General features: G+C 36.5%; 97 protein-coding genes, 6 tRNA genes and 1 pseudogene (2 of these 104 only partly in view). 69 read left to right on the forward strand and 35 right to left on the reverse strand.

The genetic code is table 11. The annotated features are described in order from the left end of the window. Positions 1–654, reverse strand: the 5' portion of a protein-coding gene (locus NHE85_RS08045) for an acyl-CoA dehydrogenase family protein (RefSeq protein ID WP_252811444.1). The gene continues 525 nt to the left of window position 1, outside the view; only the first 654 of its 1,179 coding nucleotides appear in the window; it begins with the start codon at positions 652–654; its stop codon lies beyond the left edge, outside the window. Positions 655–875: 221 nt separating this feature from the next. Between NHE85_RS08045 and NHE85_RS08050 the strand changes: the two genes are divergently transcribed. Further along, positions 876–1,517 (forward strand): hypothetical protein, encoded by a 642-nt coding sequence (locus NHE85_RS08050; RefSeq protein ID WP_252811446.1) that lies wholly within the window; start codon positions 876–878, stop codon positions 1,515–1,517. A 111-nt stretch (positions 1,518–1,628) separates the two neighbouring features. On the opposite strand, the gene NHE85_RS08055 is transcribed toward NHE85_RS08050, so the two are convergent. From NHE85_RS08055 to NHE85_RS08065, 3 genes are all read right to left on the reverse strand, one after another. Continuing rightward, the gene (locus NHE85_RS08055) at positions 1,629–2,333 is read right to left on the reverse strand and encodes a tRNA1(Val) (adenine(37)-N6)-methyltransferase (protein ID WP_252811448.1); all 705 of its coding nucleotides are present in this window, start codon (positions 2,331–2,333) and stop codon (positions 1,629–1,631) included. A 63-nt stretch (positions 2,334–2,396) separates the two neighbouring features. Beyond that, the gene (gene rimM / locus NHE85_RS08060; protein ID WP_252811450.1) at positions 2,397–2,927 is read right to left on the reverse strand and encodes a ribosome maturation factor RimM; all 531 of its coding nucleotides are present in this window, start codon (positions 2,925–2,927) and stop codon (positions 2,397–2,399) included. 15 nt (positions 2,928–2,942) lie between these two features. Next, positions 2,943–3,500 (reverse strand): 30S ribosomal protein S16, encoded by a 558-nt coding sequence (locus NHE85_RS08065; protein WP_252811453.1) that lies wholly within the window; start codon positions 3,498–3,500, stop codon positions 2,943–2,945. Between the two features lie 232 nt (positions 3,501–3,732). On the opposite strand from NHE85_RS08065, the gene NHE85_RS08070 reads away from it, so the two are divergent. From NHE85_RS08070 to NHE85_RS08100, 7 genes are all read left to right on the forward strand, one after another. Next, the gene (locus tag NHE85_RS08070; RefSeq protein WP_252811454.1) at positions 3,733–4,239 is read left to right on the forward strand and encodes a DUF6252 family protein; all 507 of its coding nucleotides are present in this window, start codon (positions 3,733–3,735) and stop codon (positions 4,237–4,239) included. Between the two features lie 169 nt (positions 4,240–4,408). Beyond that, a complete protein-coding gene (locus tag NHE85_RS08075; RefSeq protein WP_252811455.1) occupies positions 4,409–4,774 on the forward strand; it encodes an RNA-binding protein in 366 nt (121 codons plus the stop codon). 202 nt (positions 4,775–4,976) lie between these two features. Beyond that, positions 4,977–9,476, forward strand: a complete 4,500-nt coding sequence (gene dnaE, locus NHE85_RS08080) for a DNA polymerase III subunit alpha (protein WP_252811457.1) — start codon at positions 4,977–4,979, stop codon at positions 9,474–9,476. Positions 9,477–9,594: 118 nt separating this feature from the next. Then, positions 9,595–9,912, forward strand: coding sequence for a thioredoxin (gene trxA, locus NHE85_RS08085; protein ID WP_252811459.1), 318 nt, complete (start codon positions 9,595–9,597; stop codon positions 9,910–9,912). Positions 9,913–10,037: 125 nt separating this feature from the next. After that, positions 10,038–10,964 carry a DUF58 domain-containing protein gene (locus tag NHE85_RS08090; RefSeq protein WP_252811461.1) on the forward strand — a complete coding sequence of 309 codons (927 nt, stop codon included), beginning with the start codon at positions 10,038–10,040 and terminating at the stop codon, positions 10,962–10,964. 122 nt (positions 10,965–11,086) lie between these two features. Next, positions 11,087–11,163: transfer RNA gene (locus NHE85_RS08095), tRNA-Asp, on the forward strand. A 265-nt stretch (positions 11,164–11,428) separates the two neighbouring features. Beyond that, positions 11,429–11,908, forward strand: a complete 480-nt coding sequence (locus NHE85_RS08100; protein WP_252811463.1) for a hypothetical protein — start codon at positions 11,429–11,431, stop codon at positions 11,906–11,908. On the opposite strand, the gene NHE85_RS08105 is transcribed toward NHE85_RS08100, so the two are convergent. Beyond that, positions 11,886–12,854 carry a lysylphosphatidylglycerol synthase domain-containing protein gene (locus NHE85_RS08105; protein ID WP_252811465.1) on the reverse strand — a complete coding sequence of 323 codons (969 nt, stop codon included), beginning with the start codon at positions 12,852–12,854 and terminating at the stop codon, positions 11,886–11,888. The two genes, NHE85_RS08100 and NHE85_RS08105, sit on opposite strands and share 23 nt — an antisense overlap. Before the next feature lie 24 nt (positions 12,855–12,878). Here NHE85_RS08105 and ruvC point away from each other — a divergent pair, with 24 nt between their 5' ends. Both ruvC and hemW read left to right on the forward strand, forming a co-directional pair. Continuing rightward, a complete protein-coding gene (gene ruvC, locus NHE85_RS08110; protein ID WP_252811467.1) occupies positions 12,879–13,430 on the forward strand; it encodes a crossover junction endodeoxyribonuclease RuvC in 552 nt (183 codons plus the stop codon). Between the two features lie 21 nt (positions 13,431–13,451). Then, positions 13,452–14,579: a radical SAM family heme chaperone HemW gene (gene hemW / locus NHE85_RS08115; protein WP_252811469.1), complete on the forward strand. Its 1,128-nt coding sequence runs from the start codon at positions 13,452–13,454 to the stop codon at positions 14,577–14,579. On the opposite strand, the gene NHE85_RS08120 is transcribed toward hemW, so the two are convergent. Next, the gene (locus tag NHE85_RS08120) at positions 14,576–15,481 is read right to left on the reverse strand and encodes a hypothetical protein (RefSeq protein ID WP_252811470.1); all 906 of its coding nucleotides are present in this window, start codon (positions 15,479–15,481) and stop codon (positions 14,576–14,578) included. The genes hemW and NHE85_RS08120 overlap by 4 nt on opposite strands. Positions 15,482–15,560: 79 nt before the next feature. On the opposite strand from NHE85_RS08120, the gene NHE85_RS08125 reads away from it, so the two are divergent. From NHE85_RS08125 to NHE85_RS08140, 4 genes and pseudogenes are all read left to right on the forward strand, one after another. Then, positions 15,561–16,313 carry a cyclase family protein gene (locus tag NHE85_RS08125; protein ID WP_252811472.1) on the forward strand — a complete coding sequence of 251 codons (753 nt, stop codon included), beginning with the start codon at positions 15,561–15,563 and terminating at the stop codon, positions 16,311–16,313. Positions 16,314–16,402: 89 nt separating this feature from the next. After that, positions 16,403–16,660, forward strand: a pseudogene (locus tag NHE85_RS08130) (DUF4260 domain-containing protein); the annotation flags it as partial. A 12-nt stretch (positions 16,661–16,672) separates the two neighbouring features. Next, on the forward strand, positions 16,673–17,038 hold the full coding sequence (locus tag NHE85_RS08135; protein WP_252811474.1) for an MmcQ/YjbR family DNA-binding protein: 366 nt from the start codon (positions 16,673–16,675) through the stop codon (positions 17,036–17,038). Between the two features lie 48 nt (positions 17,039–17,086). Then, complete coding sequence (locus tag NHE85_RS08140) at positions 17,087–17,533, forward strand: 3-hydroxyacyl-ACP dehydratase FabZ family protein (RefSeq protein WP_252811477.1); 447 nt, start codon at positions 17,087–17,089, stop codon at positions 17,531–17,533. Between the two features lie 30 nt (positions 17,534–17,563). On the opposite strand, the gene NHE85_RS08145 is transcribed toward NHE85_RS08140, so the two are convergent. From NHE85_RS08145 to NHE85_RS08175, 7 genes are all read right to left on the reverse strand, one after another. Continuing rightward, positions 17,564–18,664: a DUF4407 domain-containing protein gene (locus NHE85_RS08145; protein WP_252811479.1), complete on the reverse strand. Its 1,101-nt coding sequence runs from the start codon at positions 18,662–18,664 to the stop codon at positions 17,564–17,566. Between the two features lie 145 nt (positions 18,665–18,809). Next, a complete protein-coding gene (locus tag NHE85_RS08150; protein WP_252811481.1) occupies positions 18,810–19,253 on the reverse strand; it encodes an energy transducer TonB in 444 nt (147 codons plus the stop codon). 71 nt (positions 19,254–19,324) lie between these two features. Next, positions 19,325–20,002 carry a M56 family metallopeptidase gene (locus NHE85_RS08155; RefSeq protein WP_252811483.1) on the reverse strand — a complete coding sequence of 226 codons (678 nt, stop codon included), beginning with the start codon at positions 20,000–20,002 and terminating at the stop codon, positions 19,325–19,327. 18 nt (positions 20,003–20,020) lie between these two features. Then, positions 20,021–20,989, reverse strand: coding sequence for an energy transducer TonB (locus tag NHE85_RS08160; RefSeq protein ID WP_252811485.1), 969 nt, complete (start codon positions 20,987–20,989; stop codon positions 20,021–20,023). Between the two features lie 56 nt (positions 20,990–21,045). Then, positions 21,046–22,347 carry a M56 family metallopeptidase gene (locus NHE85_RS08165; RefSeq protein WP_252811487.1) on the reverse strand — a complete coding sequence of 434 codons (1,302 nt, stop codon included), beginning with the start codon at positions 22,345–22,347 and terminating at the stop codon, positions 21,046–21,048. A 38-nt stretch (positions 22,348–22,385) separates the two neighbouring features. Then, positions 22,386–22,757 (reverse strand): BlaI/MecI/CopY family transcriptional regulator, encoded by a 372-nt coding sequence (locus tag NHE85_RS08170; protein WP_252811489.1) that lies wholly within the window; start codon positions 22,755–22,757, stop codon positions 22,386–22,388. Between the two features lie 114 nt (positions 22,758–22,871). After that, entirely contained in the window at positions 22,872–24,260 is a 1,389-nt protein-coding gene (locus tag NHE85_RS08175; RefSeq protein WP_252811491.1) for a dipeptidase, read from the reverse strand. Between the two features lie 144 nt (positions 24,261–24,404). Here NHE85_RS08175 and NHE85_RS08180 point away from each other — a divergent pair. Together NHE85_RS08180 and NHE85_RS08185 are read left to right on the forward strand one after the other, a co-directional pair. After that, positions 24,405–24,486, forward strand: a tRNA-Leu gene (locus tag NHE85_RS08180). Positions 24,487–24,659: 173 nt separating this feature from the next. Continuing rightward, a tRNA-Leu gene (locus tag NHE85_RS08185) sits at positions 24,660–24,741 on the forward strand. Between the two features lie 146 nt (positions 24,742–24,887). Here NHE85_RS08185 and NHE85_RS08190 read toward each other — a convergent pair. Together NHE85_RS08190 and NHE85_RS08195 are read right to left on the reverse strand one after the other, a co-directional pair. Further along, positions 24,888–25,697, reverse strand: a complete 810-nt coding sequence (locus tag NHE85_RS08190) for a ferritin-like domain-containing protein (protein WP_252811493.1) — start codon at positions 25,695–25,697, stop codon at positions 24,888–24,890. A gap of 23 nt (positions 25,698–25,720) precedes the next feature. Continuing rightward, positions 25,721–26,467 (reverse strand): ferritin-like domain-containing protein, encoded by a 747-nt coding sequence (locus tag NHE85_RS08195; protein ID WP_252811495.1) that lies wholly within the window; start codon positions 26,465–26,467, stop codon positions 25,721–25,723. A 442-nt stretch (positions 26,468–26,909) separates the two neighbouring features. Between NHE85_RS08195 and NHE85_RS08200 the strand changes: the two genes are divergently transcribed. Continuing rightward, positions 26,910–27,935, forward strand: coding sequence for a LacI family DNA-binding transcriptional regulator (locus NHE85_RS08200; RefSeq protein ID WP_252811497.1), 1,026 nt, complete (start codon positions 26,910–26,912; stop codon positions 27,933–27,935). A 25-nt stretch (positions 27,936–27,960) separates the two neighbouring features. Here NHE85_RS08200 and NHE85_RS08205 read toward each other — a convergent pair whose 3' ends face one another. The 3 genes from NHE85_RS08205 to NHE85_RS08215 form a co-directional block, all read right to left on the reverse strand. Further along, entirely contained in the window at positions 27,961–29,289 is a 1,329-nt protein-coding gene (locus NHE85_RS08205) for a serine hydrolase (RefSeq protein ID WP_252811498.1), read from the reverse strand. Positions 29,290–29,338: 49 nt separating this feature from the next. Next, positions 29,339–32,173: a DNA polymerase I gene (polA, locus tag NHE85_RS08210; protein WP_252811499.1), complete on the reverse strand. Its 2,835-nt coding sequence runs from the start codon at positions 32,171–32,173 to the stop codon at positions 29,339–29,341. 121 nt (positions 32,174–32,294) lie between these two features. Continuing rightward, a complete protein-coding gene (locus NHE85_RS08215) occupies positions 32,295–32,768 on the reverse strand; it encodes a DoxX family protein (RefSeq protein WP_252811500.1) in 474 nt (157 codons plus the stop codon). Here NHE85_RS08215 and NHE85_RS08220 point away from each other — a divergent pair. From NHE85_RS08220 to NHE85_RS08230, 3 genes are all read left to right on the forward strand, one after another. After that, the gene (locus tag NHE85_RS08220; RefSeq protein ID WP_252811501.1) at positions 32,748–33,164 is read left to right on the forward strand and encodes a helix-turn-helix domain-containing protein; all 417 of its coding nucleotides are present in this window, start codon (positions 32,748–32,750) and stop codon (positions 33,162–33,164) included. The two genes, NHE85_RS08215 and NHE85_RS08220, sit on opposite strands and share 21 nt — an antisense overlap. Before the next feature lie 49 nt (positions 33,165–33,213). Next, entirely contained in the window at positions 33,214–34,443 is a 1,230-nt protein-coding gene (locus tag NHE85_RS08225) for a metallophosphoesterase (RefSeq protein ID WP_252811503.1), read from the forward strand. A gap of 75 nt (positions 34,444–34,518) precedes the next feature. Further along, positions 34,519–34,815, forward strand: a complete 297-nt coding sequence (locus tag NHE85_RS08230; RefSeq protein ID WP_114756316.1) for a co-chaperone YbbN — start codon at positions 34,519–34,521, stop codon at positions 34,813–34,815. On the opposite strand, the gene NHE85_RS08235 is transcribed toward NHE85_RS08230, so the two are convergent. The 3 genes from NHE85_RS08235 to NHE85_RS08245 form a co-directional block, all read right to left on the reverse strand. Continuing rightward, positions 34,812–35,450 (reverse strand): polysaccharide deacetylase family protein, encoded by a 639-nt coding sequence (locus tag NHE85_RS08235; RefSeq protein ID WP_252811505.1) that lies wholly within the window; start codon positions 35,448–35,450, stop codon positions 34,812–34,814. The two genes, NHE85_RS08230 and NHE85_RS08235, sit on opposite strands and share 4 nt — an antisense overlap. Before the next feature lie 73 nt (positions 35,451–35,523). Beyond that, positions 35,524–38,805: a DUF2723 domain-containing protein gene (locus NHE85_RS08240; protein WP_252811507.1), complete on the reverse strand. Its 3,282-nt coding sequence runs from the start codon at positions 38,803–38,805 to the stop codon at positions 35,524–35,526. Between the two features lie 145 nt (positions 38,806–38,950). Further along, positions 38,951–42,232 carry a DUF2723 domain-containing protein gene (locus NHE85_RS08245; protein ID WP_252811509.1) on the reverse strand — a complete coding sequence of 1,094 codons (3,282 nt, stop codon included), beginning with the start codon at positions 42,230–42,232 and terminating at the stop codon, positions 38,951–38,953. A gap of 150 nt (positions 42,233–42,382) precedes the next feature. On the opposite strand from NHE85_RS08245, the gene NHE85_RS08250 reads away from it, so the two are divergent. Then, positions 42,383–42,453 (forward strand) — tRNA-Gln (locus tag NHE85_RS08250). A 96-nt stretch (positions 42,454–42,549) separates the two neighbouring features. On the opposite strand, the gene NHE85_RS08255 is transcribed toward NHE85_RS08250, so the two are convergent. Beyond that, complete coding sequence (locus NHE85_RS08255; RefSeq protein WP_252811511.1) at positions 42,550–43,395, reverse strand: universal stress protein; 846 nt, start codon at positions 43,393–43,395, stop codon at positions 42,550–42,552. A gap of 174 nt (positions 43,396–43,569) precedes the next feature. Between NHE85_RS08255 and rimP the strand changes: the two genes are divergently transcribed. The 5 genes from rimP (at position 43,570) to NHE85_RS08280 (ending at position 49,836) form a co-directional block, all read left to right on the forward strand. Further along, positions 43,570–44,034: a ribosome assembly cofactor RimP gene (gene rimP / locus NHE85_RS08260; protein WP_252811513.1), complete on the forward strand. Its 465-nt coding sequence runs from the start codon at positions 43,570–43,572 to the stop codon at positions 44,032–44,034. An 18-nt stretch (positions 44,035–44,052) separates the two neighbouring features. Then, a complete protein-coding gene (nusA, locus tag NHE85_RS08265; RefSeq protein WP_252811515.1) occupies positions 44,053–45,294 on the forward strand; it encodes a transcription termination factor NusA in 1,242 nt (413 codons plus the stop codon). A gap of 55 nt (positions 45,295–45,349) precedes the next feature. Continuing rightward, a complete protein-coding gene (infB, locus tag NHE85_RS08270) occupies positions 45,350–48,229 on the forward strand; it encodes a translation initiation factor IF-2 (RefSeq protein ID WP_252811516.1) in 2,880 nt (959 codons plus the stop codon). A 138-nt stretch (positions 48,230–48,367) separates the two neighbouring features. After that, positions 48,368–48,958: an HD family phosphohydrolase gene (locus NHE85_RS08275; RefSeq protein ID WP_252811518.1), complete on the forward strand. Its 591-nt coding sequence runs from the start codon at positions 48,368–48,370 to the stop codon at positions 48,956–48,958. Continuing rightward, positions 48,955–49,836 (forward strand): YitT family protein, encoded by an 882-nt coding sequence (locus NHE85_RS08280; RefSeq protein ID WP_252811519.1) that lies wholly within the window; start codon positions 48,955–48,957, stop codon positions 49,834–49,836. The genes NHE85_RS08275 and NHE85_RS08280 overlap by 4 nt, the downstream gene beginning before the upstream one ends. Before the next feature lie 43 nt (positions 49,837–49,879). Here NHE85_RS08280 and NHE85_RS08285 read toward each other — a convergent pair whose 3' ends face one another. Next, positions 49,880–50,266, reverse strand: coding sequence for an SPOR domain-containing protein (locus NHE85_RS08285; RefSeq protein ID WP_252811521.1), 387 nt, complete (start codon positions 50,264–50,266; stop codon positions 49,880–49,882). A gap of 213 nt (positions 50,267–50,479) precedes the next feature. On the opposite strand from NHE85_RS08285, the gene NHE85_RS08290 reads away from it, so the two are divergent. Genes NHE85_RS08290 through NHE85_RS08325 form a run of 8 tightly spaced genes read left to right on the forward strand, consistent with a single transcriptional unit; the run spans position 50,480 to position 61,996 of the window. Beyond that, positions 50,480–51,808: a c-type cytochrome gene (locus tag NHE85_RS08290; protein WP_252811522.1), complete on the forward strand. Its 1,329-nt coding sequence runs from the start codon at positions 50,480–50,482 to the stop codon at positions 51,806–51,808. Positions 51,809–51,841: 33 nt separating this feature from the next. Further along, positions 51,842–54,901 (forward strand): TAT-variant-translocated molybdopterin oxidoreductase, encoded by a 3,060-nt coding sequence (locus NHE85_RS08295; RefSeq protein WP_252811524.1) that lies wholly within the window; start codon positions 51,842–51,844, stop codon positions 54,899–54,901. A 37-nt stretch (positions 54,902–54,938) separates the two neighbouring features. After that, the gene (gene nrfD, locus NHE85_RS08300) at positions 54,939–56,363 is read left to right on the forward strand and encodes an NrfD/PsrC family molybdoenzyme membrane anchor subunit (protein ID WP_252811526.1); all 1,425 of its coding nucleotides are present in this window, start codon (positions 54,939–54,941) and stop codon (positions 56,361–56,363) included. A gap of 4 nt (positions 56,364–56,367) precedes the next feature. Next, positions 56,368–56,892 (forward strand): DUF3341 domain-containing protein, encoded by a 525-nt coding sequence (locus NHE85_RS08305; protein ID WP_252811529.1) that lies wholly within the window; start codon positions 56,368–56,370, stop codon positions 56,890–56,892. A gap of 6 nt (positions 56,893–56,898) precedes the next feature. Further along, positions 56,899–57,441, forward strand: coding sequence for a cytochrome c (locus NHE85_RS08310; RefSeq protein ID WP_252811532.1), 543 nt, complete (start codon positions 56,899–56,901; stop codon positions 57,439–57,441). A gap of 29 nt (positions 57,442–57,470) precedes the next feature. Beyond that, entirely contained in the window at positions 57,471–58,928 is a 1,458-nt protein-coding gene (locus NHE85_RS08315) for a quinol:cytochrome C oxidoreductase (RefSeq protein WP_252811534.1), read from the forward strand. 19 nt (positions 58,929–58,947) lie between these two features. Continuing rightward, positions 58,948–60,147, forward strand: a complete 1,200-nt coding sequence (locus NHE85_RS08320) for a cytochrome c oxidase subunit II (protein WP_252811536.1) — start codon at positions 58,948–58,950, stop codon at positions 60,145–60,147. Positions 60,148–60,178: 31 nt separating this feature from the next. After that, entirely contained in the window at positions 60,179–61,996 is a 1,818-nt protein-coding gene (locus NHE85_RS08325) for a cbb3-type cytochrome c oxidase subunit I (protein WP_252811538.1), read from the forward strand. A gap of 278 nt (positions 61,997–62,274) precedes the next feature. On the opposite strand, the gene NHE85_RS08330 is transcribed toward NHE85_RS08325, so the two are convergent. Beyond that, entirely contained in the window at positions 62,275–63,687 is a 1,413-nt protein-coding gene (locus NHE85_RS08330; protein ID WP_252811540.1) for an APC family permease, read from the reverse strand. 114 nt (positions 63,688–63,801) lie between these two features. Here NHE85_RS08330 and NHE85_RS08335 point away from each other — a divergent pair, with 114 nt between their 5' ends. The 6 genes from NHE85_RS08335 (at position 63,802) to NHE85_RS08360 (ending at position 67,603) form a co-directional block, all read left to right on the forward strand. After that, the gene (locus NHE85_RS08335) at positions 63,802–64,107 is read left to right on the forward strand and encodes a GNAT family N-acetyltransferase (protein WP_252811542.1); all 306 of its coding nucleotides are present in this window, start codon (positions 63,802–63,804) and stop codon (positions 64,105–64,107) included. A 30-nt stretch (positions 64,108–64,137) separates the two neighbouring features. Next, positions 64,138–65,163 carry a Holliday junction branch migration DNA helicase RuvB gene (ruvB, locus tag NHE85_RS08340; protein WP_252811544.1) on the forward strand — a complete coding sequence of 342 codons (1,026 nt, stop codon included), beginning with the start codon at positions 64,138–64,140 and terminating at the stop codon, positions 65,161–65,163. 128 nt (positions 65,164–65,291) lie between these two features. Then, complete coding sequence (locus tag NHE85_RS08345; protein ID WP_252811546.1) at positions 65,292–65,618, forward strand: helix-turn-helix transcriptional regulator; 327 nt, start codon at positions 65,292–65,294, stop codon at positions 65,616–65,618. A gap of 2 nt (positions 65,619–65,620) precedes the next feature. Then, a complete protein-coding gene (locus NHE85_RS08350; RefSeq protein ID WP_252811548.1) occupies positions 65,621–66,106 on the forward strand; it encodes an SRPBCC domain-containing protein in 486 nt (161 codons plus the stop codon). 91 nt (positions 66,107–66,197) lie between these two features. Then, positions 66,198–67,124, forward strand: a complete 927-nt coding sequence (gene queG, locus NHE85_RS08355) for a tRNA epoxyqueuosine(34) reductase QueG (RefSeq protein ID WP_252811550.1) — start codon at positions 66,198–66,200, stop codon at positions 67,122–67,124. 17 nt (positions 67,125–67,141) lie between these two features. Next, positions 67,142–67,603, forward strand: coding sequence for an OsmC family protein (locus tag NHE85_RS08360; RefSeq protein WP_252811552.1), 462 nt, complete (start codon positions 67,142–67,144; stop codon positions 67,601–67,603). Positions 67,604–67,641: 38 nt separating this feature from the next. On the opposite strand, the gene NHE85_RS08365 is transcribed toward NHE85_RS08360, so the two are convergent. Further along, positions 67,642–69,417, reverse strand: a complete 1,776-nt coding sequence (locus NHE85_RS08365) for a DUF885 family protein (RefSeq protein ID WP_252811554.1) — start codon at positions 69,415–69,417, stop codon at positions 67,642–67,644. A gap of 134 nt (positions 69,418–69,551) precedes the next feature. On the opposite strand from NHE85_RS08365, the gene NHE85_RS08370 reads away from it, so the two are divergent. The 14 genes from NHE85_RS08370 (at position 69,552) to NHE85_RS08435 (ending at position 86,918) form a co-directional block, all read left to right on the forward strand. Beyond that, positions 69,552–71,843: an NADP-dependent malic enzyme gene (locus NHE85_RS08370; protein ID WP_252811556.1), complete on the forward strand. Its 2,292-nt coding sequence runs from the start codon at positions 69,552–69,554 to the stop codon at positions 71,841–71,843. Between the two features lie 57 nt (positions 71,844–71,900). After that, the gene (ruvA, locus tag NHE85_RS08375) at positions 71,901–72,482 is read left to right on the forward strand and encodes a Holliday junction branch migration protein RuvA (RefSeq protein WP_252811558.1); all 582 of its coding nucleotides are present in this window, start codon (positions 71,901–71,903) and stop codon (positions 72,480–72,482) included. Between the two features lie 84 nt (positions 72,483–72,566). Further along, positions 72,567–79,889 (forward strand): cell surface protein SprA, encoded by a 7,323-nt coding sequence (gene sprA / locus NHE85_RS08380; protein WP_252813288.1) that lies wholly within the window; start codon positions 72,567–72,569, stop codon positions 79,887–79,889. A 58-nt stretch (positions 79,890–79,947) separates the two neighbouring features. Continuing rightward, on the forward strand, positions 79,948–80,328 hold the full coding sequence (gene gcvH, locus NHE85_RS08385; protein ID WP_252811559.1) for a glycine cleavage system protein GcvH: 381 nt from the start codon (positions 79,948–79,950) through the stop codon (positions 80,326–80,328). Then, a complete protein-coding gene (locus tag NHE85_RS16740; RefSeq protein ID WP_252811561.1) occupies positions 80,321–80,695 on the forward strand; it encodes a VanZ family protein in 375 nt (124 codons plus the stop codon). The genes gcvH and NHE85_RS16740 overlap by 8 nt, the downstream gene beginning before the upstream one ends. A gap of 46 nt (positions 80,696–80,741) precedes the next feature. Further along, the gene (gene deoC / locus NHE85_RS08395) at positions 80,742–81,488 is read left to right on the forward strand and encodes a deoxyribose-phosphate aldolase (RefSeq protein WP_252811563.1); all 747 of its coding nucleotides are present in this window, start codon (positions 80,742–80,744) and stop codon (positions 81,486–81,488) included. A gap of 304 nt (positions 81,489–81,792) precedes the next feature. Further along, positions 81,793–82,695 carry a heme o synthase gene (gene cyoE / locus NHE85_RS08400; RefSeq protein ID WP_252813289.1) on the forward strand — a complete coding sequence of 301 codons (903 nt, stop codon included), beginning with the start codon at positions 81,793–81,795 and terminating at the stop codon, positions 82,693–82,695. A gap of 5 nt (positions 82,696–82,700) precedes the next feature. After that, complete coding sequence (locus tag NHE85_RS08405; RefSeq protein ID WP_252811565.1) at positions 82,701–83,279, forward strand: cytochrome c oxidase subunit 3; 579 nt, start codon at positions 82,701–82,703, stop codon at positions 83,277–83,279. A 47-nt stretch (positions 83,280–83,326) separates the two neighbouring features. After that, positions 83,327–84,316 carry a cytochrome c oxidase subunit 3 gene (locus NHE85_RS08410; protein WP_252811567.1) on the forward strand — a complete coding sequence of 330 codons (990 nt, stop codon included), beginning with the start codon at positions 83,327–83,329 and terminating at the stop codon, positions 84,314–84,316. A 19-nt stretch (positions 84,317–84,335) separates the two neighbouring features. After that, positions 84,336–84,689 carry a cytochrome C oxidase subunit IV family protein gene (locus NHE85_RS08415; RefSeq protein ID WP_252811568.1) on the forward strand — a complete coding sequence of 118 codons (354 nt, stop codon included), beginning with the start codon at positions 84,336–84,338 and terminating at the stop codon, positions 84,687–84,689. A gap of 78 nt (positions 84,690–84,767) precedes the next feature. After that, on the forward strand, positions 84,768–85,436 hold the full coding sequence (locus NHE85_RS08420; protein ID WP_252811570.1) for a hypothetical protein: 669 nt from the start codon (positions 84,768–84,770) through the stop codon (positions 85,434–85,436). A 2-nt stretch (positions 85,437–85,438) separates the two neighbouring features. Then, entirely contained in the window at positions 85,439–86,071 is a 633-nt protein-coding gene (locus tag NHE85_RS08425; RefSeq protein WP_252811572.1) for an SCO family protein, read from the forward strand. Positions 86,072–86,073: 2 nt separating this feature from the next. Next, positions 86,074–86,664 (forward strand): DUF420 domain-containing protein, encoded by a 591-nt coding sequence (locus NHE85_RS08430; protein ID WP_252811574.1) that lies wholly within the window; start codon positions 86,074–86,076, stop codon positions 86,662–86,664. A gap of 11 nt (positions 86,665–86,675) precedes the next feature. Continuing rightward, positions 86,676–86,918 carry a hypothetical protein gene (locus NHE85_RS08435; RefSeq protein ID WP_252811576.1) on the forward strand — a complete coding sequence of 81 codons (243 nt, stop codon included), beginning with the start codon at positions 86,676–86,678 and terminating at the stop codon, positions 86,916–86,918. A 64-nt stretch (positions 86,919–86,982) separates the two neighbouring features. Here NHE85_RS08435 and NHE85_RS08440 read toward each other — a convergent pair whose 3' ends face one another. Next, complete coding sequence (locus tag NHE85_RS08440) at positions 86,983–88,377, reverse strand: DUF4403 family protein (RefSeq protein ID WP_252811578.1); 1,395 nt, start codon at positions 88,375–88,377, stop codon at positions 86,983–86,985. A gap of 139 nt (positions 88,378–88,516) precedes the next feature. Here NHE85_RS08440 and NHE85_RS08445 point away from each other — a divergent pair, with 139 nt between their 5' ends. Genes NHE85_RS08445 through tsaB form a run of 3 tightly spaced genes read left to right on the forward strand, consistent with a single transcriptional unit; the run spans position 88,517 to position 91,924 of the window. Then, on the forward strand, positions 88,517–89,959 hold the full coding sequence (locus NHE85_RS08445) for a TolC family protein (protein ID WP_252811581.1): 1,443 nt from the start codon (positions 88,517–88,519) through the stop codon (positions 89,957–89,959). Positions 89,960–89,961: 2 nt separating this feature from the next. Beyond that, positions 89,962–91,260, forward strand: coding sequence for an efflux RND transporter periplasmic adaptor subunit (locus tag NHE85_RS08450; RefSeq protein ID WP_252811583.1), 1,299 nt, complete (start codon positions 89,962–89,964; stop codon positions 91,258–91,260). Positions 91,261–91,264: 4 nt separating this feature from the next. Continuing rightward, complete coding sequence (gene tsaB, locus NHE85_RS08455; RefSeq protein ID WP_252811586.1) at positions 91,265–91,924, forward strand: tRNA (adenosine(37)-N6)-threonylcarbamoyltransferase complex dimerization subunit type 1 TsaB; 660 nt, start codon at positions 91,265–91,267, stop codon at positions 91,922–91,924. A gap of 2 nt (positions 91,925–91,926) precedes the next feature. Here the strand turns inward: tsaB and NHE85_RS08460 are convergent, their stop codons facing one another. From NHE85_RS08460 to NHE85_RS08490, 7 genes are all read right to left on the reverse strand, one after another. Further along, a complete protein-coding gene (locus tag NHE85_RS08460) occupies positions 91,927–92,604 on the reverse strand; it encodes a hypothetical protein (protein WP_252811588.1) in 678 nt (225 codons plus the stop codon). Positions 92,605–92,737: 133 nt separating this feature from the next. Then, positions 92,738–93,598 carry a mechanosensitive ion channel family protein gene (locus NHE85_RS08465; protein ID WP_252811591.1) on the reverse strand — a complete coding sequence of 287 codons (861 nt, stop codon included), beginning with the start codon at positions 93,596–93,598 and terminating at the stop codon, positions 92,738–92,740. Further along, positions 93,595–95,616 carry a thioredoxin domain-containing protein gene (locus tag NHE85_RS08470; protein ID WP_252811594.1) on the reverse strand — a complete coding sequence of 674 codons (2,022 nt, stop codon included), beginning with the start codon at positions 95,614–95,616 and terminating at the stop codon, positions 93,595–93,597. Before NHE85_RS08470 ends, NHE85_RS08465 begins: the two co-directional genes overlap by 4 nt. Positions 95,617–95,788: 172 nt before the next feature. Further along, positions 95,789–96,676, reverse strand: coding sequence for a carboxypeptidase-like regulatory domain-containing protein (locus NHE85_RS08475; protein WP_252811595.1), 888 nt, complete (start codon positions 96,674–96,676; stop codon positions 95,789–95,791). Between the two features lie 46 nt (positions 96,677–96,722). Next, entirely contained in the window at positions 96,723–97,349 is a 627-nt protein-coding gene (locus NHE85_RS08480) for a hypothetical protein (protein WP_252811596.1), read from the reverse strand. A 156-nt stretch (positions 97,350–97,505) separates the two neighbouring features. Further along, positions 97,506–97,578 (reverse strand) — tRNA-Phe (locus NHE85_RS08485). Between the two features lie 83 nt (positions 97,579–97,661). Next, positions 97,662–97,734 (reverse strand) — tRNA-Phe (locus tag NHE85_RS08490). Positions 97,735–97,833: 99 nt separating this feature from the next. On the opposite strand from NHE85_RS08490, the gene NHE85_RS08495 reads away from it, so the two are divergent. The 8 genes from NHE85_RS08495 to NHE85_RS08530 all read left to right on the forward strand — a co-directional run bounded on the left by NHE85_RS08495 (position 97,834) and on the right by NHE85_RS08530 (position 106,734). Continuing rightward, positions 97,834–98,568 carry a type III pantothenate kinase gene (locus NHE85_RS08495; RefSeq protein ID WP_252811597.1) on the forward strand — a complete coding sequence of 245 codons (735 nt, stop codon included), beginning with the start codon at positions 97,834–97,836 and terminating at the stop codon, positions 98,566–98,568. Next, a complete protein-coding gene (locus tag NHE85_RS08500) occupies positions 98,561–99,826 on the forward strand; it encodes a hypothetical protein (protein WP_252811598.1) in 1,266 nt (421 codons plus the stop codon). The genes NHE85_RS08495 and NHE85_RS08500 overlap by 8 nt, the downstream gene beginning before the upstream one ends. Before the next feature lie 17 nt (positions 99,827–99,843). Beyond that, entirely contained in the window at positions 99,844–101,205 is a 1,362-nt protein-coding gene (locus NHE85_RS08505; RefSeq protein ID WP_252811599.1) for a lipopolysaccharide assembly protein LapB, read from the forward strand. 3 nt (positions 101,206–101,208) lie between these two features. Further along, positions 101,209–101,760, forward strand: a complete 552-nt coding sequence (gene lptC, locus NHE85_RS08510) for an LPS export ABC transporter periplasmic protein LptC (RefSeq protein ID WP_252811600.1) — start codon at positions 101,209–101,211, stop codon at positions 101,758–101,760. 3 nt (positions 101,761–101,763) lie between these two features. After that, positions 101,764–101,955, forward strand: coding sequence for a hypothetical protein (locus NHE85_RS08515; protein ID WP_252811601.1), 192 nt, complete (start codon positions 101,764–101,766; stop codon positions 101,953–101,955). Positions 101,956–101,962: 7 nt separating this feature from the next. Further along, on the forward strand, positions 101,963–103,228 hold the full coding sequence (locus tag NHE85_RS08520; protein WP_252811602.1) for a hemolysin family protein: 1,266 nt from the start codon (positions 101,963–101,965) through the stop codon (positions 103,226–103,228). A gap of 103 nt (positions 103,229–103,331) precedes the next feature. Then, complete coding sequence (locus NHE85_RS08525) at positions 103,332–105,437, forward strand: peptidylprolyl isomerase (RefSeq protein WP_252811603.1); 2,106 nt, start codon at positions 103,332–103,334, stop codon at positions 105,435–105,437. Between the two features lie 229 nt (positions 105,438–105,666). Further along, on the forward strand, positions 105,667–106,734 hold the full coding sequence (locus NHE85_RS08530; RefSeq protein WP_252811604.1) for a glycosyltransferase family 9 protein: 1,068 nt from the start codon (positions 105,667–105,669) through the stop codon (positions 106,732–106,734). 6 nt (positions 106,735–106,740) lie between these two features. Here NHE85_RS08530 and NHE85_RS08535 read toward each other — a convergent pair whose 3' ends face one another. Continuing rightward, complete coding sequence (locus NHE85_RS08535) at positions 106,741–107,661, reverse strand: GYDIA family GHMP kinase (RefSeq protein WP_252811605.1); 921 nt, start codon at positions 107,659–107,661, stop codon at positions 106,741–106,743. Continuing rightward, positions 107,639–108,991 (reverse strand): hydroxymethylglutaryl-CoA reductase, degradative, encoded by a 1,353-nt coding sequence (locus tag NHE85_RS08540; RefSeq protein WP_252811606.1) that lies wholly within the window; start codon positions 108,989–108,991, stop codon positions 107,639–107,641. Before NHE85_RS08540 ends, NHE85_RS08535 begins: the two co-directional genes overlap by 23 nt. A gap of 163 nt (positions 108,992–109,154) precedes the next feature. Between NHE85_RS08540 and NHE85_RS08545 the strand changes: the two genes are divergently transcribed. The 4 genes from NHE85_RS08545 to NHE85_RS08560 all read left to right on the forward strand — a co-directional run. Beyond that, positions 109,155–111,329, forward strand: coding sequence for a S9 family peptidase (locus NHE85_RS08545; protein ID WP_252811607.1), 2,175 nt, complete (start codon positions 109,155–109,157; stop codon positions 111,327–111,329). Positions 111,330–111,366: 37 nt separating this feature from the next. Continuing rightward, positions 111,367–113,097, forward strand: coding sequence for a peptide MFS transporter (locus NHE85_RS08550; RefSeq protein WP_252811608.1), 1,731 nt, complete (start codon positions 111,367–111,369; stop codon positions 113,095–113,097). A 92-nt stretch (positions 113,098–113,189) separates the two neighbouring features. Next, positions 113,190–115,061, forward strand: coding sequence for a peptide MFS transporter (locus NHE85_RS08555; protein WP_252811609.1), 1,872 nt, complete (start codon positions 113,190–113,192; stop codon positions 115,059–115,061). 45 nt (positions 115,062–115,106) lie between these two features. After that, positions 115,107–115,343 carry the 5' portion of a thioredoxin fold domain-containing protein gene (locus NHE85_RS08560; RefSeq protein ID WP_252811610.1) on the forward strand. Its footprint extends 225 nt past the window's final position, so 237 of the gene's 462 nt are visible here — the first part of the coding sequence; it begins with the start codon at positions 115,107–115,109; its stop codon lies beyond the right edge, outside the window.

Consider the following 115,343-nt stretch of genomic DNA (forward strand, 5'->3'; position numbering starts at 1 on the left):
GGTTGCAGAGGCTCTAAGCGACCATTTATTATGCGTTTCCGGTGTTGTAAATCCTTCCATGCCACGTTCTACAATAAGCCCGTGAATGCGTCCTGCTTCATCTTTAGCCCATACTACTGCAATATCTGCAAAAGGGGCATTTGAAATCCACATTTTAGCACCGTTTAAAAGATAATGATCACCTTTGTCTTTAAAGTTAGTAACCATTCCGCCCGGGTTAGACCCAAAATCAGGCTCGGTAAGCCCAAAACAGCCCATAAATTCGCCTGAAGCAAGTTTAGGCAGGTATTTCATCCTTTGCTCTTCATTACCATATTTCCATATAGGATACATTACTAACGACGATTGTACAGATGCTGTAGAACGAACACCGCTGTCACCACGTTCAATTTCCTGCATTATTAAGCCATAAGAAATTTGGTCAAGGCCAGCGCCACCATATTCTTCAGGGATATAAGGTCCAAATGCTCCAATTTCGGCTAAGCCGTTTATTATTTGCTTTGGGAATTCTGCTTTTTGTGCATAGTCTTCTATAATAGGAGATACTTCACGCTTAACCCATTCGCGGGCAGCGTCGCGCACCATTTTGTGTTCGTCAGATAAAAGTTCGTCTAACAGGTAATAGTCTGGTGCCTGGAAAAGATCGGGTTTCATATGCTTGATGTTTTTAAACGGGAACAAAAGTAATTAAGTATTCTAACAAAACCGCGAAAAAATGTTGTAATTTTTAAAGCTATATCGTTATAGCTTCTGGCTGTCAGAAAAACTGACTAAGTTGCGGTGTAAATTTTAATTTCAATGATTTATCTTATTTTGTAGTTTTATGTGCTTCAACCAAAATCACTTAGAATACGAAAAATTTCAGGCTAACTTCTGTGGTGCTATTAAGTGCCGGCCTGTATGCTCAGGATAATATTGTAGCTGCAGCCGATACCGCTAACAACGAAAAAATAATTACGTATTCGCTTAAGGAGGTTGTGGTTTCTAATGCTACGAACGAATTGGTATTGGGAGAACTCAACAATAAATCTAAAAAGGGAAATTTTTTTGCTTCGGATGGCAGGATTGCCTGTTATTTTGAAAACAGTGTAGGTGGGAGTTGCTTAAAATCACTGTTTGTTAAAATACATAAGGTGAAATTTAAAACTCAAGCCCGCATTATCTTTTATAAAAGGCATGATTATATAAAGGAATATTATGCTTCTGCAGGCGAAACAAAAGCAGCTTATGAATCGTTCATTCCGGGAGAACAAATTGCAGCCGAAGAAATTATAGTTACGCTACAGCCCGGTCAAAAAGGTATTGTTGAGTTTGATATTTCAAAATATAATGTAGCAATGCCTGCCGATGGACTTTTTGTAAGTCTTGAAGGAGGAAGTTACTTTGATGTTAGCGGGAATGTTATTTCTAATGCAGATGTAAAATTGAAAGACAAGACCTGGGTAGATTTTTATCCTACAACTGAAAATAATTACTGTGAATGGTCATTTACGCAGGGATCTCATAACTATTTTTAGATAAATGTCAATCGGAGGATAAAAAATGATTTTGAGGTAACTTTTAAGCATAAACCTTCAAAATCCATACTTGTGGCACCAAACTTCGGATTGAAAGTGGCGCGTAACTAATTACATCTTTAAATAGAAATCTTTGGTAAGCGAAATGTACTCGCGAGTATAATTATGGCGTTCAACTTCTATTGTAAGCTCATCAATAGCTATTTCTTTTTTATCTCTGCTGAAAGCTATAAGACTGCGTTTAATTTCTGTAGTAGGTGTTCCTTTAACGCGGGTGACTTTAAAAGGATATAATTCCTCTTCTTGTGCAAGTGCTATAAATTTTTCTTCTTCTTTAAAAGGAATTATTACAGCGAGTACTCCGTTTTCTGATAATAGAATTGCGGATGCTTCTACTAAATCCTCAAAAGGGAGTGATTCTGTAAAGCGTGCTTTGTCACGTTGCTCATCACCGGAAAAATATCCATCAGTATAAAAAGGAGGGTTAGATACGATAAGGTCATATTCGTCTTCCGGCTCTTCCATAAATTCATCAAGTCCGGCGTGGTAACAAAAAAGCCTGTCACCCCATGGTGAATTTTCAAAATTGTCTACCGCCTGTTCGTAGGCATCATCATCAATTTCAATAGCATCAATTTGCTCTGCATGGCTGCGTTGGGCAAGCATAAGTGCAATTACCCCTGTTCCGGCTCCAATATCCAGTATGCTGAATGGCTTGTGCTCAACAGGAGACCATGCTCCAAGTAAAACACCATCGGTACCTACTTTCATGGCACATTTGTCTTGTTGAATAGCAAATTGTTTGAATTGGAACATTGTATAGATGTGAGATCTTAGATATTAGAATTGAGGTAACAGCTTTAATTCAACATCTAAATACTAACCGTTAAGATAAAGATCTACAAGTCCTTCAGGTGTATTAAGCACTACCTTTTTATTTTCACGGTCTATTTTTACAATAAAATCGTCAATCATGGGCACAAGTATCTCAATGTCTCCTTTTAATATCTCAAAAAGAGGTTGTGCTGAGCTGTCATTTATAGAAACGATTTTACCAATATTGCCAAGGCGTTCATCTTCGGCATCAAAGCCGATAACTTCGTGAAAATAGAATTTGTTACCCTCAAGTTTAGGAAGTGCAGATAAGGGAAGGTAAACAGCAGCTCCCATAATTTTATCAGCATCATCTTCGCTGTCTATATCTTCAAAGCGGGTACGTAAAAAATCTCCTTTGTGTATAGAGGAGGTAACAATAAAAAATGGAACCAGGTGTTTGTTTAACTCAACAAACACCGATTCCATGTTTTCATACAACTCGGGCTCGTCAGTATCTAAATAGATAAGTACTTCGCCCTTGTAGCTAAATTTTTTGGCGATCTTGCCTAAATAGAAACAATCTTCTTTACGCATGTATCGCTAAAATAATTAAGCCTGAGTTTCTTCGTTGTTTTCTTCCGTAGCTTCAGTTTCAGCAACTTCTTCACCTTCAGCTGTAGCCTCTTCTGCAGACGCAGCAGCAATAACATCAGCTTCTGCTTGTTTTGCAGCAGCAATACGGTCTTCGTTAACTTTCTTTTCAGCAGCAAGTGCTTTAGCTTTAGCATCAGCTTCTGCTTTAGTAAGCCCTTGTTTTTTAGCATCAACTTTTCCTGCTTTCTCATCAAGCCACTGAGCTAATTTAGCATCAGCCTGCTCCTGAGTAAGTGCACCTTTACGTACACCTCCGTCAAGATGGTGTTTAAGTAAAGCTCCTTTGTAAGAAAGGATAGCTCTTGCAGTATCTGTAGGCTGAGCTCCGTTGTGAAGCCATTGTACAGCGCTGTCAAGATTAAGGTCAATCGTTGCAGGATTAGTGTTTGGATTGTAAGTTCCTAATTTTTCAAGAAATTTACCATCTCTTTTAGAGCGGCTGTCCGCTGCTACTACCCAGTAAAAAGGTTTTCCTTTTTTACCGTGTCTTTGTAATCTGATTTTTACAGGCATAATCTATAGATTAAATTGTGAGGTTCCCGACCTCGTTAAAATTAAGGGTGCAAATATATAAAACTTTAGTATATAAAAGTTTTTATACGCTGATTTTATGATTTCTTATCTTTAAATTAATCATGTTTTTGATTTTTTATTGTGATTTATTCTATTTTGATTAGGATATATTCTATAAAAAACTATTTTTGTCGTTGTAAAATTTGAATTACCCCTTTCTAACTATTTAATAATGAAAAAAATTTTATCACTTTTAGTATTGCTGGTCGCGTTTGCCTCATGTGAAGAAGATGTAAAGTTCAATACTCCGGCAGTGCAGGCTTTTAAGGGCCAGAACGAGAATAAAGAGTTATGGAAAGCAACAGATTTTTCTGCGGTTAAATCGGGCAATTCGGTAATTGTAACTGCTAAAAACGATATAGAGACTATAGTTTTAAAAATAAATAATCCTGTACCGGGCGAGCCTTTAGGTTCTGAACATGAGTTAGGGGTTGACGAACTTAATAAAGCTACTTATAATATGGATGTTGACGGGCTTCAGGATTTTTACCAGACAGGTACAGGCCTTGGAAGCGGAAAAATTACTATAAGAAGGCCGTTAGATAACAATATTAACGCTACAGATGGGAAAGGTTTTATTTCAGGTACTTTTTACTTTAACGCAGTAAATGATGCTGGAGAAATAATAAACTACAGTGAAGGGGTGTTTTACAAAGTGCCTATTGTAACAATACAGTAATTTGCAGTATTGCTAACGTTATAAATATAAACCGCCTTTACGGCGGTTTTTTTATGTAATAGTTTAATGTTAAATCTTAAAATTGTATTAAAAAAAAATAATAAGTTGTTTTGTAACTAAATAAGTTTACATTTGTAAGGAGTATAAACACCGAACAAATTTTTTTTTTATGAACATATTCGTAGGTAGCCTTCCGTTCAGTTTAGAGGAGGCAGATTTAAGAGAGTCTTTTGAGGCTTATGGTGCTGTAGAGTCTGTAAAGATCATTACAGATAAATTTACAGGCAGAAGTAAAGGTTTTGGCTTCGTTGAGATGTCAAACGACGATGAGGCTCAAAAAGCTATCGATGAGCTGAATGGCGCTACAGTAGCAGGCAGGACTATTGTTGTAAACAAGTCTGAGCCGAGACCGGAAGGCGAGAGAAAGAGCTTTAACAACAACCGTGGCGGTGGTTTCAACAGAGACAATAACCGTAGTGGTGGTGGAGGCTTTAACCGTGGCGGTGGTGATTACAACCGTGGAGGACGCTACTAAAAATAGATATTTACAAGTACAATATATATTTTATCCCGACTCATTGAGTCGGGATTTTTTTTGTCTTTTAAACAGGGTTTCTCAAAGGTTCATTTGTTTATAACTTATAATCTCCTTTCTTTTTAAAAATTGTATTTTTGAAAAGTCTGCTCCCTTGAGTAGTAATTCATTAAAATTTTTTTATAAAAATCCTTAAGTTGGTATGTACCTGATATTTGACACTGAAACAACCGGATTGCCCAAACGCTGGGACGCCCCAATTACAGATACCGATAACTGGCCAAGGTGTATACAGATAGCCTGGCAGCTGCATGATGATATGGGGCAGCTTATAGAACATCAGGATTATATGGTTAGGCCTGATGGGTTTAATATTCCCTATGATGCAGAGCGTATTCACGGTATATCTACAGAACTGGCTGCAGAGCAGGGTATTGAACTTGCTGAGGTTTTGGAAAAATTTAATGCAGCATTATCAAGATCAAAATTCATAGTAGGGCAAAATGTTGGCTTTGATGTTAACATTATGGGATCTGAATTTTACCGGATGGGGATAGAGAGTCCTATGGTGAAAATGAAAGTACTTGATACCTGTACAGAAATTACTGCCGACCTTTTAAAACTACCGGGAGGCCGTGGAGGCCGTTTTAAACTGCCTACCCTTACCGAGCTTCACCAGTATTTATTTGGTGAGCCATTTGCCGAAGCGCACAATGCTACTGCCGACGTTGAAGCAACTACACGCTGTTTTCTGGAGTTGTTAAAAAGACAGATTTTTACAGCAGAAGAGCTGGATGTGCCAGTTTCATATTTTAGTGACTTTACAACGAAAAATCCTCAGCCTATACAGCTTATAGGATTAAAGCACATAAACCTGAAACAAGCCTCTGTTGAGGTACGCAGGCGACTTGAACAGCTTAAATCTGCGGAGGTTATTCATACTAATATCGCAGAAGAGCATCATGATATAAAAGATACAGATTTTGTACATCTGCATAATCATACGCAATTCTCTGTACTACAATCTACTATATCTGTACCGGATCTTGTTAAAGCAGCGGCCAAATATAAAATGCCTGCTGTTGCCATGACAGATCATGCTAATATGATGGGCGCATTTCATTTTGTAAGTAATGTGCTTAATCATAACAAAGTAGCCGAAGCTAAAAATAAAGCTTTAGAGGAAGCAGGAGAGCAGCCTACCGAGGTATTGATGAAACCTATTGTAGGTGTTGAGTTTTTTGTTTGTGATGATCACAGGGATAAAACACGTAAAGACAACGGTTACCAGGTTGTTTTGATGGCTAAAAATAAAAATGGCTATCATAATCTGGCAAAAATGTCGTCTATAGCCTTTACTGCCGGATTCTATTATGTACCCAGAATTGATAAAAAAGTTATAGAGCAGTATAAAGAAGATATTATTGTATTGTCGGGGAATTTATATGGGGAGATTCCCAACAAGATATTAAATATTGGTGAAAATCAGGCTGAAGAGGCATTGCTGTGGTGGAAAGGCATGTTTGGCGATGATTTTTATATAGAGTTAATGCGCCATGGGCAGGAAGATGAAAATCGTGTAAATCAGTCATTAATTTCATTGGCCCGCAAGCATGACGTTAAACTTGTAGCGACTAATAATACTTATTATGTAAATAAAGAAGACTCTCATGCGCACGATATCTTATTGTGTGTTAAAGATGGTGAAAAACAGGCAACGCCAATTGGGCGGGGCCGTGGTTTCCGTTACGGGCTTCCTAATAATGAATATTACTTTAAGTCGGGAGATGAGATGAAGGAGCTTTTCAAAGACCTGCCCGAAGCTATTGCTAATATTCAGGAAATTGTAGATAAAGTTGAAATTTATTCACTTTACAGAGATGTATTGCTTCCCAAATTTGATATTCCTGAAGAATTTATAGATCCTGAAGATAAATTAGATGGGGGTAAACGTGGCGAAAATAAGTACCTGCGCGACCTTACTTACAAAGGTGCGCAAAAGCGTTATGGTGAAATAACCGATGATGTTCGCGAGCGCCTTGATTTTGAATTGAAGACCATTGAAAACAGTGGCTATCCGGGATATTTTCTTATTGTACAGGATTTCATTGCCGAGGCACGTAATATGGGTGTTTCGGTAGGGCCGGGAAGAGGATCTGCGGCGGGATCTGCTGTGGCGTATTGTTTAGGGATTACAAATATTGACCCTATTAAGTACGACCTCCTTTTTGAGCGTTTCCTTAATCCTGACCGTGTATCAATGCCCGATATTGATATCGATTTTGATGATGAAGGACGTGGCCGTGTAATGGATTACGTTATTAATAAATATGGGGCAAGCCAGGTAGCACAAATTATTACCTATGGTACTATGGCGGCAAAATCGTCAATTCGTGATACCGCAAGGGTGCTAGATCTGCCATTATTTGAAGCTGATAAAATAGCGAAGCTAATACCTAACCTTAAGCTTGCAAAAATATTCAATCTTGATGCCAATGCTCTTAAAAGTGCATTGCGTGCAGAAGAATATGAAAAGGTTGTAGAGCTTATTGCTCTTGCTGATGGGGGTGATTTAACAGGTGAAACTATTCAGCAGGCAAAAGTTCTTGAAGGGTCATTGCGTAATACAGGTATCCACGCATGTGGTGTAATTATTACACCGGATGATATTACCAATTTCGTACCTGTATCTGTAGCAAAAGACTCCGACCTTTATGTTACCCAGTTTGATAACTCGGTGGTAGAAAGTGCAGGATTGTTGAAAATGGACTTTTTGGGTCTAAAGACTCTTACGCTGATAAAAGATACCGTTAAGCTTGTAAAATATAAGCATGGCATTGACCTCGATCCGGAATCGTTTCCGATAGATGATGTAAAAACATATGAGCTTTTTCAGCGTGGTGAAACTGTAGGGGTGTTTCAGTATGAATCGCCAGGCATGCAGAAATACATGAAGGATCTTAAGCCTACTGTATTTGCCGACCTTATTGCGATGAATGCATTATACCGTCCGGGCCCGTTGGAATATATTCCGAGTTTCGTTAGAAGAAAGAATGGGGAAGAGGAAATTAAATATGACCTTGATGCCTGCGAAGAATACCTGAAAGAAACTTATGGTATTACGGTATATCAGGAACAGGTGATGCTACTGTCGCAAAAGCTGGCTGGTTTTACGAAAGGTGAAGCCGACGTATTGCGTAAGGCAATGGGTAAAAAGCAAAAGGATGTACTGGATAAAATGAAACCTAAGTTTATAGAGCAAGCTGCCGAAAAAGGGCATGATCCTACAGTACTTGAAAAAATATGGAAAGACTGGGAAGCGTTTGCAAGTTATGCTTTTAACAAATCGCACTCTACCTGTTATGCTTGGGTTGCCTATCAAACAGCCTATCTTAAGGCGCATTATCCGGCAGAATATATGGCTGCTGTACTTTCCAATAATATGAACGATATTAAGCAGGTTACCTTCTTTATGGAAGAGTGTAAACGTATGGGCTTACAGGTTCTTGGGCCTGATGTAAATGAATCATATTATAAATTTACAGTTAACGACCATGGAGCAGTGCGTTTTGGTATGGGGGCGATTAAAGGTGTTGGCGCCGGTGCGGTAGAAACTATTGTAGCAAACAGAAAAGATGGAGCTTATAAATCAATATTTGATCTTGCCAAACGTATAGATTTGCGTGCTGCCAATAAAAAAGCGTTTGAAAACCTTGCCCTTGCCGGAGGCTTTGATTGTTTTACTAATACACACAGGGGGCAGTATTTTCATATGGATTCCAGCGAAAATATTTCGTTTTTGGAAAAGGCTATGCGTTATGGGTCTAAATTTCAGGAAAACGAAAATTCATCTCAGGTAAGCCTTTTCGGGGAAGCAAGTGAAGTGCAGATTCCCGAACCTGTAGTGCCGCCGTGTGAAGAATGGAGTACAATGGAAAAGCTGGCAAAAGAAAAAGAAGTTGTAGGTATTTATATATCAGGGCATCCGCTTGATGATTATAAATTTGAAATGAAATATTTTTGCAATTCAAGGCTTGAAGCACTCAAAAACCTGGAGCAGCATATTACAAAAAATTTAAGTTTTGGGGGTATTATTTCTAATGTACAGCACAGAGTTGCCAAAAATGGTAAAGGCTGGGCTTCATTTGTTCTGGAAGGATATGATGAAAGTCATGAATTCAGAATATATGGAGAAGAATATCTCAAGTTCAGGCATTTTCTAATAGGTAATAATTTTACGTTTATGAAAGTGCTTGTTAAAGAAGGCTGGACAAATGCAGAGGGTAAAAAGGGGGAGCCGAGGCTTCAGTTTATAGCCATACAATATCTTCAGGATGTATTAACCACATTCGCCAAAAAACTTATCATTCAGTTTAATGTATTAGATTTACAGGATCAGCTCATCGTAACGCTTAGCGAACTCTTTAAAAGCAATATTGGAGACAATACAGTAACTTTTGAAGTAATGGAACTGCAAAAGGTTATGAGGAAGGTTGAGATTGCCAATACCCAATTAAAAGACACTGCAACAGAGGATATTGATGAATTTGATCAGGAAGTTACAGAACCTGTTATAGCGGACGTGGAAGATATACAGGTAATGACTAAATTAAGTATGCCAAGCCGTAAATTGAAGGTTAAAATAAGTAATGAATTGCTACATGAACTGGAAAAACTTCAGGTGAATTTTAAACTGAATTAATTTTCTTAATAAATTCCTTCTATTTTAAGATAGCTAAAACTAATATATGTTTAACAAAAAAATGAATATTAATATGTAAATTTGTTATCTAAAACTAATTTAAAAAAGAATATATATAATGGCACAAGCAATAACAGATGCTACTTTTGATGAAGTGGTATTAAAATCAGACAAACCGGTATTAGTAGACTTTTGGGCAGCATGGTGCGGCCCATGTCGTATGGTAGGTCCTATCATTGAAGAGATCAGCAACGAGTACGAAGGAAAAGCTGTTGTTGGTAAAGTAGATGTAGATGCTAATCAGGAGTTTGCTGCAAAATACGGAGTAAGAAACATTCCTACAGTATTAGTTTTCCAAAACGGAGAAGTAGTAGGCCGTCAGGTTGGTGTAGCTCCAAAAGCAACTTATACTAATGCTATTGATGCTTTACTATAATTAAGTTACAAAGCAATTAAATATAAAAGAGCTCTTACTTTATGGTAAGGGCTTTTTTATTGGAAAATTGCAGATAACCTGTATCGCTATGGGAGGATAAATACAAAATCGCTACATTTGAAATTATGAAGATAGAAGGGCAATTAGAAAAAATATCCAGTTTTTCGCATCTTGAATTACTGGCAAATCAAATCGTTGAAGGGTTTATTTCAGGTATGCATAAAAGTCCGTTTCACGGATTCTCCTCAGAATTTGCAGAACATAAGGTATATAATGCAGGTGAGAGTACCAGGCATATAGACTGGAAGCTTTTTGCCCGTACCGACAGGTTATATACTAAACGCTTTGAAGAGGAAACTAATTTAAGGTGCCATCTTATAATTGATAATTCTTCTTCTATGCATTATCCAAAGCTTAAACAGGGACAGCAGTTTTACGAAAATAAGATTGGTTTTTCAGTTTTAGCATCTGCGGTGCTTATGGAGCTTTTAAAGCATCAGCGCGATGCAGTAGGACTTAGCGTGTATTCTGACAGCTATGAGTTCTATGCGCCGGAAAAGGGCAGTGGCAGGCATCACAGGATGTTATTGAATAAGCTTGAAGAGATGCTGAATTCACCAGGAAGAAGCAAGCCAACAGATACCACAACTTTTTTGCACCAGATAGCCCAGAAAATGCATCGACGTTCTATGATCATATTGTTTACAGATATGTTTCAGCCGGGTAATGATGAGGCATTGTTTAATGCCCTGCAGCATTTAAAACATAATAAGCATAAAGTAGTTCTGTTTCATGTTATAGATAAGAAAACGGAGCTTAGCTTTGATTTTGATAATGCCCCGAGGAAATTTATTGATATAGAATCTGGAGAAGAAGTAAATCTTTTTGCCGAAAATGTAAAATCAGAATATGAAAAACGGGTTGAACAATACTTTAAAAAAGTGGCAGAAACCTGTATGCAGTATAAAATTAAGTACGTTCCTGTTTCGGTAGATGAAAAGTTTGAAAAAATTTTAACTACATACCTTGTTGAGAAACAAAAGTTTGGATAATTGATGAAAAAATAATCTAAAAATTATTTTAAAAACACTTGCAGAATTTAAAAACAGTCGTATATTTGCACCCGTAATAATGAAACAAACAGTGCTACACTGAGAGAGTCATTTGAAACGCTGGTTTGGTAGTTCAGTTGGTTAGAATACATGCCTGTCACGCATGGGGTCGCGGGTTCGAGTCCCGTCCAGACCGCCAGTTAAGGGAAAGCAGCCTCGCAATAGCGGGGCTTTTTTCGCCTAAAATATTAAGATAGTTGTGTTGTTTACGTTAAGCTTCGGGCTTAACAAGGTTTAGTAGTTAGACCGATGAGAAGCTTTCCATTAGATTGGAGGGCTTTTTTGATTTTAGGAAGTTTTCAGATCTTATTTTATGCTAAAAGAGACATAATAAAAAGATGCCGGAATTTTAAACTAACTTATTTTCCTTATTTTTGGGCTTTCCACATTGTTATTATCTCTGAATGAAAAAAATTGCAATTCTGTTTATTATACTATTATGCAACTCCTGTCGCTTCTTCGATGGTCAGGTGCCTAATGAGGAAGAACTTTTGCAGCAGCGCCTTAAAGAGATAAACTGGAAAGAAGTAAGCAGTTATCCTTCAATAGCAGAATGTGATGCTATAATAGATAAAGAACTTAAAAAAGAGTGCTTTTTCTCTTCGCTTACGGCACTTATACAACAAAAGCTCGATATTGACACTATTGCTATGCTGTATCCTGAAATGGACACTATAGACGTTAAAGTAACAGTGTTTTCTAATGCTACTTTAAAATTTGAACCTCAGATGCCTGAAGATATGGTAAGCTACAATAAAGCCCGTATTGACAGTATTATTAAGGCAAGGCTTGTGGATTTTCCTAAAATTGAACCTGCTCAAAAAGAAGGCGTGCCTGTTACTACTCAATTTATACTTCCCGTTATTCTTGATGTAAAACAGTAGGTGTGTTTGTTTCTTTTACTGGTTTAAAAGTAAATACAAAATAACTGCCTATAGTTACGGGCAGTACCGTATTAAGCAGCCATATAAGTGTAGCTATAAATATTACTATCCATTCATTTACGCCTAATATTCCGAAAAAAAATACGGCAACACTGCCTTTTACTGCGAAATCCAGAAACTGAAAGCTTGGTAGGGACGATCCTAAAAAATAAGTGGCAGCAATTGTGCTTATTATTAATAGATAAGGTAATTGTATGCCAAACAAAAGGAATAACAAATAGTATTGGTGCAGTATTGTAAGGTATCTTAAAATGGCTAAGGCTATATTTTTTTGATGAATACTTTTAGGCAGGCTGTTTAGCATCTCTCCTAATTTTTGTAATGAATAGCCTTTTATAGTAATTTTTCGGGCAGAAGCTAACAGTATAGTCAAAACAACAATACACGCTAAAATTACTATGGCCAAATTACCCGATATTGCCGGATAGATGTAATTGAAGAAAAATAAACCTGCTAAACCCACAACTACTGCAAGTATAAGCTGAATACCATTGCATAAAAGGTTAAGAAAAATAACTTCCCCTGCTTCTGTTTTTTTGTAATACATCACCTTTGCAGCATATTCACCTAAGCCATTTGGTGTAAAAAGTGCTGCGGTTACTGCTGCCAATACCTGTTCGGTTGATTTACCAAGTGATATAGGATAAATAGAAGAGGCAAGATTTTGCCATTTTACTATTTCTATAAAGCGGTTTAAAAATGTAAGAAACAATAAAGCAGTAATAAGCCAGTAAGCATTTTTGTTATCAAGCAAGGCGGTAAAACGGGTCCAGTCCAGTTTTTCATTGTTAGCCAGCCTGCTGTAGATAAAATAAAATGCTCCGCCTACTATCAAAACTTTGATAATGACAACGAGTAATTGCTTAGCTTTGCGTGAGGCAGACATGGCTGCAAAAGTAAAGAAATAAAATTGGCAAACGAACGTATTATATTAGGTATAGATCCGGGTACAACCATTATGGGTTTTGGCCTTATAAAGGTTATTAATAAAAAAATGGAGTTTTTGCAGCTTAATGAGCTGCAACTGCATAAATATGATGATCATTATGTAAAGCTCAGGATAATTTTTGAACGAACAATAGAACTTATAGATACTCATCACCCCGATGAAATAGCTATTGAGGCACCATTCTTCGGCAAAAATGTACAGTCCATGTTAAAGCTTGGCAGGGCACAGGGTGTTGCTATGGCTGCCGGACTTTCACGTCAGATACCTATTACCGAATATGAACCCAAAAAAATAAAGATGGCAATTACCGGAAACGGAAATGCAAGTAAAGAGCAGGTGGCAAAGATGTTACAGCAACTATTGGGACTTAAGGAAATTCCGAAAAATCTGGATAGTACCGATGGACTTGCCGCTGCGGTATGTCATTTTTTTAATTCAGGTAAAGTTGTTGCCGGAAAAAGTTACAGCGGATGGGATGCTTTTATAAAGCAAAATGAAGATAGAATAAAATAGGCAGTAGCTAATAAGAATAGTATGGCAGGTATTTATATTCATATTCCTTTTTGCAGGCAGGCATGCCATTATTGCGATTTTCATTTTTCTACTTCTATGAAAAAGAAAGACGATATGGTTTTGGCATTGGCTAAAGAAATAGCCATGCGTAAAAATGAGTTTGCTAATGAAATGGTTGAAACCATTTATTTTGGAGGAGGTACACCATCTGTACTTACTAATGCCGAAATTGAACTTCTTATCGATGCTGTTTACAGTAACTATTCTGTAACACACGATCCTGAAATTACCTTAGAAGCTAATTCTGATGATTTATCGGTAGAAAGAATAGCTGAACTTTCAGCATCTCCAGTAAACAGGCTGAGTATAGGTGTACAATCATTTTTTGAAGATGATCTTAAAATGATGAACCGTGCGCACAACGCTGAACAGGCAGATACATGCCTTAATGAAGCAGTAAAGTATTTTGATAATATTTCTGTAGATCTTATTTACGGTGTGCCCGGCATGACAAATGAACGATGGCTATATAATGTAAATAAAGCGTTGTCTTTCGGAATCCCTCATATTTCAAGCTATGCACTTACAGTAGAGCCCAAAACGGCTCTGGATAAATTTGTAAAAAAAGGACTTATTGCCCAACCTAGTGATGAGGTAGCCCAAGAGCATTTTCAGTTATTGGTAGATACTCTGGAAGCAAACGGATTTATACATTATGAGCTTTCCAATTTTGGTAAAGAGGGTTATTTCTCTAAAAATAATACCGCCTATTGGCTTGGTAAAAAATATTTAGGCATTGGCCCCTCAGCGCATAGTTATGACGGTATTCATCGTAGCTGGAATATTGCTAATAATTCACTTTACTTAAAAGAAATAGAGGAAGACAAGCTACCTGCCGAAACTGAAAAACTTACCCCTGCCGACAGTTATAATGAATATGTTATGACAGGCTTGCGCACTATTTGGGGCGTGTCGGTACAAAGAGTTCATGACGAATTGGGTAATCTTTTTAGTAGTTATCTTCTAAAAGAGTCAGATAAATTTATAAACCAGGGACTGCTTGTTAATGATAACGGTATTATTAAAACTACCAGAGAAGGAAAGTTTTTAGCCGATGGGATTGCAAGTGACCTGTTTTATGTAAGTTAAATCCTGTTTCCTACAACAAATCCAAACTTAAATCTCTCCAGTATTAAAAAAATAATATAGCAAAGAATTACTGCGAGCCCAATTTGTGCAATAGCTTCAAAATATGGCTCAGGACTTATTTTGTGTAAAATGGGGTACAAAAATACCATCATTGGAGAATGATATAAATGAAGTAAATAAGTATAGCCTCCTGTTTTTACAAAAGTAAAATTAAGCGATACAAAATTTATAAAGAATAATATCGCTATAATATATTTATAAGTGTCTTCTGTATAAAAATAAACGGCAGCAATAAGCATAGGCAATCCAACAGCGTTTATAATTAGTTTTTTGCAATTATCTATATTGTATTTTTTAATAATAAATCCGGTTAAAAAAAGTAACGGAATATCATACCTCAAAAGTACGTTTCCAAAAATTAGCAGAGGAATTATGAATGCCAAAGCCCAATAGTGCTTTCTTGTTAATGATAAAAAACAGAAAACTATAAAAAGATCCCTAATAAAATAGGTTGGAGGATTTATAGGTGGCTTGTGTAGTGAAAATAAACCTTCTGTGATTAAGGTATAATCATAAGTTAGCCTGTTTAAAAAATTATATCCAAAGGCATTTATAAGCAAAACAGGAAGTATTACAGCAAGATTGGCGATTAGATAAGGAATAAGAAGGCTCTTTATTTTTTTATTTAACAGATTCCCTTCGGTAGGATTCATGCAAAATAAATATCCTGATATTATGGACAGCAAAAGTGTCCCATAGCGGGGTAGTGTTTCCAATACAAAATAAGGAACACTATTACTGTGCGTAAAATTATGTCGTATATGTGTAAATGTTATAAGAATAACACCTACTATTCTCATAAATTCAATAGGATAGTTAGTGCCGTTCGTAATCTTTTGCATTTTACACTGTTTTTTTTGGCAATAATACACACAATTAACTATTTTAAAAATCTATTTCTTTATTTTGTAAAAAAAAAGTATGATTGCTGTCATTAACGGTTTTAAAATAGATTTAAACCAGCCTATAGATATTTCTATTCCACTTACTAATACCGATGCTAATCCAATTGCATGGTATGTAGATAAACCCGTTATAGATCCGGTAAAAATGGGAGACTGGATAGGGAAAGTAAGTGAAGGATCATCTACCAATTTTAATAATATATTTTTTAATCCGCACGGGCATGGTACACATACCGAATGCCTTGGGCATATAACCAGAGATTTTTACAGTATCAATGAGGCATTGAGGCAATTTTTCTTTACTGCAGAGCTTGTATCTGTAGAGCCTGAGCAAGTAGAAGAGGATTTTATTATTAGAGCAGAACAGATAGAAAAAGCTCTTGGAGGGAAAACGCCGGAAGCTATTATTGTTCGCACGCTTCCAAATGAAAAGGCTAAGACATATAAGAATTATAGCAATACCAATCCGCCTTATATTGAAGAGGCTGCTGCGGCATTTATTCGTAAATGTGGTATTAAGCACTTGCTCATAGATCTGCCAAGTGTAGATCGTGAAGAGGATGAAGGCAGACTTTTGGCGCATAAAGCATTTTGGAATGTTAAAGATGTAAACAATCTTAATGAAGATGCCCGTCATGATGCTACTATTACCGAAATGGTATTTATAGACGATGCTGTTACCGATGGCACTTATTTCCTGAATTTACAGATAGCTTCTTTTGAAAATGATGCCAGCCCCAGTAAACCTGTTTTGTACAAAATATCATGAAAAAGCTAATTCAACTGGAAGAGGCTGCTTTATTCGGATTAGGCATTTACCTTTTTAGCCTGCTTAATTATGCATGATGGTGGTTTCCTGCTTTGCTTTTAGTACCCGACCTTTCTATGATAGGCTACGCTTTTGGAAATAAAGTTGAGGCATGGGCATATAATGTTTTACATCACAGAGGATTGGCAATAGCTGTTTATCTTTTAGGGCTATACCTTGCTAACGAAGCTGTTCAGTTAACAGGAGTAATGCTGTTCTCACATTCTTCTATAGACAGGATGTTCGGCTACGGACTTAAATATGAAAAAGGATTTAAGTTTACCCATCTTGGTGAAATTGGAAAGTAATAAAAATATAAAATGAATATACAGGCATTTTACGAATACTGCCTTTCAAAAAAAGGCGTTACCGAACATTTTCCGTTTGATGAAGATACCCTTGTTTTTAAAGTAGGCGGTAAGATGTTTGCTTTGTCATCATTAAACCAATGGGAAGCAGGAAAAGCATCCGTTAATCTAAAATGTGATCCTGAAAAGGCACTTGAATTACGTGCTGAATATGAGGCTATAGAACCGGGTTATCATATGAGCAAAGTGCACTGGAATACGGTTACTGTTAATGGTGATGTGCCTGCCAGACTGTTTAAAGAATTAATAGATCATTCGTATGAGCTGGTGCTTAAAAGCCTAACAAAAAAACTACAGGCAGAAATAAATAGTTTGTAATAATAATCTGAAATAAAATCAGTTATAGGTTTTCAATATTATGTACTTATGGAAGGAACAAACAGAATTGAAGAACTTATACCACACAGATATCCTTTTTTATTTGTTGATGAAATACTTTCGGTAAATAAGGAAGAAATAATTGGTGTAACTACTTTTAATGATGGAGAAAATCCGTTATTAGAAAGTAGTTATGTGACTTCTGGTATTATACCCGGAACTATTATTCTGGAAGCTATGGCACAATGTGGAGGTGCCGGCGTTAGGTTATTGGGTATAGCCGAAGGTGTTTTTGCATTGGCACATGTACAAACCACAGCGTTTTTTAAAGCAGTACATTATGATGAACAGGTAAAGTTTATAATAAAAAACATACGGCTTAGTGCTAAAATAGTAAAGCAGCAGGGCAGTGCCTATGTAAATGACGATCTGGTAATGGAAGCCTCGTGGATGAGCATCAAAATAGATACTTCAATGTTAACCGCTGATAAATAATAAATGCCCCACATTGTGGGGCATTGTATTTTACATTACATTTTTTTGTTTATCGGAAAAGCTGTCGGCCTGTAATTCTAAAAGTTCAATAGCTTTTTTCTTCTTGTAATCATATAAGCCTTTGTCCTGTCTTATTTCGCTGTAAACATCGTCGTATATGCCGGCGTCAGTGGTGCGCATTAAATCACGCTGATAATTGTTTTGTGCCAGGTTTGTTTTCAAAGCCATTTCGGCATCTTCCAGCTTAAAGTCATATTCTCCCTTGGGCGAAAGCAGTTTTGCTATTATTGGTGATGTTTCGATAGCCAGGAAAAGCAGCATAATAAAAATAGAAGGCAGTGCCGGTAGTTTGTTAAGCGCATTAATTCGCGCCATTAATCCGTCAAAATTGTCAATTATAGGCTGGGTTTCAGTAACCTTTTTGTTAAGATCTGCCTGTAAAGTTTGTGCCTGTTTTTCTTTTGCAGCTATTTTTGCTGAATTTTCTTTTTTCAGGTTTTCCAGTTCAAGCAATACGGCATCGTGTTTTAATCTTTTCTCTGCATATACGGGGCCTTTGCCTAATTTCATAGTTCCTTTAGTGCCTTCAGCTTCGGTGATATAAGTATTGTAAAGTGCATTTACTTCTTTTTCTTTTTTAGCAATGGCCGATTTCAAACTGTCTGTTTCGGCTTTGTTTTTGGCAAGGTCGCCCTGAAAAAAATTGGCTACCTGCTTTTTGTTGGCTATAGCAAGGGTGTTTTTTTCTTTAAGCAAAACCGTATCTATCTCTTTCTGAAATATTTTTATTTCCAGTGGTTTAGATATTACAATGGCAATGATCATAGCAAGTATAATACGCGGAGTTGCCTGTAAAAATTCCTGTCCGAATTTGTCGCGTTTTCGTATAGTCGAAACAATAAAACGATCCAGATTAAAAATAAGGAAACCCCATACCAGCCCAAAAAATGAGGCGGTATAAATATTGTCGAAAACGGTGTAAAGGGCGTAAGATGCGGCTATCCATGCCATAAGTGCTGTAAAGAATACTGTAGCACCTATACCGGCATATTTGTTTTGTTCGCCATTAGAACAGCTGTAAACAAGATCTTTGTCTACCCCTGAGCAGGTAATAAAAAAACGTTTTAACATGATGATTGTTTTTTGATGATGATGATGTGTACAAATGTAACGCGTTTTTTAATATAATGGTATAACAGGTTGATATGTTTTGGTTTAGGAAATAAAAAATCCGCGTGCTACGGCACGCGGATACTCAAATTAAATAATATAAAAATTAGGACTTTATATTTATGGTTATAGGTAAATTATAAGATGCCCTTACAGGTTGTCCGTCTTTTACGGCAGGGCTCCATTTTTGATCTATTGATTCTAATACTCTTTTTGCTTCTTCTCCCAATCCATATCCCGGATCTCGTACAGCTTTTATTTCAGACATTGTACCATCTTTTTCAATAACAAATGACACATAAATTTTTGCTACTAAATCTTTATTTATTTCCGGAACTGTAAAGTTTTTATTTACTAATTGGTAAAATGCAGCTATTCCTCCAGGAAATTCAGGCTGTTTTTCTAATCCGGTGTTGTAAATGGCATTGTCAGCCTTTTCAATATTTTCAGGAGTGTTATTGCAAGATATTATTAGCATTACCGCTATTAAAGGTAAAACTAATACCTGTTTAACAAGAGCCTGCATACGGTTGGTTTTTTTAGTCATCATAATAAATCTTTTTTTAGTTAGTGAAAAAGTAAGATTACTTGCCAGATAGAACCCCTCTGTGCCAGATGCTTTTATGAGCAGCAGTTTTGATAAGAGGCTGCATGATTATATGTTTTAATTACATTTTCATCGGCAAGGAATTCATGATTAAGCTGTATCGCTTTTTTATAAAAATATAGTAGAGGGTTAATCCAAAAAACAATTTTAAGGAGTTCAATAAAAATGATATCCAGTGTATGTTTTTGGTTTACATGGGTTATTTCATGAGTGTACAGTTCATTCTCTATGGTTTTGCTATAATAATCTTCAGCATTTAAAAATATGTAGTTTAAAAAGGTATGAGGTAGCACATCTTCATCAAGCAATACCAAAACGGCATTCTTGTAGCGAATTGTTTTTCCTGATTTTATTTTTGAACGAAAGGCTGCTATATTCCTGAAAAAACGGATTAATAGTGCTACTGCAATAATAATATATATGCTAAACACAATTAATTGCAGAGGATTTTGATTAGTTTGCTGCGTAACCGGTTCCTGTTTTAAAACGAGTGGTATAAGTGTAATATCTTGTAGTATGGTTTTATTATAGACTGTAGGAAGACTAATAAAAGGCAGCACCAAAGCGAATAATAATCCACCTAAAAGATAAAACCTGTTAAAGCGGTGCATCTTTTCCCTTTCAAATAAAAGGTAGTAGAGTCCAAGCAATAGTGCTATTGCAACAGTTGATTTTATAAGATATTCTATCATAACAGGCTGATTTAATAATTATTTTTTGAAATAGTCCCTTGTACCTACAGGCTGTGGAATACCATTTTTTTGTGCAGGTATCCATCTGGGTGATTTTTGCATTATACGATTCACTTCTGCGGCGAGTATAGGATCAGTACTTTCCATCATAGATATATCGGATAGAGTTCCATCTGTGTTTATTGTAAAATCAATTAGCAATTCTTGTCCTGTTAAATCATAGGGAACTTTTATATTGTCAAATAAATATTCAATGAATTTCGCTTTTCCTCCAGGAAAATGCGCGGGTACTTCATAAATCCTGTTTTTGATTTCATCTGTATAAGCGTAGGATATAAATGAAACCTCTGCACTTCCAATGCCATCATTTTCATGGCCATTCCGTTCATAAGTTTCTTTTTTAACTACCGGTTTAGTATCGGGCCACTGGTATTCGCGGGCTTCGTTGAGTATAGTTATTTTATAAGTCTTATCAGGATAATGATCATTAATGCTTTTGATGTTTTTATTGAAATATTGATAAGTGTAAAAGAAATAGCGCTTATCTTTTCCGGAGCGTTTACAACCACCGCAGGCGAAATATTCTCTTTTATATTTTAAAACTTCATCTCTTGTTACCTTTTCATTGTCTATATAAAAAGTACCATCTTCATTTTTTATAAAAGAGTTATAATCGGAAATTTGCAGGCCTCTTGCTTGTTCTTTTTCGGGAATACATGATAAGTAATACTCTTTTTCTGTCTTATTAAGCTTTTTGTAAGGCTTATTTATAAACACATTATTGGGTTTATCATCTATAATAATTTGTACATCTTTAAAGTATTCATCCCTTCTTACTTCTGTACTGTCTTTTACTGTTTTTGAAGGATTATAACTCTTTTCAAAAAAATAAACAGCATAATTTTTCTTTATGTTTTTACACGATACCTGTGAAGAAATAAGCAATACTGCTATTGCTACAGTTGATTTTATAAGGAATTCTATCATGACTTTTTGAATTGATTAATTATGCTTAACAATTTAGATATTGGTACTGCGTTGGTTTATTTCTCTACAAAAAACTTCTTTTTTGTCAGATTCCCTTTTTCATCAGTATATCCTACACTTATTATTCCATAGTCATTGGGATTATTAGATACATAAGTATTTGGAGTGGACTTTTTAAGCGAATCTACCTGTTGCTGTGTTACATTTTTATATACATTCATAAATCTGATTTTATCGGCAGGAATATCGGATAAACCATTTGAGATTTGCTCTTTGTTTTTTTGTTTTTCGGCTGTAGTATCATTTATAAAGAACTTCTTATTTACCAGTTTGCCTTTTTTGTCGGTAAATTTAACAGTTGCCTCTGCATAGTTATTTGGGTTCTTTGATTTGTAAACTTTCGGATTGGCTTTTCTCAGGGAGTCTACCTGTTGCTGTGTTACCTTTTTACTTATATCAAGAGTCTTTATGTTTTCAGTGGGGATATCAGTTAAAGTTTCCTGTGCCAGTGTTTTAGTACATAAAGTTAACATCAATACTGTAATTGCAGGTGCTATAGCAAGTTTTAAAAAAACAGCTTTAGCTGCTGAGGTGGTTTTAGTCATCATAATAAATCTTTTTTTAGTTAGTGAAAAAGTAAGATTGCTAGCCATTGAAAAAATCGCGCCAACGGAGGTTTTTTCAAGGAGCAGGTTTTGGTAATAGATGGTGTTGGCAATGGTATCTATTACTTTTTCGTCAGCCAGAAACTCATGGTTAAGCTGAATGGCCTTTTTATAAAAATATAGCAGCGGATTGAACCAGAATATAGTTTTAAGCGCTTCAATAAATAAAATATCAAGTGTGTGTTTTTGTTGTACATGAGTTAATTCATGAGTAAACAATTCTTCTTCAATCAGTCGTGCTTCATATTCTTCACGGTTTACAAAAATGTAATTCAGGAATGTATGTGGCAGTACTTTCTCTTCTAATAAGACCAGCGTGGCATTTTCCATCTTCACGGAAGAATTAACGGATGACCTTTTGATAAAGGCTGTAACATTCTTAACAAATCGAATTATCAATATTAGCGTAACTATCGCATATATACTCCAGCCTATGTAAAACAAATAGTCTGTTGGCTGTGCTGACAACACAAGATTATCAGGTTTTGAGGTTATTAAAGACTGCCCTGCCGGGACTTTAATTTGTTGTACATAAGTTATAACTGTTATGAACGGTAATGCCAATGAAAATATTAAAGCACTAAGCAGATAAAACCTGTTAAAGCGGTGCATTTTTTCCCTTTCAAACAATAGATAATACAGGCCAAGTAATACTGCCATTGTAAAAGACGATTTTATAAGAAATTCGGTCATGGTATAATTGGTTTGGTTGATTTGACTTTATTCCTGCATTATTGCTGTTTTTTCTGAATCTCTTTGTCAATGATTTTTTTAAGTTCTTCCAGTTCGGCAAACGACATATTTGCTTCCTGTGTAAAAAACGAAGCAAATTGAGCAGCCGAATTATTAAAAAAACTTTTTATCATTCCGTTTACCTGTTTAGAGAAGTAGTCGGATTTTTCAACAAGTGGAAAATACTCCCTTGATTTACCATATTCCTTATAGCCTACAAAACCTTTGTCTGCCATACGTTTCAATAAGGTCGCAACAGTAGTGGTTGCAGGTTTAGGATCGGGGAAGGCATCAAGCAGGTCTTTCATAAAAGCCTTTTCCTGTTTCCATAAATATTGCATTAGCTGTTCTTCTGTTTTTGTCAATTGCATGCTCTACGTTTTTAGAGTTGTTTCTACAAATGTAGAATAAAAAATAATACGCTCAACATTTTGTATAAAAAAATCCGCCACAATGGGCGGATTTTTAACAACTTAAGTCTTAATTTATTTCGACATTTCTGTAAAATGCTTATAAAATAAAGGGATTGTCTCAATTCCTTTAAGATAATTAAATACGCCAAAATGTTCGTTTGGGGAGTGTATAGCATCGCTGTCAAGGCCAAAACCCATCATAATAGTTTTGCTTTTCAATTCTTTTTCAAATAAAGCTACAATAGGAATACTTCCACCTGATCGTACAGGTATTGGTTTAATACCAAAGCTTTCCTGGTACGCAGCAGCAGCGGCACGGTAGCCAATACTATCTATAGGAGTTACATAAGCCTGTCCACCATGATGCGGGGTAACCTTTACTTTTACGCCTTTAGGAGCAATGCTCTCAAAATGTTTGGTAAACAGTTCTGTAATTTCTTTCCAGTCCTGATCAGGAACCAGACGCATAGATATTTTAGCGTATGCTTTGCTGGCAATAACTGTTTTTGCGCCTTCGCCTGTATAACCTCCCCATATTCCGTTTACGTCAAGGGTAGGGCGTATAGAGTTTCTCTCGTTAGTGGTATAAGTGGCTTCACCATAAACATCCTCAATATCAAGTGCTTTTTTATATGCATCCAGAGAGAAAGGTGCTTTTGCCATTTCGTCTCTTTCTTCGCGTGAAAGTTCTTCAACTTTGTCATAAAAGCCAGGTATAGTAATGTGATTGTTTTCGTCATGCAGCTGTGCGATCATTTTAGCCAGTATATTAATTGGATTGGCAACAGCACCACCATAAAGACCAGAGTGAAGGTCGCGGTTTGGGCCTGTAACTTCCACCTCTACATAACTAAGACCTCTAAGACCTGTAGTTATAGAAGGCTGATCGTTAGAGATCATTCCGGTATCTGAGATAAGAATAACATCATTTTTAAGTTTTTCCTGATTACGTTCTACGAACCAGCTAAGACTTGGTGATCCTACCTCTTCTTCACCTTCAATCATAAATTTAACGTTGCACGGCAGGGTATTGTTCTTTACCATGTACTCTAATGCTTTTACATGCATGTACATTTGTCCTTTATCATCACAGGCACCACGCGCAAATATTGCACCTTCGGGATGAAGCTCAGTATTTTTAATTACAGGTTCAAATGGGGGAGATGTCCATAATTCAACCGGATCGGCAGGCTGAACGTCATAATGTCCGTAAACCAATACAGTAGGTAAAGCAGGATCTATATTTTTCTCTCCATATACAATAGGGTAGCCCGGAGTTTCGCAAAGCTCTACAAAATCACATCCTGCATTTTCAAGGCTTGTTTTTACAGCTTCCGCGGTATTAATTACGTCTTGTGAGTAAGCGCTGTCTGCACTAACAGATGGTATTTTAAGAAGTTCTATAAGTTCATTTAAAAATCTTTGTTTATTTTCCTGAACGTAGTTTTTTATGTTATCCATTATAAATTAGTGATATACGATTAAACAACAAAAATACGGAAAAAATAATTTTTATTTTTTGTAGAATTTACTTTGAAAGTTCGAAAACAGTCGTATATTTGCACCCGTAATAATGAAACACAATATCAGTTTTATTATCAGCCTGCGGGTGTGGTGAAATTGGTAGACACGCCAGACTTAGGATCTGGTGCCTCACGGTGTGAAGGTTCGAGTCCTTTCACCCGCACAACAAAAAGCCTCTGATGTCTCAGGGGCTTTTTACTTTTAACTTCTTTACTATTTCTTATAAGTAGTATAGTATTCACAATGCTTTCCTTTAAAAAATATTCTGCGAAATATAAAAACAATCGTATATTTGCCTTGTTATAATGAAACACATATCGGTTTTATTATCAGCCTGCGGGTGTGGTGAAATTGGTAGACACGCCAGACTTAGGATCTGGTGCCTCACGGTGTGAAGGTTCGAGTCCTTTCACCCGCACAACTTAAAAGCTTCTGATGTCTCAGGAGCTTTTTTATGCTTCTTTTTTACTATAATAGAAAGGTGAAAAAGGAATGTAAATAAAAAACCATCCCGTAAAGATTGCTTTACAGGATGGTTACAAAATCAACATAAATTAAATTTATTTATACGATAAACAGGCTGGCAATATTGGTAGCCACTGCACCTGTAATTGGCTCGTCAAAAGATTCCGGTCCTGCACCTGCAGGTATTCCTGCTACTGTAGAAGTATTGAATCCTGCCTGTACTGCATTTTCTTCACCGTCATAAACAGGTTGTGCAGCTTCAGGTAAACCACCACGATCGTTGCCTACAATCCATCCTTTTTGTCCTCTTAATCTTCTTATCTGCGACGCATGCATAGCCTCTACAGAGTGTATCTGTAAAGCAGCAGTAAGTAAATCGCCGTTGCCAATAAGATTTCCGGCTTGTCCTTTATATGCACGTACTCCTGTATCTTCAAAAGCCTGAGCTAGTGCAAGTAATGTAGGATAATCATTAAATGGATCAAAATTGCCACCAGCAGTAAAGTCAAAAGTAGGTTTTGCAGGTGCTGCATCGCCTAAAGCACTTTTAAGGAATGCTACGTGAGCATTTTCATGTTTAGCTATTTGTGCAATAATTGCCTGATCAGCGGTTGGAACGATACCTGAATCCATTGCCATAGCATAAAATTCGTCTTCAAGATATTCAAGTGTCAAAGCAAGCTGTAATGCTTCTGTTGGAGTTTCTGTTGGACCAAAAAAAGCTGTTGTGGCAGCATTAGCCTTATTTGATGATAATAGTGCTGTTAATCCGAATGGTACTGCTGCCATAGCGGCTGTTGTTCCCATTTTCTGAAACTGATTAAAGCTGTCTCTGCGTGAGCCTTTAGCGTTAAGGCTGTTTATCATGCCTTCTGTTGTAAATGACTCTAGAAATTTTATAATATTCATGATGTCTCTGTTTTAAAATTAGATTATGGTAAGAATTGAGCTGTAAATGGTGTCTGGATAATATCAAGTGCTGATACAGCAGAGATAATTCCTGATGGTTTTACAGCCTGGCCAAGCCCGTTTGAAGATGTTACAACATCATCTCCTGCAAAATCTGCAGAACCCGGGTTGATTAGACTTCTGATAGCTGATGCGTGTCTAGCTTCTATCGACACAATTTTACCTGCAAGAACAAGGTAATCCGGTGTAGTAATATAGCGTCCTGCACCATTATAAGCTGCTACACCTGTATCTTCAAGTGTTTTGGCTGTAGCCAATACCTGAGATCTGCTGCTAAAGCTTAATGATCCATAATCAAATTCAAGTGAAGGCAGTAATTGATCCTGGCTTGTAATAACGCCGGATATTGCTGCTTTAAAAAATTCCCTGTGTATTACTTCATGCCTGTATAGGTCAGCAAGTACTGCCTGTTCTTCAGCACTAAAAGTACTGCCAAAAGTATTACTGTTAACAACTCTTGTGTAAAAGTCGGCTTCCAGCTGCTCAAGCGCGTAGGCGTAAGTAAGAACACCCAGGTCGCCGCCGCCAAGATCAAATACACCATCCCTAACACCAGGAAGCTGATTTGAATCGGGGTTGCTTCCTTTGTCGTCGTCGCTGCTGCAACCAGCCATTACGAGCCCTGCGCCTGCAAGGGTAATCCCGCTGATTTTAAGAAAGTTTCTCCTGCTATGCAGCGATCTTACTTCCTCTACTTGTACTTTTTTCATAATCTTAAAGATTTAATAGGTTAATAATTTTTGGCAGGTGTGGTAACAAAATTTGTTAGTTATCAAAGTTACTTTTTACATACGGTTATAAATAGAGTAGGGTTTTTAACAACTGTAGTTTTTTTATGATTTAACTTTTTGTTATGAATTCATTTAATATCTCAACGTTTATAAATCGTTGATTTATAGTTAAAATACTGTGCATTTTCAAATTTGGTTTCTTAAAGGTGTTAACACTTACGCTTTGTAAAGTTTAATACTTAATTAACTTATCAAAAAGTGCGAAACATTATTATTTTTATTTATTTGTTAGTTTTTTACTTACAATCGTTCAATGGAAAATCGTTTTAGTTATAAAATGTTGTAAATTGTAAGCGATATTTAACAGGAATAAAAAAATGGTTATTTTTTTGTTTCTTTACACTATAAATTATTTTAGGCCATGAAGCAAAAAGCCACACTAAAACAAATAGCGAAAGAGTTAAACGTATCTGTTTCTACAGTTTCTAAAGCGTTGAGTAATAGTCCTGAAATTAGTGAGCCTACAAAAATCAAAGTACAGGAATTCGCTAAGCTTAAAAACTATAAGCCCAACAATATTGCAGTAAATCTTAAAAACAAAACCACTAAAACTATTGGGGTTATTATTCCTAATATTCTTAATCCTTTTTTTGCCAAGGTATTCAGTGGGATAGAAAAAGCGGCGAATGACAGAGGGTATAATGTTATTACCTGTATTTCTAACGAATCATTAGAAAAAGAAATTCATGCTATGGATATGCTAAGCAATGGTACTATAGATGGATTTATACTTTCAATATCTGAAGAAACCCAGAAGGAACAGGAATTTAAACATTTTAAAGATGCCATAGCAGATGATCTTCCCATTGTAATGTTCGATAGGATTTCTGATGAGGTTAACTGCGATAAAGTTATTGTAGATGACTTTGATTCGGCTGTAGATGGTACTACACATTTAATAAAGCTAAAATGTAAAAATATAGCTCTGCTTTCTACTATAGATAATCTTAGTGTAGGAAAGCTGCGTTTGCAGGGATATGAAAAAGCTCTTAAAGATAACGGCTACAGCATAAATCCCGATATAATGTTGCATACAGATAATACTGAAGAGTTTGATGAAAAATTAAAAGTATTATTTGATACCAAAACAATAGATGGTGTTTTTGCTTTAGATGAACATGCCTCTGTAATGGCTATGAAAACGGCTATTAAAAAAGGACTTAAAATTCCTGATGAGGTTCAGATTATAGGCTTTGCCGACGGTGTATGGTCTAAAAGGCTTACCCCAAGCCTTTCAACAGTTAGCCAGCATGCCCCTGAAATAGGGGAAGCTGCTGCCGGAATGCTTATTGACAGGCTGGAGGATAAATCTGAAGAAGCTCCGGAATATGTAACAAAGGTTATTAAAACCGAGCTGAGACAAAGAGAATCTACTAAAAAGCTATAAAGTAAAAAGCCCTTCAGGGCTTTTTTTATTGTTCTTTTGTAAATTTGGTTGCCGATCCGTCAGCCTGCCTAAGTGTAAATCCCTTTGGGTTAAAGGTTATAGTAATTCCGGCAGGATCAAAATTAAATTCGGTTTCGCTAAGCGGATTAAGCGGAAAAGAACCCTGATCGGTCGCATGAGCAATAAGAGTGCCGTTTACCAATTTAATATCTACTTTAAAAGGCAGAGAAGGGGTTGTATAAAAACCTTCATAACGTTTAAGAATATCTTCGCTAACATTTGCAGTTTTAAAGTTGGGAAAAATATAAGGCAATTTATAATAGCAGCTTAATATACCCAGTACAATATCATTGGTGTTATAATTTTCGCCGTTCATGAGTAAAGAGAATCCAAGATCATCTTTTGGATAATACCCTAAAACCGATTTAAAGGATTCAATGCCGCCATTATGGCCAAAAAATTTCCGTTCTATAAAAGGATAGGCAAAAATACCCTTGCCATATCCCATATCAATTGCGGTCATTTCATCCAGGGATTCTTTTTTTATAATCTTTCCGTCAAATAAAGCCTTGATGAATTTTGTGAGATCTGAAGGTGTAGATTGTAAAGCTCCTGCTGCACCCGCAACTGATTCGTGCCATTCTTCAGTGGGTATCCATTTTCCGTTCCCAAAAGAATATGAAGAGGCTTCATTTTTTTTCAGGTTTATTTTTGAATAATAATAAGTGTTTTTAAGCCCAGCTTTATTTATTATTCTGGAAGTTACATTGTCTTTATATGATTTTTTAGTTACGTCTTGTATAATATAGCCTAAAAGCAGATAATTTGTATTACTGTATTCTGCTTTTTCACCAGGTTCAAAAGCAGCAGGATATGATTCTATACGGCTAAGCATATCCCTTCTGTTTTGCAGTTTTGTTTTGTAACTTTCAAAGGCAGGGTCGTCAGTATAGTTATATAATCCGCTTTTGTGGCCCAGCATTTCTGCTATAGTAATTTTATCTGCATTTTTTATTTTTGGGAAAAACTCAGATAGTTTTGTATCCGGTTTAAGCTTTTTTTCTTCAATAAGCTGAAATACAATTGCCGATGTGAACATTTTTGTAACAGAACCTATTTTGTATTTGGTCTTTGTATTGGCCTGTGTATGCGTTTCTACATTAGAAAATCCGTAAGCTTTTTCAAATACCACTTTGCCTTTTTCTTCTATGGCTATAGATCCCATAAATTTATGGCTGTCATACAAATAAGTAAGCAGGCTGTCTATTTTTCTGAATTTGGCACCTTCATACTGTTGTGCAAATGTTGGCACGGCCAGCATAAAAGCGAGTACGTTTAAAAGTGTTTTTTTCATAATATTGTAATTGACTTATTCACTTGCACTGCAGCGTTTTGAAGAGTAATTAATGCGCTTCCAGCCAGTTTTTCCCTTCACCCAAATCTACTTCTAATGGAACATCCAGTTTAAAGGCACTTTCCATTTCCTGTTTAATCATTGGTTTTATACGCTCCAGTTCACTATTATGAACGTCAAAAACAAGCTCATCGTGTACCTGTAGCAACATTTTACTTTTCCAGTTCTCCTTTTCCAGCCTTTTCTGAATATTTATCATGGCAATTTTAATAATATCAGCAGCACTTCCCTGAATAGGTGCATTAACAGCATTACGTTCGGCACCGCCGCGCACTACCATATTTTGAGAATTAATATCTTTTAAGTACCTGCGCCTTCCCGATATGGTTTGTACATAACCTTGTTCTCGTGCCATTTCAATCTGTTCATTTATATATTGCTTTAGCCTTGGGTAAGTTTTATAATAGGCATCAATAAGGTCTTTAGATTCTGATCTGCTCAACGATGTCTGGTTACTAAGCCCAAATGCCGATACACCATATACAATACCAAAATTTACCGTTTTTGCATGGCTTCGCTGCTCACGCGTTACTTCTTCAAGCGCAATATTAAATACTTTTGCAGCTGTAGATGCGTGAATATCTTCTCCTTTCCGGAAGGCACCAACCATTTCAGGATCGCCGCTAAGTGCCGCTATAATGCGTAGTTCTATTTGAGAGTAATCTGCAGAAACTATGGTGTATTCTTCATTACGTGCTATAAAAGCTTTTCTTATCTGCCTTCCTCTTTCTGTACGAATAGGTATATTTTGCAGGTTAGGATTATTGGAGCTTAAACGGCCTGTTGCTGCTACGGTTTGCATATAATCAGTATGTACGCGGCCTGTTTTTATTTCTACCTGTAATGGTAATGCATCTACATAGGTATTTTGCAATTTTACAAGTTGTCTCCATTCCAGTATATCGGCTACAACAGGATTTTCAAGGGCAAGGTAAGAAAGCACCTCTTCACCCGTGGCGTACTGGCCTGTTTTTGTTTTCTTTTGTTTTGCGCCGCCTATTTTAAGTTTGTCAAACAACACTTCACCCAGTTGTTTTGGTGAAGCAAGATTAAACGATTCACCTGCCGTTTCATATATTTTTTGTTCGAGTCTTTTAATATCTCCTGAAAGTTCGGCAGAAAGCTCTTTAAGGTATTGGGTATCAAGGTTAATTCCTTCCTGTTCCATAGCTGCCAGGACCGGCATAAGCGGAATTTCTATTTCATCAAACAGCTTTCGGGTATCGGTCTCTTCTAATAAAGGCGCAAAAACTTCTTTAAGCTGAAGTGTAATGTCAGCATCTTCAACAGCATATTCTTTTATAAGGTCAATTTCAATATCGCGCATGGATTTTTGACCTTTGCCTTTTTTGCCAATTAAAGATTCAATAGGGACAGGGGAGTATTTAAGGTACGTTTCTGCCAGTACATCCATGCCATGGCGCATATCAGGATTAATAAGATAATGGGCTATCATAGTATCAAATATCCTTCCTTTTACAGTAACGCCATATTGAGCCAGTACTTCAAAATCATATTTTAGGTTCTGGCCTACTTTTTCAATAGCCTCATTTTCAAAGAATGGAATAAACATATTTACCACCTGCTGTGCTTCTTCCAGATCGGCAGGTACAGGAACGTAAAAACCTTTACCTTTTTCCCAGGAAAAAGACAAACCAACAAGTTCTGCCGTTAAAGCGTTAATTCCTGTTGTCTCCGTATCAAAACTCACGCTGGTTTGTTTCATCAGATCGCGCATTAGCAGGCTTATTGCCATATTGCCCTGCACAGCCTGATAAAAATGATCTGTATTTTCAAGGGTGTTATAAAATCCTGTTGATGTTGTTATAGCCGCAGGATCGGCAGCACCTTCTCCAAACAGAGAAAATTGCTGTTCATTTTTTACAATGGTTTTGGTAGGAGCATAGCCATTAGATGCCGGGGTATCTGCTTCCTCGTTTTCATCAAATAGTTTATGAAACTGATCTGCCATACGGCGAAATTCCAACTCATTAAATAAAATCTCAACCTTTTCCGTGTCAGGTTTAGTAAGCTCGAAGTCTTTTTCGTTAAAAGTAACATTACAATCTGTTATAATGGTTGCAAGTTTTTTAGACATGATACCCTTTTCGGCATTGGCTTCAATATTTTCACGCATTTTACCCTTTAGTTCATGGGTGTTAGCCAACAGGCTCTCCATTGAACCGTATTCTTTCAATAGCTTTTTTGCAGTTTTCTCACCTACGCCGGGCAGCCCGGGTATATTATCTACAGCATCGCCCATCATTCCTAAAAAGTCTATAACCTGTTCCGGTCTTTCAATTTCAAAACGGTCTAAAACTTCAGGTACACCCCAAATTTCAATGCCGTTACCCATACGGGCCGGGCGGTACATAAATATATTTTCGCTTACAAGCTGTGCAAAATCCTTATCGGGTGTTACCATAAATACCTGATAATTTTGTTTCTCAGCCTGTTTGGCAAGGGTGCCAATAAGGTCATCAGCTTCACAGCCTGCCAGTTCAATTACGGGTATATGCATTGCCTTTAAAAGCTCCTGTATATATGGTATGGCAATTTTAATAGCTTCGGGGGTTTCGTCACGGTTTGCTTTATATTCAACAAACATTTCAGTGCGTACAGTACTGCCTTCTTTGTCAAAAGCTACGGCTAAATGATCTGGCTTTTCGCGTTTAATAACATCAAGCAGGGAGTTCATAAACCCCATAATAGCAGAGGTGTCCATGCCTTTGGAGTTTATTCTTGGATTTTTTATAAAGGCATAATAACCACGAAAAATAAGTGCATAAGCATCTAGCAGAAAAAGGCGTTTTTGTTGTGACATGTAAAATCAATTTGCCGTAAAAATAAGCAAACAGATGCACATTAAGAAACACTGCCAAAATGAAGTTTAAACAAAACAGCCATATCATAAAGATATGGCTGTTTATCTACAATAGGTATATTTATAATGCTGTTTCGTTTTTTCTGTTATCAAGGCTCAGAGGGCCTGACCCAAAATAAGCAATCATTAATGCTGCTCCCATCATAGATATATTTTTCATAAATGCTGCCATATCCATTTGTTTTGCCATAGCGTCTTCAATAGTCCAGAAGTTATGAAGCATAAATGTTACGGGAATTAGAAATAGTACTATTAACCATGCTCCATATTTGGCCTTGTACCCAAGTAGTATACTTAAAGCCCCTATTAATTCAATTATACCTGAAAGAGGTACTAATAGTGATGCCGCTGGCACGCCTTTGGAAGCAGCATAGCCTATAGAAGGTTCACTAAAATGCCCAAATGAGGAAAAAATAAAGATAAGTGAGTATAATACTCTGCCGGCTAAAAGTGTGTATTTCATTTTTTTACTTTTTTTGTTATTTGTATAAACAAATGTAGTTACATTTGCTATATGAAAGTAAGTACTATACACAAGTATAGCGCTATCATGTATTATAGTATGAAAAATATAGATTCTTCAGATCATGACAAATGCCTTGGAATGATATTGCCTGTAAGGGATGCTCTTGATGTATTAAGCGGGAAATGGAAGTTGCCAATTTTAGTTGCGCTTAATCTGGGCAATAAACGTTTTGGTGAAATTGCTAGGGAAATACCTAAAATAACAGACAGGATGCTGTCTAAAGAACTACGTGAACTGGAAATGCACGGCCTTGTAAAGCGTACAGTTTATGATACCATTCCAGTTGTTATAGAATATTCAGCTACAGACTATGGACATACTCTGGATAAAGTTATATCAGAATTGCGTAATTGGGGTGTTGAACACCGCAGGCGTGTTATCGAAAATTATAATTCTTCTAAGTAATTGCTGTAACAAAACAACTTATTATTCGTTAACACCTAAAATATAAATTATGATCCGCTGGATATTATTCTTTGTCTTTGTGGCTTTGGTAGAAATATATGCTTTCCAGACCGTAAGGACAGTTACCAAAATAAAATGGATGCAATATGCCTATGTAGCCATTTCTCTTTTTATACTTATATACATTATCTATCAGTTTACGCAGTTTGACAGAAGTGTAGGGCAAAATAAAAAAACCTTATTCACTATGGGGTTGCTGCTTATAACCTACATACCTAAAATGGTTATAATGGTTATAATGGTTAGTGAAGATATATTTAGGGTTATCGGAGGCTGTATAAGAGCTTTTTTAGGCAACAGCGAGCAGTCATTTCTTCCTGACAGAAGAAAATTTGTAAGCCAGATAGCACTTGGCCTTGCCGCTATACCATTTCTTTCACTGCTATATGGTATGACAAAAGGAAAATATAACTTCAAAGTAATAAAACAAACAGTTTTTTTTCCTGATCTGCCCGAAGCTTTTGACGGTATGACCATAACACAAATATCAGATATACATAGCGGGAGTTTTGATAATCATGAAAAAATTGAATATGCTATAGACCTTATAAATGCTCAAAAATCTGACATTATATTGTTTACAGGTGATATTGTAAATACTCATGCTGAAGAGATGCATCCGTGGATTGATACTTTTAAACGCATTGAGACTCCTCCAATGGGCAAATATTCAGTATTAGGCAATCATGATTATGGAGAGTATGTTACCTGGCCCTCACAGGAAGAAAAGCAAAAGAATTTTGAGGATATTAAGGATCTTCACCGCCAGATAAACTTTAAGTTATTGCTAAATGAAAACGTTAAGCTGGAAAAAGACGGTGAGCATATTGCCTTAATTGGAGTAGAAAACTGGGGGCATAACTTTAAAAAAGCAGGTGATCTGACTAAAGCTACCCAGGGAGTTGCACAAAAAGACTTTAAAATACTAATGAGCCACGATCCGTCGCATTGGGAGTATGAAGTAAAAAATAATCCTCATAATTATCATTTAACACTAAGCGGACATACGCACGGATTGCAGTTTGGTATAGAAATTCCAGGTGTAATTAAGTGGAGTCCTGTACAATATGTTTATAAACAATGGGCAGGATTGTATGAAAATATTGGCCGCTATGTTTATGTAAATCGCGGATTTGGATTTCATGCTTATCCGGGGCGGGTAGGCATATGGCCTGAAATTACTGTGCTCGAACTAAAAAAAGGGGAAAGAGTAGGCTAATTTGGTAAAAATACTATATTTGTATAATATTATATTTAATAAAAAGGTTTTAAAGTTAGTTTAAAATTTTATTTTATGTCAAAATTCGGAGAACTTATAAACTCCCAGGTACCTGTACTAATTGATTTTTATACAGAGTGGAACGAACCTTCTGTATCCATGCATCCGGTTATAAGGGATGTGGCGGCTGCATTAGGCGACAGAGCCAAAGTTATAAAAATTGATGTGGACAAAAACCAGGAGCTGGCCGATGCACTCAGGATTAAGGGGCTTCCTACGCTTATGATCTATAAAGACGGGCAAATGGTGTGGAGGCAGTCAGGCGAGCTTGATGCTAATACTATAATAGGCCTTGTTCAGGAGCAGATTTAAGCCAGAGTACCAAAGCTATATCCATTTTCCTTAAGATATTTTATTACACGTGGCAAAGCATATTCCAGATTGGTAAATGCTTTTATACTGTCATGAAAAATAATTACGCTGCCGTTGGTGGCGTTTTTTATTACATTTTCACAGCATTTTTCCGGAGTTATGTATCTGTCAAAATCGGCACTTAAAACATCCCACATTACTATTTTATAGCCAAGGTTTCTCACCTCTTTTGTCTGGCTATGGCTAATTTTACCATAAGGAGGCCGAAACAGTTTGCTGTCATGGTCGGTTCTTTTAATTATAGCTTGTCGGCAGGCTTCTATATTCTTAAAATAAATTTTATTATCAGTGTGCCATCCATTAATGTGGTTAAAGGTATGGTTGCCTATAGTATGGTCTTCACTAACAACCTTCTCAAAAACCTGTGGGTGTTTTTCAATATTGTCTCCAATACAAAAAAAGGTAGCTTTAATATTATTCTCTTTTAAAAGAGCAAGTACCCATTCAGTAATTTTGGGTATAGGTCCGTCATCAAATGTAAGATATACGGTCTTTTTAGTGCTTTTTACAGACCAGATATAGCCGGGAAAAAGCTTTTTAATGAACCAGTGTGTTTTTACCCAATATGGCTTCATAGCAACTAAATTAAAAAAAATATGCAGCACTATAAAAGTACTGCATATCCTTAAAGTTACCAACAGTTAACTGCTACTCTTTGTCTCTTTTATATCTTCCTGCTTTTTCGTTAAACTCATTAAATTTAACTTTTGCAGTATTATAATATTCAGTATCACCATTATCTTTCATAACCCATAGCAGGCTTCTGTAACGCTCTATAGCCGTAACAATATCTACTGCAATATCACGTTGGTCACTTACAGATAAGCCTCTGTAAAATATGAGATTTTCCTGATATTTTTTAATAAGTTTATCCAGCAGTTCACGGGCTTGTTTTTTATCGCCAAGCTCGTAGTAACCTGTTGCAAATGGCTCTAACAGGGTGTAATATTCATAAAGTTCTACAGGCATCTTGGTCATAGCAAGATCTATAATTTTCTTAGCCTTGTCTTTTTTGCCTTCGTTTATAAGAGCTTCCATTAACCTTGCCAGATTTGTTCTGTAGGTAATACTGTTTTTACGGGTTTCCGGATCATGGTAAATTTTAGGGCTTTCGCTGTTACCCCAGTCCCATGACATAACAATATCATACATCTTATCGGTATCTATATAACCCATATCAAGCGGGCTTCCGTCTTTAGGTATAGGGGTTCTTACCGGAACCAGTTTAAATACCATACCATCAAGCTGAAGATAATCTTTCATCCATAAGTAATCATCATCACCAAAACTTCCGCCGGTAAAGTAAACAGGCCTTTTCCAGTCGTTGTTATTTATAATGTCAAGCATTATAAGGCGGTTTTTATAAAGGGCATCACCTTTTATAGTAACATCTATATAAGGAGCAATAGAATCATATTGCTGAGGTGCAACAATCTTATTTTTTATAATTTCTTCTTTGTTTACAGGAATCCTTACTTTATTGGTAGGGTAATAGTTTACAAAATGTCCGTTATTAAGCTCTTTTTTTACTCTTTCATCATCCGATGCAATAAATTTAAGTAAGTCTTTTAGAGCCCATCTGTTTTCAGTTTCCGGTATATAAAGGCTGTAATCTCTTGTTCCCTGTTTATACTGGTCATGTGTAAATTTAATTGGAATTGGGTCAGACTCGTATGCTTTTGCCTTCATCTGGTCTATATACCAGTCTGTCATAAGTAAACTTGTATTTACAATTCGCACATCAGTCCTGAAACCTTCAATTTCCTGTGCATACCATAAAGGGAAGGTATCATTATCACCAATGGTAAATAATATAGCATTTTTATCGCAGGATGAAAGGTATGATTTAGCCATTGCAACAGCAGTATATTTTCCGGAACGGTCATGGTCATCCCAGTTTTGGGAAGCCATAAGTACAGGAGCAGCCAATAAAGTAACTGCAATAACTACAGGGCCTGCAATTTTAGGCTGTAAATATTGTTTAATTCCATCATAAATAGCATATATACCATAGGCTATCCACATGGCAAATACATAGAATGAACCCACCAGGGCATAGTCTCTTTCACGAGGTTCAAAAGGCCTTTCGTTTAGGTAAATTTTTAAAGCAATACCTGTAAACAGGAATAATGTAAGCAATACATAAAAACTTTTGGGGTCTTTTCTTGCATGAAAAGCAATACCTATAAGTCCCAGTATAAATGGAAGGAAATAATAAACATTATAGCCTTTGTTATTTAGCTGGTCTGATGGAAGGTTTTTTTGCGATCCAAGATGCATCTCATCAAGAGGGGTTATACCGCTTATCCAGTTGCCATCAAGGTTATCATATCTTCCCTGAATGTCATTTTGTCTTCCTGTAAAGTTCCACATAAGATACCTCCAGTACATGTAGCCAAACTGATATTCAAACATGTACTGCATGTTGTCTATAAATGATGGTTTTTCTATAATCAGATAATCTCCATAAGTTTTAAGGAATTTTTCATAATCATCAAGATCTGCATGTCCGGAACGGAAAGCCGATTTGAACTCGTTTACGGCTTGTTCTACACCACCTCTAACCTGAGCCATAGCAGTGTTGTAATCTTCCTCACTCATTCGGTCTACAGGCAGTCCATATTTTATTAAGTCCTGCTCATAGTCGTAAGACGGATTAAGCCTGAATTCAACAGGTTTGGTAAAACGCATGTAATTAACGGCGTGTTCGGTGCTCCACATCCTGGGCATAAAGCCTTTCTGATTGTCATCCGTATTTTGTTTGGCATTTTTGTAATTATTTACAATAACATACTTGCCGGTTTTATAATCTCTCTGGTAATTGGGCTTTTCGTCCTCGTAAGGATTGTTCTTGTCAAGGCCTGTAAATGCATCAGTGTACATAGGGCCATAAAACAGTTTTTGCTCGCCATACTGTTCACGGTTATAATAGGCTAATACTTCGGCAGCATCAGATGGCCTGTTTTCATTAATTACAACATTGGCATTGGCGCGTATAGGCAGCATCATCCATGTGGAAAACCCAATTAAGATGAAAAGTATGCAAAGAATTATAGTGTTATAAAAAGCAAGGCCTTTCTTTTTGGTGTATTGCAGGCTAAAATAAAAGAAAGCAATAATAGCCAGTAATATAAATATTGTTCCGGAGTTAAATGGCAATCCGAAAGTATTTACCATGAAAATTTCTGTTTTACCAAACAGTGCCATGGTATACGGTAGCAATAATTTAAAAATGAAAAGTAATATAGCTACAATAACCACATTGGCTATGATAAAGCTTTTTATAGTTATTTTTTGGTAGTTTTTAAAGTAGTAAATAAACCCAATTGATGGTATAGTTAATAGGGCCATAAAGTGTACACCGAACGATAAACCTACTACTAATGATATAATAAGAAGCCACTTATTACCTCTTGGCGTATGCATTTCCTGCTCCCAGCGAAGGCCAAGCCAAAGCAGTAAAGCTATAAGCAATGAAGCCATAGCATATACTTCTGCTTCAACGGCATTAAACCAAAAGCTATCAGTAAAAGTAAAAGCAAGGCTGCCTACAGCAGATGCTCCAAGTATTACAATTGCGTTATTGTTATTAAGTTCAGATACTCTGCTAATAAGATTTTTAAGCAATATGGTTAAAGACCAGAACATGAAAAGTATTGTAAAGGCACTGGAAAACACCGACATCATATTAACCATAAGTGCAACCTTATCAGGTCCTGTGGCAAACATTGCAAAAAAAGCACCCATCATCTGGAAAAGAGGAGCCCCCGGAGGGTGTCCTACTTCAAGCTTTGCTGAAGTTGCTATATACTCGCCGCAATCCCAAAAGCTTAGGGTAGGCTCTACAGTAAGAGAATAAACAAGAAGGGCAATGGCAAAAACAGACCATCCTGCGATGGTATTCCATTTTTTGAAATTGAATGTTATCATGTAATGATTATTGTTCGGTGATTTCTTATGCAAAGAAACTATTTTTTTTCCTTAAGGAAAGGCCAAAGTTTGTTTTTTTGAGTTACTTAAACACAAAATACAGCATTGTTATTACAATGCTGTAAGCATTAAGTAAATGGTACCATTACTCATTATCTCTTTCAAATTGCCTGAAAGCTTTATTAAGCCTGTTGAAATCAGTACGTGACTTATTGTAAAATGCTAAGTCATTATTGTCTTTCATAATAAGCAATAGTCCGCGGTATTGTTCAATCTCCCTTATTATTGACTGATATTGTGTGTTCTGGCTATCTATAGGCAGTGATTTATAATACTCTAACTTCTCTTTGTATTTTCCGGTTAGTTGAGTAAGTATCTCTCTGGCTGTTTTTGTGTCTCCGGATTTATAATATCCGTAAATGAAAGGCTCATAAATAAAGTAAAAGCCATAATATTCCGGAGGAAGATTTTTCATCACAAGGTTGGCAATGTCAACAGCTTTTTTGGTTTTGCCTTCTTCAAGTAGTTTTTCTTCAAGTAAAGCAAGATTTCTTCTATAGGCTCTGCTGTAGCGTATTGTTTGCTGATCGTGGTAAATATCCGGGCTGCCACTATTACCCCATTGCCATTTCATGGCAATATTGTACATTTTGTCAGTATCAATATAGCCTGTTTCCATAGGGCTGCCTCCTTCAGGTAGTGGTGTTTTTATAGGGACGAGTTTATAAACAAGCCCATCAAGCTGCATGTAATCCTGCATCCAGGCATAATCAGCAAGGTCGGGGCTGCCACCCGAAAAATAAATAGGGCGTTTCCAGTTATTATTCCTAATAATATCAAGCATCATTAAGCTGTTCTTGTAAATGGCGTCTTCAGGAAGGTCTACATCTATTGAAGATACTATAGAGTCGTAATATTTAGGTGCTATTACTTTGTTTTTAATAATGTCTTCTCTATTTACTTTAAAGCTTACTTTGTTTGTAGGATAGAAATTGGCACTTTGTCCTCCTGATAATTTAACTTTAGCTCTTTCATTTTCCAGTTTTACAAAGTCTATAAAAGTATCAATGTCAATGCGTGCTTTGGTAGTAGGGTGATATAATATATAATCTCTTGTGCCGTCAACGTATTGATCATGGCTAAATGAAATAGGTACAGGATCAGATTCATATGCTTTTCGCTTCATCTGGTCAATATACCAGTCAGACGGTAAAAGGGTAGTACACACTATTCTTACATCAGTGCGGTACCCTTCAATTTCCTGGGCATACCATAGTGGGAAAGTGTCATTATCGCCTATGGTAAATAAAATTGCATTGGGCTCGCATGAGTCAAGATATGCTTTGGCAAAAGCAACAGCTGTATAACGATCAGATCGGTCATGGTCATCCCAGTTTTCTTTAGCCATAAGTAACGGAGCAGCAAAAAATGTTGCAATTAGTATTGCAGGAGCAGCAATTTTAGGCTGCATATATTTTTTCAGTCCATTATAAAGAGCATATACGCCAAAGCCGATCCATATTGCAAAAGCATAAAAAGCACCTACGAGTGCATAATCTCTTTCACGTACTTCAAAAGGCTTTTCGTTTAAGAATATTTTTAAGGCGATGCCTGTAAAAAGGAATAAAACTAATAGTATGTAAAAACTTTTCAAATCCTTTTTAGCATGAAATACCATGCCTATTACTGCAAGTATAAAGGGAAGGAAATAGTATATATTCCGCCCTTTATTATTTTTCATTTCTGAAGTAAGATGGCTTTGAGAGCCCAGCCTTGCTTCATCTATAAAATTAACACCACTTATCCAGTTACCGTTCATAGTGTCATATTCACCCTGAATATCACTTTGGCGTCCTGTAAAATTCCACATAAGATAACGCCAGAACATATATCCAAATTGGTAATCAAACATAAAAGAAATATTTTCACCAAAAGTTGGTTTTTCCACTATCAGGAATTGCTTGTAGTGCGTAAGGAATTTGTCATATTCTTCGTAGCCCAGTTCGCCTTTATTATAGGCGGTTTTAAATTCAGCTACAATATCCTGCAGTTCACCTTTTATCTGTGCAATTGCCTGTAAAGCCTCTTCTTCACTTAGTGAATTTACATCTACGCCATATTTAAATAGTTCGTTTGCATAGTCGAAATCCGAATCTAACCTGAATTTAGGAGGGTGGCTAAAAAACATATATTCTGAAGCCGCAGAAGGATTTGTCATTCTTGGCAGAATCGCATTATGGCTTTCGTCAGAATTCTGCCTGGCATTTTTAAAGTTATTTACAACAACATACTTGCCAGTTTTATAATCGCGTTCATAATTAGGTTTTGCGTCTTCAAAAGGATTGTTTTTATCTATTCCTGCATACTTTTCAGTATAAAGCGGACCATAAAAAGTTTTTTGTTCACCATATTGTTCGCGGTTGTAGTATGCCAGAACTTCGGCGGCATCGGTAGGGCTGTTTTCATTAATAACTACGTTTGCATTGGCTCTTATGGGAAGCATTATCCATGTAGAAAATCCTATTAATATAAAAAGCAGGCAAAGCAGAATAGTGTTGTGTACAGCAAGGCCTTTCTTTTTAGTGTAATTAAGCCCGAAGTAAAAAAAGGCAATAATTATTAAAAACATGAAAATAGTACCCGAGTTAAATGGTAACCCTAAAGAATTAACCATGAAAATCTCTGTTTTTCCAAACAGAGCCAGGGTATAGGGGAGCAAAAATTTAAAAACAAAAAACAATATAGCAATCATGATAAGATTAGCTACAATGAAATTTTTTATAGTAACGGTTTTATAATTTTTAAAGAAATAAATTAGGCCTATAGAAGGTATGGTAAGGAGTGCCATAAAATGTACGCCAAACGAAAGGCCAATTAATAATGATATTAGTAAAAGCCATTTGTTTCCGCGTGGTGAGTGCATATCTTCACCCCATTTTAAGCCAGCCCATAATAGCAATGCTATAAATAATGATGCCATTGCATAAACTTCAGCTTCGGTAGCATTAAACCAAAAACTGTCGCTAACGGCAAATGCTAAACTGGCTACAAGTGCACTTCCAAGAACCATTACAGCATTGTTTTTATTCCATTCGCTGTAGCCTGATACAATGTTTTTAAGCATTATAGTAAGAGACCAGTACATGAAAAGTATAGTAAATGCGCTGGAAGTAACTGACAGCATATTTACCATTAATGCGATATTCTCTTTATTAAACGCAAACATTGAAAAAAAAGCGCCAAACATTTGAAATAGCGGCGCACCTGACGGATGGCCTATTTCCAGCTTGGCTGATGTAGAGATATATTCTCCACAATCCCAAAAACTAAGACTTGGCTCTACGGTTAAACAATAAATAATAAAAGAAATTGCGAAAACTGACCAGCCTGCAATAGAGTTCCATTTTTTGAAGTTAAAATCAGTCATGTAGTTGGTGTGGAATAGGTTATGTTTCTTGCAAATGTAAGGGGTTTACAGCATAGAGAACGTCAAAAATATTTTTTTAATATTTTTCAGTTTAAAAATTTGCAAAAAAAAAATTATATACTACATTTGCACCCGCAATAAGGAACTAACTGGTCTATGGTGTAATGGTAACACTACTGATTTTGGTTCAGTCATTCTAGGTTCGAGTCCTAGTAGACCAACAAAAGCCTCTCAGAAATGAGAGGCTTTTTTAATTGTGTGAAAAACAAAAAAACGCCTCTTAAAGAGACGTTTTTTATTTATTAAGGTTGATCCTATTAGATCTTAAAGGTAATAACCGGTCTTACTGCGTGGTTAACTAGGTCCTCGCTTACGCTTCCGTTAAAGAAGTGCGCAAGTCCCTGTCTTCCGTGAGTACTCATTCCTATAAGGTCGGCATTTATGCTGTTAGCAAAATGTAAAATTCCTTTTTCAATATTCACATCGTTATAAATGTGAGAAGTGTATCCGTTTTTAATATCAAACTGAGCTGTGAAATCACTAATGGTTTTTTCTGCAGCATGCGTAGATTTGAAGTTGTTAGGTGTATTTATAGATACCAGGTGTAGTTCTGTGCCAAAGCTGTTGGCAAACTGAACTACTTTGGCAAATGGTTTTTTAATTTCATCTGAAAAATCTGAAGCGAAAACAAATTTCTGAGGATTAAATTCACCTTGTTCTTTTTTGATTACAAGTACAGGGATGTCAGAAGTTCTAACTACTTTTTCTGTGTTAGACCCTATGAACATTTCATGGAATCCGCTGGCTCCGTGAGACCCCATAACAACAAGGTCTATGTTGTGTTTTTTGCTATGTGATATAATACCGTCAAAGGCTCTTTCAAATTGTATAGCTTCTACTATAGATATTCCTTCAAGGTAAGGCTGGTTAAGGATTTCCTGAAAGCGCTCGCGTGTTTTTTCCATAAAGAACATAACCTCAGGAACATCAGAACTTCTGCCCACTGCATTGCTTTCACCTATTCCATCGCTTGCAATTCCGGGCAGCTCCAGCATGTGAAGCAGGAATATTTCACCATTATTTTTGCGGGCTATTTGTGCTGCAACTTTAAGAGCGTATTCAGCGTGGGCGGAAAAGTCGGTAGGGACTAAAATTTTCTTCATAGTTTAAGTGTATAATTAACAAAATTGGATGGAATTTTAACAATCATAAAGGTAAGAATTAATTTTACATTAACCAATGATTTTCAAGATATAAAAAAAAATAGTATATTTGCGTCGTTATTTAATAAATACTAAATAATGAGGGGACAGGAGTCCCCTCTTTTTATACAAAATATGACGTTTAAGGAAAAAGTTGCAGATCTGCTTAATACGGCTCTTGAAGAGCGTCCTTCGTTGTTTCTTATAGATCTTTCTATAGGCAGCGGAAACAAAATTATGGTTACGCTGGACGGTGATAACGGAGTTAATCTTCAGGATTGTATTGATATAAGCAGGGCTATAGAGCATAACCTTGACAGGGAAGAAGAAGATTTTTCTTTAGAGGTGGCTTCTGGCGGTGCGGCAAGCCCGCTAAAAATGCCAAGGCAGTTTAAAAAAAATCTGGGCAGGACACTTAGTGTTAAAACTGCTACAGATCAGATTGAAGCTGAAATTACCGATGCTAATGATGACTTTATAGTATTGGAATGGAAAGCACGTGAACCTAAGCAGATTGGCAAAGGTAAAGAAACGGTTCAGAAAAGGCTTGAATTGCCTTATCAGGACATTAAAGAAGCAGTTGTTGTAATAAAATTTTAAAAAAATAAGAAAGTTGGCATGGAAAATCTCGCATTAATAGATTCGTTTTCAGAGTTTAAGGATGATAAGCTTATTGATAGAGTTACGCTTATGGCAATCCTGGAAGATGTATTCAGGAATGCACTGAAAAAGAAATATGGTTCGGATGATAATTTTGACATCATTATAAACCCTGATAAAGGGGATATGGAGATATGGAGAAACCGTGTGGTGGTTGCCGATGGTGAGGTAGAAGATCCTAACCAGGAGATATCGCTTTCTGAAGCAAGAAAAATTGAGCCGGATTTTGAAGTAGGCGAGGATGTTTCTGAAGAAGTAAAACTTATTCAGTTAGGAAGAAGAGCAATACTTGCACTACGCCAAAACCTTATATCTAAAATACACGAACACGATAATACTAACCTTTATAAGCAGTTTAAGGATATTATTGGTGATATTTATACTGCAGAAGTGCACCATGTTAGGCCAAAAGCTGTAATTTTGGTGGATGATGAAGGAAATGAAATAGTGCTTCCTAAGGAAAAACAAATTCCATCTGACTTTTTCAGAAAAGGAGATAATGTAAGAGGTATTATAGAAAGTGTTGAACTTAAGGGTAATAAGCCTCAGATCATAATGTCAAGAACATCAGAATTATTTCTTGAAAAATTATTTGAGCAGGAAATTCCTGAAGTTTTTGATGGCCTTATTATGGTTAAAAAGGTTGTAAGGATTCCTGGTGAGAAAGCAAAAGTGGCTGTAGATTCTTATGATGACAGAATTGACCCGGTAGGGGCCTGTGTGGGTATGAAAGGTTCCCGTATTCATGGTATCGTTCGCGAGTTAGGCAATGAAAATATTGATGTTATTAATTATACAACTAACACGCAGCTTTACATATCCAGAGCACTTAGCCCGGCAAAAGTGTCATCTATAAAAATTGACGAAGCAACCAACAGGGCTGAAGTATTTCTTAAATTAGAAGAGGTTTCTAAAGCTATTGGCCGTGGCGGCCATAATATTAAGCTTGCGGGACTTTTAACAGGCTATGAGCTTGATGTTATCCGTGAAGGAAACGCAGCTGAAGACGAAGACGTTGAATTAACAGAGTTCTCTGATGAAATTGAAGGATGGATCATTGAGGAATTTGCAAAAATAGGATTAGATACCGCAAGAAGCGTATTAAACCAGGATGTGCAGGATCTTGTAAGAAGAACCGATCTTGAAGAAGAAACGATACTTGAGGTAGTAAGAATACTTAAAGAAGAGTTTGAAGATTAAACAGGTTTAGATTACAAGCACAACACAACACCGAAGATAAAATTAAAAAGATTGTATGTCTGAAGAAAGAGCAATAAGAATAAACAAAGTATTAAGGGAATTAAATATTTCGCTGGACAGGGCCGTGGAATATCTTAAGGATAAAGGGCATGTTATAGATGCAAGTCCGAATGCTAAGATATCCAATGAGGAATATAATGCCCTTTTCAATCAATTTTCTGCTGATAAAGGAAAGAAGGAAGCTTCTCTTGAGGTTAGTGAAGAAAAGCGTAAAGAGAAAGAAGCGCTTCGTATAGAAAGGGAAAAAGAGATTGAGGATAAAAGGAAGCAGGAAGAGGAAAAGCAAAGACAGGAAGTGATTAAGGCTAAAGCTACACTATCTGGTCCGGTTGCTGTCGGCAAAATAGACCTTGGTGCGAAAAAAGCAGAGCCTTCTTCAGTCACTCCTCCGGCAAAAGAGGAGCCTAAAGCCCCGGTAGAGGAGCCGAAGGTACAAGCAGAAGCTCCGAATACCGAAACACCTAAACAGGAAGCTCCAAAAACTGAAGCGTCTAAGCAGGAAACTCCAAAGGTTGAAAAAACTAAGGCAGAAACTCCTAAAGCTGAAGCAGCTCCTGAACGTAAAAAGGAACCTGCCATACAGCCAAGATCGGCATCTGAAAAGACTGCTGCGCCGGAAAATGCACAAGCTGCAGCTCCTGAAGAAGAAAAAATAAAAACACAGTACCAAAAACTTTCAGGTGCTACTTTTACAGGTCAAACTATAGATCTTTCGCAGTTTAATAAGCCTAAGAAGAAAAAAGAAGACTTTAAAAAAGATGCTTCAAAACCGGGTACTCCGGGTGCAAATCAAGGGCAGAACAACGATAAGAACAAAAGAAAAAGAATCACTCCTAAACCTCAGGGGCAGGGTGGCGGCCAGCCGGGCCAGGGTAACAACAGGCCGGGTGGTAATCAAATAAGGCCAAACACTCAGGGAGGTAATAAGTTCGGGCCTAAACGTCCTGCAATAGTTTCTAAGGTAGAGCCTACTGAAGAAGAAGTTAAAAACCAGATTCGTGAAACCCTTGAAAAACTTCAGGGTAAAGGAAGCAAATCTAAAGCTGCTAAATATAGAAGAGATAAGCGTGACAGCCACCGTCAGAAATCTGATGATGAGCAAAGAATGCTTGACGAAGGAAGCAAAACTATCAAGGTTACAGAGTTTGTAACTGTAGGAGAAATTGCAACCATGATGGATGTGCCTATTACTAAAGTTATATCGGTATGTATGTCATTAGGTATCATGGTAACCATGAACCAGCGTCTTGATGCCGAAACACTAAGCATAGTAGCAGACGAATTTGGTTATGAAGTTGAATTTATAACTACCGATATTGAGGAATCAATGGAGGTAGTAGAAGATAAAGAAGAAGATCTTACATTCAGAGCGCCAATTGTAACCGTAATGGGCCACGTAGACCATGGTAAAACTTCCCTTCTTGACTACATTCGTAAAGAAAATGTAATTGCAGGAGAATCGGGAGGTATTACACAGCATATAGGTGCTTATGGTGTAACGCTGGATAACGGACAGAAAATTGCATTTTTAGATACACCGGGTCACGAGGCGTTTACCGCGATGCGTGCACGTGGTGCTCAGGTAACGGATATTGCTATTATTGTTATTGCGGCAGATGATGATATCATGCCACAAACAAAAGAAGCTATTAATCACGCCCAGGCGGCAGGTGTGCCCATTATATTTGCTATCAATAAGGTTGATAAGCCGGCAGCTAATCCTGAAAAAATTAAGGAAAGGCTTGCAGGAATGAACCTTCTTGTTGAAGACTGGGGTGGTAAGATACAATCGCATGACATTTCGGCAAAAACAGGATTAGGAGTGAAAGAACTTCTTGAAAAAGTATTGCTTGAAGCTGAAATTTTAGATCTTAAAGCTAATCCGGACAAGGCAGCGGTAGGTACCGTAGTAGAAGCATTCTTAGATAAAGGTAGAGGTTACGTTGCTACTGTACTTGTTCAGGGTGGTACGTTAAAGGTAGGAGATTATGTTCTTGCCGGTAAGCATCATGGTAAAGTAAAAGCAATGCACGATGAGCGTGGCCATAATGTTAAAGAAGCAGGTCCTTCTACACCTATATCTATATTAGGTCTTGATGGTGCTCCTACGGCAGGTGATAAGTTCAGTGTTTTTGAAGATGAAAGAGAAGCAAAACAAATTGCGGCTAAACGTACACAATTAATGCGTGAGCAGTCTGTGCGTACACAGCGACATATTACTCTGGCTGAAATTGGACGAAGGATAGCTCTTGGGCAGTTTAAAGAACTTAATATTATCCTTAAAGGTGATGTGGATGGTTCGGTTGAAGCTCTGTCAGACTCCTTCTCTAAACTTTCAACAGAAGAGATACAAATAAATATTATACATAAAGGTGTAGGTGCAATTACTGAATCTGACGTGTTACTTGCTTCGGCTTCTGATGCGATTATTATCGGATTTAATGTTCGTCCTTCTGCAAGTGCAAGATCACTTGCTGATAAGGAAGAGATCGATATCAGGAATTACTCTATCATTTATGATGCTATTGATGATCTTAAAGATGCGATGGAAGGAATGCTGTCTCCTGAACTTAAAGAAGAAGTTACAGGTACTGCTGAGATCCGTGAAACCTTTAAAATATCTAAAGTTGGTACTATTGCCGGATGTATGGTTACAGATGGTAAGATATTCAGAAGTTCTAAGATCAGACTTATCAGGGATGGAGTTGTTATCTATACCGGAGAGCTTGCTGCGCTTAAACGTTTTAAAGACGATGTTAAAGAAGTCTCTAAAGGATACGATTGCGGTATGCAGATTAAGAACTATAACGATATTCAGCAGCTTGATATAATTGAAGCTTATCAGGAGGTTGAAGTGAAAAAGAAACTTAAGTAATAAGTTATTCTATATAAAAATCCCAACTGTTTATACAGTTGGGATTTTTTTGTTTTATGCTGTTAGGTTTTTCTTAAAAATAAATATATTTTTGATGGAATTGCTTAAGGTAGTAATGATGTCAATAAAACAAATAGTGTGATTGATATAGAAAAAGTAAAACTTTTTATAATTAATAAGCTTGAAAAAGAATTGCCTTCAGGTTTGTATTATCATAATGTAAGACATATACTTGATGTTTATGATACTGTGATAAGACATGCAGCAGCTTTAGAATTGTCGGCGCAGGATACATTATTACTTAAAACGGCAGCTCTGTTTCACGATTCAGGCTTTATAATAAAAGCTAAAGGGCATGAAGAAATCTCCTGTAGTTATGCTGAAGAATATCTGCCATTATTTGGTTATTCTGAAGAGCAGGTTAAAATAATCTGCGGGATGATAATGGCAACAAAAATTCCGCAATCACCACATACCGGGCTTGAAGAAATTATTGCAGATGCAGACCTTGATTATCTGGGAAGAGATGACTTTTTTGAAATTTCAGATTGCCTTTACAGGGAATTATTAAACTCAGAGGTTGTTAAGAATGAAAAGGAATGGAATGCGCTTCAGGTCGATTTCTTCGAAAAGCATCATTATTTTACCTCGCTCGCAAAAGAATTAAGAGATGGTAATAAAGAAAAACATCTTAAAATTATCAAGTCTAAAATAACTAAACATACATGAATACTGTAACCAAAGGGCTGAAATTAAAAGATTCACTGACTGACTATTTTTTTATAGCCGGTGGTATTTTATGTGTCAACTTTGCATTGAAAGGACTTTTGGTGCCCAATCATTTTTTTGATGGAGGTGTTACCGGACTGGCTCTGTTGTTTCATGAAACTTATAACATAAATATTGCATTACTTATTATTGCTATCAATATTCCTTTAATTCTTATGGGATTAAAAATAATAGGGAAGAAATTTGTTATAAAAACATCTGCATCCATTGTGATTTTGGGTATTTGTCTGTTATGGCTTCCTGTACCTATTATAACGCATGATAAGCTTATAGTCTCCGCTTTCGGCGGGTTATTTATAGGTTTGGGTGTTGGCTTGGGAATGCGTGGTGGCTGTGCTTTAGACGGTATTGAAGTGCTTGCTGTTTATACCGGTAAAAAAGTGGGTTTTACTATGAGTGAAATCATCCTGGGGCTTAATATTATAATTTTCGCCATAGCAGCTGTATTTTTTGGCCTTGAAAAAGCATTTTATTCTATGCTTACCTATTTTGTGGCTTCAAAAACAATTGATTATGTTGTTGAGGGGATACAGGAATTTACTGGGGTAACAATAATTTCGGCAAAAAGTGAAGACGTAAAAGCCTTTTTGGTTTTACAAATGGGAAAAGGTATTACCATTTATAAAGGAGAGCGAGGCTTTATGAAAGATAGTTTTGAGGTAAGTGCAGAATGTGATATAATTTATACAGTTGTTACAAGGCTCGAAGTTAGAAGGCTTAAGGGTGCGGTGCATGAAATTGACCCGAAGGCATTTATATTTTCGGGCCCTATCAAAGAAACTGCAGGTGGAGTACTAAAAAGAAAACGTGAACACTAGCAAAATAAAAAAGCCCCGTAATCCGGGGCTTTTTTATTACTGTTTATTTTTGCTTTATAAGCAACGCATATGGGTATTTCTTTTTTATTTCCTGAAGGCTTCTTTCAGCATCAAGGCGGGATTTAAAATTACCTACCCACACTTTATAAGTTGGGCTTTCGTATATTATTGTTCCGTCAATAGACTTAAATTCCCTTTTAAATTCAGAAAGAGACTTGCGGGCTTTTTCATTATCACCATAAAATATCTGTATTTTATAACGGTCGTTTATGGTTATTGATGGGTTTATTTTACGCTTTTCTTTTAAAAGCTGCTCAAAGCGGGCATCCTGAGATACAGAAACTTTGCCTTCTTGTGCTATGCAGTTGCTGCCCCAAATAGTAAGTAAAAGAAAGACTGTTTTGTAAGGTTTTAGATTTAAAATTCTCATAATGAACTGTGTTTGGTACAAAAGTACAACTTATTATTTTATGGGGATTATCCTGATTTATTTAGAATCTTTATAAATTAAGTATTAAGATTTATTTAAGGTTTGAGAATAATTCATAAGTCGTATTTTTGTGGGAGTTTTTAAAAAAGCAAGGTATCTCCATATTAAGCTTACTAAAAACCATACCAATTTAAGTCGATAATCATTTTTAATATGAAAAAAGTGGGTAACCATACTTCGTTTTCAAGAATTTTATTGTTCTGTCTGGCGTTCTCGCTGTCATTTTCCATTACATCTTATGCGCAGGATGCTGCGGCAGCGGCTCCGGCTGAAGCAACAGCAGCGCCGGCTGAAGGAGCTGGTGATCCTGTAAAGGGTAAAGAGTTGTTTAATACTCTTTGTGCTGCATGTCACAAACTTGATGCTAAGTCTACCGGGCCTGCATTAAGAGGTGTTGCAGACAGGCATGATCGTGAGTGGATTTACAAGTGGGTGGCAAACAGCAGTGCGATGATTAAGGCAGGTGATCCTGCTGCAGTTAAATTATTTGCTGAGAATAACAATGCTGTTATGACTCCGTTTCCGCAACTGTCTAAGGGAGATATAGATAACATTATGGCGTATACATCTGCGCCTGCGCCTGTTGCTACTCCTTCTGCTGGAACTGCGGTTCAGGGAGCTGCTTCGGGAGGTTCTGATACTTCAAGTAATGTAGTTCTTGGCCTGTTGGTTGTGGTTCTTGGTGTATTAATTGTAATGCTTGTATTGGTTAATAAAACACTTACAAGGATTTCAAATAATAACGGTATTGAAGTTGTAAAAGAACCTTCAGTTTCTTTATGGAAAGCTTATGCTAAAAACCAGTTTCTTGTTTTGGTTACTGCTATACTGCTTCTTCTTGCTTCTTCGTATTTCTTATATGGGTACTTAATGCAGGTGGGTGTAGATCAGGGTTATGAGCCAATTCAGCCAATACACTTCTCTCATAAAATACATGCCGGTGATAATGGTATTGATTGTAAATACTGTCACTCTTCTGCAAGAGTTAGTAAGACTTCAGGTATACCGTCATTAAATGTTTGTATGAACTGTCATAAAAACATTTCAGAATTCCAGGGAGATAAAGATTCTACGTATGTAGATCATTCTAAAGAGTTTTACTCTGGTGAAATTAAAAAACTATACAATGCTGTAGGATGGGATGCTACAGCTCAAAAATATACCGGAAAACAAAAACCAGTTAAATGGGTTAGAATTCATAATCTTCCGGATTTCGTTTACTTCAATCACTCTCAGCACGTTTCAGTTGCCGGGGTAGAATGCCAGAAATGCCACGGTCCTGTTGAGACTATGGAGGTTATGAGGCAGCATGCTCCGCTTACTATGGGATGGTGTATTAACTGTCACCGTGAAACGAATGTTAAGGTGGAAGGAAATGACTACTACAAGAAAATCCACGACGAACTTGCCAAAAAATATGGCGTAGTTAAGCTTACTGCTGCTAACATGGGTGGTACTGAGTGTGGAAAATGTCACTATTAATCAATTTTTAAGAAGCTAATATCTATATACAACATGGCATCAAACAAAAAATACTGGCAAAGTGTTGAAGAGCTGAATGAAAACAGCTCTATTGTTGAGACGCTAAGAAACAATGAGTTTGTTGAGGAGATCCCTACTGATGAATTTCTTGGCGACAAGGAAGCTCTTGGTTCTTCATCAACAAGTCGTCGTGACTTTTTGAAATATGTTGGGTTCAGTACAGCAGCTGCATCGCTTGCTGCGTGTGAGGGCCCGGTTATCAAGTCTATTCCTTACGTAGTTCAGCCGGAAGAAATCATCCCGGGGGTTGCTGATTACTATGCAACAACCATGAATGATGGTTTTGATTTCGCAAATATATTAATCAAGACGCGTGAAGGACGTCCTATTAAAGTAGAAAACAATACACTTGCGGGTGCTAAGTTTGCTGCTAATGCAAGGGTTCATGCTTCTGTATTGTCGTTATATGACAGTATGCGTTTAAAACAGCCAATGATTGCAGGTAAACCTGCTTCATGGGAAGAAGTAGATGCTAAAGTAAAAGCGGGTCTTTCTCAGGCTGCTGCAGGTTCAGGCCAGGTTGTTGTTCTTACGGGTACAACGGCGAGCCCTTCTACTGATAAACTGATTGCTGAGTTTGGTGCAAAATATCCTGGTTTTAAACATGTTGTTTATGATGCTGTCTCTTCATCTGAAGCATTGGATGCTTTCCAGGCTGTTTATGGTGAAAGAGCTCTTGCTGATTACGATTTTGGTAAAGCTGATGTAATTCTTTCTGTTGGTGCTGATTTCCTGGGAGACTGGCAGGGCGGAGGATTTGACGCAGACTATGCCTCAGGCCGTATTCCTAAACAGGGGAAAATGTCTAAGCATATACAGATTGAGTCAAATATGACGCTTTCCGGTGCTAATGCTGACAAACGTATTGCTTTGACAGTTACGGAGCAGAAATATGCTCTTGTTACTATATATAATCTTGTTACAGGTTCTTCTGTAAGTGTTCCTGCAATTTCTAACAAAGCTTATGCTGATGCAGTAGCTAATGCTGCTAAACAGGTTAAAGCTGCAGGTTCTAAAGGTGTTGTTGTTACAGGTCTTGATGATGTTAATGCTCAGCTCCTTGCATTGGCTATTAATAACGCATTACAATCTGAAGCATTTAATCCTGCAGGTGCACGCCTTACTCGTAAAGGTGATGCGAAAGCGGTTGCTCAGCTTGTCAATGATATGAAAGCAGGTAATGTTCACACTCTTATTATGAATGGTGTGAATCCTGTATATACGCTGCCTAATAGTGCTGATTTTGCTGAAGGCCTTAAAAAAGTGAAATTATCGGTTTCTTTCTCGCTTAAAGAGGATGAAACTGCTTCAATAACTACAGTAGCAGCTGCAGCTCCTCATTACCTTGAGTCTTGGGGTGATGTAAGTGTGGCTAAAGGATATTATTCTGTGACACAGCCTACTATCCGTCCGTTATTTAATACTAAACAATTCCAGGATGCGTTGCTTTCATGGTCTGGAAATTCTCAGGATTTCTACAGTTATATTAAAGGGGCTTCCGCTTCTTATGTAACAGGAAAAACATGGAATCAATTAGTACATGATGGAGTTAGTGTTTCTGATGTTGCTGCTGTTTCTGCGGCCGGTGGTGATTTTGCCGGTGCAGCTTCAAAACTTGCTTCTGCAAAACCTTCTTCTGATTTAGAGCTTGTTCTTTATACTAAAACAGGTATGGGAGATGGCCAGCAGGCAAATAACCCTTGGTTACAGGAATTCCCGGACCCTATCACTCGTGTGTCATGGGATAACTATGTAACGGTTTCAAAAGCGGATGCTGAAAAACTTGGTTTAGAAAACTGGCATGTTGCAAACGGTGGTCTTAATGGTAGTTATGTTACTATTGAGGTTAACGGAAAAAAACTTGAAAATGTTCCTGTTGTAATTCAGCCCGGACAAGCTAAAGGTACTGCCGGTCTTGCACTAGGTTACGGCCGTAAGGCAGCAATGAAAAAAGAAATGGTTGTAGGTGTTAATGCCTATACTTTATATAATAACCTTAACTCATTACAGTCTGCGAAACTGACTAAAACAACTGGTGAGCATGAATTTGCCTGTGTACAGCTTCAAAATACATTAATGGGTAGGGGAGACATTGTTAAAGAAACAACTCTTGATGTTTTCAATAAAAAAGATGCTTCTGAATGGAATGAAATGCCTCAGGTTTCTTATGATCATCAGGAAGTCCCTGCTGCTTCAATAGACCTTTGGGAATCTTTCGACAGAACAACCGGACATCATTTTAACATGTCTATTGATCTTAATGCCTGTACAGGTTGCGGAGCTTGTGTTATTGCTTGTCACGCAGAGAATAATGTACCGGTTGTAGGAAAATCTGAAATAAGAAGAAGCCGCGATATGCACTGGTTGCGTATTGATAGGTATTATTCTCACGAAGAAACTTTTGCTGGTGATGTTGAATTAAAAGAAAGTACCTCGGGTGCTCTTAATTCTATCAAAACATTCGGTGCTATGGAAGACCCTGCTGAAAATCCACAGGTAGTATTCCAGCCTGTAATGTGTCAGCACTGTAACCACGCTCCATGTGAAACTGTTTGTCCTGTTGCGGCAACTTCTCATGGTCGTCAGGGTCAGAATCAAATGGCGTATAACCGTTGTGTTGGTACCCGTTATTGTGCAAACAACTGTCCTTACAAAGTACGTCGTTTCAACTGGTTCCTATATAACAAAAATAGTGAGTTTGACTACCACATGAACGATGATCTTGGCCGTATGGTTCTTAATCCGGATGTAAATGTTCGTTCAAGAGGTGTAATGGAAAAATGTTCTTTCTGTATACAAATGACTCAGGCAACAATTCTTAATGCGAAAAGAGAAGGCCGTGAAGTTAATAAAGATGAGTTCCAGACGGCTTGTTCTGCAGCATGTAGCAGTGGGGCAATAGTGTTTGGAGATGTAAATAAGAAAGAAGATACAGTAGTATCGCTTAAGGAAGATGAAAGATCTTACCACCTGCTTAGCCAGATAGGAACACAGCCAAATGTATTCTATCATGTTAAAGTTAGAAATACATAGTAACAAGTAATATTAATAAGAAACACTATAAAGGATTATGTCGTCTCATTACGAAGCACCCATTAGAAAACCTTTAATTATAGGTGACAAAAATTACCATGATGTTACCGTTGATGTTGCTGCACCCGTAGAGGGCAGAGCAAATAAACAATGGTGGATCGCATTTTCAATTGCGCTTGCAGCTTTCCTTTGGGGTGTTGCGTGCGTTTCCTACACAGTTGGAACAGGTATTGGTACATGGGGTTCAAATAAAACAGTTGGCTGGGCCTGGGATATTACCAACTTCGTTTGGTGGGTAGGTATCGGTCACGCAGGAACACTGATTTCTGCAGTACTTTTATTATTCCGCCAAAAATGGAGAATGGCGATTAACAGATCTGCTGAAGCGATGACCATTTTTTCGGTAATCCAGGCAGCAATGTTCCCGGTATTCCACATGGGCCGTCCATGGTTAGCTTACTGGGTTATGCCTATTCCGAACCAGTTTGGTTCACTTTGGGTAAACTTTAACTCACCGCTGCTTTGGGACGTATTTGCGATCTCTACTTACCTTTCGGTATCTTTGGTTTTCTGGTGGACAGGTTTACTTCCTGACTTTGCAATGCTTCGTGACAGGGCAATAACTCCTTTTGCTAAAAGAGTTTATTCTATCGTAAGTTTTGGATGGAGCGGAAGGGCAAAAGACTGGCAGCGTTTTGAAGAGGTATCTCTTGTTCTTGCAGGTCTTGCAACACCACTTGTACTTTCGGTACATACTATCGTATCTTTTGACTTTGCTACATCGGTTATACCGGGATGGCATACTACAATCCTTCCTCCGTACTTCGTTGCAGGAGCTATTTTCTCAGGATTTGCAATGGTTAATACCCTTCTTATCATTATGAGAAAACTTTCTAACCTTGAAGCTTATATCACCGTACAACATATTGAATTAATGAATATCATTATTATGATTACAGGTTCAATTGTAGGTGTCGCTTATATTACCGAGTTATTTATTGCCTGGTATTCCGGTGTAGAATACGAGCAATATGCTTTCCTTAACAGGGCAACAGGACCTTACTGGTGGTCTTACTTATTAATGATGACTTGTAATGTTGTTTCTCCACAGGTAATGTGGTTCAAGAAAATCAGAACCAGCATCTATGTATCTTTCGTAATTTCAATCGTGGTAAATATAGGTATGTGGTTTGAGCGTTTCGTAATTATCGTTACATCACTTCACAGAGATTATCTTCCATCATCATGGACAATGTTCCAGCCTACTTTTGTAGATGCAGGTTTCTTTATCGGAACAATAGGTTTCTTCTTCGTGTTATTCCTTCTTTATTCGAGGAGTTTCCCTGTAATTGCGCAGGCAGAGGTTAAATCTATCATGAAAACTTCCAGCGAAACTTATAAAAAGTTAAGAGAGCAGGGCGGTCACGACAATCATTCACATTCAGAACATAATCATCACTAAGATCATGAGTAATAAAGTTATACATGTACTATACAATGACGATGATATCCTTATGGATGCAGTAAAGCAAACACGTGCTGCGCATCATCACATTGAAGAAATTTATACGCCATTCCCAGTTCACGGCCTTGATAAAGCTATGGGGCTTGCTCCTACGAGAATTGCTATCTGCTCATTTTTATATGGCTTAGTAGGATTATCTGTTGCAACTGCAATGATGAACTTTATCATGATACACGATTGGCCACAGGATATTGGTGGTAAGCCTAGCTTTAGTTATATTCAGAATATGCCGGCTTTTGTACCGGTTATGTTTGAGATGACTGTATTCTTTGCTGCCCACTTAATGGTTATCACTTTTTATATGAGAAGTAAATTATGGCCGTTTAAAAGTGCTGAAAATCCTGATTTAAGGACTACAGACGATCATTTCCTAATGGAAGTTGCTGTAAGCGGTGATGAAAGTCAGCTTGTTTCTTTCTTTGAGAACACAGGAGCTGTGGAAGTTAAAGTAATAGAAAAGCATTAAAAAAGTATGAAAGCGTTATATAAAATAGCATTACTCGCAGTAGCAGCGTCATCGCTTACTGCCTGCTTTAATAAATCAGAGCCCAATTACCAGTACATGCCTAACATGTATGAGCCGGTAGGCTATGAGCCTTATGCAGAATCTGCTGCATTTGCTAATGGTAAAGAGGGTCAATTGCCTGCTAAAGGTTCTATACCAAGAGGATTTACTCCTTATGAATATGAGAATTCTACAGCGGGTTATGAATTGGCAAAAGCAAACTTAAAATCTCCACTGGCTCCTGAAGACATTGACCTTGAAAGAGGTGAACAGCTTTTTACTATTTACTGTGCAATTTGTCATGGTGATAAAGGAGATGGAAAAGGAAATCTTGTAAAAAGGGAAAAATTCCTTGGGGTGCCTAATTATAAAGACAGGGATATTACTGAAGGGAGTATTTTCCATGTAATAACTTACGGATTAAACGCAATGGGCTCTCACGCTAATCAGCTTTCTCAGGAAGAGCGTTGGCAGGTTACTCACTACGTGATGAAACTTAGGAGTGAATAATAATTGTAGAACACTGAAAGCATAAATATATGTACACATTTTCAAGTAGATTAAAAACAATTGCATTTGTCCTGATGATATTAGGTGTCCTTGGGATAGGCTATAGTTTTTTCACTGCACCAAAAACCGTTGAAGACGTAGAGAAAATATTAGCGGCAGACAGCCACCATAATGGAGGTCATGCCGAAGCTGCTCATCATGATGAAGCTGCTGCACCCGAAGCTCATACTGCTGTAAAAGAAGAATCACATGCTGTTGAAGGAGTAAATGGAGGCCATGATACAATACACGCTGAAACAGCTGTTGTAAATCATGACAACCATAATGAAATATCTCATGAAGCTCATGGGGCTGAAGCTCACGATGCACATGCAGAACACGAGCACCATTTAAAACACGTATTAAGTCAGCTGCAAAACAAGCCTTGGGCTGGTGTGTATGTTGCTGCGTTATTTTTTATGTTGATTTCATTAGGCGCACTTGCATTTTTTGCTATCCAAAACGCTGCTCAGGCAGGATGGTCTCCTGTTTTATTCAGAGTAATGGAAGGTATATCAAGCTATCTTATACCTGGCGCTGTGATTGTATTTTTATTATTAGTAGCAGGTGTACTTCAATTTCATCATTTATTCGTATGGATGGATCCTGATGTTGTTGCAGAGGATCACTTGATCCAGGCAAAATCCGGATACCTTAATGGTGCTTTCTTTCTTATAAGAGCTGCTATTTTTATGGGTGGATGGATTTTTTATCGCCAGTATGCCAGAAAAAATTCGCTTGCTCAGGATGATGCTACAGATAATAGTTTCTACAAGAAAAACTTTAAAGCTTCTGCTGCATTCCTTGTTTTCTTTATTGTTACTGAATCTATCATGTCTTGGGACTGGATTATGTCTGTAGATCCACACTGGTACAGTACATTATTTGGATGGTATGTATTTGCAAGCTTTATTGTAAGTGCTGTTACTGTTATTGCAATGGTAGCTATCTATCTTAAATCTCTTGGTTACCTTGAGTATGTTAATACAAGCCACATTCACGATCTTGCTAAATTCATGTTTGGTTTCAGTGTATTCTGGACATACCTTTGGTTCTCTCAGTTCATGCTAATATGGTATGCTGATATACCTGAAGAGATTGTTTACTTTAAAATGCGTATTGAAAATTATAACCTTCCTTTCTTTGGAATGGTTGTAATGAACTTTGTATTCCCTGTATTAATCCTTATAAATACTGATTTCAAACGTCTTTCATGGGTTATTGTTATGGCTGGTATAGTTATCCTTTTCGGACACTATATTGACTTCTTCAATATGATCATGCCGGCTACAGTAGGTGAGCAGTGGTTTATAGGTGCAGGTGAAATAGGTGCAATATTATTCTTCCTTGGATTGTTTATATTCGTTGTGTTTACAGCTCTTACTAAAGCGCCGTTATTAGCGAAACGCAATCCTTTAATTGAAGAAAGTAAGCATTTTCATTATTAATATTTAAAGAAATAAACAAATGACAAGTTTATTGATAATAGTAGTTTTAGTTTTATTAGGCATTGCAATATGGCAATTAACTAAAATATTTGACTTAACACAGGTTGGTACCGGCAACGCTAACGATGGTGATAGCGAAGTTGCTAACGACAAAGATAATAATGTTAATGGTTATGTGATGTTTGCTTTTCTTGGCTTCATCTACGTCTTTACACTTTATTCATTATTGAAATGGGGACACCTTGTATTAGGTACTCCAGCTTCAGAACATGGTCCTGAATATGATAACCTGATGGCTATCTCTATGGGTCTTATCTTTTTTGTTCAGACAGTTACACAGTTCCTTCTTCACTATTTTGCATTCAAATACAGAGGTAAACAAGGAAAGGTTGCATTTTATTTTGCCGATAATGACAAACTTGAATTTATCTGGACTATTATTCCTGTAATTGTTTTGGCTGGTCTTATTCTTTATGGATTATATGCATGGACTAATATCATGTTTATTGATGAAGAAAAAGAAGATACTATTTTTGTTGAAGTTTATGCTAAACAATTTAGTTGGGAAGTTCGTTATGCCGGAGAAGATAATGTTCTTGGTAAAGCTAACGTAAGATATATAGAGGGAGTAAATACTTTAGGTGTTGATATGTCTGACCCTAATGCTCAGGATGATATTACTTCTACCGAATTACACCTTCCAAAAGGTAAACAGGTGGTGTTTAAATTCCGTTCTCAGGATGTATTGCACTCTGCTTACTTCCCACACTTCAGGGCACAAATGAACGTTGTTCCAGGTATGGTAACTGAATTTGCATTCACACCAACCATTACGACTGAAGAAATGCGTCAGGATCCAAAAATCATGAAGAAAGTTGCTAATATCAATGAAATAAGATCTAAGAAGAGCGCCGACCTGGTAGCTGATGGTAAAACGGCTCTTGATCCTTATAATTTTGATTATCTGCTTCTTTGTAATAAAATATGCGGTATGTCTCACTACAATATGCAGATGAAAGTTGTTGTTGAAGATGATGCCGATTTCAAAAAATGGCTGAGCGGTAAAGAAACACTTGCTGCTGCGGTTAAAAAATCAAAAGAAGAAGCTGCGGCTGCTGCTGCAGAACCAGCAATAGAAGCTGCTCCTGCAAAACCTGCAGATTCAGCGGCGGCGACAAAACCGGATTCTACAATGGTAGCACAGGTTATAAAAAAATAATTCTTTTTAAATATATTCAAATTAAAGAAATATGTCAGCAGTAGGACACGAATTACACGGTCACGAAGAACACGGTCACCACGACGCTCATGATCACCACCACCATAAAGAAACTTTTATTACAAAGTATATCTTTAGTATCGATCATAAAATGATCGCTAAGCAATACCTTATTACAGGTATTCTTATGGGGGTTCTTGGTGTAGGAATGTCATTATTATTCCGTATGCAGATTGCATGGCCGGAGGAATCTTTCAAAGTATTCGAAATATTTTTAGGTGATAAATTTGCTCCGGGAGGAGTAATGAAAAATGATATTTATCTGGCTCTTGTAACAATACATGGTACTATAATGGTCTTCTTTGTATTGACAGCAGGTTTAAGTGGTACGTTTAGTAACCTTCTTATTCCTTTGCAGATTGGTGCACGTGATATGGCTTCCGGTTTTATGAATATGATTTCATACTGGCTGTTCTTCATATCTACAATAATAATGGTAATGTCTTTATTTGTTGAAGCAGGGCCTGCGTCAGCCGGATGGACAGTTTATCCTCCTTTGAGTGCTTTACCACAGGCAATTGGTGGATCTGGTACAGGTATGACACTTTGGTTAGTTTCAATGGCTATATTCATTGCTTCATCTCTAATGGGATCGCTTAACTATGTTGTAACGGTTATTAACCTTAGAACAAAAGGTATGTCTATGACAAGACTTCCACTTACAGTATGGGCTTTCTTTATTACTGCTGTTATCGGTATAGTATCGTTCCCGGTATTATTATCTGCTGCATTATTACTTATTTTTGACAGAAGTTTTGGTACATCATTCTACCTTTCTGATATATTTATTTCTGGTGAAGTCCTTCACTATCAGGGTGGATCGCCGGTTTTATTTGAGCACCTTTTCTGGTTCCTTGGACACCCTGAGGTTTACATTGTAATTTTACCGGCAATGGGTCTTGTATCTGAAATTATGGCATCTAACTCACGTAAACCAATTTTTGGTTACCGTGCGATGATTGCTTCAATACTTGCTATTGCTTTCTTATCAACTATCGTTTGGGGTCACCACATGTTTATCTCTGGTATGAATCCATTCCTTGGTTCGGTATTTACATTCACAACATTATTGATCGCTATTCCATCTGCTGTAAAAGCGTTTAACTGGATTACAACACTTTGGAGAGGTAACCTGCAGCTTAACCCTGCGATGCTTTTCTCTATTGGTTTTGTTTCTACCTTTATTACGGGTGGTTTAACAGGTATTATTCTTGGTGATAGTACTCTGGATATTAACGTTCACGATACTTACTTTGTTATTGCTCACTTCCACCTTGTAATGGGTATATCTGCTCTATATGGTATGTTTGCAGGTATTTACCACTGGTATCCAAAATTATTCGGAAGAATGATGAGTAAAAATCTTGGTTATATTCACTTCTGGGTAACTGCAATATGTGCTTATGGCGTATTCTTCCCAATGCACTTTATTGGTATGGCAGGTCTTCCGAGACGTTACTATACTAACACTGCATTCCCATTATTTGATGACCTTGCTGATGTTAACGTGTTAATTACAATGTTCGCTATTATAGGAGCTGCATTCCAGTTAGTATTCTTATGGAACTTCTTCTATAATATATTTAAAGGTAAAAGAGCACCTCAAAATCCTTGGAGATCTAACACGCTTGAATGGACAACTCCGGTTGAGCATATGCACGGTAACTGGCCGGGTGAAATACCGGAAGTTTACAGATGGCCTTACGATTACAGTAAGCCGGGTCACGATGATGACTTCGTGCCGCAAACTGTACCAATGAAAGAAGGAGAAGAGCAATTACACCATTAGAATTTAATTCTCTATACTATAAAAAAGCCCACGCATTGCGTGGGCTTTTTTATAGCTGTTTAGTTTATAATTCTTGTTGATATATACCCCGCTGGCGCGAGCGTCTCGCTCGTGCTAATATATTTACGCGGAAAAGAAAACAAGTAGCTAAAAAATACAAATAAGAGTTTGACAGCTATGTTATTTATTTTGTGCGCATGAGCGTCACGCTCGTGCCAATATAGAACCCATTTGGTATCCCTAAAGAATATTATTTTGAATAGTATTACATCAATTATTTACTCTTTTGGCTTTGTTAAGTAATACACAGGTATTCCTGCGAGCATAATTAAAACGCCCCATCCGCAGGTACTTGTTCTGTCTTTAAGCAGGAAAAAGCAAAATGCAGCAGCTAAAATAATATAAATAAGAGGTAGTATAGGGTAGCCAAAAGCTTTGTATGGTCGTTCTGCATTTGGCATTTTTTTTCTTAAAATAAATATGCCGTAAATTGTTAGTATGTAAAATATAACAACAATAATCATAACAAAATCCAGCAGGTCGCCATATTTGCCCGTAAGGCATAATGCCGATGCCCAGAAGCACTGAAACCAAAGTCCCCAACCGGGTACGCTTGCGCCATTAAGGCGGGCAGCTTTTTTAAAGAAAAGCCCGTCTTTTGCCATAGTATAATATACCCTTGCGCCTGCCATAATCAGTCCGTTGTTACAACCAAAGGTAGATATCATTATCATTATAGCTATAATATAGGTGCCTGTGCTGCCGAAAATAGCATGTGAGGCTGCAACAGCCACACGATCTGATGCTGCAAAAGCAATAGCATCATTGGGCATTACTGCCAGATACATAATGTTTGCTGAAATATAAATAATAGTAACGATTAATGTGCCGAAGAAAAGGCTAAGCCCCACATTGCGCTGTGGATTTTTTATTTCGCCCGATATAAATGTTACACCATTCCATGCATCACTCGAAAATAGAGATCCTACCATAGATGCTGCAATGGCAGACATTAATACTGTTCCGCCTATAGGCAGCCATTGGTTAGTGTCTTTGTTAAACGATTGTGCATTCCAGGCATCCGACCAATTGGCATTCCATATATCGGCTTTGGCAGCAAGTATTAGTCCGAAAATTACCAAGCCAAATAGTGAGGCAATTTTAGTTATGGTAAAAATGGTTTGTATCCATTTTCCGTTTTTCACTCCATTACTGTTAATATAAGTAAGCAATATTATAGTTGCTATAGATACGAGTTGTGCAGCATTAAGTTTAAATGAGGCAATTTCGTATAATACATTCTGGTCGCTGAATGGCGGATATATATAAGCAGTAAATTTCGCGAAGGCTACACCTACAGCAGCAATGGTACCTGTTTGTATTACTGCAAAAAAACTCCAGCCGTACAGAAAGGCTATGAGTTTATTATACGCTTCCTTAAGGTAAACATATTGTCCGCCGGCTTTTGGAAACATTGCACTTAACTTTCCATAACTAATAGCTGCTATGATGGTCATTATACCCGATAGTATCCATATAAGGATAAGCCATCCGGCACTGCCTACATTCCGCATCATATCAGCACTAACAATAAAAATACCCGATCCTATCATCGATCCTACAACCAGCATAGTACCGTCAAGCAGGCCAAGTTCGCGTTTTAAATGTTTGTCTTCGTGTTCGTTTTCCATAGTTGGTAATTGGTTAATAGGCTAAAGATATTTAAAAAAGCTTTTCATTAGTCATTGTCAGGAATATTGTTGCGTCACAATTGAAAAATCTTACCTTTATATAAATGAAAATTTATGAAAAACGTTGGCCAAAAAGATGATTTTAAGATTAATGAAGAAGGGAAGCAATTTGAACTTCACGTTAATGGAGGGTTTGCATTTGTAGAATATTATCGTGAAGGAGAAAAGATATTTTTAACCCATACCGAAACTCCTGAAGCATTGCGGGGAAAAGGCATTGCTGCCGAACTTATAAAACGTACCCTGCAGTGTGCCAAAGATAACGGGCTTACTGTTGTGCCGCTTTGTTCGTATGTGGCACATTACATTAATGAGCACCCTGAATGGAATGATATTTTGTCTGACGGATATATGATGTAAAGCGTTGCCAAATTCGCTTATCTTTGCGTTATGAATGAAAATTTAGACCCTACCAATACTAATTACAATGCCGATGAGCTGGATCTTGAAAAAAAATTAAGGCCCCTCTCTTTTGATGATTTTACTGGACAGGCACAAGTGCTTGAAAATCTTCTGGTATTCGTTCAGGCGGCCAACATGCGTGGTGAAGCATTAGACCATACATTGTTTCATGGCCCTCCCGGGTTAGGAAAAACTACATTGGCTAATATTCTGGCTAACGAATTGGGAGTGGGTATTAAAATAACTTCAGGGCCTGTACTTGATAAGCCCGGAGATCTTGCAGGATTACTAACTAATCTTGACGAAAGGGATATTCTTTTTATTGATGAGATACACCGTCTTAGCCCTATAGTTGAAGAATATCTTTATTCGGCTATGGAGGATTTTAAAATAGATATTATGATTGAATCGGGTCCGAATGCCCGTTCTGTTCAAATTGGGCTAAATCCATTTACACTGGTAGGCGCTACTACACGTTCCGGACTGCTAACAGCACCAATGAGGGCACGTTTCGGAATTTCAAGCCGATTACAATATTATACTACCGAATTGCTTACAACAATTGTTCAGCGTAGTTCGGCTATCCTTAAAATGCCTATCACAATGGAGGCTGCTATAGAAATTGCAGGGCGCAGCCGTGGTACACCGCGTATTGCCAATGCATTGTTACGCAGGGTTCGGGATTTTGCCCAGATTAAAGGCAATGGAAAAATTGATATTGAAATTGCCCGTTATTCACTTAAGGCACTGCATGTAGATGCCCATGGTCTTGATGAAATGGATAACAGAATATTAACTACAATAATAGACAAATTTAAAGGGGGGCCTGTTGGCCTTTCTACCCTTGCTACTGCTGTTTCTGAAAGTGGAGAAACCATAGAAGAGGTTTATGAGCCTTTTCTTATTCAGGAAGGCTTCATAATCCGTACTCCAAGGGGTAGGGAGGTTACTGAAAAAGCGTATAAGCATTTAGGTAAGGCAAATATGAGCGGTCTTGGCGGTTTGTTTGATTAGTACTACATTTTAAAATATACAAAGCTGTAAGTTGTCCTTACAGCTTTTTTTTGTGTCAAAAATTTAACAAATAAATTTGCAACCATTTAATTGCATTTTATATATTTGCAACTATATAGTTGCGTATTATGACACAAAGTGTACAAAGAGATGTTTTTCATGCTATTGCCGATCCTACGAGAAGGGCAATACTTACCATGCTTACTAAACAGCAAATGACGCCAAATGCGCTTGCAGGAGAATTTTCTACCAGCAGACAGGCTGTTTCTAAACATGTAAACATATTGGCAGAATGCGGTATGGTTACCCAGCAGGTTTCAGGCAGGGAAATCTATTATCATTTAAATACTAAAAAAATGAAGGAAGTAGATACCTGGCTTGAACCCTTCAGAAAGATATGGGAAGATAAATTCTCTCAGCTGGATGAATTATTAAATCAAACAAAAAACAAATAATTATGAGTAATGAAACCAAAATCGTAAAAGACCCATCGGGTAAAAAACTAATTGTAACCCGTAGTTTTAATGCACCTGTAGATAAAGTCTGGCAGGCATGGACTGAAAGTTCATTGTTAGACAAATGGTGGGCACCTAAACCGTACAGGGTTGAAACTAAAGAAATGAATTTTACTAAGGGTGGAAGATGGCTGTATGCAATGGTAAGTCCTGAAGGTGAAAAACATTGGTGCAGAGTAGATTTTACTGCGATTGACGAAGGCAGCAGTTTTTCAGCAGATAACAGTTTTTGTGATGAAGAAGGAAATCTGATACCGGATTTTTCAGTTGGACACTGGACAAACAGGTTTGAAGCAGCAGGAAATACAACCAATGTTACTGTAGAACTTGCTTTTGACACTGAGGCAGATCTTGAAAAAATTGTTGCAATGGGGTTCAAAGAAGGTTTTACAATGGGACTTTCCAATCTCGACGAGTTGTTGGGCTAATAGTAATAACATTATATATAAACCGCTCCTTTATGGGGCGGTTTTGTTTTACAGAAGTTACATACCTTTGTAAAACGGAGGGGAAGTAAAAGTGATAAACAATAAAGAAAAATATACGGCATTTATTAAAGATGAGGCTAAACGCCTTGGTTTTATGTCATGCGGTATATCGAAAGCGGGTTTTTTAGAAGAAGAAGCCCCGCGGCTTGAAGCATGGCTTAAAGCCAACCGCAATGGACAGATGCAGTATATGGAAAATCATTTTGATAAGCGGTTAGACCCTACGTTGCTTGTTGATGACGCAAAAAGCGTAATTTCTTTGTTACTGAATTACTATCCTGAACAAACCCAAACGAATGATACTTTTAAGATTTCTAAATATGCTTATGGACAGGATTATCATTTTGTAATTAAGGAAAAACTTAAAGAATTATTGTATTCTATACAGGAAGAGATAGGTGAGGTTAGTGGAAGGGCTTTTGTTGATTCTGCACCTGTTTTAGATAAAGCCTGGGCAGCAAAAAGCGGATTAGGCTGGATAGGAAAGAACAGTAATTTATTGAGTAAACAGGTTGGATCTTTCTTTTTTATTGCCGAACTTATTATAGATCTTGACTTGAAATATGATCATGCTGTAACCAATCATTGCGGTAGTTGTACGGCATGTATAGATGCCTGCCCAACGCAGGCTATTATTGAGCCTTATGTGGTAGACGGTAGTAAATGCATTTCTTATTTTACTATTGAACTTAAAGATAATTTACCTAACGAAATGAAGGGTAAATTTGATGAGTGGGCTTTTGGCTGTGATGTTTGCCAGGATGTATGCCCTTGGAATCGTTTTTCAAAGCCACACAATGAACCGTTATTTAATCCGCATCCTGATTTATTATCACTTACAAAAAAAGACTGGGAAGACATTACCGAAGATACTTTTAGGACTGTGTTTAAAAACTCTCCTGTAAAACGAACAAAATTTGAAGGGCTTAAGAGGAATATAGATTTTCTTAAATCTTAGTTGCTAAATTAGAAGATATGACATTTAAACATATATTTAAAGCTAAGGCTTACTGGTTTTCAGATGCTAATAGTGATATTAAAAAATACAGCAGAAACCATACAATTTCTATTGAAGGAAAGCCAGATATAAACGTGTCGGCAGCAAAGGCTTTTAAAGGAGATCCTGCATTATATAATCCTGAAGATATGCTGTTGAGCAGTTTGGTGTCGTGCCACATGATGTCCTACTTATATGTATGTGCTCAAAATGGTATTGAAGTACTTTCATATACTGATGATGCTGTGGCAACACTTGCAGTTCAGGAAGATGGTTCAGGACATTTTATAGAAGTAATGCTAAATCCAAAAGTAACTATTGCAAATGCAGAAAGGAAAGAAGAAGCACTGGAATTGCATAAAAAGGCAAATCAGCTATGTTTCATCGCCAACTCCTGTAATTTCCCCGTACTTCATAATGCAACCTGCGAGGCAAAATAAGGTATAAAAAAAGGTTCAGTTTAACTGAACCTTCCTTACTATTTCTTACTCTCAATCCATTTGTCAATTTTTCCTTCAAGCACTTTAAGAGGCAGGCATCCTGCATCGAGCACCTGATTGTGAAATTCTTTAATACTGAATTTATCTCCAAGTTCTTTTTCTGCTTTGGTGCGCAGCTCACGAATTTTCATTTGTCCTATTTTATACGATAGTGCCTGTCCCGGTATTGCCATATAACGTTCAATTTCTGCAATAATACTTTCTTCGGGTTCGGCCTCATTCTCCATGGAATATTTAATAGCCTGTTCCCTTGTCCATCCTTTAGTATGTAATCCTGTATCTACTACAAGACGGATGGCGCGGTGCATTTCGGCACTTAACATGCCAAAGTACTGATAGGGATCTGTATATAAACCCAACTCTTTACCCAAAGATTCGGTGTATAAAGCCCAGCCTTCGCCATATGCATTAAACCATATTGTTTTTCTGAATGCAGGCAGTGAAGTGTTCTCCTGTTGCAGCGATATTTGGTAATGATGACCCGGGATAGCTTCGTGAAGAAAAAGGTCTTCATCGGCATAAACATTGTATTTTTTTACGTCGGGTATTGGTACGTAAAAAATTCCCGGACGGGTACCGTCCAGAGAACCCTGATTATATTCTGCACTTGCCGAAGCTTCGCGAAAAGCTTCTGTCCTCCTAACTTCAAAAGGTGTTTTTGGTTTCAGGTCAAAAAGCTTATCCAGATTAGGCTTCATCCTCTCGTGTATTGCATTGAAATTGTCTATCACCTGCTGTGGCTCAGTAAAAGGCATAAGTTCTTTTTTACCGCGAACATAATTGAAGAAATCTTTAAGCGGACCGTTAAATCCTGTTTCTTTTTTTACTTTCTCCATTTCTTCCGAAATTCTCGCTACCTCTTTTAATCCCAATTCGTGAATTTCATCAGCAGTCATATCGGTAGTAGTATAGCGTTTAATGAGGTGGCTGTAATATTCTTTACCATTAGGTATAGCAGATATGCCACTTGTAGAACGGCTTGCTTTAAGATAATCAGTACTTACATAATTATACAGGTTTGTAAAAGACGGTATTATTTTGTCTTTTAGCAAAGTGGTATATTTTTCGGTAAGCTCTTTTTTCTCTGCATCATTAAAAGAATCCGGAAATTGTTTTACAGGGCTAAACAGCAAATGTGAACTTACATCCGGGTTAGCCATATCTTTTAATTGCGGAATTATTTTTTCTGTAAGTGCTTTCGGCAAAACATAACCTTTAGATACGCCTTCTTTCATGCGGGATCCTACAGATGCAAGATATATATTAAAGTCTCCCAGTCTTTCCAGCCAGTTGTTATAATCTTTTACCGTTTTAAAGGGTTGTGCGCCTGCTCCGCTTCCCCATTGTCCCATAGTAAGTATAGGGCTTGTAAACTGATTTATAGGCATCAATTGCTCATTTTGCGACCATTGCTCTATATTAATATCGCATTCCCATGATAATAACTCTTTACTTAGCCTGTCATTTTCAGACAGTTCATCATCCTTAAATTTTACAAGAGACTCTTTATACTTTGAGAAAAAGGCTTTTACCTGAGAGATATATGCATCACTAAGTGTATTAGGATAAATATTATTATAGCGGTCATCACCGGCTAATGTTGCTTCCCACGGAAAAAGCTTCATTCGTTCCTGATAATACTGATCTAATAATGTAGATAATTCTTTATTTGAATAAGTTGTTTCTTTGGATTTCTTTTCGCAAGATTGTAGTAGTACAGCTGACGCAAAAAGAAGCACAAGTATTTTTTTCATGATTATTGGCCTTAAAATTTTTTTAAAGATACATTTTTCGCATAAAAAACGTTCGTAAAAAGAATAGCGTTAAAAATTTCACAATTCCGACGATAGGGTTACCTTTGTGGGTTCCAGAAAAAAAGTATTCAAAAATGAACCAATACAGTAAGAGAAGACAAGCATTGCTATATCATGCAAAGCCCCATCCTGGTAAAATACAGGTGGTGCCCACAAAACCCTATGCTACACAAAGAGATTTATCGTTAGCATATTCACCGGGTGTTGCAGAACCTTGTCTTGAAATTGCAAAAGATGTTAATAATGTTTATAAATATACTGCTAAAGGAAATTTAGTAGCTGTTATATCTAACGGTACGGCAGTACTGGGACTTGGAGATATAGGACCGGAGGCCTCTAAGCCGGTTATGGAAGGAAAAGGCCTGTTATTTAAGATTTTTTCTGACATTGATGTTTTTGATATTGAGGTAGGGACAAAAGATATTGATGCTTTTATTGAAACGGTAAAAAATATAGCGCCAACATTTGGCGGTATTAACCTTGAAGATATTAAAGCTCCTGAATCTTTTGAAATTGAGAGAAGGCTTGTAGAAGAACTTGATATTCCGGTAATGCATGATGACCAGCATGGTACCGCAATTATATCATCTGCCGCACTTATAAATGCTGCTGAACTTGCAGGCAAAAATATTTCAGATATTAAGCTGGTTGTTTCCGGTGCGGGCTCTGCTGCACTGGCCTGTGCAAACTTATATGTACTGCTTGGGGTAAAAACCGAAAATATTGTAATGTTTGATGTAGACGGTATGCTGGTAACCAGTCGTGAGAACCTGCTGCCTTTACAAATGAAATATGCCCAGCCGGGAGAAGCAAAAACTTTAGCTGAGGCTATAAAGGGTGCAGATATGTTTTTGGGGCTTTCGGTAGGAAACGTGCTTACTCCCGAGATGCTGCTTAGCATGAATAACGACCCTATTGTTTTTGCAATGGCAAATCCGATACCGGAAATAGATTATAATGTGGCTGTTGCTACACGTCCTGATGTTATTATGGCAACAGGAAGAAGCGATCATCCTAATCAGGTAAATAATGTTTTGGGCTTCCCTTATATATTCAGAGGGGCGCTTGATGTGAGGGCTTCAAAAATAAATGAAGCTATGAAAATGGCGGCTGTAAGAGCACTTGCCGAATTAGCCAAAGCACCTGTGCCTGAACAGGTAAATATTGCATACGGAGAAACCAAACTAAACTTTGGGCGCGATTATATTATACCTAAGCCTTTTGACCCCAGGCTTATAGCCGTTGTGGCTCCTGCTGTTGCTAAAGCGGCAATGGAAAGCGGTGTTGCAAAAAATCCTATTCAGGATTGGGATAAATATGTTGAAGAACTCCTGGAGCGTTTGGGGAATGATAATAAAATGGTAAGATTGCTTACCAACAGGGCAAAAACAGCTCCTAAAAGGATTGTATTTGCAGAAGCAGATCATCTGGATGTGCTTAAAGCAGCACAAATTGTTTTGGAAGAAGGTATAGGCAAGCCTATACTATTAGGTAATCGTGAGATTATAAATGAACTTAAGGAAGAAATAGGCTTTGAGGCTGAAGTGGCAATTATTGATCCGAAAACTGATGAGGAGGACGGAAGAAGGCTGCGCTATGCTCAATCTTATTGGGAAACGAGACAGCGACGCGGTGTAAATTTACTGGATGCTCAGAAATGGATGAGGGAACGTAATTATTTTGCGGCAATGATGGTAAATGAAGGTGAGGCTGATGCGATGCTTACAGGATATTCCAGAAGTTACCCTTCTACGGTTAAGCCAATCATTCAACTGATAGACAAAGCACCGGGAGTAAGCAAAATTGCTACTACCAACATGATGCTTACCAAACGCGGGCCAATGTTCCTTTCGGATACTGCTATAAACCCTAATCCTACTGCTGAAGATATTGCTAAAATTGCACTTATGACAGCGCGCACTGTGCGAATGTTTGGTATGGAGCCTGTACTGGCAATGGTATCATTTTCAAACTTTGGTTCTTCTACAGATCCGGGTGCAGTTAAAATGAGAGAAGCGGTTGCTTATCTGCATAAAAACTATCCTGACCTTATAGTAGATGGTGAAATTCAGGCAGATTTTGCACTAAGCCCTGAAATGCTTAAAGATAAATTCCCGTTCTCTAAACTTGCGGGCAAAAAAGTGAATACACTTATTTTTCCTAATCTTGATGCCGCAAATATTACATATAAACTGCTTAAAGAACTTGACAGCGTTGTATCAATAGGTCCTATAATGCTGGGTATGGATAAACCGGTTCACGTTTTCCAGCTTGGTGCAAGCGTGGAAGAAATGGTAAATATGGCTGCTGTTGCAGTTGTTGATGCCCAGGAAAAAGAAAAACGTTTAAAAATGGTCAAAAAATAGTTTTTAGTGCAGGGTTAAAGAATTTTATTATTTTTGGGAACGGCTTAAAAAAAATATATGATAGCACACCTTCAGGGGAGATTAGTAGAAAAGACACCAACCGATGTAGTTATAGACTGCAATGGTGTGGGATATCAGGTTAATATATCGCTGCATACATTTTCATTACTGCCCGAATCAGAAAATATAAAACTCTATACTTTTTTGCAGATAAAGGAAGATGCGCATACACTTTTTGGCTTTGCAGAAAAGGCAGAAAGAGAACTTTTTAAACTGCTTATATCTGTTTCGGGTGTAGGGGCAGGTACTGCCAGAACCATGCTTTCATCACTGGAACCCAAACATATTATCCACTCTATTGGTATGGGAGACGTGGGTACTATTCAGTCTATTAAAGGAATAGGGCTTAAAACTGCCCAAAGAGTAATACTTGATTTAAAGGATAAAGTGTTAAAACTATACGATTTGGAGGAAGTTTCCGCTTCAGACAACAATACAAATAAAGAAGAAGCGTTATCTGCCTTGGAGGTATTGGGCTTTAACAAGAAGTTGGCAGAAAAGGCGATCGAGAAAATTGTTAAAGAAAATCCATCGGCCAGCGTTGAGACAATTATAAAACAAGCATTAAAAAATTTATAGTCCTTGAAAACAGAATACTCTAAAGATTTTTGCAGTAATTTAAAATATGCCCTTTCCCTGGTATTTTTATTTTTTGGTGTTGCTATGCAGGCACAGGTGCCTGAAGATGATGAAGAGGTACGCGATACTATAAAAGGTTATAATACAGGTAAACTTGAAATACCTAACCCAAAAAGTGTAGTTGAGGCTTATACTTATGACCCTGTTACAAATCGATATATATATACCAATAAGGTTGATGGCTTTAGCATAAATTACCCTATAATACTTACACCTGAGCAATATCATGAATTAGTGTTAAGAGAGTCTATGCGTTCGTATTTTCAGGAAAAATCGAATGCTATAGATGGCAAAGGAACCGATGAGCAGCAAAAAAATCTTTTGCCCCGGTATTATGTAAATTCAAGCTTTTTTGAGACAATATTCGGTAGTAATACCATTGATATCAAGCCACAGGGATCCGTAGAGCTTGATCTCGGCGTTAGATATACTAAGCAGGATAACCCTTCTATTTCTCCGCGAAACAGGAGGACTTTTACCTTTGATTTTGACCAGCGTATATCTATGAGCCTTCAGGGTAAAGTGGGTACGAGGTTAAATGTAACGGCTAATTATGATACTGAATCTACATTTGCTTTTCAGAACCTTATAAAACTTGAATATACGCCTACTGAAGATGATATCTTACAGAAAATAGAAGTTGGTAACGTTAGCTTTCCTCTTTCCAATTCACTTATAAGGGGTGCACAGAGCCTATTTGGTGTTAAGGTTGCAATGCAGTTTGGTAAAACTACCTTTACAGGTATATTTTCAGAGCAAAAATCGCAGACTAAAACTGTAACTTCCCAAGGGGGTGGAACAATTCAGGACTTCCAAATCTTCGGACTGGATTATGAATCTGACAGGCACTTTTTCCTTTCGCAGTATTTCAGGGCGCTTTATGATAAATCGCTTAAATATTATCCGCGTATTGACAGCAGGGTGCAGATTACCCGTGTAGAAGTCTGGATAACAAACAGGCAAAACAGAATTAACGCAGCGGAAAATAATTCAAGAAATATTATAGCTATACAGGATTTAGGAGAAGGCCGCCTTAGTAAAAATGGTGATCCGACCGGTGCTGATATTACACCCGAAGCTGTAGGTTTTTATGATGTACCGGGATTCTTTAGCAATGAAGTAGGACCAAATGCCCCTCCGGATAATGCTAATAACCAGTTTGATCCTGAAAAGATAGGAAATGGCGGATGGCTTGCACCCAGTGTAAGAGAAATTGTTACGGTAAGTAATAATAGCTTTCTTAACGTAACTGCAAGTGAAGGCCGTGATTATTCTAAACTTGAAAATGCCAGAAAATTATCTTCAAGTGAATATACACTTAATACGCAGTTAGGTTATATTTCCCTAAACCAAAAGCTTAATAATGATGAAGTTCTTGCTGTTGCTTATCAGTATACAATAGGTGATGAAGTGCATCAGGTTGGTGAATTTGGTACCGATGGTGTAGCAGCTACTGTAGTTGACCCTAGTGGCAGTGATACAAATCCTCAGGGACAGGATATACCAAGTACACAGAGCCTTATGCTTAAGATGCTTAGAAGTAATCTTGTAAATGTTGATGAGCCGTCATGGGATTTGATGATGAAAAATATTTATCAGATACCGGGAGCATTCCAGCTTGATAAGGAAGATTTTAAGATGAATATCTTATATACAGATCCTTCTCCTCTAAACTATATTACCCCTGCAACAGATGCACAGGGCAATGTAATTGATCCTTTACCGGAGCAGGACCCTAATTCTACAGACGATACCGCTGTGGCAAATACCCCTTTATTGAGAGTGTTTAGAGTTGACAGGCTTAACTATACTAATGACCCGCAGGTTGACGGAGATGGTTTCTTTGATTTCTATCCGGGTATAACAGTAGATCCGCAATATGGTCGAATCATATTCACTACTGTAGAGCCTTTTGGTGAATTTTTATATGATAAATTAACCCCAGAGGGTGAAGTAGCACCTGACTATCATGATACACCTGAGTCCAGCTTTATAAGTGCCAACCAGCAAAAGTATGTATATCGTAAAATGTACAAAAGTACACAGGCAGATGCATTACAAGACAGCCAAAAAAATAAATTCCAGTTACGCGGACGATTTAAATCTACAGGTGGTGACGGTATTTCACTAGGGGCGTTTAATGTTCCTCAGGGATCGGTTGTGGTAACTGCGGGTGGAAGGGTACTTGTTGAAGGGGTTGATTATACAGTAAACTATCAGTTGGGGCGTGTACAGATATTAGATCCTTCACTTCAGGCTTCTAATACGCCAATAGAGGTTTCTGTTGAAAATAACTCGGTATTTGGTCAGCAAACCAGGCGTTTTGCAGGATTTAATGTAGAACATAAATTCAATGATAAATTTTTGGTTGGTGCTACCTTATTAAATATGTCTGAAAGGCCATTTACTAATAAAACCAACTATGGCCAGGAGTCGGTTAATAACACTATAATGGGTGTTAATGCTAACTTTTCTACAGAAGTGCCTTTCTTTACCCGTTTGGTAAACAAATTGCCAAACCTTGATACCGATGTTCCTTCTAATTTTTCTTTTAGGGGTGAGTTTGCTTATCTTAAACCCGGCGCTTCAAAAGCCGATCAGTTTAACGGTGAAGCAACTACTTATGTAGATGATTTTGAAGGTTCACAAACTAATATAGATATGCGCTCTGCATCAGGATGGACACTTTCAAGTGTGCCTTTAACAGCATTATCGGATGATGGCTCAGTACCTGTACCTGATGGTTTGGACTCAGGATACAACCGTGCGAAGTTATCATGGTATAGTATTGACCCTATATTCTATGCAGGAACTACAAAGCCTGATGGAATAAGTGATGAAGATATATCGTCTAATAAAACAAGGCGTGTATATTATGAAGAGCTTTATCCGGTAACTGATGTTGCTCCCGGTCAGAGCCGTGTTGTAAATACGCTGGATCTTAGTTATTATCCTAAGGAAAGAGGGCCTTACAATTTTAATCCTCTTCTTCCTGCGCAGGATTTTACATTTACCGATACACAGGCTGAGGACAACTGGGCAGCTATAATGCGTTCAATAAATTCTACCAACTTTGAACAGACAAATGTAGAATATATTCAGTTTTGGGTAATGGACCCATATGACGATGGTAATCAGGGCAATGCTGCATCTCCGGATAATACAGGTACATTAGAGATCAATCTTGGGGAACTTTCTGAAGATATATTAAAAGATAACAGGAAGCAGTATGAAAACGGATTGCCTGAAGCTAATGGTAATGGTACTGTATTTTCTACTGTTTGGGGAGATGTTCCGGTATCGCAGTCACTTATTTATGCTTTTGATACTGATACAGCAAACCGTTCGGTACAGGATGTCGGTTTTGATGGATTAACTGATGATGAAGAACGTGTTAAATTTCAGGATCAAGGTTATGGCGGACTGGATGACCCTTCCGCAGATAATTACCAATTCTATCTTTCTGCTACAGGGGGTATTCTTGACAGATATAAAAACTATAATGGAACACAGGGTAACTCTCCCGTAGATGTAGGAGACACCAACAGGGGATCTACCACGCAACCGGATACTGAAGATATCAATAGGGATAACACCATGAATACTATTGATGCTTATTATCAATATACAATTCCTATTCAGCCTAATGTGCAGCCCGGAGATGGATTTGTGGTTGATGTAAGGCCTTTTGATGTCACGCCGAGTTCTTCAAGTGGCGGAGTGGGAGACAAGTTAAAAGGAAGATGGCTGTTGTATAAAATACCTATAGATGCCGGGGTTGCTCAGGGAGGTATTAACAGTATACGTTCTATACGTTTCATGAGGCTTATGGTAAAAGGCTTTAAAGATGATATAACACTGCGTTTTGGAGCACTTGACCTTGTAAGGGGAGAGTGGAGGCGCTATGCCAATTCTCTTGATGCTAATGATCCGTATAACCCGGATCTGCCTAATAATGGAGAGCCTACAGGCTTTGATGTTGTTGCGCTTAATGTTCAGGAAAACGGCTCCCGTACGCCAATACCTTATGTAACGCCTCCGGGAGTAAGAAGGGAACAGTTGTATAGTAACAATGCGGTTATTAATCAAAATGAGCAGGCATTATCTTTAAGGGTATATCCTGAACCGACAAATAATGCAGATGGCGGACTTGAACCTAACGACTCACGTGCGGTGTTCAAGAATGTGAATGTTGACATGCGTCAGTTTAAAAAGCTAAGAATGTTCCTTCATGCTGAAGCTTTGCCAACAGATACATCTCCATTATTAAATAATGAGATGAAAGCATTTTTACGTTTTGGTAACGACTTTACTGATAACTTCTATCAGGTAGAGATGAAGCTTAAAGTTACGCCAAATGGTTCTACAGATGCAGAATCTATATGGCCTGAAGAGAATGAAATATTGGTTACACTTGAAGCATTAACAAAACTAAAAATACGAAAGCTTCAGAACGAAGTTCCTACTGCCGATATTAATGGTATTACTTATGTAAATGCTCAGGATTTAGATGGGTCACTTAGCCCGGATATGGTTATTGGTATTAAAGGTAATCCTAACTTTGGTAATATAAGAACCTTGATGCTGGGTGTTAAAAATGCAACTGCGGAACCAGATTCACCGGCCGGTACAAGAAATATAAGGGGTGAAGTGTGGTTTAATGAGCTACGTTTATCTGATATGGATAATAAAGGGGGTTATGCTGCAGTGGGTAGTATGGATACTAATTTTGCCGATTTTGCTACAGTTTCAGCTACAGGTAGAATTACTACTATCGGTTTTGGTACTGTAGATCAGAGTCCGAACGAAAGGAGCAGGGAAGATACCAGGCAATATAATATTGTTACCAATGTTAATATTGGTAAACTTTTGCCGAAAAAATGGGGTATTAATCTGCCATTTAACTATGGTATAGGTGAAGAAACAATTACGCCTGAATATGATCCTTTTCAACAGGATGTTAAGCTTGACCAGTTACTGGATGTTACTACTGATGAAGCTGAAAAAGAAAATCTTAGGAACAGGGCAATAGATTATACAAAAAGAAAAAGTATAAACTTTATTGGAGTTAAGAAGGAAAGAGGGGCAGAACAGAAAGCGCATGTATATGATCCTGAAAACTTAACACTTTCTTATTCGTTTAACCAGACCGAGCACCATGATTATGAGGTGGAAGATTTGCTTGACCAGCAGTTAAGAACAGCAGTAGATTATAACTATGCATTTAAACCTAAGCCTATAGAGCCGCTTAAAAATGTTGGTTTTATGAAAAAAAGCCAGTATTGGAAACTGCTTCAGGATTTTAACTTTAATTACCTGCCAACCAATATATCTTTTAGTACAAATATTATAAGGCAGTACAACAGGCAGCAGTTTAGAAATGTTGAAGTAGATGGTATTCCTATTAGTCCGTTGTACAGGAGAAATTATTTCTTTAATTATCAATATGGCTTTAACTATAATATTACCAAATCACTTAAACTTAATTATAGTGTTGCAACCAGTAATATAGTTAGAAATTATCTTGATGAGAGAGGTAAGCCCATTGAAGAATATACTATTTGGGAAGATTTCTGGAATACAGGAGAACCTAATACGCATACACAACAATATGTTGTAAATTATGATATTCCTATTAATAAAATACCTGTATTTAATTTTGTGAAGTCTACTTATACCTATTCGGGAAATTATAACTGGACCCGTTCGTCTGATGCGTTTTCTACTGCAGAGCTTAACGGAACTATTTATGATCTGGGTAATACTATTCAGAACGCAAATTCACATAAGCTGAATACAACGCTTAATATGGATTTACTGTATAAGTATGTAGGCCTTACCGGTAAAAAGAAAAATAAGAATAATGCGCCTAAAGCTGCTCCTAAGCCGGGAGAAAAGATAACAGCAGCTCCTAAAACAAATTCAGATGGAAATGTGTTTCTTGATGGTCTTTTGGGAGTAGTAACCAGTGTAAAAAATATTCAGATAAATTATACAGAAACTAATGGTACTTCATTACCGGGTTATCTGCCTTCTTTAGGTTTTTTTGGTACAAGCAAACCAACAATGGGCTTTATTTTCGGCAGCCAGGCAGATGTGAGGCAAGAGGCAGCAAGAAACGGGTATCTTACATTATATCCTGAATTTAATCAGAACTACACCGAAGTTAATACCAAACAGCTTAACCTTACAGCATCAGTAGATCTGTTTCCGGACTTTAAGATCGAATTAATTGGAGACAGAACGTACTCTAAAAATCATTCTGAACAGTATGATGTGGATTTAAATACGGGAGTATATAATGCTCGCTCACCATATGATTTTGGTAACTTCGTGATATCTACAATCCTGATAAAAACAGCTTTCAGCGCAAGTGATGTAAATGGTTCTGAAGCATTTGATCAGATGAGGGAAAACCGACTTATAATTGCCGACAGACTTGCAACGGAGCGTTACGGAGCAGGTAATATACCGAGATATAATACCCCGAGCGATCCTGATGCAGGAAGTGACTTTAGTAAAGCTAATGCAGGATATCCGCTTGGATATGGACGTAATAGCCAGGCTGTCCTGCTTCCGGCATTTGTTTCTGCATACTCCGGCCAGGATGCCTCAAAAACATCTACAGGAGTATTTAAAGATATTCCGCTGCCTAACTGGACAGTAAAATATACAGGGCTTATGCGTTATAAGTTCTTTAAGGACAGATTTAAGCGTTTTTCTTTACAGCATAATTATACATCGCATTATAATGTGAACTCTTACCGATCTAATTTTGAAGTTACAAATCCGGATGTTGGCAGCAACGGGCGCGATAATAATGGTGTAGGTAATTTTTATAATAAATATATTATATCAAATGTCAATTTATCTGAGCAGTTTAATCCGCTTATACGAGTTGATTTTGAGATGAAAAATTCAATTAAAATATTAGCTGAAATACGTAAAGACAGAACGCTTAATATGAGTTTTGATAATAACCTGCTTACTGAAGTTAAAGGAAATGAATATGTTATAGGTCTTGGATATCGTATTAAAGATGTCATAATTAATTCAAGCCTTGCGGATAATCCAACCAATACTATTAAGAGTGATCTGAATTTTAAATGTGATTTTACTCTTAGAAAAAACGAAACTATTATACGTTACCTTGATTATGATAACAATCAGCTTGGAGGGGGTCAGAATATATGGTCTGTTAAATTTACAGCAGATTATGCATTTAGTAAAAACCTGACTGCAATATTCTATTATGACCATTCTTTCTCTAAAGCAGTTATATCTACCTCTTATCCTATAACCAATATTCGTTCAGGATTTACGCTTAGATATAATTTCGGAAATTAATAAAAAAACATTTTACAATTATTTTTATAAAACATACATTTGCGTAAAACAAAGTAATATGAATATTCCAGCAAATTTAAAGTACACAAAAGACCACGAGTGGGTTAAAATAGATGGTGATGTAGCTACTGTAGGTATTACAGATTTCGCTCAGAAAGAATTGGGCGATATTGTATATGTTGAGGTAGAAACTCTTGACCAGACTCTTGCTAAAGATGAAGTTTTTGGTACAGTAGAAGCTGTTAAAACAGTATCTGATCTTTTTCTTCCACTTTCAGGTGAAATTATTGAATTTAATGATTCTTTAGAAACTACTCCTGAAAAAGTAAATTCTGATCCTTACGGAGAAGGCTGGATGGTTAAAGTTAAAATTTCCGACGCTTCAGAAGAAAGCGGACTTTTGAGCAGTGACCAATACAAAGAACTTATAGGTGCGTAATAAATTTTTATTAGCGGCTATAACATGGACGGTGCTTGTAGCATATCTATGTCTTACCAATGCAGCTAATATTCCAAAAGTTTCGTGGCTTCACATTCAGAATAAAGACAAAATAGTTCATTTTATGTTCTATTTTGTTTTTACTTTTTTATGGGTAAATGCATTAAAGCAAAGCAATAAGCTTACGCCTCAAAAAGTGAAAATATACATATTTATTGCAGCTTTTGTTTTTGGGGTTATTATTGAAATATGTCAAGGTATTATTGGAAAAGGAAGAAGTGCTGACATTATAGATGTGTTGGCTAATACATCCGGTAGTGCTTTAAGTATTCTGATGATTTGGCTTTTAGAAAAAAGAAAAAAATAACAATGTCCCTTCCCGATTTACAGGAAGGGATTTTTATTTAATGTATATGGATATCAGGCAATATTTAGATTCTACGTATTTAAAAACCGCTCAGCAGGCCGGAGTGTCTGAAGATGAAAATCTTAAAATAGTAAAAAATACTATTGAAGAAGCTATCGCTCAGAATTTTAAATTAGTTATGATCCGTCCTGAAATGGTAACTATGGCCAGGAAAATAATAACGATTTCCGGATCTAAAGTAAATGTGGGAACTGTTATTGATTTTCCTTTAGGACAGGGTAGTACTGAACAAAAACTTGCTGAAGCAGACAAGGCAATTAAAGATGGTGCAGATGATCTCGACTTTGTGCTCAACTATGAAGGCTTTAAGTCAGGATACATTAATGATGTAAGAAAACAGGTATTGGAATGTACACGTTTTTGTCTGCAGCATAACAAAACGGTTAAATGGATAATAGAAATTGCAGCGCTAAATGATCATGAAATTGTTCAGCTAAGTGCACTGGTTAAAAATGTGATACTATCTAATTTTGAAGAAACCTTTTATTTATCTGTTTTTGTTAAATCGTCAACCGGATTTTACAAAACCCGCGACGGGATTCCTAATGGTGCTACGCTTTCCGGTATAAAATTGATGCTTGAAAATTCGTTCCCATTACCTGTAAAAGCGGCAGGAGGTGTTCGAACGATAGAAGAGGCGAAGCAGATGATAGCTTTAGGTGTAAAAAGAATTGGAACCTCCTCTGCAGGTGCTATTGTAAATTGCTTTAATACAGGAGATGGGGGATATTAAAAAAGTAAACCTTCCCAGTGGGAAGGTTTTCCTTTTCATAGCAAATTTCGTAAGCGGATTTTATTTCTTTTTCATAGCAATGTTTCCCAACGAAATTTTTCTTTTTCTTAAAGCAACTTAACTTTGCGTAACACTTTTGGAAGTGATTACATTTATAAGATGCCAAAAGTTTAAAAAGGTTGCGTTGGGGATATGATATTTTTTAAAAATATTTTTAGGGCTTCTTTTTAAGGATATCACTTTGAGTAAAAGTATTTTTTGGAGTATCTTTGCGCAAGTTTTTAAAAACCCAATGAAAATCATTTTGAATTCTCAACAAAATCAGATTTCCCTTAAATCACTTTTTGCGGATTTTACAGCAATCACAAAAGCCAGGCTGGCTATAAGTGTTGTTTTTTCTTCTGTGGCCGGTTACCTGCTTGGTTTTTCGGAAGAATATCCGTTTAGCTGGGCAACTCTAATACTTCTTACTATAGGGGGCTACTGTATGGTAGGGGCATCAAATGTTTTTAATCAGATAATAGAAAAAGACCTTGATGCATTAATGGACAGGACTAAAAACCGTCCGGTACCTTCAGGGAAAATATCTGTAAAAAATGCATTTGCGCTTGGCACTCTGCTTACAATTTCAGGAATAGCTATTCTTTATAGTATAAATCCTAAAACGGCAATGTTTGGTGCAATTTCTATTTTTTTATATACCAGTGTATACACTCCTTTAAAAACAAAAACACCACTTGCAGTATTTGTTGGAGCTTTTCCGGGTGCTATACCTTTTATGCTGGGATGGGTTGCTGCTACGGGTGACTTTGGAATTGAAGCAGGAACTTTATTCCTTATTCAGTTTTTCTGGCAGTTTCCTCATTTTTGGGCTATCGGCTGGTTTTTGTTTGACGATTATAAAAAAGCAGGCTTTTTTATGCTGCCTACAGGAAGAAAAGATAAAAAAACAGCATTGCAGACAATATTATATACCGTGTGGCTTATTATAGCATCGTTATTGCCTGTAACGGGTTTTACGGGAGAGCTTAAATTAAGTATAGCTTCTGCAGTTGTAGTGTTTTTATTAGGGTTATGGATGCTGGTTTATGCAGTGAAATTATACAAAAAAATGGATGCGCCTGCGGCTAAAAAGCTAATGCTGGTAAGTGTTTCTTACATATCATTGCTGCAGGTAATTTATGTTTTAGATAAATTTATACGATAATATATATGGAAATGTCTCTTAAAGAGCATAACGAAAGGAATGCCAGATCTAAAAAAATGCTGTTATGGTTTGCCATGATAAGCATGTTCATGACGTTTGCAGGATTAACCAGTGCGTACGTTGTAAGTACATCAAGGCCGGACTGGCTTAAAGATTTTGTTTTGCCTGATGCTTTTATGATAAGTACGGCTATAATCATTTTTAGTAGTTTTACTTTTCATTTGGCTAAACAGGCTATTAAAAAAAATGACAGGCAGGCAACTTCAATGTGGCTTTTGTTGACACTTGCATTGGGTATTGGTTTTGTGGTGGCTCAATTTTATGGCTTTGGAAAGGTTATAGAAAGCGGCTATTATTTTACCGGACCGGAGAGTACAGTTACTACATCTTTCCTGTATATTGTGGTAGTTGTGCACCTTGCACACTTGTTTGCAGGGCTTATTGTGCTGCTTACGGTAATTTATAATCATTTTAAACAAAAATACAGTTCTTCTCAAACCCTTGGAATAGAGTTGGGTGCAATGTTTTGGCACTTTCTGGATATTTTATGGGTATATTTGTTTTTATTTTTCTATTTCTATTAATAGAAAAAATAATGTAAATTTGGAAACTTTTTAACCAATAACTTTATATGGCAGCGACAGTTACTACAACAGCTACTACTACAGGTAAAACATGGGGCGGAGGAAACGAGCCTATGGGAGCAAGTTATGGCAAATTAATGATGTGGTTTTTCATCATGTCTGATGCTCTTACTTTCTCAGGATTTCTTGCAGCTTACGGTTTTTCTAGATTTAAATTCATTGAAACCTGGCCAATAGCGGACGAGGTGTTTAACCACTTTCCGTTTATGCATGGTGTTGATGCGCCAATGTACTATGTGGCATTCATGACATTTATACTTATTTTTTCATCGGTTACGATGGTACTTGCGGTTGATGCAGGGCATCACCTTAAAAAAACCAAAGTGGCTATATATATGCTGCTTACTATTGTGGGTGGTTTTATATTCCTTGGTTCTCAGGCTTGGGAATGGAAAAACTTCATAAAAGGTGAGTACGGTGCTGTTGAAACAAAAGGAGGAGCAATTCTTCAGTTTGTGAAACAGGGCGAAGATGGTAAATATGAGAGAGTTGCTTTAGCTGATTTTGCTGCACATTTACCTACTGACCGTGTAAACAAAAAAAGGAGCAATGGTATATGGTATGAAGAAAGTTCTGCTTTACCAACATATTCAGTAGAAGAAGTAGTTGCAGGCTTAAAAGCACATCCTGAAGTTCTGGTAAGAACTGAAAAAATTATTAAGAAACATAAAGAGGTGCTTAACAGAGAGCAGTCTCTTAAAAAAATAGAAGATGCTGCGATTGTAGTAGAGGGTGCTAACCTTATAAGAAATGAATACGGGCATAAATTATTTGCTAATTTCTTTTTCTTTATCACAGGTTTCCACGGTTTCCACGTATTCTCGGGTGTTATGATCAATGTGCTTATTTTCTTTAATGTGCTTTTAGGTACCTATGAGAAAAGAAGAAGCTATGAAATGGTTGAGAAAGTTGGTTTATACTGGCACTTTGTAGATTTAGTTTGGGTGTTTGTATTTACATTCTTCTATCTTGTTTAATTATTAAAAGAATTTTATCATGGCACATTCTCACGAATCTAATACAAAAAGAATCTGGACTGTTTTTGGATTATTATCTGTAATAACAATAGTAGAAGTTATATTAGGTATTCAAAAGCCAGCCTTTCTTCATGAAACGAATTTATTCCAGATGAATTTATTGAACTGGATATTCATAATCCTTACAATTGTTAAAGCGTACTACATTATGTGGGCGTTCATGCACCTTGAAGGAGAAAAAAGCAGTTTAAGGTGGTCTATAGTGGCGCCGTTAGTATTCTTAATTATCTATTTAGTGTTCATCTTGCTGATAGAAGGTAATTATGTTTTCGACGTGTTTCAGGCATCTCACAATTATAAGTGGATTTTCTAATAACACATTAATTATAAAAAAGGCGGTTTTTAAACCGCCTTTTTTTAATTTTGTACCCGGAAATTATTTCCTTTTACTATGAAAAGAAAACTTGTTCTTATACTCCTGCTTATATTGCCACTCTCGGCTTATATCTACTTTTCGCTTGCAAAGCATAATTCACTTTTTTTACCCGTAATTACCAAGAATGTAAATGAATTGCCTGCAGGTTCTACTTTTGACGGTAAACCCGTTACTCTTAAAGGGAACATAAGCATTGTTGGGTTTTTAGGAGATGACATTACTAAAAAGAAAGAGACCGTTTTTAATATTAATGAAAAAATTAATAATAAATATAAAGGTTTTAATGATTTTCAAATTGTAATGGTTATGCCGGAGGGAGAACAGGAAGAAGTAAAAAAAGTTATGGCAGACATAAAAGTTATGGCTGATATATCTAACTGGAAATTTTTATTTGTTAGCCCTGAACAGATAGCTGAATTTTATAATTCTCTTAAAACCGAGAAGCCTTTAGATGCCGATAACGGCACATACAGTCTTTTTATTATTGATAAGGAGCGTAGTTTGCGAGGCCGTAACGGAAAAGATAAAAAAACGGGCAAGCATGAATTTAAAGATAGTTATGACTCATTTCAGGTTTCGGAAATGCATAATGAAATGACAGATGATATAAAGATACTGCTTAGGGAATACAGGCTGGCATTAAAGAAGAATCACGGAGTGAAAGGAGTTAAGAGAGAAATATAGTTATGAAAAGTAAATCATACTCATATATAGGGATTTCATTTATCGTACTGATTTTTGGTATATGGGCTGTGCCAAAAATAGTTGCCAAATTTCAGAAATCAGATTTAGTGGAAATTGGTCCGGTACCTGAATTTAAATTAACCGACCAGAACGGAAAAACAATTACCGATAAAGATTATTTAGGGAAAGTTTATGTTGTAGAATTTTTCTTTAGTACCTGCCCTACAATTTGCCCTAAAATGAATCAGAATATGTTGTTGCTTCAGCAGGAATATTACGGTAATCCGGAGTTTGGTATAGCTTCTATAACTATTAATCCTGAATATGATACTCCTGAAGTTTTAAAAGCACATGCTGAACTTTTGGGGGCTAAACATTATAACTGGCATTTTTTAACAGGAGACAGGGATTATATTTTTAATCTTGCTAAAAAAGGATTTAATCTTTATGCCGGAACTAATAAAGAGGCTGCCGGAGGATTTGAGCATTCCGGACTTTTTGCTCTTGTTGACAAGAATGGCAAAATAAGATGCAGAAGGGATGTGCAGGGTAATCCGATACTTTATTATGACGGATTGGAAGATACAGGTGTTAAAGCAATAAAAGAAGATATAAAAAAATTACTGGAAGAATAATAATGAAAAATTCGATTAATACGGTAGAAAAAAAATACAATGTTTGGATAGTGATCCTTTCAATAGCTATACCTGTTGTTGTGGCACTGCTTTTTGGCGTTAACCTGAGAAAGCTTGGTTTTGACGTTCAGCCACTATCTTTTTTGCCGCCTATTTATGCAACTATTAACGGATTAACGGCTATAGTACTTTTTACAGCAGTATGGGCTATAAAAAATGGTAAACAGAAACTGCATGAAAATCTTATGAAGTTTGCTATAAGCCTTTCAGTTGCTTTTCTGACTATGTATGTAGCATATCATATGACATCGGATTCTACAATTTTTGGTGATTCAGATCATAATGGTATGCTTGATGATATGGAGAAAGCCAGCTTAGGCCTGATAAGATATGGGTACTATTTTATATTGATTACTCATATAGCTTTATCGGTTATTATTATACCATTTGTATTATTAACTTATGTAAGAGCTTTATCAAAAAGTTTTATAAGACATAAAAAACTTGCAAGGATAACTTATCCTATGTGGCTTTATGTGGCTGTAACCGGTGTTATAGTGTACATAATGATCAGGCCATATTATGCTCATTAATAACAAAAATTATGAGATTAAATATAAAACAATTATGCTGTTTAATATTCATGTTGCTTTTCTCGGTAGCAGGACAGGCACAATGTGCTATGTGCCGTGCAGCTTTAGAAAGTAGTAATGGCACAATTAAAGGTGAAGCTGTAAATAACGGAATAGTTTATTTAATGATATTTCCTTACCTGCTTGTTGGCGTAGTGGGATATGCTGTATACAGATTAAGAAAAAAGAAAAAGGAAGCTGAGACAGAGCAATAGTTCTTAATGGAAAATTATACATAAAAGCCACAAATTTAATTTGTGGCTTTTATGTATAATTTACTTATTTCATTCCGTCTATTTTAAGATTCATTTTTCCTGAACCTTTTATAAATGCTATAATAGCTTTATCTGTTAATTCTACTTTATCAAATTCGAAATCATTTAAATTCCCGTTTACATATATTCCCGGCATAGGCGAATAATTGTTAAGATAAGGCTGCAGGCTTTTTTTGCCCTGGTCAAGGTTATCCTGAATTGAATAACGGCAATTATCTTGAATTTTTTTAAGTATATACCCTTCAGCCAGCCAGTTGGCAGTTTTCATTAAAATACTCTTTGTATTTAATACATAGTCCATCTTATCAAAAAAGATTTCTTTTGTAACTGCATTATAATTTGGATAGCCGGTAAGATATATAGTTCCGTTTATAGATCCTGTCATATCAAGCGCTATTACCATTTTACCATCTTTACTCCACAGGTCAACTTTTTGAACTGTAACTTTTTTCTTTCCACTGCCAAATTCCTGACCCTGAAAGTTTTTTGTAATCACTTTTGAAGCGCTCTCATAGGTAGAAACAGCTGCCACAACTGCTGTGACGTTATCAGGCATCTTTTTAACCGGTTTTAAGGCAACTTCTTCCTTCTTAAAAGTGTTTTTAGGCTTTTGGCCTACCATTGTAAGCATAGTGCACTTAAGTCCCATTTCCAGAGTAACCTGCTTTTTAGATAGTACAGCATCTGTTACATATAGTTCTACTGGATTTAGCTTAAACCATGTTTCATATTGTTCATTTGTTAAGAATGGGGTACTTATTTTTTCCAGTGCATCCAGCACCTGTGGTTTAAAGTCCATAGTTTTGGTTATGGCATCGTCAAGTGTGTTTTCAATTTTAGATTTGAATAATTTAACTGCCGGATTTATCAGATAGGTAATAGCTACTTTTTTGCCGGCTATGGTAACTGTAGGGCTTTCATTCCATTGCAAAGACTCAATAGTAGTATCTGTAGAAAGTTTCCAGTTTGTTAGTCCAACTTTACTGGTAAAGGTAATTACAGCATCAAGATTTACTTCGCGTGTGTCATAAAGGCTCATTCCAAGAGCAGATGTGCCGTAGCGAATGTTGGCTTTTATTTTTATAGGGACAACAGATTGTAATTTTCCTTTTTGTTCAGAAAATTTTATGGGAGCTGTTTTCCATACCTGCATACTAATATCATCATCTTGTAAATTCTTGTCCTCATATACAAGACCTGATAATAATTTGTTTACCTGGGCTTCTATATCGGCAATAGTTATAGATACAGGAAGGTTAATGAAGGATGTTGTGCTTTGATAAACCAAAGGCGAATCGTTGCCTGGTTCAGGTTTTAAAGCTTCTATCTTTTTGGTTGTAGAGCAGCCGGTTAATAATACTGAAAAGATCAGAATACCGGAAAGTAGTAAGGTTCTCATTTGTCGCGATATAAAAAATAACGCGACAAAATTAGACTTTTATTTGTAACAAAATTAGCAGGAATTAGTCTAATAAAATATATTTATTATGACTACGTTAGATAATTTAGGTAAATTTGTAAACTCATCAATCAAATCTATGAAAAACAAATTTTGCACGATTTTTTTTCTTGCAGCTATGCTTTTTACTTTTTTGGCGAATGCCCAGGTTAAAAAGTGGACTCTTGAAGAATGTGTAAACTACGCAGTTGCAAACAATATTTCTATAAAGCTTACAGCTCTTGATGCTGAAACGGTAAATGTGGCTAAGAGCGATGCCTGGGGCGCATTTCTGCCTACTGCGAATTTACAGGGTTCTCATTCATGGAATATAGGTCTTAACCAGAATATAACAACCGGTTTGCTTGAAAACCAAACTACACAATTTACATCGGTCGGATTAAATGTTGGGGTTGATATATATAACGGACTTCAAAATCAAAACAGATTAAGGAGGGCAAACCTTGCTATCATAGCTGCACAATATAAATTAACAAAAATGGAGGAAGATATAGCCTTGAATGTTGCTAATGCTTACCTGCAGATATTATTTAATAAAGAGAACCTTAAAGTACAGGAACAGCAGTTGGCTTATGATAATCAGCAAATGGAAAGGATAGAGCAGCTTGTTGAGGGAGGGGCCGTGCCGCGTGGAGATTTATTGGATATTAAAGCTACTATCGCAGCAGACAATCAAAAGAAAATTGCGGCTGAAAATGCGCTTCTTATATCTAAACTAAGTCTTGCACAATTAATGCAGCTTGAAGATTTTCAAAATTTTGATACCAAAGACAGTGACTATCCTGAAGACCAAAGCAATGTATTGCTTGAAACACCTTCTGCTATATATGCGAAAGCAAAAGAAACCAGAACAGAATTAAAAGCAGCTAAAGCAGATGTTGAAGTTGCCGAAAAAGATGTAAAAATAGCCAGGGGAGCATATCAGCCAAGGCTCAGTGGATTTTATAGTTTTACAACCCGTGCAGCATATTCTGATAAAGTTATTGGTGTTGCTCCTAATTCTGCAAATCCTGTATCGGTTATAGGCTATGTGGAAGGTACAAACCAAAATGTATTCCAGTATAATTATCAGCCTATACTCGGAAAACACGATCCTATTTTAGATCAGTTTAATGATAATAAAGGTCATTCATTTGGTTTATCATTAAATATACCGATTCTTAACGGTTTTTCTACAAGAAATAATGTTGAAAGATCTAAGATAGATCTTGAGCGCACACGTATTACATTGCAACAGAAAGAACTTGATCTGGAAAGAAATGTATATACAGCCTATACAGATGCTCAGGGAGCTCTAAAAGCTTATGATGCGGCCGTTTCTGCAGCTAATGCCAGGGAAGAATCATTAACTTATGCAAAGGAGCGATATGAAGTAGGCCTTATAAATGTATTTGATCTTAATCAGGCACAAACGCTTGCTGTAAATGCGCAATCGGAAGTATTGCGTACAAAATATGATTTTATATTTAAAGTAAAAATACTGGAGTTTTATTTCGGAATCCCAATCTACCAAAAACAATAACCATGTCAAAAAAAACAATTTATTATTTATTAGGCGGATTAATGCTTATTATAGTTCTGCTTGTAGTACTTAAACAAAAAGGAGTTATAGGTAATAAGGACGAAGGAAAAGAGGTTGAGACTGCTATTGTTAAAGAAATAAATCTGATAGAAACGGTTTCTGCCACAGGTAAAGTACAGCCAGAGGTGGAAGTGAAAATATCATCTGAAGTTTCAGGTGAGATTATAGAATTACCTATAAAAGAAGGTCAGGCTATTAAAAAAGGTGATCTTTTAGTGCGTATTAATCCGGATTTATATGAATCAGGTTTAAGCAGGACTGCTGCATCCTTATCAACAGCAAAAGCCGGCTTAAGCCAGTCTGAGGCACAACTTAAAGAAGCAAAAGCTAATTATGAGCGTAATAAGCGTTTGTTTGATAAAGGAGTAATATCTAAATCGGAATGGGATAAAATTATTTCGGCTTATGAGGTGGCAGTTGCTTCAAGGCAATCTGCCTATTATAATGTTGCCAGTGCTAATGCAACAGTTACCGAAGCAAAAGATAATCTTAACAGAACAACAATTTATGCTCCTGTAGACGGAACTATTTCTAAGCTTGATGCAGAGCTTGGTGAAAGGGTGGTGGGAACACAACAAATGACAGGAACTGAAATATTAAGAGTTGCCAATCTTAATAATATGGAAGTAGAAGTTGATGTAAATGAAAATGATATTGTTAAGATAGAAATAGGTGATGAGGCTAATATTGAAGTTGATGCTTACCTTAAAAAACAATTTAAAGGTGTTGTAACCAGTATATCAAATTCTGCAAGCAGCGACCTTACTGCCGATCAGGTAACCAATTTTAAGGTTAAAGTGAGAATACTAAAAGAATCATATGAAGATATGACTAAGGGTAAACCTGCAAATTATTCTCCTTTCAGACCGGGAATGACTGCTACCGTTGATATTATTACAGAAAACAAGACTAATGTACTGGCAGTACCTATTAGTGCTGTTGTTGTAAAGGCTGATACTACAGCTGCAAAAAAAGATGTTCTTAAAGAGCTTGAAGAAAAAGAAAAAGAACTTAAAGAGGGTTCAACAACCAAAAAATATGAATGTGTATTCATAAAATCCGGAGATAAGGCTATACTTAGGCCAATTACTACAGGAATACAGGATGATACAAATATAGAGGTAGTAAAAGGGCTTAAAAAAGGAGAAGAAGTTATTACAGGGCCTTACAATCTTGTATCGAAAGAACTGAATCCTAATGATAAGGTTAGGACAAAACTTAAAGACAAGGATATTAAATAAAAAGATGGCTTTTATTTTAAATATTGAAACAGCTACAAAAAACTGCTCTGTCTGCCTTTCCAAAGATGGTGTTAGCGTGGCTGTTTCCGAATATGCAGGAGAGGGTTATACCCATGCTGAAAAGTTGCACGTATTTATAGAAGAGGTATTGCAAAAAGCAGCAATTACATATAAAGACCTGACTGCAGTGGCTGTTAGCATGGGGCCAGGATCTTATACGGGCTTACGGATAGGTGTCTCAGCAGCTAAAGGATTTTGTTACGCACTTAATATTCCATTAATTGCTATTGATACTCTTGAATTGCTTACCCGTAAATTAACAGTGCAGGAGGGTGTTATAATACCCATGATTGATGCCCGTCGAATGGAGGCTTATACTGCTGTTTTTAATAGGGATTATCAAAGACTTCGTGAAACAAAAGCTGAGATCATTACTGACGATTCATTTAGTGAAATTGAAGGAACTATTCATCTTATTGGAGATGGTGCATTAAAATGCAGGGAGGTATTGCCTTTTGGCAAATTCGTATATCATGAAGATATAATTTATCCTTCTGCACTTAAAATGGCTAAGTTGTCTTATGATAAATATAAAATAAGCGACACTGTTGATGTCGCTTATTTTGAACCTTTTTATTTAAAAGACTTTATTACCGGAAAATAATATTATAATATTCCGTCAAGATAGTTTCCTAGTTGCTCTAAGTCCGCTTCTTTGTCAAGATCAAGTTTATTCTTTTTAATGAAGCTTAGTATCTCCTTACTTTTTGCCGGAATAAGCTTGGCCAGATCTTTTTTGCTTGAAAAATATACAGCATCCTGTCCTTTTAAGCTAATGTAAAATTCGTCATTAACTTTTTTGTAGTTGGCAGGTTTGTAAGTCTGGTAACTGCTTGCAGGAAATACTTCCGGCTGAAGGTAGATTCTTTCTCTTTTAAAAATTTTTACATTTGGCTTATCGCTTACCAAGTTAAGATAGCCGTTTATTATTTCATCATCATCAGTTTTATATTGTTGTAAAACATAAGTATCTCCTGTACTTGTGAAATTTACTGAAACATCTTTTTGCAAGGGTAAAATAGTATTTGTACCGTCCAAAGGATTGCTGATTTCGAATTTGTCAGAATAAGCATTGTAGCGGGCCAAAACAGTTTTATCTGAATTAGATAACCTGGCAGGCATATATTTTTCATTAATGAACATTGAGCCTGTTGCAGGCTGGCTCTTTTCTTTCATTACATATATCTGGCCACTATGCACAGGTGTTTGTTGTACTTGAGCTGATGCTAAACCAGTGGTTAGGACAATGGCAGCAGCAGTAAAGATTAAATTTAAATTTTTCATTTTTGGAAATTAATAGTTCTTATTGCAATTTTTTATAAGGGGCAAATATACTTTTTTATAGTATAAAAGCTATATTTTCAGTTAATAAATAACCAAAAAACATGCCACTCCTTCAAACGGGATGAAACAAGAATTATTGTAAAAGACTTTTATTTTTGTCTCCGGCAATATGTATATCTCTCTGAGGGAATGGAATTTCTATTCCGGCTTCATCAAAAGCATTTTTTATGTTCTCATAAAAATCAGATACAACTGTTCCGTAATTTTCACGCACGGTCCAGATAAATACCATAAGGTTAACAGAACTTTCTGCTAATTCTTTCACTTCAATATTAGAGGCTGGTTCTGTTAGTATTTTTTTATCGGCGGCTATAACGCTGTAAATTATATTTTTTACCTGTTTAAGATCGCTGCTATAGCCAACACCCAATTGTATCTGTGCTCTGCGCAAAGGTTCCTGAGAAAAGTTTTTAATAGTATTATTAGATAATGTTCCGTTTGGTAAATAAACAACCTGATTGTTTGGAGTTATTATTCTGGTACTAAAAATCTGAATACTGTTCACGGTTCCAGCCTGCCCCTGTGCTTCTATATAATCGCCTACACGGAAGGGTTTAAATAATACTATAAGCAAACCACCTGCGAAATTAGATAAAGAACCCTGTAATGAAAGGCCTACCGCGATTCCTATTGTGCCTAACAAGGCCATAAGTGAAGTAGTTTCTATACCCAGCTGGCCTATTATTGTTATAACCAGGGTTGCTCTGAAAATCCAGGTACACACATCCAGAACGAATTTTAGGAATGTAGGATCCATTTCGCGGGATGTCATTAGGCGGGTCATAATCTTTCTGAAGACCTTAATAGCAACTATTCCTACTACTAATATAATGACGGCTCTTAAAAAACTGGGAATAAAGTTAACAATGGCTATTATCATCCAGTCGATATAAAAATCTAATTTTTCAGTATCAACAAAAAATAGGGGTATCATTTTGCTTGTAAATCGGTTAGGGTTTCCTCAATAGTTTTTTTAGGCAAATCGCATGTTCTGTTATGGCAAATGTAAAACAGAAGCTCGTTTTCTACAAAACGATCGTGTAAAAAAGGCAGGCTGCTTTCTGTATTGCTCCCCGCTATAATAACATGTGGGAGATATTGGCTGTTTATTTGTTTTATAGCTTCATCAGCATTGGGTCCGCATACCGCAAGCTCTTTATTTTTATTTGAGAGATCCAGCCATAAATTAAGCCAGTTTGAAAAAGCTGAAGGATAATCCAGATTTGGAATTATAAGATAAAGCATCTGTAATGCATTTTTTTCATAATATGTATTGTCAAAAAGAAGACTGAGCTTATACAATACATTTGCAATTACGGAATTTGATGCCGGGATAACATTATCTTCAGTTTCAAAATGAGCAGCTATAAGCTGTTCTTCTTTAGCAGATGTATAAGCAAAAAACTGTTGTTTTTCATCATAAAAATTTTCCAGGCAATAGTCGGCAAGCTGCTTAGCATACATGAGCCACTTTTCTTCTAGCGTAGCTTCATACATGCTAATAAATGCTTCGGCAGTTAATGCATAATCTTCAAGAAAGCCTTTTATTTTTGCAGTACCATTTTTATAGGTGCGCCATAAATGCCCATCTGCATGCCAAAGTTTGTCGCATATAAAAAGAGCGTTCCGTCTTGCGGCGTTTATATAGGTTTCGTTACCTGTGGCTTTATAAGCATCGGTATAGCCTTTTAACATAAGAGCATTCCATGAAGTAAGTATTTTGTCATCAAGCCGGGGCTTAGCTCTTTGTTCACGTATAGTATAAAGTAATTTTTCCCAATTGTGTTTTTTTAATTTCAGAGTTTCGGTTGAAATAGAATTTGCTTCGGCAATATTTTCAAGAGAATCGTTCTGAATGAGTACAAAATAACCATTTTCCCAATATCCGAACTCATTTATATTAAATAACTGTGCAAACAGGTCGAAATCCTCTTTAAGTATTTCTATTAACTGCTGTTTTTCCCAAACATAAAAAGCACCTTCTTCAAGATGGCCTTTTTCGTTAAGGCTGTCAGCATCTAAGGCGCTGTAAAAAGCGCCGCTGTCGTCTAAAAGTTCTTTGGTAAGAAATGAATGCGTTTTCTCTATTACTTCTTTGTAAAGCGGATTTTTGGTGCGTTTATATGCATCGGCATATAAACTCATAAGCTGTCCGTTATCATATAGCATTTTCTCAAAATGGGGTACATGCCATTTCATATCTACAGAATAGCGTGAAAAGCCTCCATCTAGTGTATCAAAAAGACCTCCCCATGCCATGCGTGTCAGTGTAATGTCTACAAATTCTAATATATCCTGTCTTTTTTCCTGAAAACCATAACGCTGCAGAAATAAAAAATTATTTGGCATCATGAATTTTGGAGCCCGGGCGTAGCCACCAAATTCCCAGTCAAAACTTTTAGCCCATTTTTCTACTATAGGAACAATGTTTTCAGGATTTGCGATTGCACCTGTAGTGTTTTGGCCAAGTAAAACTAATGACTGTATTCCGCCCAATAGTTTAGAGGCATATTCCTCCATTTTTTCCGGCTCGGTCTCATATAAATTCTGGAGTTGTTGTAAAGTATCTATCCAGTTGTTTTTTCTAAAATAAGTGCCTCCCCAAACGGGCCTGCCATCAGGCAGCAATACGGCATTCATTGGCCACCCTCCCTGACCTGTCATAATTTGAACCGCTTTCATATAAGTAGCATCAACATCGGGGCGTTCCTCGCGATCTACCTTGATAGATATAAAATGCTTATTCATAATTGCAGCCACCTCTTCATCTTCAAAACTTTCATGCTCCATAACATGACACCAGTGGCATGCTGAATAACCTATGCTAACAATAATGAGTTTGTTTTCTTTACGGGCTTTATCAAGTGATGCCTCATTCCAGGCTTTCCAGTATATGGGGTTGTTGGCGTGTTGTAGTAAGTAAGGACTCGTTTCAAAATGCAGCTCGTTCATGGCAAATTTTTTGAAGGGCTAAATTACTAAAACCCGAAAGGGGGACAAAGAGAATTAATAAAACAAAAACGAATTAATTTTCAATCTACAAAGGTGATAAGTCTTTAATTATTGTTGAGTTTAAGATGAAAGGATGTATTGAACTCTTAAACTCATGAGATTTAGAAAAAAATCAGTCGGTAAAAACTTCAATACTAAAAGAGGGAATAACAAAATACTTTTTTTTACCCCACATTCTATGTGTAGTTTTTAATGTCTTTTCCCAAATGTCATTAATGTTTTCCCACCCCTTGTTTGTGTATTTATGATTTGATAAAAATATTTTTTCCTTTGAATTAATAGTTTCAAATTCATTCATGTGCTGTTTGTCAAATGAATATTTACCCAACGCATCATAAACATCAATAACATCAATACCAATATATGCACCATCAGGCGGAAGTACGATACCGTACTGTGTCAAATCCACCTTGACCTCTCCTTCGTGAGCCGGTTTAAGCGTAAAAATTATATCCTGGTTTAATAACATTTCTCCGGGTTGAGAATGTTTTGTACTATCTTTTACGCTATACATAACTATGCGTATTTTATTTTCAACTATAGTTTTCTTTGTTGCAAACGAAAAAGATTTTAGGGTAACAGGTTTTTTAAAACGATTTTTAAAGTAAATGATGATTTCTACATCTTTAAGCATTCCCAGATATCTTCCTTTTTTACCTTTATATGCTATTGTTTCTACAGTCTTATTGGAAATGATAACTTCATTAAGTTCCGTTGCTTTTGGTTTTAAAACAACCGTAAATGATTTTACATTTTTATGTTCAATCGTTAAATCTTCATAACCAATACTGGAAATTTTTATAAATTCATAATTTGTTGCAGGAAGCTCTGCTTTGCCATTTTCATCACATGATAATCCCCCAATGATTTTATTATTATCTAAGAGATAAATAGAAGTATAAGGTATGGGCAGACGGCTTAACTCATCTATTACATTAATGGTTTGTGAAAATATATTATGACTTATCAGCAGAAATAATATGTAATAAAATTTTTTCATAAAAAAGAAAGGGTTTGGTAAATATACCAAACCCTAAAGATATTATTTAATCTACATGAACTGAAGGTCCGCAAGGCTCTCTTAACGGAGTAACGCCGTCTAATTCGTAGGTTGTTCTTGTGCTTACTGCCACACCAAAAGCATAATAATTTTGGTAAACCGATCTTGACCACTCACCATTTATTTCTTCACAAGGCCCCCTTTCATAATCGCCCCATCCAAAGAATTTTCCATTAGTTGCTACCGGTGAGCTTGGATTAAAAGGGTTTCTTGGGTAATTAGGATCCAGTGTTAAATCAAAACGTATAATAGATAACGTGTTATCTGCATTATATTCATATTGATCTACAATATCATTTGCCTCCTGATAATCCAGATAAACTGTTCTTCTGTTTGAATCTGTAACAAAATAACCTGCTAATCCTTTATCACCTTCTACTCCTAAATATACTTCGCTAACATAGAATTCTTTATCTAAATCCTGATAAGTTCTTCCTTCAGCGATGTCATATTCACTGTTGTAAAGGTCGGTCATAACCCTGTCAAATTCAGGGTAAACTTCACGAGCAAGTTTTTTAATTGACCTGTCATTAGTTGCTGAAGTATCCATGTCTTCGTTACTACAGCTTAAAACAAAAAAGGCAATGCCTGCTAAAGCTAAAATTTTTTTCATAATGTTAAAATAATTAATTGGTTTTGCCAAATTTAACAGTCTTTATAGTTAAAAACCTGTTAATTTAATGGTTAAAATCTTGTTAAATATTTTAACGGCTTTAAAATAAACGCTAATTCAATAGAAAAAGCCGGCTTAATTTAAGCCGGCTTTCTGTGGTACCTCCAGGAATCGAACCAGGGACACATGGATTTTCAGTCCATTGCTCTACCAACTGAGCTAAGGTACCATTAAGTGCAATAACATTATTTCATTTTTGAAAGCGAAACCGCTTTTTGAATAAAAAAGCCCCTGAAATTTCAAGGGCTTTTGTGGTACCTCCAGGAATCGAACCAGGGACACATGGATTTTCAGTCCATTGCTCTACCAACTGAGCTAAGGTACCGTTGTTATTGCGGGTGCAAATATAGAACCATTTTTATATTATCCAAAACAAAAGATAAAAAAAATCAATTACTATCTTTACCGCTTAAACAAAAGGGAAATGCTTTTAGCTGTTGATATAGGAAATACAAAAATTAAAGCTGCTGTATTTGAGACTGCTGCACTAATTAATAAATTTATTTTTGATAAAAGCGAAGCATTAAAAGAATTTAAAAAAATTTTTACTCAATATCCACATATCGATAAAAGTACGCTTTCAATGGTAGGGGAAGCCGAGGCTGAGTTGTTACAGTTACTGGATAGTAAAAGTGAATTGGTAATAATAAATCATGATTCCCTGTTTCCGTTTAAAAATAAATATGCAACACCAAAAACTTTAGGTATAGACAGAATGGTTTTATCAGCTGGTGCTGTATTGCAATATCCGGGTGTAAACCGCCTTGTTATAGATGCCGGTACCTGCATTACTTATGACTTTACAGATAGTGATGATAACTATTTGGGAGGGGCTATATCGCCGGGTTTACAATTAAGGTATAATGCTATGCATAATTTTACTGCAAAACTTCCGTTGTTATATCCTGAAATGCCTTCGCACTATATTGGTAACAGTACTGCCAACGCAATGCATTCAGGCGTTGTAAACGGTGTGTTGCACGAGTTAGAAGGTTTTGTTAAGCAGTATAATGAACAGTATCAGGAGCTAACAATAATATTAACGGGGGGCGATGCCGAATTTTTGGCTAAAAGATTAAAAAACACCATATTTGCCAATTCAAATTTCTTGTTAGAAAGCTTGAATCTTTTATATCTATATACGATCACAAATGATTAAAAAAATTATTGCAGGCATGTGCCTGATTTTCTCAACTGTTGCATTTTCGCAGGACAATAATGCATCTCCTTATTCATATTACGGCGTAGGTGATGTTAAGTTTAAAGGTACTGTAGAAAACAGGTCTATGGGTGGTTTAGGTATTTTACCGGACAGTACACATGTTAACCTTCAAAATCCGGCTTCATACAATGCTCTACAATTTACCACTTATACTGTAGGTGCCAGCAATAAGAATACAAATTTTAAATCAGACTCAGGTACTGACAGTGCCGGAAGAACAACTTTTGATTATTTGGCCGTATCACTCCCTTTTAATAAAATTGGAGTAGCATTCGGTTTAATGCCTTACACGTCTGTAGGTTATAAAATACAGAACGAAAAAGTGAAAGATGAAATTAATTATTTAAGGCAATTTGAAGGAAGCGGAGGCATTAACAGGGCTTTTGCCGGAGTATCATACAGAATAACACCAAAATTCAGTGCTGGTGTTAATTTTCAGTACAATTTTGGTAACATTCAAACAAAATCCATCATAGGTTCTCAGGATGCAGGGATACAATACCCAACAAGAGAATTAAACTACTCTCATTATGGAGGTGTTTCATTTAATCTGGGTGCTACTTATAAAGGAAAAGTAAACGACAATATAGACTGGTATAGCAGTGTTACCTATACTCCAAAAAGTAAACTTAATAGTACTACCGATCGTAATTTTGCAGCTATAAGCCTTACAAGCAGCGGTAGTGAAGTTGTAATAGATGAACTTGATGAAAGACGTATAAGAGAAGATGTAGATATGCCTTCATTATTTACTATAGGAACAGGCTTCGGTCAGGCAAGAAAGTGGTTTGCAGGTGTTGAATACAGTACTCAAAGCAGTAATGCAATGAGCAGCCGTTTTGATGCTGTTACAAATGCAGCATTTGAACCTTCTCATACAATATCATTAGGGGGATACTATATTCCTAAATATATGTCATTTACCAGCTATCTAAGCAGAATAACATACAGGGCGGGACTTAAATTCGAAAAAACAGGACTTGTTATAAATAATGAATCTATTAATGATTTTGCTTTTACCTTAGGAACAGGTCTTCCTCTTGGAGGTAATTTTGGAGTTTCTAACATTAATTTAGGGCTTGAAGTAGGGAAAAGAGGTACTACCAAAGCTAACCTTATTCAGGAAAACTATGTAAATATTATGATAAGCCTTTCGCTAAGCGATAGATGGTTTATCAAAAGAAGATACGATTAATTTAAACTTTTCAGGTTATGAAAACACTATGGGCTTTTTTTATATGTGTGTTAAGCCTTTCGGCAGCAGCACAGGTTACGTATAAATGCGAAGATAATTTTAAGGTGTTTGAGGGCAGGTATCTTATAAAAGAATATAATGATGCTTACAAGCTGCTTTCAGAACTTAGAGTAAAATGCCCAAAAGTAAATGAAAACCTTTATGTTTACGGAGAAGCAATACTTAAATATGAAATTGAAGTAGCACAGACTCCGGAGGAGAGAAAAGCAATGGTTGAAGATCTGGCAGCTCTTTATAACGAACAGTTTGTTAATTTTCCGTCAAGCGGGGCTGATGTAAAAAAAACACAGCTTCAGTTGGATAACAAGCTGATCACAACTTCAGAAGCTTATAAAGCATTTACCGCTTCTTTTAATAAAAACAGGCAGGCTTTTATGGATTTCAATTCTATCCTGGCTTATTTTTATATGGTTCTGGATGATTTTAAATCCGGAAAAGGTATGACTGATGAACAGTATTTTGAAAAGTATGGAGAAATAAGCACTCAGGTTGCTTTTGCTAAGAATAAAATTACCGAAGATAAACAAACTCTCCTGAAAAAAAAGGAAACAGCTATGCTGACTGATGTGGAAACTCAGTTTGTTGCAGATGCAGAATATATTATCGATGCATTGGATAATGTAGCTGAGGTTATTCAGAAACAAAGCAGGGATTATGTTTCCTGTGAAAAACTGGAAGCTTACTATGGCAAAAGCTATGAAGATCATAAAAATGATTATAACTGGATTGATGCTATGGTAAATGCATTATATGATAAGAAATGTTTTAAATCTGCACTACTGCAAAAAGGCGCGGTTGCTTTGCATACTATAAAGCCTACTAAAGATACTGCTTATCGCCTGGGCATGATCGGTTTAAAAACAGGCAATAAAGAAGATGCTTTAAAATACCTGGAGCAATCGGCATCAATGGAGGCAAATTCCGAAAGAAAATCGGATATTTATTATCAGATAGCTTCATCTCATAAAAATACAGATAAAGCGGTTGCTAAAAAATATGTTCAAAAAACTATAACCCTAAATCCTAAAAATGCGCAGGCATATCTTATGCTTGCCGAAATGTATGCAACTGTTCCTGCAAATGACGAATGCGGACTAAATAATTTTGAACGTAAAACACTTAATTACCTTGCTATTGACACTGCTAAAAAAGCTGAGGTTGCAGAGCCTAAATATAAAGCAGCGGTAGCTGCTGCGGTTAAGCGATACGAAAAAAACCTCCCGTCTAAAGAAGAGGCAAAAGCAATGGGAAAAAGAAGGGGCGACGATATTACCTTTGGCTGCTGGATAAACGAAAAAGTTACTTTACCTAAATTGTAATTAATGAAACTGTATAGAGGCATAGGTATAATAATTATAGCTTTTACATTATTGCTGTGCTCATGCGAAAGCAATTTTAAAGATGTGCAGCGCATTAACAGTGTTGCTTTTAGTCCATCGGGAGAAACCGAAAATATAAACTTAAAATATACCGATTCTGGCAAGGTTAAAGCTATACTTGTGAGTCCGTTAATGCTGGATTTTTCTAATCTTGAATACGGATTTAATGAATTTCCAAAAGGGGTTCATGTAACTTTGTTTGATGTTAATAATAAGAAAAGCTACGTTGAGGCAGACTACGCTATTACTTATGCAAAAACTGATATTATAGATTTGCAGGGTAATGTAAAAATAACAAGCAGTGAAGGGCAGGTTCTGGAAACGCAGCAATTATATTATGATCAGAAGAATGAGTGGTTTTATACTGAAAAAAAATTTAAATTTACTGATGGGAAAGATAGCTATGTAGAGGGTCCCGGTGTAGATTTCAGTAAAGATTTTAAAGTGTTTAATGCCCAGCAGAATAACGGGCTTATTAGTAATGTTGAAGAATAAATAATGAAGTATTTAAAAGTTGTATCTTACATATATCTGGCTGTTGCAGCCTTTTTTATTGTTGACGGTATTATAAATATGCAAAACGGGAAAAATTATATTATAAGTTTTCTTTTTGCAGGCCTGGCAGTGTTTATGTTTTTCTTTAGGATGAGGTTTGCAAAAAAACAGCAGAATAGTGGGAAAGATACCTAGATAGTATATGGAAACAATAACGATAATATTATGTTTGCTCCTTTCGGCCTTTTTTTCAGGGATGGAAATAGCATATATTTCGTCTAATAAAGTTTATCTTGAGGTAGAGAAAAAACAATCTACCATTATTTCGAAAATCCTTACACGTTTAACAGAAAATCCTATTCAGTTTATTACTTCTATGCTTATAGGTAATACAATTGCTTTGGTATTGTATTCTTATTTTATTGGTAATGCTGTTATGCGGTGGTTTTTTTCTTCAGCAGATAATGTGCATGCTTTTTATAGCTTACTGCTTCAAATTGCAATATCTGCTTTCATACTGTTGTTAACGGCAGAATTTATTCCAAAAATATTTTTTCAGGTATATGCAAATACTTTAATCAAGGTTTTTGCTTTGCCTGCGTATATGTTTTATTGCCTTTTCTTTTGGGTTTCAAAATTTATTATTGCTATCTCAGATTTTATATTGGTAAACATTCTCCGCACGCAGGGAGATACCCAAAAAGCTTTTTTTAGCCGTGGCGAATTAGGTACTTATATTACAGAACAGCTTAATGGGGCTGATGTTCAGGAAGAGGTGGATTCTGAAATACAAATATTTCAGAATGCGCTGGAATTTTCTGATATGAAAGCCCGTGATATAATGACTCCGAGAACAGAAATTGCTGCAGTTGAAATAAATGATTCAATTTCAGAGTTAAGGGAGCTTTTTATAGAAACAGGGTATTCTAAAATAATTGTTTATCAGGGCTCAATAGATAATATTGTAGGCTATATTCATTCTTTTGAATTGTTTAAAAAGCCAAAATCAATTCTTTCAATAATGATAGCTATAGAATATGCCCCGGGAACTATATATATAAAAGAGCTTCTTAACGTGCTTACAAGAAAACGTAAAAGTATGGCTGTAATTCTGGATGAATACGGGGGTACGGCAGGTATAGTTACAGTTGAAGATATTATAGAAGAGCTTTTTGGTGAAATTGAAGATGAGCATGATGAAGAAGAAGAACTTACAGAGGAGGTATTAGCGAACGGAGCTTATCTTTTCTCAGCAAGGCTTGATGTAGAATATATTAATGAAGAATATGATCTGAATATTCCGGAAAGTGATTCTTATGTTACACTTGGAGGCTTTATAGTTCATAATGCTAAAGAAATACCAAAGGCAGGAGAAAAACTTACTTTTGAAAACTTTGAGATTTTAATTGAACAGGCTTCAAATAAAAAGATAGAGCTTGTAAAAATTGAGCCTTTACAGGATAAATAAAAAAAAATGCATCTTCCTGCGAAAATATATCGCCACTACTTTTATTATTAAACAGATAATTGTATTTTCGCCCACTGATATAAAATTTTAACAAACAATAAAAATGGCGGTTTTATCAAAAATTAGGCAGCGTTCGTTAGTTCTGATACTAGTTATAGGTCTATCATTACTGGCTTTTATAATAGCTGATATTATAAAAAGTGGCGGTTTTGGGGTTTCCCGAAACATAGGCAGCGTAAACGGTAAAGATATTCCTGTGCAGGATTTTTTACAAAAAGTAAATGATGTACAGGCAAGGCAACAGGGAATTAGCCCTACGCAGGCTGCAAATGCTGTATGGAACCAGGAAGTTGATAATATTCTTTTTGAAGAAAGATATGAGAAATCAGGTTTGAGAGTAGGTAAAGATCACATCTTTAACGTATATGCTCAGGATCCGCAGGTTGCTCAAAATCCTCAGTTTCAGAATGCGCTTGGTAAATTTGACAAAGCTAAATTCAATGAGTTTTTAGTGAACATGAAAACTACAAATCCTGCTCAATGGCAAATGATTGAGAAAAATAAGGGGCTTGTAGAAAACGCAGCTAAAAAACAACTTTACCTGACAATGGTTAAAGCAGCATTTTTCGCTACAGACGCCGATGGTAAAGCAAAATACGAAGCTGAAGCAAACAAGGTTACTTTTGATTATGTATTTGTTCCTTACAGTACAATCAATGATGATCAGGTTAAAGTTTCTGATGAAGAGCTTACGGCTTACATGAAGAAAAACGAAAAGAAATATAAAGCGGAAGCATCCCGCGATCTTGAATATGTATTAATTGAAAACAAACCGTCTGCTGCTGATGAAGCTGAGATGAAAAGTCAGATTAATGGTTTGCTAAGTCCGAGGGTGGAGTATAACGATGAGACTAAAAGCAATGATACTATTCCGGGATTTGCGAAAGTTACTAATGTTGAAGAGTTTGTAAATAAAAATTCAGACATTAAATATGATTCAACTTATGTAACTAAAAAACAACTTCCTATAGAATTTGCTGAGCAAATTTACAATCTTAACAAAGGAGAGGTTTTTGGGCCGTATGTAGATAACGGATATTACAAGCTTACAAGAATGATAGATAAAAAAGGAAATGCTACTGCAAAAGCAAGCCATATCCTTATTTCTTACAAAGGAAGTAAAGCTCCGGATCCTTCTATAACAAGAACTAAAGAGGAAGCTAAAGCTAAAGCTGATGACCTTTTAAAACAGGCTAAAGCTAATCCTGATAATTTTGCTGCATTGGCAATGGCTAATACAGATGATCCGGGTTCAAAAAATACAGGTGGTGAGTATGATAATATCACTCCTAACCAAATGGTTAAGCCTTTTAATGATTTTGTATTCAATAATCCTGTAGGTACTATAGGTGTTGTTGAGACAGAATTTGGTTACCATGTAATTAAAGTTACCGGTAAAAATGAAGCGGTACAGCTTGCTACTATTGCACAAAGAATTGAGCCGTCTGAGGCTACAACTGATGAGGTATTTACCAAAGCCACAAAACTGGAAATGGATGCAGAAGAGAAATCATTTGCAGATCTTACTAAAGATTTGGGTTTAACTGTTGTTCCTGCAAACAAAATTATGGCTAACGATGAAAATATTCAGGGGATAGGAAGTCAGAGAGCTATTGTTAAATGGGCTTTTTCTAAAGATGCTAAAGAAGGTGATGTTAAGAAATTTGATATCCCTCAGGGGCATGCAATCGTGAGAGTGAAAGCAATAAACAAAAAAGGACTTCTTTCAATGGAAGAAGCTAAAATTTCTGTATTGCCAATTCTTCGTGACGAGAAAAAAGCGGAACTGATCAGAAAGAAGATGGAAGGTACAACTCTTGAGGCTGTAGCTCAAAAAACAGGTTCTACTGTTGCAAATGCAGTTGACGTTTCTCTTGCTAACCCTACAATTGCAAATGTGGGGCCGGAGCCAAAAGTCGTTGGTAAAGCATTCGGATTGGGTGAAGGAAAAACATCAGGACTTATAGACGGTAAGCTGGGTGTATTTATGATAAAAACCAAAACTATTTCTAAAGCGGCTGCGTTGCCTAATTATACTGCCTTTACTGCCAGATTAAATGGTGAAGGAAGACAGCAGGTACAAGGAAGGCTTTCTGCTGCTCTTAAAGAAAATGCTGATATTGAAGATGACAGATCTAACTTCAATTAAGAAATATAAACAAACAAAAGAAAAAGCCGGCTATTGCCGGCTTTTTCTTTTAAAATACTTTAGCAATATACTACACATAAGATCCGGCTTTATAAATCTAATGTAAATTAAGAGTTAATAATTTGTTATTTATGAATTTGGTAAGAAATTCCTAAAATAAGCTTGCTATTTTTGCCGTAATGATAACTTTTGGTATAAAACAGATTTTTAAAAATTAAATCAGGGAAGTATGCTTAAACAAATTAATAAAGTAAGGAAAAGAATAATGAAAGGCCTTACTAAAAATGTTGGCAGATCCCGTGTTATTAAAAATCCGGGTACTACTGTAATGATAAAAAGGGTGCTTATTGCAAGGCCTAACCACAGATTAGGCAATCTTTTACTCATTACACCACTTATCCAGGAACTTTCTAATACTTTTCCGGATTGTAAAATAGATCTTTTTGTAAAAGGAGGTTTAGCTCCAATTTTATTTAAGAATTACAAAAATGTTGACCGTATAATAAAACTGCCTAAAAAACCTTTTAAAAAGCTTTTAAAGTATGGAAAGGTATGGGTTTCTTTAAAAAAATACAGGTACGATCTTGTAATTAATATTGATAGAGATTCTTCATCCGGCAGGCTTTCAACAAATTTCGTTACTTCAAAAAATAAATTTTTTGGGGAATATGTAGATGAACTTGCTAATAAATACAGTGATTACAGGCATATGGCAAAAAATCCGGTTTATAATTTAAGGTATTTTTTAACTATGCTCGGATTTAATGAAAATAAGGATGCTGTTCCGTTATTAGACCTCAAACTTAAAGCAGCAGAACTTAGTGCAGGAAAGAAACTGCTTAAAAAACTTGTGCCCAACGATAAAAAAACTGTATCTGTTTTTACTTACGCCACAGGCAGTAAGTGCTACTCTGAAGAATGGTGGGGTAAATATTATGACAGGCTTGTTGCAGAATTTCCTGATTATAATTTTGTAGAAATCCTGCCTGTTGAGAATATATCTAAAATAGGATTCAGGGCACCGTCTTTTTATAGTAAAGATGTGAGGGAGATAGCTGCAGTGATCGCAAATACATCTGCTTTTATTGGTGCCGATAGCGGTATAATGCATTTGGCATCGTCATCATTAACGCCTACTATAGGTCTGTTTTCTGTAACCGATCCTCAAAAGTATGCACCCTATGGTAATTATAGTGTGGCAATTGATACTAATTGTGATACAATAGATAAAAGCATTACAGTATTAAATACTATTCTTCTTAAAAATGATAAGCCGGGCAGTTTACAATATGCTTAGGGTTTGCTATTCCTGTTTTTTTAAAATCATATCTGAATAGGGGATAACAGTTTCATACCCTTTCGATCTAAAATATTGAGTCGGGTTTTCTTCGCTTGCAGCCAGAATAAAATCACCACCCCAGGCACCAAGACTTTTTAAGGTTCCGTTAAAGTCTGGAAAAAGCTCTTCTTTAATAGTTTTCATTTGTAAAGGCTTGCTCATTAAATCTGAGTGTTTGTTAAGTAAAGTGCAAAATGTTTCGAAATTATTAGTTATTGATGCTTGTTCAATAATTGTATTTACCTGCTCGTTAAGTAATGGGATGTCTTTTGCATTTTCACGGTATGCGGCAACAGAAGAACGTGTGTTCTGCTTTTTGTTCAGGTAGACAAAATATAATTTATCTAAGAAATCGGGGTTGAATTCTATTGACCTTACTTTTGGTTTATCTTCTGTTTTCTGAAAAATTATTGGAGTATTATATTGCGCGCATGCAATATCATAACCGCTTCCGCCAAAACTTTCCGCTAATAATTTATAAGCATCAATCTCAAACCATTGTGCAATATTATTGATAAGTGTAGAAGAACTTCCCAGTCCCCAGTTTCTGGAGAATGTTAACAGAGTAGATATAGAATATCCGTTGTTTTCCTGTAATATTGAAGGATTAAGTTTGTCAGCGATGTGAAGAATATTAATAAGGATATCTGTAACCTTGTTGCCGGTTTTCACCTCTTTTCGGATATTATCGGTCGTAAGCTTTGTTTCAAACCACAAACTTTTGTCGGCATCGTAGCTTTTCCACTCGATAAAATCGTTTTCCGTATTTTCAACATATAAATATTGACCGTAAATTGTAGGTAAAGCAAAAGCCTCAGAGCCATCAATTACGGTGTACTCTCCAATTAAAAAGAGTTTACCATTACTGTAAAAAGTCTTCTTCAATTTTGCTTGGGTCATTTTTACGTAAATCGGTTATATAATCAGCGACTGCCGAATGGCTTACTGTGTTTTTTTCAAAATGTTTTATAGCTTGTTTTTTTTCCGGGTCATTGGCCCCAAGCTGGTTAAGAATATTCATCAGGTGCATTTTCATGTGCCCCTGCTGTATTCCTGTTGTAGTAAGCGATCGCAAAGCTGCAAAATTCTGAGCTAAGCCTGCTACGGCTACGATCTGCATTAATTCCGGAGCTGAAGGCTTACCAAGCATTTCAAGACAGAATTTCACCAAAGGATGTAAAGTGGTTAGTCCGCCAACGGTACCTAATGCTAAAGGTATTTCCATCCAGAAAGTAAAAATGCCATTTTCTACTTTTGCGTGTGAAAGACTGCTGTATTGCCCGCTTTTTGAAGCATAAGCATGTACGCCTGCTTCTACAGCTCTGAAATCGTTACCTGTTGCAACCACAACGGCATCTATACCATTCATAATGCCTTTATTATGTGTCACCGCTCTGAATGGTTCAATTTCAGCAATTTTTACTGCCGTAAGAAACTTATCTGCAAATGCAGCAGCACTAACGCTTGCATCTTCATGAAGCTCTTCAACCGGGCATGATACCTCTGCTCTTACAATACATCCCGGTACATAATTGGAAAGTATGCTCATTATTACCTCAATGTGTTTTTCATCTTCAGTAAATGAATCCTCATTTAAAGTTGCTTCTTTTAATATTTTAGAGAAGCGTTCCAGACAGGAGTTTATAAAATTGGCACCCATGCTATCCTTTGTTTCAAAGGTAGCGTGGAGCTGGTAGTAATTTGCTAAATCTGCAGTTTTATCCCTCAATTCAATATCGAGAATGCCACCACCGCGTGCCTGCATGTTTTTTGTAAGATCCTGCGTTCCTTCAAAAAATAGCGCTTTGATTTTATTAAAAAAGGAAGACAATTTTCCAAAATCTCCATTGAAAATAAAATGTACCTGGCCTATTTTTTCTGTATTAATTACAGTAGCTTTAAAGCCGCCTCTTTTAGCCCAGAATTTTGCAGCTTTTGCGGCTGCAGCTACAACAGAGCTTTCCTCTACAGCCATTGGAATTGTATATTCTCTTCCGTTAATAACAAAATTTGGTGCTATACCTAATGGCAGATAAAAGTTGGTTATGGTGTTTTCTATAAATTCATCGTGCAATTTCTGAAGGCTGGTATTAGTGTTCCAATAGTTTTTTAGCAGTGAAATAGCTTCCTCAGGTGCCGAAAAATATTCGTTGGCAATCCATTCAATCTTTTGTTCTTTGGAGAATTTAGAAAACCCTGCTATTGTTTTGCTCATTTTCAGTTGCTTAAAATAATAATGAGGTGCAAAGATAAGCTTTAGACAATGCATTTGCTAAAATTATATTTTAGCTATTTTATCAATTCCTGCATTTAACAAAAAAAAGGACAGATTATTCATAAAAAATTACTAAAATTGGGAGTTTTTTATCAACTGCAAAATGAAATACATTAAAAGGTTACTTTTCTTATTTATACTGGCAGTAATGCCGGTAGCTGCACAGCAAAAAATTACACTTGAACAAATATGGGGAGGAGCATTCAGGCCGGAGGTTATGGATGATCTTCAGGCAATGAAAAAGAGCAATCATTACACAGTGCTTAATGCTGACTGGAGTGCAGGTACTGCTACTTTAGACCTGTATGATTTTGCTACTCTTAACAAAATAAGTACGCTTGTTGACTCTAAAAGTTTCAGGGAGCTGGAAAACGGTATAGACAGCTATACATTTAGCCCTGATGAAAAAAAGATATTACTGGCTACAAATTCCATTCAGATTTTCAGGCATTCTTTTATTGCTGACTTTTATATATATGATATAGCTGCTAAATCACTAACAAAATTAGCAGATGGAAAAGTGCAGGAACCTACTTTTTCTGCGGATAACTCTAAAGTAGCGTATTCTTTTCAGAATAACCTTTATGTGTTTGATGTAGCTTCAAAAAATGCAGTACAAATAACTAAAGATGGTATAAGAAATTCTATAATTAATGGTATTACCGATTGGGTGTACGAAGAAGAGTTTGCATTTGTAAGGGCTTATGACTGGAATAATACAGGAGATAAAATAGCATTTATTCGTTTTGACGAAACTGAAGTTCCGGAATTTTCAATGGATTTGTATAATACCGGATTATACCCAAGCCAGTATGTGTTTAAATATCCTAAAGCAGGAGAAAAAAATGCTTTGGTATCATTACATATATATGATGTAAAAACCGGTACTACAAAACAAATTAATCTGGGTAATTATAATGATTTTTATATACCGCGCATTAAGTGGACGAACGAGGCTCAAACGTTAAGTGTGCAGGTAATTAACAGGCATCAGAATGATCTTGACCTTATTTTTGTGGATGCAGATAGTGGCGCCGCAAAAGTAGTACTTAATGAAAAAGACAAGGCATATATTGATATTACCGATAATCTAACTTTCTTAAAGGATAATAGTTTTATATGGACAAGCGAAAAAGATGGTTATAACCATATTTATTTATATGCTAAAACGGGTAAGCTTATAAATCAGGTTACTAAAGGGCCGTGGGAAATGACTGCTTACTACGGATTTGATGAGAAAACGGGTAATATTTTCTATCAGTCAACCGAGGTAAGCTCTATTAACCGTGATGTTTACAGAATAAGCCTTAGCGGGAAAAATAAAGTCAGGCTTACACCTAATGCAGGAACTAATAACGCCACTTTTAGTCCAAATTTTGAATATTTTATAAATTCATATTCAAGTTCGGTAAACCCTCCTTCTTATTCGCTGCATAGTGCTAAAGACGGTAAGCAGATAAAATCTATAGTAAATAATGATGCTCTTAAAGAAAGACTTGCTGCATTTGATCTTCCGGTTAAAGAGTTTATGGTGCTGAATACTGAAAAAGGACAACAGCTTAATGCATGGATGATTAAACCAAAGGATTTTAATCCTAACAAAAAATATCCTGTATTTATGTATCAGTACAGTGGTCCGGGATCTCAGCAGGTTAATAATGACTGGAACGGATATGACGATTACTGGTTTATGATGCTTGCTCAGCAAGGTTATATTGTTGCCTGTGTAGATGGTCGTGGTACTGGCTTTAAAGGTGCTGAGTTTAAGAAAGTAACTTATAAGGAACTTGGTAAATATGAAGTTGAAGACCAGATAGATGCTGCAAGGACCATAGGAAAGTACAGTTATGTAGATCCTTCAAGAATAGGTATATTTGGCTGGAGCTATGGCGGATTTATGTCGTCTAATTGTATTTTAAAAGGTAACGATGTATTTAAGATGGCTATTGCGGTTGCTCCGGTAACTAACTGGCGTTTTTATGACTCGGTTTATACAGAAAGGTATATGCAAACCCCACAGGAAAATGCTTCGGGATATGATGATAATTCACCAATAAATCATGTAAGCAAGCTTAAGGGCTCTTATCTGTTAATTCATGGTTCGGCAGATGACAATGTACATTTGCAAAATACCATGCTTATGGTGGAAGCATTAGTACAAGCAAACAAACAATTTGACTGGGCTATTTATCCTGATAAAAATCACGGTATTTATGGTGGCAAAACACGACTGCAGCTTTATACTAAAATGACTAACTTCATTAAAGAGAAATTATAAATAATAATATCAATTACTAACAACTATTTAAAATCACATGATGACAGAAAATCAGGTTAAATCAGGACATCCGAAAGGGCTTTATGTTTTGTTTATCACAGAGATGTGGGAGCGCTTTAGTTACTATGGGATGCGTGCTCTTTTTATCCTTTTTATGACAAAAGCTTTATTATTCGATAAATCCCTGGGATCGCAAATTTATGGAAGTTATACAGGTTTAGTATACCTTACTCCACTTATTGGAGGGTACGTTGCAGATAGATATTGGGGAAACAGAAAATCCATCATCATTGGTGGTATTATAATGGCAATAGGTCAATTTTTCATGTTTTTATCTGGTAGTTTTTATCAAGAAGTAGGGTTTGCAAGTATAATGATGTACACTGGTCTTGGATTTCTTATTTTTGGGAACGGATTTTTTAAACCCAATATTTCCACAATGGTTGGCCAGCTTTATCCCTTGGGAGATAAAAGAGTAGATTCTGCGTTTACGATATTCTATATGGGTATTAACCTTGGTGCTTTTATTGCACCATTATTATGTGGTTTTTTTGGCGATACAGGTAATCCGGCAGATTTTAAATGGGGGTTTTTACTCGCTTGCTTAGGAATGATTATAAGTGTTATTTTCTTTGTCATACTTAAAAATAAATATATAGTTACTCCGGAAGGTGAACAGATTGGTGCAGCTCCCAATAGTTCGAGAGAAGCGAAAAAAGATGATGTGATTTCCGTACCGGTTTCTAAAAAGACTCTTTTAACATGGGGTACTATATGGGTTTTACTTCTAATAGCGCTATATTTTGCATTGGATAAAGATCTTATAGGAGCTTTTATTTTTTCTCTTACACTTGCTGCTCCTGGTTATATAATATCTGATCCTGGATTAACAAAAATTGAAAGGCAAAGGATATGGGTAATATATATTGTGGCTTTCTTTGTTATATTTTTCTGGTCTGCATTTGAACAGGCTGGTGCCTCATTGACTTATTTCGCTGAAGAACAGACTAACAGAAAAATTTTTGGTACAATTGTACCTGCTTCATATTTTCAATCTATTAATGCTATAGCAATTGTTGTTTTTGCTCCTATATTTGTTTGGTTATGGGGTGTACTTGGGCGTAAAAACATGGAGCCGGCATCACCTTACAAGCAGGCAATAGGTTTATTTCTATTGGCAGTGGGGTATCTCGTAATTGCATTTGGCGTTAAAGGCCTAGAGCCAGGAGTTAAGGTAAGTATGATGTGGCTGGTAAGCTTATATACAATTCATACTCTTGGAGAGCTTTGTCTTTCTCCTATAGGGCTTTCCATGGTGAACAAACTTGCGCCAGTAAAATTTGCATCGCTGCTTATGGGTGTGTGGTTTCTAAGTACAGCAGCAGCAAACAAATTTGCGGGAACATTAAGTGAACTTTATCCGGAAGCCGTTGTTGCTGTTTCAGATGTTGAAAATGTGCAATCGTCTAAGGCACTTCAGTTATTTCCTGAAGGTTTTGAAAAAACCAATGCACCGGAAATTAATGGGCAAAAAGTTATTCCTTTTGAAAGAATAAATTTTTCTGCAGCGAAAGATGAAATGCTAAAGGATGAAATTATTAAGGAATTGACGCAAAGGCAAATAGAAAATATTAAGAAATTTATGGGCTTTTCCATTGCAAACCTATACGACTTTTTTATGTTATTTGTAGGTATGGCCGGAGTGGCATCAGTAATATTATTTATACTTAGTAAAAAATTAATTAATATGATGCACGGGGTAAGATAAATGTTTTATGAATAAAATATTTTGATCAGAAAGCCATTTTACAATGGCTTTCTGCTATTTTAATAGTATCTTGTCGCCTTTAAAATAAAAAAATGGCTATAACTACTACAAATCAGGATTTTTTTAAATCAAACGTACTCGGTCATCCGGCTGGGCTTTTTGTATTGTTCTTTACAGAGATGTGGGAGCGTTTTTCTTATTATGGAATGCGTGCTCTTTTGGTACTGTTTTTAACAGCGTCTATTTTTGGAGATAGTCCAGGATGGGGTTGGCCCCAGGAACATGCATATGCATTATTTGGTTCATATACCGCTTTAGTGTATTTGTCTACTATGTTAGGGGGATATTTTGCTGATAAGATGATAGGTTATCGCTGGGCGGTTATTGTAGGTGCTTTTTTAATGACATTGGGTCATGCTTGTATGGCTGTCGAGACTCCATTTTTTATTTATCTTGGATTAGCTTTCTTAGTTTTTGGTACTGGTTTTTTTAAACCTAATATGACTTCTATTATTTCTGAAATGTATAAAGATGTACCAGAGAAAAAAGATGGGGCATATACAATATTCTACATGGGTGTAAATGCTGGTGCTTTTTTTGGAATATTACTATGTGGGTATTTAGGAGAAAAAGTAGGCTGGAGTATCGGTTTTGGTTTAGCGGGTATTTTTATGTTTTTCGGACTTTTACAGTTCTATTTTTCCCAAAGTATTTTTGGTGATATAGGTTTAAAACCTAAAGCAGCTGAGGAACTTGCTTTAGCAAACTCGGATGCAATGGAAATTAATACAAATATAGCAGATCCAAAAGATGTAGAGTTTAAAAAAGATAATGATAAAAGAGTTCCATTTAAAGCTTGGCAATTATTAGTAATAGCAGCTTGTAGTATTTTAGGACTTACGTGGGTTATTAATGATCCTGTATCTAAAATATCTGAAGGGTCTGTAAATTTTCTTAAAGTTGGAGCATATGATTTTTCAAATTATGTAATTCTTGGAGCTTTATTGCTATTTTTTATACTCTTAGTGTATAGGTTAAATCGATACTCGCCTATTACCCGACAAAAATTAATAGCTGTCACATTTTTTGCAACGCTAACATTTTGCTTTTTTGTAGTTTTTGAACAGGCTCCCGGCACGCTTACCATTTTTGCAAGAGACTATACAGATAGGGTATTAACAGGAGGTGCTAGTCTTGCCTTTTTAATAGTAAATTCTCTAATTGCTTTAGTACCCTTGGCTATAATCACATGGGTACTTTATTTACTTTTTAAGCAGACCTTTAAAAACTATGCTTTAGCTAACATCTTTCTAAGTATAAGTTTTGTAGTGATATGGATTATAACTTTATGGATGTTGACAAATGATTTTTATACTGCAGGTTACCTTGAACTTTCTGATGATACACTTCAAATACTTAGGATAGATAAAGTTACAAAGAAGCTTACAGAGATTCCTGCAACTTGGTTTAATGTTCTAAATTCATTATTTATTATTACACTTGCACCTCTATTTTCTAAATGGTGGGGAAGTAAATATAATCCTTCAGCAAATACCAAGTTTGGTATCGGTATGATTCTGCTCGGTCTTGGAATGGGCTTTATTGCTTATGGAGGTAGAAATATCGCTCCGGGAGTAGAATCTGCTTCTGTAGGCATATTTTGGCTGGTATTTGTATATTTATTTCATACTATGGGTGAGTTATGTATTTCTCCAGTTGGTCTTTCTTACGTGAGTAAGTTAGTTCCTGGCAGGATGATTGCATTTATGTTTGGAGTTTGGTATCTTGCTATAGCTATAGCTAATAAAGTAGCAGGAATTATAGGTGAAAAGTCTACAGACATAGCAAATGAAAAAGGTATTGGTACTTTCTTTTTTATTATTATGATTGTTGCTGTGTCGGTAGGAATTGTCTCAATTTTACTTAATAAACCAATTAAAAAACTAATGCACGGCGTAAAATAATTTTCGGCACTGTTTTTGAAAACTATCCGTAAACTTTAATTAAATATGAAAAAAATACTTTTGGCCCTGGTTATTACCCTTGGTGCTCTTACTGCACAGGCTCAGGAAATTAAATGGATGAGCATGGATGAAGCTCTTGCTGCTCAAAAGAAGAAAGCAAAGCCTATTTTTATGGATGTATTTACTGATTGGTGCGGCCCATGCAAAATGCTTGATAAAAATACTTTTCATGATGCAGAGGTTGTAAAGTATATAAGTGAAAACTATTATGCTGTAAAGTTT

This window comes from Flavobacterium sp. NRK1 (assembly GCF_024054175.1).
In the GTDB taxonomy this organism is placed as follows: Bacteria; Bacteroidota; Bacteroidia; order Flavobacteriales; family Flavobacteriaceae; genus Flavobacterium.

What these genes read in the sequence shown, in the direction of transcription:
- NHE85_RS08055 (WP_252811448.1), bottom strand. Translation starts at nt 2,333, where the DNA reads ATGTTCCAATTCAAACAATTTGCTATTCAACAAGACAAATGTGCCATG.
- rimM (WP_252811450.1), bottom strand. Translation starts at nt 2,927, where the DNA reads ATGCGTAAAGAAGATTGTTTCTATTTAGGCAAGATCGCCAAAAAATTT.
- NHE85_RS08065 (WP_252811453.1), bottom strand. Translation starts at nt 3,500, where the DNA reads ATGCCTGTAAAAATCAGATTACAAAGACACGGTAAAAAAGGAAAACCT.
- NHE85_RS08070 (WP_252811454.1), top strand. Translation starts at nt 3,733, where the DNA reads ATGAAAAAAATTTTATCACTTTTAGTATTGCTGGTCGCGTTTGCCTCA.
- NHE85_RS08075 (WP_252811455.1), top strand. Translation starts at nt 4,409, where the DNA reads ATGAACATATTCGTAGGTAGCCTTCCGTTCAGTTTAGAGGAGGCAGAT.
- dnaE (WP_252811457.1), top strand. Translation starts at nt 4,977, where the DNA reads ATGTACCTGATATTTGACACTGAAACAACCGGATTGCCCAAACGCTGG.
- trxA (WP_252811459.1), top strand. Translation starts at nt 9,595, where the DNA reads ATGGCACAAGCAATAACAGATGCTACTTTTGATGAAGTGGTATTAAAA.
- NHE85_RS08090 (WP_252811461.1), top strand. Translation starts at nt 10,038, where the DNA reads ATGAAGATAGAAGGGCAATTAGAAAAAATATCCAGTTTTTCGCATCTT.
- NHE85_RS08100 (WP_252811463.1), top strand. Translation starts at nt 11,429, where the DNA reads ATGAAAAAAATTGCAATTCTGTTTATTATACTATTATGCAACTCCTGT.
- NHE85_RS08105 (WP_252811465.1), bottom strand. Translation starts at nt 12,854, where the DNA reads ATGTCTGCCTCACGCAAAGCTAAGCAATTACTCGTTGTCATTATCAAA.
- hemW (WP_252811469.1), top strand. Translation starts at nt 13,452, where the DNA reads ATGGCAGGTATTTATATTCATATTCCTTTTTGCAGGCAGGCATGCCAT.
- NHE85_RS08120 (WP_252811470.1), bottom strand. Translation starts at nt 15,481, where the DNA reads ATGCAAAAGATTACGAACGGCACTAACTATCCTATTGAATTTATGAGA.
- NHE85_RS08125 (WP_252811472.1), top strand. Translation starts at nt 15,561, where the DNA reads ATGATTGCTGTCATTAACGGTTTTAAAATAGATTTAAACCAGCCTATA.
- NHE85_RS08135 (WP_252811474.1), top strand. Translation starts at nt 16,673, where the DNA reads ATGAATATACAGGCATTTTACGAATACTGCCTTTCAAAAAAAGGCGTT.
- NHE85_RS08140 (WP_252811477.1), top strand. Translation starts at nt 17,087, where the DNA reads ATGGAAGGAACAAACAGAATTGAAGAACTTATACCACACAGATATCCT.
- NHE85_RS08145 (WP_252811479.1), bottom strand. Translation starts at nt 18,664, where the DNA reads ATGTTAAAACGTTTTTTTATTACCTGCTCAGGGGTAGACAAAGATCTT.
- NHE85_RS08150 (WP_252811481.1), bottom strand. Translation starts at nt 19,253, where the DNA reads ATGATGACTAAAAAAACCAACCGTATGCAGGCTCTTGTTAAACAGGTA.
- NHE85_RS08155 (WP_252811483.1), bottom strand. Translation starts at nt 20,002, where the DNA reads ATGATAGAATATCTTATAAAATCAACTGTTGCAATAGCACTATTGCTT.
- NHE85_RS08160 (WP_252811485.1), bottom strand. Translation starts at nt 20,989, where the DNA reads ATGATAGAATTCCTTATAAAATCAACTGTAGCAATAGCAGTATTGCTT.
- NHE85_RS08165 (WP_252811487.1), bottom strand. Translation starts at nt 22,347, where the DNA reads ATGACCGAATTTCTTATAAAATCGTCTTTTACAATGGCAGTATTACTT.
- NHE85_RS08170 (WP_252811489.1), bottom strand. Translation starts at nt 22,757, where the DNA reads ATGCAATTGACAAAAACAGAAGAACAGCTAATGCAATATTTATGGAAA.
- NHE85_RS08175 (WP_252811491.1), bottom strand. Translation starts at nt 24,260, where the DNA reads ATGGATAACATAAAAAACTACGTTCAGGAAAATAAACAAAGATTTTTA.
- NHE85_RS08190 (WP_252811493.1), bottom strand. Translation starts at nt 25,697, where the DNA reads ATGAATATTATAAAATTTCTAGAGTCATTTACAACAGAAGGCATGATA.
- NHE85_RS08195 (WP_252811495.1), bottom strand. Translation starts at nt 26,467, where the DNA reads ATGAAAAAAGTACAAGTAGAGGAAGTAAGATCGCTGCATAGCAGGAGA.
- NHE85_RS08200 (WP_252811497.1), top strand. Translation starts at nt 26,910, where the DNA reads ATGAAGCAAAAAGCCACACTAAAACAAATAGCGAAAGAGTTAAACGTA.
- NHE85_RS08205 (WP_252811498.1), bottom strand. Translation starts at nt 29,289, where the DNA reads ATGAAAAAAACACTTTTAAACGTACTCGCTTTTATGCTGGCCGTGCCA.
- polA (WP_252811499.1), bottom strand. Translation starts at nt 32,173, where the DNA reads ATGTCACAACAAAAACGCCTTTTTCTGCTAGATGCTTATGCACTTATT.
- NHE85_RS08220 (WP_252811501.1), top strand. Translation starts at nt 32,748, where the DNA reads ATGAAAGTAAGTACTATACACAAGTATAGCGCTATCATGTATTATAGT.
- NHE85_RS08225 (WP_252811503.1), top strand. Translation starts at nt 33,214, where the DNA reads ATGATCCGCTGGATATTATTCTTTGTCTTTGTGGCTTTGGTAGAAATA.
- NHE85_RS08230 (WP_114756316.1), top strand. Translation starts at nt 34,519, where the DNA reads ATGTCAAAATTCGGAGAACTTATAAACTCCCAGGTACCTGTACTAATT.
- NHE85_RS08235 (WP_252811505.1), bottom strand. Translation starts at nt 35,450, where the DNA reads ATGAAGCCATATTGGGTAAAAACACACTGGTTCATTAAAAAGCTTTTT.
- NHE85_RS08240 (WP_252811507.1), bottom strand. Translation starts at nt 38,805, where the DNA reads ATGATAACATTCAATTTCAAAAAATGGAATACCATCGCAGGATGGTCT.
- NHE85_RS08245 (WP_252811509.1), bottom strand. Translation starts at nt 42,232, where the DNA reads ATGACTGATTTTAACTTCAAAAAATGGAACTCTATTGCAGGCTGGTCA.
- NHE85_RS08255 (WP_252811511.1), bottom strand. Translation starts at nt 43,395, where the DNA reads ATGAAGAAAATTTTAGTCCCTACCGACTTTTCCGCCCACGCTGAATAC.
- rimP (WP_252811513.1), top strand. Translation starts at nt 43,570, where the DNA reads ATGACGTTTAAGGAAAAAGTTGCAGATCTGCTTAATACGGCTCTTGAA.
- nusA (WP_252811515.1), top strand. Translation starts at nt 44,053, where the DNA reads ATGGAAAATCTCGCATTAATAGATTCGTTTTCAGAGTTTAAGGATGAT.
- infB (WP_252811516.1), top strand. Translation starts at nt 45,350, where the DNA reads ATGTCTGAAGAAAGAGCAATAAGAATAAACAAAGTATTAAGGGAATTA.
- NHE85_RS08280 (WP_252811519.1), top strand. Translation starts at nt 48,955, where the DNA reads ATGAATACTGTAACCAAAGGGCTGAAATTAAAAGATTCACTGACTGAC.
- NHE85_RS08285 (WP_252811521.1), bottom strand. Translation starts at nt 50,266, where the DNA reads ATGAGAATTTTAAATCTAAAACCTTACAAAACAGTCTTTCTTTTACTT.
- NHE85_RS08290 (WP_252811522.1), top strand. Translation starts at nt 50,480, where the DNA reads ATGAAAAAAGTGGGTAACCATACTTCGTTTTCAAGAATTTTATTGTTC.
- NHE85_RS08295 (WP_252811524.1), top strand. Translation starts at nt 51,842, where the DNA reads ATGGCATCAAACAAAAAATACTGGCAAAGTGTTGAAGAGCTGAATGAA.
- nrfD (WP_252811526.1), top strand. Translation starts at nt 54,939, where the DNA reads ATGTCGTCTCATTACGAAGCACCCATTAGAAAACCTTTAATTATAGGT.
- NHE85_RS08305 (WP_252811529.1), top strand. Translation starts at nt 56,368, where the DNA reads ATGAGTAATAAAGTTATACATGTACTATACAATGACGATGATATCCTT.
- NHE85_RS08310 (WP_252811532.1), top strand. Translation starts at nt 56,899, where the DNA reads ATGAAAGCGTTATATAAAATAGCATTACTCGCAGTAGCAGCGTCATCG.
- NHE85_RS08315 (WP_252811534.1), top strand. Translation starts at nt 57,471, where the DNA reads ATGTACACATTTTCAAGTAGATTAAAAACAATTGCATTTGTCCTGATG.
- NHE85_RS08320 (WP_252811536.1), top strand. Translation starts at nt 58,948, where the DNA reads ATGACAAGTTTATTGATAATAGTAGTTTTAGTTTTATTAGGCATTGCA.
- NHE85_RS08325 (WP_252811538.1), top strand. Translation starts at nt 60,179, where the DNA reads ATGTCAGCAGTAGGACACGAATTACACGGTCACGAAGAACACGGTCAC.
- NHE85_RS08330 (WP_252811540.1), bottom strand. Translation starts at nt 63,687, where the DNA reads ATGGAAAACGAACACGAAGACAAACATTTAAAACGCGAACTTGGCCTG.
- NHE85_RS08335 (WP_252811542.1), top strand. Translation starts at nt 63,802, where the DNA reads ATGAAAAACGTTGGCCAAAAAGATGATTTTAAGATTAATGAAGAAGGG.
- ruvB (WP_252811544.1), top strand. Translation starts at nt 64,138, where the DNA reads ATGAATGAAAATTTAGACCCTACCAATACTAATTACAATGCCGATGAG.
- NHE85_RS08345 (WP_252811546.1), top strand. Translation starts at nt 65,292, where the DNA reads ATGACACAAAGTGTACAAAGAGATGTTTTTCATGCTATTGCCGATCCT.
- NHE85_RS08350 (WP_252811548.1), top strand. Translation starts at nt 65,621, where the DNA reads ATGAGTAATGAAACCAAAATCGTAAAAGACCCATCGGGTAAAAAACTA.
- NHE85_RS08360 (WP_252811552.1), top strand. Translation starts at nt 67,142, where the DNA reads ATGACATTTAAACATATATTTAAAGCTAAGGCTTACTGGTTTTCAGAT.
- NHE85_RS08365 (WP_252811554.1), bottom strand. Translation starts at nt 69,417, where the DNA reads ATGAAAAAAATACTTGTGCTTCTTTTTGCGTCAGCTGTACTACTACAA.
- NHE85_RS08370 (WP_252811556.1), top strand. Translation starts at nt 69,552, where the DNA reads ATGAACCAATACAGTAAGAGAAGACAAGCATTGCTATATCATGCAAAG.
- ruvA (WP_252811558.1), top strand. Translation starts at nt 71,901, where the DNA reads ATGATAGCACACCTTCAGGGGAGATTAGTAGAAAAGACACCAACCGAT.
- sprA (WP_252813288.1), top strand. Translation starts at nt 72,567, where the DNA reads ATGCAGGCACAGGTGCCTGAAGATGATGAAGAGGTACGCGATACTATA.
- gcvH (WP_252811559.1), top strand. Translation starts at nt 79,948, where the DNA reads ATGAATATTCCAGCAAATTTAAAGTACACAAAAGACCACGAGTGGGTT.
- deoC (WP_252811563.1), top strand. Translation starts at nt 80,742, where the DNA reads ATGGATATCAGGCAATATTTAGATTCTACGTATTTAAAAACCGCTCAG.
- NHE85_RS08405 (WP_252811565.1), top strand. Translation starts at nt 82,701, where the DNA reads ATGGAAATGTCTCTTAAAGAGCATAACGAAAGGAATGCCAGATCTAAA.
- NHE85_RS08410 (WP_252811567.1), top strand. Translation starts at nt 83,327, where the DNA reads ATGGCAGCGACAGTTACTACAACAGCTACTACTACAGGTAAAACATGG.
- NHE85_RS08415 (WP_252811568.1), top strand. Translation starts at nt 84,336, where the DNA reads ATGGCACATTCTCACGAATCTAATACAAAAAGAATCTGGACTGTTTTT.
- NHE85_RS08420 (WP_252811570.1), top strand. Translation starts at nt 84,768, where the DNA reads ATGAAAAGAAAACTTGTTCTTATACTCCTGCTTATATTGCCACTCTCG.
- NHE85_RS08425 (WP_252811572.1), top strand. Translation starts at nt 85,439, where the DNA reads ATGAAAAGTAAATCATACTCATATATAGGGATTTCATTTATCGTACTG.
- NHE85_RS08430 (WP_252811574.1), top strand. Translation starts at nt 86,074, where the DNA reads ATGAAAAATTCGATTAATACGGTAGAAAAAAAATACAATGTTTGGATA.
- NHE85_RS08435 (WP_252811576.1), top strand. Translation starts at nt 86,676, where the DNA reads ATGAGATTAAATATAAAACAATTATGCTGTTTAATATTCATGTTGCTT.
- NHE85_RS08440 (WP_252811578.1), bottom strand. Translation starts at nt 88,377, where the DNA reads ATGAGAACCTTACTACTTTCCGGTATTCTGATCTTTTCAGTATTATTA.
- NHE85_RS08445 (WP_252811581.1), top strand. Translation starts at nt 88,517, where the DNA reads ATGAAAAACAAATTTTGCACGATTTTTTTTCTTGCAGCTATGCTTTTT.
- NHE85_RS08450 (WP_252811583.1), top strand. Translation starts at nt 89,962, where the DNA reads ATGTCAAAAAAAACAATTTATTATTTATTAGGCGGATTAATGCTTATT.
- tsaB (WP_252811586.1), top strand. Translation starts at nt 91,265, where the DNA reads ATGGCTTTTATTTTAAATATTGAAACAGCTACAAAAAACTGCTCTGTC.
- NHE85_RS08460 (WP_252811588.1), bottom strand. Translation starts at nt 92,604, where the DNA reads ATGAAAAATTTAAATTTAATCTTTACTGCTGCTGCCATTGTCCTAACC.
- NHE85_RS08465 (WP_252811591.1), bottom strand. Translation starts at nt 93,598, where the DNA reads ATGATACCCCTATTTTTTGTTGATACTGAAAAATTAGATTTTTATATC.
- NHE85_RS08470 (WP_252811594.1), bottom strand. Translation starts at nt 95,616, where the DNA reads ATGAACGAGCTGCATTTTGAAACGAGTCCTTACTTACTACAACACGCC.
- NHE85_RS08475 (WP_252811595.1), bottom strand. Translation starts at nt 96,676, where the DNA reads ATGAAAAAATTTTATTACATATTATTTCTGCTGATAAGTCATAATATA.
- NHE85_RS08480 (WP_252811596.1), bottom strand. Translation starts at nt 97,349, where the DNA reads ATGAAAAAAATTTTAGCTTTAGCAGGCATTGCCTTTTTTGTTTTAAGC.
- NHE85_RS08495 (WP_252811597.1), top strand. Translation starts at nt 97,834, where the DNA reads ATGCTTTTAGCTGTTGATATAGGAAATACAAAAATTAAAGCTGCTGTA.
- NHE85_RS08500 (WP_252811598.1), top strand. Translation starts at nt 98,561, where the DNA reads ATGATTAAAAAAATTATTGCAGGCATGTGCCTGATTTTCTCAACTGTT.
- NHE85_RS08505 (WP_252811599.1), top strand. Translation starts at nt 99,844, where the DNA reads ATGAAAACACTATGGGCTTTTTTTATATGTGTGTTAAGCCTTTCGGCA.
- lptC (WP_252811600.1), top strand. Translation starts at nt 101,209, where the DNA reads ATGAAACTGTATAGAGGCATAGGTATAATAATTATAGCTTTTACATTA.
- NHE85_RS08515 (WP_252811601.1), top strand. Translation starts at nt 101,764, where the DNA reads ATGAAGTATTTAAAAGTTGTATCTTACATATATCTGGCTGTTGCAGCC.
- NHE85_RS08520 (WP_252811602.1), top strand. Translation starts at nt 101,963, where the DNA reads ATGGAAACAATAACGATAATATTATGTTTGCTCCTTTCGGCCTTTTTT.
- NHE85_RS08525 (WP_252811603.1), top strand. Translation starts at nt 103,332, where the DNA reads ATGGCGGTTTTATCAAAAATTAGGCAGCGTTCGTTAGTTCTGATACTA.
- NHE85_RS08530 (WP_252811604.1), top strand. Translation starts at nt 105,667, where the DNA reads ATGCTTAAACAAATTAATAAAGTAAGGAAAAGAATAATGAAAGGCCTT.
- NHE85_RS08540 (WP_252811606.1), bottom strand. Translation starts at nt 108,991, where the DNA reads ATGAGCAAAACAATAGCAGGGTTTTCTAAATTCTCCAAAGAACAAAAG.
- NHE85_RS08545 (WP_252811607.1), top strand. Translation starts at nt 109,155, where the DNA reads ATGAAATACATTAAAAGGTTACTTTTCTTATTTATACTGGCAGTAATG.
- NHE85_RS08550 (WP_252811608.1), top strand. Translation starts at nt 111,367, where the DNA reads ATGATGACAGAAAATCAGGTTAAATCAGGACATCCGAAAGGGCTTTAT.
- NHE85_RS08555 (WP_252811609.1), top strand. Translation starts at nt 113,190, where the DNA reads ATGGCTATAACTACTACAAATCAGGATTTTTTTAAATCAAACGTACTC.